Source organism: Methylobacterium sp. AC433 (genome assembly GCF_979253015.1).
Genome location: NZ_CEEDBN010000016.1, coordinates 1 through 109,341, shown reverse-complemented (window position 1 = coordinate 109,341; position 109,341 = coordinate 1). Strand labels below are relative to the sequence as shown.

Here is a 109,341-nt window from a genome sequence, read left to right as displayed (position 1 = left end):
TGACCGCCTATCCGCGCTGATCCGGTTCCCGGAGCGGAGGCCAAGCGGCCGCAGGACACCGCCCGGCGAAGGGCCTTGCGGCGACGACACCGTGCCGCGCCGCACCCTGGCGGTGGAACGCCCGATCCTCCGCCGCGTTCGCCCCGCGACGCAGCATAGGAGACGCCAGCATGGCCAATGCGATGATCCACGACATCTTCAGCGGCACCCCGAACCTCACCACCACGGAGCGCGCCGTCTCGGTGGTGCTCGGCCTCGGCATCGCCGCCGCCGCCGCCCAGCCGCGCCCGAACAAGTGGCTCAGCCTCGCGGCCCTCGTGGTCGGCGCCGGCCTCGCCATCCGCGGCGCCACCGGCCACTGCGCCGTCAAGGCCGTGACGGAGGCCTGAACCGGCCCCGCGCCCGGTGCCCGAGCGTATCGGGGATCGGGCGGCTCTCGATCGGACACGAAAAAGGGGCGCCCCGGTGAGGCGCCCCTTTCGCTTCGGACTTCGATGTCGCGTGGCCTTACAGCGTGGTGGTCGAGCGGCGGCCCTGGATGAAGCCGTAGATCGCCAGCACGACGATCGCGCCGACGACCGCGCCGATCAGACCCGCGCCCTGGTTCGGACCGTACCAGCCGAGCGCCTGACCGAGGAAGGTGGCCACGAAGGCGCCGACGATGCCGAGGATCGTGGTCAGGATGAAGCCGGCCGGCTCGTTGTTGCCCGGCATGATGAACTTGGCGATGACACCGGCCAGGAAGCCGATGATGATGGTCCAGATGATACCCATGAGCTGATCCTCGAACTTGGCCGAACCCTCTGGGTCGGACGTCACTGGCGGTAGCGGCGGGCTTCTCAGCCTTGGCCTTAGCGCATGGGGTGAGAACGCCGCATCCGTGGGATGAGTTGCGCTGCACGAAGCGACTTTGTCGCGTGGCACGCGAAGACGGTCCGGCGCGGCCGGATTCCCGCGCGCAGGGCCGCGGGCCCCTTTACGTTCGGGTCCCCGGCGCGGCACAACGCTTGCCCCGAGCCGGGATGCCGCGTGGCGTCCCAAGGCCGATCCGCGAAGAGGCACGTTTTTCCGTCATGACGATCCAGCGCTTCGAATCCGGTCCCCGCATGAGCCAGGCCGTCACCTACGGCGACATGGTGTTCCTCGCGGGCCAGGTGGCCGGCACGGTGGTGGGCGCCGGCGTCACCGCGCAGACCCAGGAGATCCTCGGCGAGATCGACCGCCTGCTGGCGGCGGCCGGCACCGACAAGAGCCGCATCCTCACCGCCACGATCTACCTGGCCGACATCGCCACCTTCGCCGAGATGAACGCCGCCTGGGACGCCTGGGTGGCCAAGGACAACCCGCCGGCCCGCGCCACGGTGGAGGCCAAGCTCGCCGCCCCCGAATACCGCGTCGAGATCGTGGTGGTGGCTGCGAAAGGACAGGCATGATCCGAGCCGGCACCCGCCGCGCGCTCCTGTCCGGGGGGCTGGTCGCCGGGGCGCTCGCCGCCCTGGCGCTCGGCCTGCCCGGGGCGCGGGCCGAGACGCCCGCGCCGAAGGGCGAGCGCGTGGTCAACATCTACAACTGGTCGGACTACATCGACCCGAAGATGCTCGACGCCTTCACGAAGGAGACCGGCATCAAGGTCGTGTACGACACCTACGACAACAACGAGATCCTCGAGACCAAGCTGCTGGCCGGGCGCTCGGGCTACGACGTGGTGGCGCCCTCCGGCCCGTTCCTGCAGCGGCTGATCCGGGCGGGGGTGTTCCAGCCCCTCGACAAGGCGAAGATCCCCAACCTCGTCCATGCCTGGCCCGAGATCGCGGCGCGGCTGGCCACCTACGACCCCGGCAACACCTACGCCGTGGACTACATGTGGGGCACCACCGGCATCGGCGTGAACCTCGCCCTGGTGCGCGAGCGCCTGGGGGCGAGCCAGCCTCTCAACACCTGGAGCCTCGTCCTCAATCCGGGCCTGATGGCCAAGCTCAAGGATTGCGGGGTGATGCTGCTCGATTCCCCCGAGGACCTGATCCCGAGCCTGCTGCCGTTCTACGGCTTCAAGCCGGATTCCAAGCGCTGGGACGACATCACCCAGGTCACCGACGCCCTGTTCAAGGTGCGCGGCTCGGTGCGCAAGTTCCACTCCTCGGAATACATCAACGGGCTGGCCAACGGCGACCTCTGCCTCGCGGTCGGCTATTCGGGCGATGTGATGCAGGCCCGCAAGCGCGCCGAGGAGGCCAAGAACGGGGTCGAGATCGGCTATCTCATTCCCCGCGAGGGCGCGCTGATGTGGTTCGACGCCTTCGCGATCCCGAAGGACGCCCCCCATCCCGCCGAGGCCCACGCCTTCCTCGACTACATGATGCGGCCCGAGGTGGCGGCGGCCAACACCAACTTCGTCTCCTATGCCAGCGGCAACGCGGCGGCCCGGAAGTTCGTCAAGCCCGAGATCCTGGGCAATCCCGGCATCTACCCGGACGAGGCGACGATGCAGCGACTCGCCAGCAACACCGCCTGGGACGACCGCACCCAGCGCTTCGTCACCCGGAGCTGGACCCGGGTGCGCACCGGCCGCTGAGGCACCGGCGACACGCAAGGCCGCGCAAACGAGAACGGCGGCCCCTCGGGGCCGCCGTTTCGGTTTTCGGGGTGCTCCGACCGGAGGGTCAGTTGCTGGCGAGGTGGGGCATCGGGTCGACCGGGGTCGCGCCCTTGCGGATCTCGAAGTGGAGCTGGGGCGAGGTCACGTTGCCGGAGGCGCCGGACTTCGCGATGGTCTGGCCGCGCTTCACCTTCTCGCCGGGGCGGACGTCGAGCTCGCCGTTATGGGCGTAGGCCGAGACGTAGCCGTTGGAGTGGCGCACCAGGACGAGCTTGCCGTAGCCCTTCACGTCGGAGCCGGCATAGGCGACGGTGCCGTCCTCGGCCGCCTTCACCGCGGTGCCCTCGGGCACCGAGATGTTGATGCCCTCGTTGCCGGAGGTGCCGTAGCCCGAGATCACCCGGCCCTTGGCGGGCCAGCGGAACGACTGCTCCGCGGCAGGGGCGGCGACGGAACCGGTGCTGGCGGGCTCGGCCTTGGGGGCCTCGACCGCGGCGACCTTCACGGGCGCCTTGCTGGCTTCCGCGGCCTTCGCCTCGGCGACCTTGCGGGCCGCGTCCTTGGCGGCATCGGCCTTGGCCTGCTTGGCCGCCTCGGCCTCGGCCGTCCTGCGGGCCGCCTCGGCCTTCTTCGCCGCTTCCTTGGCCGCGTCCTTGGCCGCCTCGGCCTTCACCTCGGCCTTGGCTTCCTTGATCTCGATCTTGCGGACCGGCTTGTCCTCGGCCTTGGCGACGGCCTGCCCGGGACGAACATGGGCCTTGCGGGCATCGGCAGCCTTGGTCTCGGCAACCTTGGCGGCCTCCACGACCCTGCGCGCCTCGGCGAGCTTGGCGGCGCTCGCCGCCTTGTCCGCGGCCTTGCGGGCCTCGGCGGCCTTGCCGGCCTCCAGGGCCTTGCGGGCTTCGGCGAGCTTGGCCGCCTCGGATTCGCGTCTGGCCTCGGCGGCCTCCGCCTCGCGGCGGGCGTCGGCGGCGCGCTTCTCGGCGGCCCGGTCGATCACCTTCGGGGCCGGCGCGGCGGGCACCGCGCGGGTGTTCATGCGGGCCGCGTCGGGGTTCATGCCCGAGACCGCCGAACCGGTCATGCCACCGGACGTCATGCCACCCGAGACCGGCTCGGTGGAGGCGAGGCGGGTGGTCTGGGCACGGGCCGGGGCGGGGGCCGCCGCCATCGGGCGGGGCGACATGGCGGTGGGCGACATCGCGGCGCCCGGGGCCCCGAGGGCCTGGGACTGGATGCGGCTGGTGCGCACCACCGGCGCCGGGGCGATCTCGCCGTCGGGCAGGCTGCCCGTCGCGGCGGGCTCGCTCGACAGGTTGGAGGCAAACGGATTGCCGAAGGGATCGCCCAACCGGGACGCATCCGAAGAACAGGCGGCCGCGCCGCCCCCAATCACGCCGATGAGCGCGAAACGCGACAGCGTCCTCAACCCTCGACCAGTCCCGCGAACCCGCATCGACGCACCTGTTTGCCTGACGCAACTTGATGACGTCATTCAAACCGGATTCAGGTTAAGCAACCGTTCCGATTCACCACGTTTGCGCCACGAAGGGACCCCTGCGGGAACCTTTCGCCCTAGAGGACGCGGGCGCGGCCGGGGGTGAGGGGCGCCAGCCGGACGGCCGCGCCCGGGCGCGGCTCCAGGCTGCCGTCCGGGGCCCGGGTCCAGGTGACGAGGCCCGCCGCCTCCGGCCGCCCGACCGGGGCGACGAGACGCCCGCCGGGGCCGAGCAGGGCCGCGAGATGCTCGGGAATCGCCGGGACCGTGCCGTTGAGGAGGATGCCGTCGAAGGGCTCCGCCCCCCGCAGGGTCGCAGGGTGCAGGCCGTCCCCGACGGCGATCGTCGCCAGGAGCCGGTCCTCCGGCACGAGGTTGTCGCGGGCGTCGTCCGCCAGGGTGGCGTAGCGCTCGAGGCTGTGGACGTGGGCGGCGCCGAGGCGCAGCATCAGGGCCGTGACGTAGCCCGAGCCGGTGCCGATCTCGAGGATGCGGGCGCCCGGGCGCAGGGCCAGCGCCTTCAGCATCGCCGCCACCGTGGTGGGCGCCGTCATGGTCTGGCCGCAGGCCAGCGGCAGGGCGAGGTCGCGCCGGGCGAGGTCGCGGTGATGGGCGGGGGCGAAGCGCTCGCGCGGCACCCGCTCCATCGCCCGCAGGGTGTCGGTGTCGCGCACGCCGCGGCCGCGCAGGGCCATGACGAAGGCGGCATCCTCGATCGAGCCCTCGTGCATCATGGCTGGATCTCGACCGGTTCCGGGTCCGTCGGGCTACTGCGAAGAGCCCTTGTCCGAGAACCCTTTGTCCGAGAACCCTTGCGCGAAGCGCGTCAGGCTCGGCTCGTCGGTGAGGTCGAGACGCAGCGGCGTGACGGAGATGCGCTTCTCGGCGATGGCCTTGAGGTCGGTGCCGTTGCCGGGCTGGAACGTCGCCTTGGCGAAGGCGAGCCAGAAATAGGGATTGCCGCGCCCGTCCTGGCGGGCATCGATGGCCAGCAGCGCCTGGTTGCGGAAGCCCTGCGCGGCCACCGCCGTGCCCAGCACCTCCCCGGGCTCGCAATCCGGAAAGTTCACGTTGATCACGATGCCGGGCTCGATCCCGATCTCGAGGATCCTGCGCACCACGGCGGGGCCGTGCTCGGCGGCGGTCTGCCACTTGATGGCGCCGCGCCCGCCGGCGCCGTAGGCCTGGCTCAGGGCGATGGAGCGCACGTTGAGGATGGTGCCCTCCATGGCCGCCGCGATGGTGCCCGAGTAGGTCACGTCCTCGGCGACGTTCTGGCCGCGATTGACCCCCGAGAGCACGAGGTCGGGCCCGTGGTCCTTGAGGATGTGGCGCACGCCCATGATCACGCAGTCGGACGGCGTGCCCTTCACGGCGAAGCGCTTCTCGGCGACCTGGCGCAGGCGCAGGGGGTCGTTCAGCGAGAGCGAGTGCGAGACGCCGGACTGGTCGGTCTCCGGCGCCACCACCCAGACGTCGTCCGAGATGGCCCGGGCGATCCCCTCCAGGGTCTCGAGACCCGGCGCGTGGATGCCGTCGTCGTTGGTGACGAGAATGCGCATCAGCTCTTGAACCCCTCGATCCGCTCGATCCCGCCCATATAGGCCTTCAGCACCGACGGCACCGTGACGCTGCCATCCGGGTTCTGGTAGTTCTCCATCACGGCGATGAGCGCGCGGCCCACGGCCACGCCGGACCCGTTGAGGGTGTGAACGAAATTCACCGCCTTGCCATCCCGGGCGCGCACCCGCGCGTTCATCCGCCGCGCCTGGAAGTCGCCGCAGACCGAGCAGGACGAGATCTCGCGGAAGGTCTCCTGGCCCGGCATCCAGACCTCGATGTCGTAGGTCTTCTGGCTCGCGAAACCCATGTCGCCGGTGCACAGCGTCATGATCCGGTAGGGCAGGTCGAGCTTCTTCAGCACGGCCTCGGCCGAGCCGAGCATGCGCTCGTGCTCCTCCGCCGACTGCTCGGGCGTGGTGATCGAGACGAGCTCGACCTTGTTGAACTGGTGCTGGCGCAGCATGCCGCGTGTGTCGCGCCCCGCCGAGCCGGCCTCGGCCCGGAAGCACGGGGTGAGGGCGGTGAAGCGCAAGGGGAGTTCCTCCTCGCGCAGGATGCTCTCGCGGACGAGGTTGGTGAGAGGGACTTCCGCGGTGGGGATCAGCCAGTGCTCGCCCGCCTGGAACTGGTCGTCCCGGAACTTCGGCAGCTGCGCCGTGCCGAACATCGCCTCGTCGCGGACCATGAGGGGAGGGGCCACCTCGGTATAGCCGTGCTCGCCGGTGTGCAGGTCGAGCATGAACTGGCCGAGCGCCCGCTCCAGCCGCGCGAGCTGGCCCTTGAGCACCACGAAGCGGGCGCCGGACATCCGGGCGGCGGCCTCGAAATCCATCAGGCCGGAGGCCTCGCCGATCTCGAAATGCTGCTTGCCCGTGGCGAGCTGCGGGCGCTGGGCCTTGAACGCGCGGTACTCGACGTTGCCGTGCTCGTCGGCGCCCTCCGGCACCTCCGGGTTCGGGCGATTCGGGATCGCGGCGAGACGGTCGTCGAGGGTCCTGGCCGCGTCGGCCTGGGCGGCCTCCAGGGCCGGCGCCTCGTCCTTCAGGCGGGCGACCTCGGCCATCAGCGCCTGCGCCCGGTCCTCGTCCCTGGCCTTCTTGGCGCCGCCGATCTCCTTGGCCAGCGCGTTGCGGCGCTCCTGGTTGGCTTGCGCGGCCGAGATCGCGGACTTGCGCGCGTCGTCCAGCGCGATCAGCTCGGCGGCGAGCGGCGCCAGGCCGCGGCGGCGCAGGGCCTCGTCGAAGGCGTCCGGGTTCTCGCGGATGGCGCGGATGTCGTGCATGGGCTCGGCTCGTAGGATGCGAGCCCGACGCTTAGCCGCATCGGCACGGGCGCGACAAGCGCGGCGGCGCGCGAGCCCGCTACTGCGGGCGGATCTGGCGCTCGGCCGCCTTGTCCTCGCTGCGTCCGTAATTGATGAAGAACAGGTTGCCCTCGACGGGGCGGCCCTTCTGCAGGTTCGCGAGCTGGACCGTGGTCTGGTAGCCCTGCGGGTCGGTGATCCGCCACTGGCTCAGGGTCTTCACCTCGGGGTCGAAGAAGAGCTGGATCTTCGAGGTGCCGCCGAGCGTGGAGCGGTCCTCCAGGGAGATGCGCAGGCCACCCGGATCGTTCGCCACGTCGGTGACGGAGAGGTCGCGGGCGAGGTCGATCTTCTCGCGCAGCAGGAATTTCAGGGGCGTCTGCGAGATGAAGTAGAGGTCCTGCGTGCCGAGTTTGCGGTCCTTGACCGCCACCGAGGTGCCGTCGGCCACGATCTCCAGGGGAGAGGGCTGGTCGTAGTCGAAGCGCAGGCGGCCGGGCTTGGCGAGCGTCAGCTTGCCGCCGATCCGGCGTCCGTCCGGGCCGACCTGGACGAAGTTGCCGGTGAGCGTGGTCATGCCGTTGAAGTAGGCGTTGGCCTGCGCGATCACGGTGGCGTCGTCCGCCTCCGCCACGACGGCGGCGGGCGCGCCCACGGCCGCGACCTTGGCGGCCTTCGCGTCGTTGGCCTTCGGGTCGAGGGCCTTGGCCTCGCCCTTGGGGGCCTTCCCCTCACCCTTGGCCGCCTTGTCCGCGGCCGCCTTGTCGGACGGCTTGCCGGCCTTCGGCGCCTGGGCGACGGGCTTCTTCGGCGCGGTGGCCGGGGGCGGGGCCGCCGGGGCGGGCTCCGGCTCGGGGGCCGGGGCCGGCTGCTCCTTGCGGCCGAACAGGCCGTCGAGGAACGAGGAGACCTGGGCGGCGGCCGGCTGCGGCTGGGCGAGGCTGGCCGCCAGGACGAGCAACGGACCGGCGGCGAGGCGGTGACGGCGGCCGATCATCGGGACGCTCCCTTGAGGCGATGCGAAGGCGTGCGGGTGGTGCCCGCTTAGAAGCCCGCCCTGTGGCGAATATGCGACGGGTGGGGCGGCGAATGCCCCACCCGAGGGTCCGGCTCAGTCGTCGTAGTCCATCATGCCGGAGGCGGCGTGGCCGCCCTCCATCAGGATCTCGCGCTTGCCGGCATGGTTGGCCGGGCCGACGATGCCCTCGATCTCCATCCGCTCCATGATCGAGGCGGCGCGGTTGTAGCCGATCTGCAGGCGGCGCTGGATGTAGCTCGTCGAGGCCTTGCGGTCGCGCATCACCACCTGAACGGCCTGGTCGTAGAGCTCGGCACCGGGATCGATGCCGCCGCTGCCCGCATAGGCGCCCGCATCGAAGATCGGAGCGTCGATGTCCTCGATCTCGGCGGCCTGGGCCTTCTCGGCCCGGTCGGCCTTGTCGGCCTTCGAGCCCTTGACGGGCTTCTCGTCGCCGCTGCCGTCGTCGGCCGTGACGGCTTCGAGGTAGGAGGGCCGGCCCTGGCGCTTGAGGTGGGCGACCACGCTCTCGACCTCCGCATCCGAGCAGAACGGCCCGTGCACGCGCGTCGTGCGCCCGCCGCCGGCCATGAACAGCATATCACCCTGGCCCAGCAGCTGCTCGGCGCCCATCTCGCCCAGGATCGTGCGGCTGTCGATCTTCGATGTGACCTGGAAGGAGATCCGGGTCGGGAAGTTGGCCTTGATCGTGCCCGTGATCACGTCGACCGAGGGGCGCTGGGTGGCCATGATCAGGTGGATGCCGGCCGCGCGCGCCATCTGGGCGAGACGCTGGATCGCGCCTTCGATGTCCTTGCCCGCCACCATCATCAGGTCGGCCATCTCGTCGACCACGATCACGATGTAGGGCAGCGCCGAGAGGTCCATCTCCTCCGTCTCGTAGACGGCCTGGCCGGTCTCGCGGTTGAAGCCGGTATGGATCTCGCGGGTGATCACCTCGCCCTTGGCCCGGGCCTCCGCCATGCGGGCGTTGTAGCCGTCGATGTTGCGCACGGCGATCTTGGACATCTTCTTGTAGCGCTCCTCCATCTCGCGCACGGCCCATTTGAGGGCGATGACCGCCTTCTTCGGGTCGATGACGACGGGGGAGAGCAGGTGCGGGATGCCGTCGTAGACGGAGAGCTCCAGCATCTTCGGATCGACCATGATCAGGCGGCACTCCTCCGGCTTCATCCGGTAGAGGAGCGACAGGATCATGGTGTTGATGGCCACCGACTTGCCCGAGCCCGTGGTGCCGGCCACCAGCAGGTGGGGCATCTTGGCCAGATCCGCGATGATCGGCTCGCCGCCGATGTTCTTGCCGAGGCACAGGGCGAGCTTGTGCTTGCTCATCCCGAAATCGGCAGAGGCGAGGAGCTCGCGCAGGTAGACGGTCTCGCGGGTGTCGTTGGGCAGCTCGATGCCGATGACGTTGCGGCCCGGGACCACGGCGACGCGGGCGGAGACGGCCGACATCGAGCGGGCGATGTCGTCGGCGAGCGAGATCACGCGGCTCGACTTGGTGCCCGGCGCCGGCTCGAGCTCGTAGAGGGTGACGACCGGGCCGGGGCGCACCGCGAGGATGTCGCCGCGCACGCCGAAATCCTGGACCGTCTGCTGGAGGTTGAGGGCGTTCTGCTCCAGCACGTCGGCATCGACCTCCTCCGTGTCGTTCAGGGGCGGCTCGGCCAGGAGGTCGAGGGCGGGGTGCTCGTAGTCGGCGTTCTCCACGAAGGACATCGGCACGTGCCGGCCGGCGGGGATGAGGAGCGGGCGCTCGGGCAGGATCGCGCGCGGCATGTGGACGGCCGGGGCCTCCGGCGCCGCGGCCGCCTCCGCCTCGGCGACGGGCGCCTCGACCGGGGCCGGCTCGTCGACCGGACCGGTCGAGGCGCCGGACGCGGACGGCTCGGCCTCCTCGGGGGCGGACAGGCCCTTGGGGTTGCGCAGCAGCACCGGTCGCGCCGGGATCGGGGTCGGCACGAAGGCGGCCTCGGCCGCCCGGGGCGCCGGCACGAAGGGGACAGGTGCGAAGGGGACAGGTGCGAAGGGGACCGGCGCGAAGGCCGCGACGGGCACGAACGGCATCGCCTCCGGCAGGGCAGGGGAGGGGGCCGGGATCGGAGCGGCGACCACCGGGGCGGCGGGCGGGACCGCGGTCCGGCCCGCACGGATCGCCGCGCGGGCGGCCATGGCGTGGAGGGGGGCCGGACGAACCGGCGCGGCCCCCGGAACCGCGTTGTCCTGGCCCTCGACCGGACGCGGCGGGCCGAAGGGCTCGAACCGCACGAGGTGTTCCAGGCGGTAGGCGGCGCGGGCCGGCGCCTCGACGGCCGCGTCCGCCGGGAGGATGCCGGCCTCGGACGCCACGCTTTCAGGAGCCGCGGGCGCCGGCGCGGGCTCGGCCTGGATCGCCGACCAGGCGTCGAGCGCGGCGCCGTCGCGCCCGTCGAACCAGGCATGGACCTCGGACCAGTCCGGCACGTCCGACCAGTCGCGGTCGTCGGGGATCACGGCGGTCTCGGCGTGAAGGGACTCGGCGTGAAGGGACTCGACCGGAGCGGCCTCCGACTGGACGGTCTCGGCGTGACCGGTCCCGGGTTCCGGCGCGGGCGCGGCGGCCTCGGTGCTGGGGCGGACCTGGCGCCGGTCGGGGCTGCGGAAGAAGCGTACGCCGGGGGGCGCGACGAAGGGCTGGCGCCAGAGGGGCTCGGGCACCTGGGCGGCCAGGGCCTCGGCCTCGGCCTGCGCCGCGAGGGCGGCGCGCTCCTGCGCCTCGGCCTCGAAGCGGCGCGCGTCCTGCTCGGCCTGGAGCCGCAGGGCCTCGGCCTCGGCCTCCGCATGGGCCTGGGCGCGGGCGGCGCGCTCGGCGTCCAGCGCCCGCTGGCGCCGCTCGTGCAGGACCGGATCGGGGGTGCGGGTGTAGCGCACGGCCGGGCCGGCCGGGACCGGGGCGGCGTAGGCGGGCGCCTCGCCCGCTTCCGCCATGATCGCGGCCGGACGGCGCGGCGTCCGGATCAGGACGCGCGGGGCGGGCGAATCGGCCTCCGTCAGGGCGTCGTCGAACCGGGCCGCGGGGACGGCGCGGCTCGGGATCATGTCGAGGGTGGCGCGGTCGTCGAAGACCTGGGCGGGCCAGGCCTGGATCGCGGGGGCGGGCCGGAAGGCGAGGCCGACCTCGTTGCGGCCGACCAGGGCCTGCGGGCTCGTCATCCAGCTCGGAGTCGGGCGGGTGGCCGCCACGGTGTAGTCCTGCCGCTGCGGCGGCCCGGCGAGGCGGCGCGAGAGGGTCGCCCGCAGGTTCATCAACCGGTGCGCCAGGGCACCGATCGACAGGCCGAGGCGGTCGCCGCCGCGAACGGGGCGCGAAGGATCACGATGGGAGTAGGGGAGCCGTCCCGATGCGCGCATGATTGGCCGGATGTACTCAAAACGGGTCCGCCGCCGGGAGCGGCGCGGTTCAGCGCTGAGTTAGAGCCATCGTCGTTAACAGACGCTTGATCCGACCCCGCCCCCGGCGCGTGATCGCCCTCACGGCGACCACGGAACCCGTCCTCCGAACCCGAAGCCCCCTCACCCGGCCCGCTCGGCCGGCCTCCCTGCGGAGCGCCCCGGCACAGCCCCGGCACGGCGCTTAACCCTTGCGCTGGAGGCGGATGGCGGCAGGGGTTAAGGTGCCGCCGCGACCAGCCCGGAGCCCCGCCCCTTGTCCAGTCCCTCGGCGACCAGTCCCTCGGCCGATCCCGGCTTCCGCTCCCTCTACCGGCACGGCTTCGCCCGGGTCGCCGCCTGCACCGGCCGCAGCCACCCGGCCGACCCCGCCCGCAACGTCGAGGCGATCCTCGCCCTCGCCCGGTCCTGCGATCGCGCCGGGGTCGCCGTGGCTGTGTTCCCGGAACTCTGCGTCTCGGCCTACGCCATCGAGGACCTGTTCCTGCAGGTGACGGTGCTCGACGCGGTGGAGGCGGCCATCGCCCGGATCGTGGCGGAATCGGGCGCGCTCCAGCCCGTCCTCGTCGTGGGCGCGCCCCTGCGCTGGGGCCATCGGCTCTACAATTGCGCGCTCGCCATCCATCGCGGCCGCATCCTCGGGGTGATTCCGAAGAGCTTCCTGCCGACCTACCGGGAGTTCTACGAGAAGCGCCACTTCGCCTCCGGCGCCGGCATCGCGGGCGAGACCCTCCGGGTCGCCGGCCTGGAGGCGCCGTTCGGCACCGACCTGCTGTTCGCCGCCGCGGACGTGCCCGACCTCGTGCTCGGCATCGAGATCTGCGAGGACCTCTGGGTCCCCGCCTCCCCCGGCACCGACGCGGCGCTCGCCGGCGCCACCGTGCTCGCCAACCTGTCGGGCAGCCCGATCACGGTGGGCCGGGCGGAATCCCGGGCGATGCTGTCGCGGGCCGCCTCGATGCGCGGCCTCTGCGCCTACGTCTACGCCGCCGCCGGCACCGGCGAATCCACCACCGACCTGTCCTGGGACGGGCAGACCAGCATCGACGAGAACGGCGTGCGCCTCGCCGAGGGGCCGCGCTTCTCGCCCGAGCCCGTGATGACCCTGGCCGATATCGACCTCGGCCGCCTCGCCCAGGAGCGGCTCCAGATGGGCAGCTTCGACGATTCGGGCCGGGCCGCGCCGCTCAAGGCCGCCTATCGCCGGGTGGCCTTCCGGCTCGATCCGCCGGCCGGCGACCTCGGGCTGAAGCGGACCGTCGAGCGCTTCCCCTTCGTGCCCGCCGATCCGGCCCGCCTCGCCCAGGATTGCTACGAGGCCTACAACATCCAGGTGGCGGGCCTCGCCCAGCGCCTGGAGGCGACGGGGACGAAGAAGGTCGTCATCGGCGTCTCGGGCGGCCTCGATTCCACCCACGCCCTCATCGTGGCGGCCAGGGCCATGGACCGGCTCGGCCTCCCGCGCGACAACATCCTGGCCTATACCCTGCCGGGCTTCGCCACCTCGGAGGGCACCAAGGCCAACGCCCACGCGCTGATGACGGCCCTCGGCACCACCGCCCGCGAGATCGACATCCGTGAGGCCGCCACCGTGATGCTCAAGGGCATGGACCACCCGTTCGGGCGCGGCGAGCCAGTCTACGACGTCACCTTCGAGAACGTGCAGGCCGGCCTGCGCACCGACTACCTGTTCCGGCTGGCCAACCAGAACGGCGCCATCGTCATCGGCACCGGCGACCTGTCGGAGCTGGCGCTCGGCTGGTGCACCTACGGCGTCGGCGACCAGATGAGCCATTACGGCGTCAATGCCGGCGTGCCCAAGACCCTGATCCAGCACCTGATCCGCTGGGTCATCGGCTCGGGCCAGTTCGCCCCGGACGTCGGCGCCACCCTGCGGGCGATCCTCGACACCGAGATCTCGCCCGAACTGGTGCCCGTGGCGGCGGGCGCGGCCCCACAGAGCACGCAAGGGGTGATCGGCCCCTACGCGCTGCAGGACTTCTCCCTGTTCTACACCCTGCGCTATGGCTTCCCGCCCTCGAAGATCGCCTTCCTGGCGCTTCACGCCTGGAGCGACGCGGAGGCCGGAGCCTGGCCGCCGGACTTCCCCGAATCCGAGCGCGGCGCCTACGACCTGCCCGAGATCCGGCGCTGGCTCGCGGTCTTCCTGACGCGTTTCTTCGGCTTCAGCCAGTTCAAGCGCTCGGCCATGCCCAACGGGCCCAAGGTCTCGGCGGGCGGCGCCCTGTCACCGCGCGGGGACTGGCGCGCGCCCTCCGATGGAAGCGCCGCGCCCTGGCTCGCGGAGCTGGCCCGCAACGTTCCAGAGACCTGATCGACACAGTGCTGTCCGATTGCCTGCTTAGGGCGTAGCTTGGGTGGGCGAATCGGAGATTGACCGATGCAGAATTACAACGTTTTCTGCTTCAGGAGCGTCGAGGGCCTGTGCTGCGCCGTGCCGGAGAGCCGCGCCGTTCCGCCCTTTCTCGGGAACGGCTGCTGGGCTTTCGGCGGCAAGCTCGCGGCGATCGGCGACGCGCCCGCCGATTTCGACGACCGCGCGGCCGAGACCGCGGTGCGCTTCAACGGCTTCTACCTGTTCCAGACCATGGACAGCCGCTTTCATTGAGGGCTGCGGCGCTGCGCGCTGAAGGCCTGCGGCGCTTTGCTCTGAAGCCTGCAGCGCTTGCCTCGAGGCCTGCGGCGCTTGCCCGCTCGCGCATCGCGGCGAACATTCCTTAAGGGGCGCCGTGCCAGGGTGCCCCGCGTGGGACGCGGAGTCGGAGGCCGACCCATGGTGGAGCATCACGGCATGTCGGAGCATCGCAGGGAATCGCGCCTGAGGACCTTCCTCAAGGGGCGGATCATCTTCAACAAGGGTGCCTCGAGCATGGACTGCCTGGTGCGGGACCTGTCCCCGTCCGGCGCCCGGCTCGCCCTGAGCGAGACCTCGACGCTGCCCGAGAGCTTCGACCTCTACATCCCGCAGAAGGACCGGACCTACCGGGCCACCCTGTGCTGGCGCCGGGCCGACGGCATCGGCATCGCCTTCGTGGACGAGGCCGCGCCGGCGCCCGTCCCCGTGCCCACGGCGGCCCCGGCGGACGATGCCGCCGCGATGCTCGCCCTGGTGCGCCGGATCGGCGAACTCGAGGCCGAGAACGCCGCCCTGCGCCGGCTCCTCGCCAGCCCGCCGGTGAGCGGCGCCGCCTGACTCAGCCGGCCGCGAGGGCCGCCCGGATGCGCGCGGCGTGCTCCGCCAGGACTGCCCGGTCCGCCATGCCGCCGGTGTGGCGCCGAAGCGGCACGCCCTCGAAGCGGGGCACGATGTGGACGTGGAGATGGAACACCGTCTGCCCGCCCGCCGGCTCGTTGTACTGGAACACCGTGAGGCCATCGGCCGCGAAGGCGCCCTTCACCGCCCGGGCGACGCGCTGCACCGTCCGCGCCAGCGCCGCGAGGGCCTCCGGGTCGGCGTCGAGGAGGCCCCGCGCCGGGGCCTTGGGGATCACCAGGGTGTGGCCGTCCCCCTGGGGCATCACGTCCATGAAGGCGAGGGTGTCGGCATCCTCGTAGACCCGCTCGGCCGGGATCTCCCCGCGCAGGATCTTGGCGAAGATGTTGTCGGGATCGTAGGCGGGCGTTGGGCGCGTCTCGGTCAAGGCAGCCGGCTCCGGTTCTGGCGCGTGCGTTCCGGGGCGCACGATGCACAGGGCGACGCGCCGCGTCCACCTCGGGCGGGATCGATCCGGCTCCTGCCAAGCGCCGCACGAACGCGGCGCCGGAATCATCCGGAGGCGGCGAACCTTCCGGGGCCTCCGCGCGTTGCCTGCGCTTTGTCCCCCAATGGCGACGCTTGGTCGGACGCGCGGCCGAAGGCGCGTCCGCCGGGACCGCGCACCCGCCCCAGAGCCCGAGAGACCCGTCCCGCATGGCCCACGAGAGCACCAGCGCCATCTACACCGCGGCCGGGGCCAACCTCGCCATCGCGGCGGCCAAGTTCGTCGGGGCCTTCCTCACCGGCAGTTCGGCGATGCTGGCCGAGGGCGTCCACTCGGTGGTCGACACCACCAACCAGATCCTGCTCCTCGTCGGCATCAAGCGGTCCCAACGGCCTGCCACCGCGACGCACCCGTTCGGCTACGGCCGCGAGATCTACTTCTACGCCTTCATCGTCGCGCTGTTCATCTTCCTCGGCGGCGGCGCCTTCGCGGTCTACGAGGGCATCCACAAGCTCCAGCACCCGGAACCCTCGGCGGACGCCGTGGTCTGGGGCTATCCCGTCTCCGGCTTCTGGGTGAACGTCGCCATCCTGGGCTTCTCGGTGATGGCCGAGGGCTATTCCTGCTTCGTGGCCCTGCGGGCGTTCTGGGCCGAGAAGGGCAGCCGCCCGCCGCTCGCCGCCATCCGGCGCAGCAAGGACCCGTCCCTGTTCACGGTGCTGGCCGAGGACGTCGCCGCCCTGATGGGCCTCGTGGTGGCGCTCGCCGGCGTGATCCTGGCCCGGGTCCTCGACATGCCCGCCCTCGACGGCTGGTCCTCCATCGGCATCGGCCTGATCCTGATCGGGATGGCGGCGTTCCTGATGGTCGAGACCCATGGCCTGCTCATCGGCGAGGCCGCCGATCCCGAACTCGTCGCGGCGATCCGCGCGGTGGTGCGCGACGAGGCGGGGGTGCACCACGTCAACACCGTGCTGACCCAGCACCTCGGCCCCTCCGACGTCCTCGTCAACGTCAGCCTCGACATGGACGACGACCTCAGCGCCGGCCAGATCGAGGCCATGGTCGCCCGGGTCGAGGCCCGGCTGAAGGCCCGCAGCCCCGACGTGACGCGGGTGTTCATCGAGGTCCAGGCCCGCGCCGTCCCGGCCCCCGATGCGCTGGGCGCCGCGCCGGCCTCCGCCAACGCCTGAGGGGTTCGTCACCCGCCGCCCGGCCGGGCATCCGCGATCATCGCGCGGATCTGCGCGGCGATGGTTTCGATCGGGAAGGGCTTCGTCACCACCGCCATGCCGGGGCCGAGGAGACCGTGGTTGAGGACGGCGTTCTCGGCGTATCCGGTGATGAACAGCACCTTCAGGTCGGGGCGCAGCGCGCGGGCGGCATCCGCCATCTGGCGGCCGTTCATGCCGCCGGGCAGGCCGACATCGGTCACGAGGAGGTCGATGCGCACGTCCGACTGCAGCACCTTGAGACCGGCCGCGCTGTCGCCGGCCTCGATGGCGGTGCAGCCGAGGTCTCCCAGGATGTCGTGCACCAGCATCCGCACCGTGGGCTCGTCGTCCACGATCAGCACCGTCCGGCCCTGCGCCGCGCGGGTCAGGGTCGCGGCGTCCGCGGCCGCCTCCTCGTCCGCGGCCGCGCCGTGGTGGCGGGGCAGGTAGAGGCAGACCGCGGTGCCCTGGCCCGGCGTGGAATGGATGCGGACCTGCCCACCCGACTGCTTGGCGAAGCCGTAGATCATCGACAGGCCGAGGCCCGTGCCCTCGCCGAGCGCCTTCGTGGTGAAGAAGGGCTCGAACGCCCGCGCGACCACCTCCGGCGGCATGCCGGTGCCGGTGTCGGTCACGCACAGCGACAGGTACGGCCCCTCCGGCATGTCGCGCTCGCGGGCCGCATGGGCGTCGAGCCACGCATTGGCGGTCTCGATCGTGATGCGTCCGCCCTCCGGCATGGCGTCGCGGGCGTTGATGCAGAGGTTGAGGAGAGCGTTCTCGAGTTGGGAGACGTCCACCAGGGCGGTCCAGAGGCCGGCGGCGCCGACGACCTCGACCGGGATGCCCGGGCCGACCGCGCGCTGGATCATCTCGTGCATCCCCGCCACCAGGCGGTTCACGTCGGTGGGCCGGGGATCGAGGGTCTGGCGGCGCGAGAAGGCGAGGAGGCGGTGCGTCAGGGCCGCGGCCCGGCGCGCCGCCCCCTGGGCCGCCGCCATGTAGCGCTCGACATCGCCGAGGCGGCCCTGCCGCATGCGGTTCTGCATCATCTCCAGGGAGCCGGCGATGCCGGCGAGGAGGTTGTTGAAGTCGTGGGCGAGGCCGCCGGTGAGCTGGCCCACCGCCTCCATCTTCTGCGCCTGGCGCAGGGCCTCGGCCTGCTCGCGCTCGAGGGTCGTGTGGCGTCCGGAGGCGTAGATCCGGCCCGCCTCGAAGGCGGCCGTCCAGGCGAACCAGCGATACGTGCCGTCCCGGTGCCGGAAGCGGGATTCGTGCGGCGCGGTCAGGGGCTCGCTCAGGATCCCGGCGAAGGCGGCCAGAGTCGCCTCCAGGTCGTCCGGATGCGTGTAGTCGACGACCGAGGTGCCCAGGAGTTCGTCGGCGCGCCAGCCGAGCAGCTTGGTCCAGGTCGGGTTGATGCTCTCCAGGATGCCGTCCGGCAGGGCGACGGCGAGCAGTTCCTGCGACAGGCGCCAGGCCCGGTCGCGCTCGGCCGTCTGCGCGGCCACCCGCGCCTCCAGGGTGAGGTTGAGGCCCTGGAGCGCCGCCGTCGCCGCGTCCGCCGCGCGCCGGGCCTCGACGAGCTCCCGCTCGTAATGCCGCCGGTCGGACGCGTTGAACAGGGTGATGCGGATGAACCGCACGGCCCCGGCCTCGTCCCGGCGGACGACCGCGTTGACGAGGACCGGCAGCGTCGTCCCGTCGGCGCGCACGAGGTCGAAGGCGACCGCGTGGAAGAAGCCCTGCATCCGCAGCAGGGGCGCGAAGTGGGTCTCGTAGTAGATCTTGCCGGCGATGTTCAGGAGGTCGAGGAAGCGGCGCCCGACGAGCTGTCCGGCCGCGTGGCCCGTCCAGGCCGCGAGGGTCCGGTTGACCCGGGTCAGGCGCCCGCTCGGCAGGGCGGAGGCGTAGCCGCAGGGGGCGTTCTCGAAGAGGTCCTCGAGGTCGTCGGCCTCCGCGGCCGGTCCGCCCCCTTCCGGGGGGCCGGGGGTCAACGCGTCCGCCACGCCGTCCTCACGCAGGAACTCCGCTCACAGGAAGGCCTCGATCGCCGCGACCGTCGCCTCGGGCGCGCTCAGGTTCGGGCAATGCCCGGTGGCGTCGAGGAGGACGAGGGCGCTGTCGCGCAGGTGGCGGTGCACGTATTCGCCGACCTCCCGGGGCGCGAGCACGTCCTCGGCGCACTGGATCACCAGGCAGCGCGCCGTCACGTCCGCGAGGTCGGCCCGGTTGTCGGACAGGAAGGTGGTCCGGGCGAAGCGGCGGGCGATGTCGGGGTCGGTGCGGCAGAAGCTGTTGACGAGTTCGCCACCGAGCTCCGGGCGATCGGGATTGCCCATGATCACCGGCGCCATGGCCTGCGACCAGCCCATGTGGTTGCTGTCGAGGAAGTCGAGGAGTTCCTCGACCTGCGCCCGGCTGAAGCCGCCGACGTAGTCGCCCTCGTCGATGTAGCGCGGCGAGGGGCAGACCAGGACGAGGCGGTCGAACAGCTCCGGCGCGCGCTTGGCCGCGAGGATGCCCACCATGGCGCTCACCGAGTGGCCCACGAAGACGCCGCCGGTGACGCCGAGCGCCCGGGCCAGGGCGACGACGTCGTCGGCGTAGCCGTCGAGGCTGGCGTACCGGTCGGGATCATAGGCCGCGAGGTCGGAGCCGCCGGCGCCGACATGGTCGAACAGGATCGTGCGGAAGCGGTCCGCGAAGGCGGGCGCCACGTCGCGCCACATGTTCTGGTCGCACCCGAAGCCGTGGGCGAAGACCATGGCGGTCTCGCCGGTCCCCGCCTGCTTCACGTTGTGCCGCCCGATGATCGACAAGCCCCGACTCCTCCCGCCGCTCCACCCCGTAGCACGCCACGCGCCACGATGCGCGCGGAGCTGGGGCAGGGGGGCCCAAGCCGGACCTGAACCTTGCGACGTCGGGCCGTCTTCACGGTTGAACCTCGTAGGCATCCTCCGTCACTTGGCGGAGGAAGCGTTCGGCCATCTCACAGATCAGGATGTCCGGCTTCACGCGGGCAAAATAGGACCAGTCCACCGCGACCGACCAAATGAAATGCACCTCTCGGAAGGTTTCGGCCAGCATGACGACCAAGCTCGCGGACGGAAAATGCGCGTAGGAATCGCCCACCAGCATCAGCGTCCGCGGATCGGCGCGCGCGCTCTGGTTCCGGTACACGTGATGGATGCCACGATGAGACGAGGATTGTCGCGACTCGTACAGCAAGGCCTGCGAATTGGCATAAACCCGCGTGGCGTCCGACTGCAGATCGTAGAAGGTCCGCGTCTCGGCGATCTCGGGATCGAATTTCGATCCGAGATCGCCGGCCGAGACCTCCTCGCGGTGGTCCCGCGTCGAGAAGTCCTCGACCTGCTCGGCCCCGCATGATCGGCAGATCTGCCGGTAAGCGATCTGGCAGCCCGCAAGCGTCCAGTGCGTGTCGGTCTTCTGATAGAGGTCGGACTTCGAGCGCTCCGCACGCAAGGGGCGATAGAGCCTGATGTAGGACCTGCGCAGGAAGGGGCGGAAGAGCAATCCCCTGTGCACGCGACTGCCGAGGGAAAGCCTTGGATCTAGGGAAATATCCTTAAGTTTATCATCGTAGATGTAGATTTTCTCGGGCACAATCATCGTGAAATAACGGCAATTCGCCTGCCGGCAGACCTCATACCGCCGCGCGAAGATGTTTTTCCAGGCCTGGATCTGGACATCGATCTCAAGGCTCTTTTTTGCGTGGATCAGGACCCTGTTGCTGCCTCCGATCAGGAAGAGCCATCCGTCAATACCCTGGTGAACATCCTGCTCGGACATGATCCTCGACTTGTCCTTCGAGCCCGCTGGCACGGGGGTGGCTCGACATCCGCATGATCTGAGAGGAAGGCGACCCGGCCGCTCATCGCCGCCTCACCATCCGGTCACTGCCAACTCTTCCCGACGGCGTGCCGCACGGCATCCGCGATCACGACGTCGAACTCGACCATATCACGGGCGGCATCGATCGATTTTAACTGGTTCGCGAGGGTGGCCACAGCGTCGGACGGCTTCGGGAGCGGCACATCGATCGGCGGAATCTCCAATCGATCGAGCAGGGCGGCGTAGTATTCCTTCGTATAGTCGCTGTGCCCGACGACCTTGATCCGCGAGATGATCTCCATGGCGACGATGGAGTTGCCCGGCGCGAAGGAATCACCCGGTGAGCGCGTCCCAAACTGGCGGCAGAGTGGGTTGTACAGGAAGCGATAGCACGCCTCCGGCTGCATCCTCAGGAAGCGCTTGATATTCCGACCGTTCGAGAAATCAGACCCGGCCGCGAAGCGCACCGCGTCCAGGAAGTCGCCGAGGCGCCAACTCTGCGCGGGGTCCTCCGCGATGAGCTTCTTCGACTGGAGCCAGAGCATCCGCGCCGCCATCTCCATGTAGGGGTCCGGGACTAGGACGCTGCTCACGCTCTCGTCCTCCTGGAAGAACACCTCGTAGCGCGGGAAGATGACCGCACCCGTGATCAGCGACGAGGTCAGCCACGGGCCTTGCATGATGCTCTGCACGGCCTCTTCGGATAGTTTGTCGATATTGAAGTAACTATACTGAAAATGATCAAATAGATGCTGCTCGACGAAAGTACTTCTCTGAACGGAGGCATTGATGTTGATCAGCTTGCGGCGCAGAAACGGCTTGTCCCGAATCGCCCGATAGATGAGGATGTTGGTATCGGCATCGAAGATCTCGACGCGATGCGCAGACGCGAGCTGCGGCACTTCCTGCTCGGTAATTCTATAGACACACTGACCGGTAGAATGCCAGCCGTTCGTACGAATATTGTCGTCGGTGATCCACGCTGAGAGTTCCGAGGCCCTGATCCCGTCGATGGAGACATAGACCCTACTGATTGCTCGTGGATTATCGGGTGCCAGCCAGAAATGTATTCCGTTGCTGACATCCTGATTTACGAAAAACCTCATCTCTGGACCCTAAAGAACCCCTGCATTGATTGACCGTCGGTCGCTCCCACGGTCGATCCGATGCCTCGACAAGGAGCGCTGCGGTCCGGATCTGCGGGATCGAACCTCACGGCCAGGCGGTCGAGACGGCTTTCTAGGATGCGCAGGCACTGTCCTTGCGGGTCCATTGTCTACCGACACGGCGATGACATCCTCCGGGTTACGCCATGACTGCCCGCAGTGTGGGCATGGCCCGAACGACCCCGGCCTCCGGCCGCGCTTTCTCGCACACCTCCGATTCTTTCGTCCAGCGCAGGAGCATTCGCTCATTACCAGGCGCGCCGGCGAACGACCCGGTCAGGCGAGTTCGAGTTCGAGGGCGACGTCGGTCAGGTAGTGGGCGATGCGACGGCGCGCCTCCGGATCGGCGCAGGCGACGCTGAAGCCCACCGTCAGGGTCTGGCCTGCGTAGAGGCGCAGGACCGATTCCGCCATCAGGGCGGCCTCGCGCTCCGCCGCCGCGGTCAGGACGCGGCGCCCGTCGCGGGTCTCCAGGGTCACGCGGTAGGTCCGGACGTTCGTCATGGATCAGTCCCTGCGGACGGTGGCGACGGCATCGCGGAGACCGCGCATGGCAGAAGCAACGGCGCCGGTGGCAAGACCGATCCACGCTAAAGACCGATCCACGCTGACGATCGATCCACGCGATGCAAAGGTCGAACCGCCCGCGGCGCCGGCAGTTCGAAAGATGTCGGCGCGGCGAAGGCCGGGCTCAGGCTGCCGCCATATGGGATCGGCGGGCCGTCCGGGGCGGGCACCACGCCGGAGTGCCGCCGGAACCACCGCCGAGACCTCGGCACGACGCTCCTACCGGACCGATCCTGCTCCGCGGGGGCAGGACCCGCGCCGCTTCGGCCCTGTCGCTTGGCTGCCGGGCGATGCCCGCCGGCGCGGGCCGGCGAGCCGTCCCGGCGGCGCCGTCGTGCGCCGGCCGTATCAGGTGGAGGAGGATGCGGAGGACGCCGACGGGCGCGCCTCCATCCCGAGGGAGCCCATCAGGAAGGCCCGCGCCCGGCTGACGCGGCTCTTCATGGTGCCGACCTGGCAGCCGATCAGCGCCGCGGCGGCCTCGTAGGTCATGCCCTGTGCCGCCACGAGGACCAGGGCCTCGCGCTGGGCGGCCGGCAGCCGGCCGAGATGCTGCCAGACCCGGCGCAGGTCGCTGCTGGCCTCCTGCGCGGCCGGCGCCACCACCTTCGCGGCCAGGACGCCGTCCGCGTCCTCGACCTCGCGCTTCCGCTTGCGGCAATCGGTGTAGAATTGATTGCGCAGGATGGTGCAGAGCCAGGCCCTCAGGTTGCTCCCCGGCTCGAAGCGGTGCCGGTTCGCCCACGCCTTCAGCAGCGTCTCCTGCACGAGGTCGTCGGCAGCGGTCGGGGCGATGGCGAGGGACAGCGCGAAGGCGCGCAGGCTCGGCAGCGCCTCGAGCAGCGCGGCGCGGAAATCCGCGGCCGCGGGCGGGGGGGCCTCCAGCCGGGCGATCAGGTCGAGCAGGGCCGCCGGCTGCGTCTCGGCGAGCATCGCGGCGTAGAAGGCCTTGAGCTCCGACCCGAGATGCGACCGCACCGCCTCGGGCATCGTCCGGCCGGATCCCGCCCGGCCCGATGCGAGCGCAGTGCCGCCCTCCCCGTTCGCCGATGCCCGTCGCGCGTTTCCTGCCGCCATGCTGATTCCCCACCTCCCGCGGATCGCACCGCAAACCGGGACGATCCGGCAATACGATCGGGAGTTTCTGGCATACCAAGCCTGAACGCCGGCTAACGAATTCTTCACCGGATCGTCGAGCGACGGGGTCCGCAGGGGCGGGGGCACCGGGCCGGTCGGGCCCCGGCCGGGCGAAGGGATCCCGTGGGCCGGCGCGCGGTTCCGGCGGCGATCCTGTTGGTTCAGGCGGTTGCCTGGCCTGTCGGACCCCGTCAGGACTTTCCTAACCCTGGCCGCCGATCGCGCCCGTCGGCTGGGGATGGCCGCCAACCGGACCCCGGTCCGCGTCCTCCCGGCGCCGCCGCCGCGCTAAGGCGCGGGTGCGGGCTCCGCCAGGGCGGCCGCGATGGCGGCCTCCAGGGTTTCGGGCTTCGTCGACGGGGCGTAGCGGGCGATCACCCGCCCGTCGCGGCCGACGAGGAACTTGGTGAAGTTCCACTTGACGGCGCGGCTGCCGAGGAGGCCGGGCTTCGCCCTGGTCAGGTGGGCGAAGACCGGGTCGGCCGCCGGGCCGTTCACCGCGACCTTGGCGAGGACGGGGAAGCTGACGTCGTAGGTCAAGCTGCAGAACCGGGCGATCTCGGCCGCATCCCCCGGTTCCTGGGCGCCGAACTGGTTGCAGGGAAAGCCCAGCACCACGAGGCCGTCCGCCCGGTGCTTCCGGGCCAGGGCCTCCAGCCCGGCATATTGCGGCGTGAACCCGCATTTCGAGGCGGTGTTGACGATCAGGATCACCTGGCCCCGGTGCTGGGCCAGCGGGTAGGGCGACCCATCGGCCGCCCTCGGGATCAGGTCGTGCAGGCTGTCCATGGAATGCGACCGTGCGGCGTGCGGGGCCTTCTCCTACGGCCCCGCCGCCCCGGTCGGCAAGCCTGCGCCGCCAAGGGCCGGCCGCGGCCCGTTCGAGAGAAGTGATTGGATTTTGCCAACCATTCCTTGATCTAACGCCGGAACACGCGAATCGCAGGGCCGTCAGGATCGGGCCCGACCGGGGCGGGTGGCTGCTGCCTTCGGGATTGAACCGCCGGATGTCGACCTCTCTCCGCCACGACCGTGCCGGGGCCTCTCTGCCGAGGCTGCGCCCGGCCGTCGACGCCCTCCAGCTCCTCGTGCTCGTGACCGGCCTGCTCACGGTCGCCCTCGTCTGGGTCGGCCTGTCCTACCACCTGCGCCTGCGCGAACTCTCCGTCCAGGACAAGGCGACCCGCGACGTCGTCAACCTGTCGATCGGGGTCGAGCAGCATGTCGAGCGCCTCGTCGTCGGTGTCGACCAGGTCATGCGCTTCATCGCGGAGGATTTCTTCCGCAATCCGGAGACCTTCGACTTCCAGGCCTGGCTCCGGCGCGCGACCTCCCTCGAGAACGTCGTTCACCAGATGTCCCTGTTCAACGAGCAGGGGGACCTCCTCTACGCGCGCACGCCGCTGCCTCCCACCGTGCCGCGCATCAACGTCCGCGACCGGGCGTATTTCAAGGCCCTCGCGACGAGCCCCGACCAGGGCCTCTACATCGACCGGACGCTGAAGGGGCGGATTTCCGGCACCTACGTCCTCCAGACGGCGCGGCGGCTGAACCATCCCGACGGGAGCTTCGCGGGCGTCATCGTCACGTCGATCGATCCCGATTATCTCGCCGGCCAGTTCAAGGCCTTCGATCTCGGGATGCAGGGCAGCATCGCCCTGATCGGCACGGACGGGTTCCTGCGCGCCCGTTCGCCGCAGACCGCCGGCATGTACGAGTTGAACACCCGCACCCTCGACATCCCCGGCGACCTCTTCCAGCAGTTCCGGCAGAAGACCTCGGGCGCGTTCCGGATGACGAGCCCCTACGACCACGTCACCCGCATCTACGGCTACCGCTCCGTCGGGCCGCTGCCGCTCATCGTCAATGTCGGCAAGTCCCTCGACGAGGTCCTGGCGCCGCTCGCCGACGAGCGCCTGCACGCCCGGGTGGCCGGGGTCGTCGTGACCGTCCTGCTGCTGGGCGTGCTCCTTGTCCTGTTGCGGGGCCTGGAGCGCGGCAGCCGGCAGCGGGCGGCCCTGGCGCGGGCCAACCAGACCCTGGCGGAGAAGGAGATCGTCGCCCGCCGGGCGGAGGGCCAGGCGCAGGAGGCCAACCGCCTGCTCAGCCTCGCCGCGCAGATCGCCCATATCGGGCACTGGCGCATCGGCCTGCCCGGACACGGCCTGTACTGGTCGGACGAGGTGTACCGGATCCATGGCCGCGCCCCCGGGGAGGGACCGCCCTCCCTCGACGCGGCGATCGCGGCCTATCACCCGGACGACCGGGACGGGGTCGCGCGCTGCGTCGCCGATGCGATCGAGACCGGTCGGAGCTTCTCGTTCTCGGCCCGCATCGTCACCGGCGACGGACGCCCGCGCGATGTCGTCTGCCGGGGCTTGTGCGAGCAGGACGCGGAAGGCGCCACGACGGCGGTGTTCGGCACCGTCATGGACGTCACCGACCTGCGCCAGACCGAGCAGGCGGTGATCGACAGCGAGGCGCGCTACCGGCTGCTCGCCGACCACACCCGCGACATGATCGTCCAGGTCGACCTCGACACCACCCGCCGCTACGTCTCGCCGGCCTGCCGGGACCTCCTCGGCTACGAGCCCGAGGAATTGATCGGGACGAAGCCCATCGACGGGGTCCACCCGGACGACCGGCCCGGGGTGTCCGCCCTGCTGGCGGACCTCGCCGAAGGCCGGCGGACCGAGGCGCTGAAGCGCCAGCGCTACCGGCGCAAGGACGGGACCTACATCTGGGTGGAGGTTGGCTACCGGGTCATCCAGGACGCCGCGGGCCGGACCGTCGGCTGCGTCGCCTCGACCCGGAACATCACGCCCCGGGTGGAGGCCGAGCAGCGCATCCGCCGGAGCGAGCACCGCTTCCGCCTGCTGGCCGAGAACACCGGCGAGCTGATCATGCTCGGCCACGACGACGGCCGGCGCTCGTACATCTCGCCCGCCTCCGAGCGCCTCCTCGGCTACACGCCCGAGGAACTCGGCGCGATGCGGCTCGGCGACTACGTCCATCCGGACGATCTCGGCCTGCTCCACGCGGCGACGCGCTCCCTGGTCGCAGGCCGGGCGGAGGCGACCTGCGAATACCGGGCGCGGCACAAGGCGCGGGGCTGGATCTGGGTCGCCGGCGTGTTCCGGCGCATCCCCGACGCCGAGGCGAACGAGCCGACCATCGTCGCGACCTTCCGCGACGTCTCGGAGCGCCGGGCGCAGGCGCAGGCCCTGGCCGACGCCAAGGCCGCCGCCGAGCGCGCCAGCGCGGCCAAGACGGAGTTCCTGGCCTCCATGAGCCATGAGATCCGCACGCCCCTCAACGCCATCATCGGCTTCACCGACCTGATGGTCGCCTCCGGCCGCCTGCCCCAGGACCTGCAGCGCCAGGCCGAGCTGGTACGCACGTCGAGCGCGTCCCTGCTCACGGTGGTCAACGACATCCTCGACTTCTCAAAGGTCGAGGCCGGCGCGATCGAACTCGACCGGCAGGCCTTCGACCCCCGGGCCCTGATCTACAACAGCCTCGCGATCGTGCGCGGCGCGGCGGACCAGAAGGGCCTCGAGGTCCGGGCGGTGATCGACCCGGCCCTGCCCAAGGGCGTGGTGGGCGACGAGGCGCGCCTGCGGCAGGTGCTCCTCAACCTCCTGAACAACGCGATCAAGTTCACCCGGCGCGGCTCCGTCACCCTGAGCGTCCAGCACGGCGGCACCACCGAGGCCGGCGAGCGCCTGCGCTTCAGCGTGTCCGACACCGGCATCGGCATCGCCAAGGACAAGCAGGACCGCCTGTTCAAGCGCTTCTCGCAGGTGGACGGCTCGATCGAGCGGGATTTCGGCGGCACCGGCCTGGGACTGGCCATCTGCAAGCAGCTCGTCGACTTGATGGGCGGCGAGATCGGCGTCCTCTCGGAGACCGGCATCGGCGCGACGTTCTGCTTCTCGGTGCTGCTGCCGCGCGGCGCGGTGGCGCGGACGATCGCCCTGGTCACGGACGCACCGGCGGCGCGCCGTTCCGGCCACCTGCTCCTCGTCGAGGACAACCTGATCAACCAGGAGCTGGCGCGCTCCGTCCTCGAGGTCGGCGGCCACACTGTCGACGTGGTCGCCGATGGCGAGGCCGCGATCCGGGCGGTGGCGCAGGGCCGCTACGACCTCGTGCTGATGGACGTGCAGATGGCCGGCATGGACGGCATGACCGCCACGCGCCGCATCCGGGCCCTCGGCACGACCGCCTCGACGATGCCGATCATCGCCATGACCGCCAACGTGCTGGCGGACCAGATCCAGACCTTCCGGGCGGCCGGGATGGACGACCACATCGGCAAGCCGTTCAAGCGGGCGGAGCTCTACCGGCTGATCGACAAGTGGCTGGCCTGGGGTGCCGGAACGGCGCCGTCCGCGGCGACCGATGTCGCGCACCGGACCGGGATCCAGGCCGGCCTCCTCGACCAGCGGACCTACGACGAGGCCGCGGCCCTCGTCAGCCCCGAGCGCCTGGCCGGCCTGCTCGAGGCGCTGGGCGACGAGCTGGCCGGGAGCTTCCGCGCGGGCGGCGACTCCGCGGAGGACCGCGAGCAGATCCGCTTCGAGGCCCATACCCTCGCGACCTCCACCGGCATGCTCGGCTTCTCGGCGCTGTCCGACGCCTGCCGGACCCTGGAGAGCTTCCAAGAGCAGCGCGTGGCCAGCGAGGGGCCGGAGGTGTTCCGGCACCGGCTGGAGCAGGCCCGCTCGCTCTGCCGCCGCACCCGGGACGCGGCGCTGGCCCTGCGGGCGCGGGCGGAGGGCTCCTCGGACGGGAGCGCGTCGCCGGAGACCGACCGGGCGTCCTGCGCCTCCTGAGCCCCGGCCGCCCGGGGCGGGCGGCCCGCAGGGCGCGGCGGCGGATGGCCGTTTCGGCGAGCCGGCCAAGCTACGCCAAATATCCGGCTTGTCCCGCGATGTCGTCGCTCTATGATGCCACTTGAATCCGACCCTCGACCGGTGTCGAATTCAGTATTCGCGCGCTCCGCCCCTTGCATCCGCAGGTGTCCATGAGCCGTCTCGCCGCTCCGGATCCGGACCGGGTGGTGCCGGCCAGACCGGAACCGCCTGAGACGGATCTCGGCTTCCTGCCGTCGCTCAGGGCGCTCAGCACCAACGCGATCGGGATCTGGCCGCGCCGGACCTATGACGAGCCGATCTCGCACCGGCCGTTCCTCGGCCGCACCCGCTTCGTGGTCAACGACCCTGACGCGATCCGGCACGTGCTCGTCGACAACCACGAGAACTACCTGCGCACCCGGACGCTGACCCGCATCCTGCGCCCCCTCGTCGGCGACGGCCTGTTCCTCAGCGAGGGCCCGGCCTGGCGCCGGCAGCGTCGGATCCTGGCGCCCGCCTTCACGCCGCGGGCCGTGGAGGCCCTCCTGCCGAACATCCACGCCGCCGTGGACGAGGCCCTGGACGACCTCGCGGGCCAGGCCGCTCGCGGCCCGGTCGACCTGTTCACGGCCCTGCAGCACCTCGCCATCGAGATCGCCGGCCGGACGATGTTCTCGGTCGACCTGCGCCCGCACGCGGCGCGCCTGCGCCACCTGCTGACCCGCTACAACGCGCGGCTCGGCCGGCCGTACCTCCTCGACTTCCTGCTGCCGCTGCCCTGGCCGAGCCCGCACGACCTGCTGCGCGCCCGCTTCCGCCGCCACTGGTTCCCCGTGCTCGACGCGATCATCGCCGCGCGGACGGCCCAGCCCCGCGACGACGGACCCGCGCGGGATCTCCTGGATCTCCTGATGGCGGTGCGCGACCCGGAGACGGGGCAGGGCCTGAGCCCGGTCGAGCTGCGCGACCAGGTGGCGACGATGATCCTCGCCGGCCACGAGACCACGGCGGTGGCGCTGTTCTGGGCCGCCTATCTCCTGACGCTGGCGCCGGGGCTCCAGGCGCGGGTCGCCGGGGAGGCGGCCCCCCTGACCCTGACGCGGGCCGTCCTCGACGAGGTTCTGCGGCTGTACCCGCCCGCCTTCATGATCACCCGCCGGGCCGGCGGTCCGGACACGGTCGGCGGGCACGCGGTCGCGGCCGGCGACCTCGTCATCGTAGCGCCCTGGGTGCTCCATCGGCATCGGCGGCTCTGGCGCGATCCGGACGCCTTCGACCCGGGCCGGTTCCTGCCCGGCGCCGCGCCGGTGCCGCGCTTCGCCTACCTGCCGTTCGGCGCCGGCCCGCGGATCTGCATCGGCGCGCAATTCGCCCTCCTGGAGGTGACGCAGGCCCTTTCCCGGCTCGTCCGGCGCTTCCGTCTCGGCCTAAGCGGGGACCGCCCGGTCCTGCCCTCCGCGGTGGTCACGACCCAGCCCGACCACGCCCCGCGCTTCCATCTGGAACCGCGGGGGTGAGGTGGCCGGCCCCTCGCGTCGGCGGGCCCTTCCGCATCAGGCGGCGGTGCGCCGCTCCACGAGGCGGGCGAGGAAGGCCGAGCCGAGGGGAATGATGCTGTCGTCGAAGTCGAAGCTCGCATTGTGCAGGCCGGGACCGGGCGTCGAGCCGATCCACGCATAGGCGCCGGGTACCCGCGCGACCATGTCGGCGAAATCCTCGCTGCCCATGCGCGGCTTCGACTGGTCGTCGACGCCCTCGGGGCCGAACAGTTCGCGGGCGATGTCGGCCGCCGCCGCCGCGTGCTCCGGACTGTTCATCAGCACCGAGAACACGTCGCGGATGTCGACGTCGATCGTCGCCCCGTAGGCGGTGGCGAGGCCCGCGGCGATCTCGCGGATGCGGGTGGTGACCAGGGTGCGCAGGTCCGCGTCGAAGGTCCGCACCGTGCCGGTGATGTGGGCGCCTTCCGGGATGACGTTGTAGGCCGCACCGGCGTGGAACTGCGTCACCGAGAGGACCGCGCTCTTGAGCGGGTCGGCGTTGCGCGAGACGATCGACTGGAGCGCCTGGACCAGGGTGGAGCCCACCACGATCGGGTCGATGCCCTGCTGCGGCTGGGCCGCGTGGGCGCCGCGCCCGGTGATGCGGATGTCGAAGAAGTCCGCCGCCGCCATGGCCGGTCCGGGACGCAGCTTGATCTTGCCGTGCGGACCGTTGGGCTGGTTGTGGATCGCGTAGATCTCGTCGCAGGGGAATTTCTCGAACAGGCCGTCGGCGATCATCGCGCGGGCGCCGCCCTGGCCCTCCTCGGCCGGCTGGAACACGAACAGGGCGGTGCCGTCGAAGTCCCGGGTCTCGGCGAGGTAGCGTGCCGCCCCCAGCAGCATCGTGGTGTGGCCGTCATGGCCGCAGGCGTGCATCTTGCCCGGCACCGTCGAGCGGTAGGGCAGGTTCGTCTCCTCCTCGATCGGCAGGGCGTCCATGTCGGCGCGCAGGCCGATGCGCCGGCCGGAGCCGGTGCGGCCCTCGAGCACGCCCACCACCCCGGTGCCGCCGATGCCGCGATGGACGGCGATGCCGTAGCGCGCCAGCTCCGCGGCGACGATGCCGGAGGTGCGGATTTCCTCGAAGCCGAGCTCGGGATGGGCGTGGAAGTCGCGGCGGATCGCCACGAGATCGTCGGCGAAGGTCTTGATGCGGTCGATGGGGCTCACGGATCGTCCTTGGGCTCTCGCGCCCGGTGGCGGGCGGTGCGGGGTCGGAGGGTCGTCCTCACCCGGAAGGGTTCGCCTCCGGCGCGGCCCCAGGCAAGTCGGATGCCGGTTCGTCGGATGATTCCGACGGCGATTCTCGCCGGAACGGCGTCAGCGTGTCGAGGACTTCGGCGGCCTCCAGCACGTGTTCGCGCTCGCGCGCCAGGTAATCGGCCACCGCCCGGCGCAGGGCCGGGTCGGCGATGTCGTGGGCCGAGTGCATGAGGACCGGGCGGTAGCCCCGGGCGAGCTTGTGCTCGCCCTGCGCACCCGCCTCGACGCGCTTCAACCCGCGGGCGATGGCGAAGTCGATGGCCTGGTAGTAGCAGACCTCGAAATGCAGGAACGGGTGGTCCTCGACGCAGCCCCAGTTGCGGCCGTAGAGGGCCACGTCCCCGATGAGGTTGATGGCACCGGCGACGTAGCGGCCCTCGCGGCGGGCCATCACCAGCAGCACCCGCTCGGGCATGCGCTCGCCGATGAGCCCGAAGAACCTGCGATTCAGGTATGGCCGGCCCCACTTGCGCGCGCCGGTATCGGCGTAGAACGCGTAGAATGCGTCCCAGTGGGCGGGGGTCAGGTCGGCGCCGGTGACGTGCTCGATGGTGATGCCGGGCGCCAGGGCGTCGCGGCGCTCGCGCCGGATCGCCTTGCGCTTGCGGGAGGCCAGCGCCCCGAGGAAGTCCTCGAAGGTCGCGTAGCCGGCATTGTCCCAGTGGAACTGCTGGTCGACGCGCTGGAGGAAGCCCAAAGCCCCGGCCTGGGCCCACTCGCGCTCCTGCATGAAGGTGACGTGGATCGAGGAGGCACGGGTCTCGGCGCGCAGGGCGCGCAGGCCGGCGACGATCGCGGAGGCCGCCTCGTTCACATCCTGTCCCGGCGCGATCAGGAAGCGCGGGCCGGTGACGGGGGTGAAGGGCACGCTGACCTGGAGCTTCGGGTAGTAGCTGCCCCCCGCCCGCTCGTAGGCATCGGCCCAGCCATGGTCGAAGACGTATTCGCCCTGGCTGTGGGACTTCAGGTAGCAGGGCGCCACGCCGACGAGGCGGCCCTCCCGCTCCACCGCCACGTGCAGGGGCAGCCAGCCGGTCTTGCGCGAGACGCAGCCCGAATCCTCCAGGGCGGACAGGAAGGCGTGCGAGGTGAAGGGGTTGTGGGTCTCGTCGCCCCCCGCGCGGGACTCGGCCGAGGTGGCACAGGCATCCCACTGCTCCGCCGGGATCCCGGCGAGACCCGGTACCGCGCGCACCTGCAGAACGGTTTCGGACTCGGCCGGAGCGCCGGGTGCTTCGCCGGCGGGAGTTGCGCCGGGAAGAGGTGTTTCGCCGGGACTGTTCATCGCCCGGCAATCTAGTCCCCGGGACCCGGCGGGCCAAGGGCGGCGCGGGCCCCGCGCCGTCGCAGGCCTCAGGGGCGGAATCCCTCGAACACCATCTGGTCGGCATGGGCTTCGGCGTGGCGGCGCTGGTCCGGGTCGCGCACGGTCCAGGTCATCACGGGACGTTGCCCGAGGAGCCGGCACAGGAGAGTGGCCGCGCAGGGCAGGTCGTCCACCCGCCAGGACAGGAAGTCCGGCCGGGTCTCGTCGAAGTGCAGCAGGTCGGGGAGGGCGCGCTGCAGGCTCGGGGGCAGCGTCGCGTAGACCGGGTCGTCCTGGCGCGTCTCGGCGACGATGCCGCGCGGGAGCCCGGGCGCCAGCGTCCGCAGGGCCGCGACGATGTGGGGATCGAAGGATTTCAGCGCCACCGGCCCGTCATAGGCGGCCGCGAGGGCGGCGACGCGCTCGGCGAGCCGCAGGTCGCCGGTGTAGCGCGACTTCACCTCGATCACGAGGGGCGTGCGCCCGCCGATCCGGGCCAGGAAATCCGGCAGGGTCGGGATGCGCTCGGCGCTCCCCGCCACCGCCAGCTCGGCGAGGGCGGCGGCCGACCACGCGCCGACCGCGTCCCCGGCCGTGGTCAGGCGGCCGAGGGTCTCGTCGTGGAACACCATTGCCTCGCCGTCGGCGCTGAGCTGCACGTCGCACTCGATGGCGTAGCCGCCCCGGATCGCCGCCTCCGCGGCGGCGGCCGTGTTCTCGGGCAGGCCGCCCGCCCGGTCGTGCAGGCCGCGATGGGCGATGGGGCGGGCGGTGAGCCAGTCGGGGGCGTTCGGGCTCATTTGACCTCGAACATCGCCTCGACCTCGACGGCCGCGTCGAGGGGCAGCTCGGCGACCCCGACGGTGGCGCGGGCGTGGCGGCCGCGGTCGCCCAGGACCTCGACCATCAGGTCGGAAGCGCCGTTCATGATGCCGGCGAGCCCCGCGAAGGTCGGGACCGCGTTGATGAAGCCGCCGAGGCGGATGCACTGCACGACGCCGCGCTCGAGGTCGCCCACCGCCGCCTGAACCTGGGCCAGCACGTTGAGGGCGCAGAGCCGGGCGGCGGCGACGCCGTCCTCGACCGAGACCTCGGCCCCGAGCTTGCCCGTGTGGGCGGCGGCGATTCGGCCGTCGGCGCCGAAGCAGATCTGCCCGGAGATCACCACGAGGTTGCCGCTGCGCACGAAGGGGACGTAGTTCGCGACCGGGGCCGCCGCCTTGGGCAGGGTCAGGCCGAGGGCCTCGAGACGTTCCGTGACGGTGCTCATGCTGCGTCGTTCCTCTGCTGGGCGGCCGCGGGTCGTCCGGCCGGCGTGACGCGGCTCTGAGCACTTCCGGGCACAGGGCGCAAGGCGGGCCGCGCATCGCGCGCGCAACAGCCTAATTGGCAGGCATGTCGGGGATGTGAACCCGGTCTGTCGTTGACAGAATTGGGCATTTCTCTAGTAATCGCGCGCGTGCCGCCCCATCCGAGGCGGCACTTTCATTTGGTGCGGTCGCGTCTCTCGCGTGCCCGCGAGAGACACGGGAAGACGGGATCGTGACATCCGCCCTTCTGCCGACCTATGCCCGGGCCCCCATCGCCTTCGAGCGCGGCGAGGGCGCATGGCTCGAGGCGCGCGGCGGCGAGCGATACCTCGACTTCGGCGCCGGCATCGCGGTGAACGCGCTGGGCCACGCCCACCCGCACCTCGTCCAGGCCCTGACCGCGCAGGCGCAGAAGCTCTGGCACACCTCGAACCTGTTCGAGATCCCGGAGGGCGAGCGGCTGGGCCGGCGCCTCGTGGACGCGACCTTCGCGGACGTGGCCTTCTTCGCCAACTCGGGCGCCGAGGCCAACGAGGCCGCCATCAAGATGGCGCGCAAGTACCACGCCGCCGACGGCCACCCGGAGCGCTTCCGGATCGTCACGATCGAGGGCGCCTTCCACGGCCGGACCCTGGCCACCATCGCGGCCGGCGGCCAGCAGAAGTACATCGAGGGCTTCGGCCCGAAGGTGGACGGGTTCGACCAGGTGCCCTTCGGCGACCACGAGGCCCTGCGGGCCGCCATCGGCCCGGAGACGGCCGCGATCCTGGTCGAGCCGATCCAGGGGGAGGGCGGCGTGCGCCCGGTGCCGCCGCAATGCCTGCGCGGCCTGCGCGAGCTCTGCGACGCGCACGGCATCCTGCTCATCATGGACGAGGTCCAGACCGGGGTCGGGCGCACGGGCAAGCTGTTCGCGCACGAGTGGGCGGGGGCGGCCCCCGACATCATGAGCGCGGCCAAGGGCATCGGCGGCGGCTTCCCCCTCGGCGTCTGCCTCGCCACGGCGGAGGCCGCGCGCGGCATGACCGCGGGCAGCCACGGCACCACCTTCGGCGGCAACCCGCTGGCCATGGCGGTGGGCAACGCCGTCCTCGACGTGGTGCTGGCCGAGGGTTTCCTCGACCACGTCCAGCGCATGGGCATCATCCTGAAGCAGCGCCTCGCCGCCCTGCAGGACCGGCACCCCGGCGTCATCGCCGACATCCGCGGCGAGGGCCTGATGCTCGGCCTCAAGCTCCACGTGCTGAACACCGAGTTCGCCGCCGCCGCCCGCGATGCCCACCTGCTGGTGATCCCGGCGGGCGACAACGTGGTGCGCCTGCTGCCGCCGCTGATCATCACGGAGGCCGACGTGGCGGAGGCGGTCACCCGCCTCGACACGGCGGCCGGCCGGCTCGGAACGCGCCTGCGCGGCGCGGCCGAGTAGCCGGACGCCCGTCCCCCACGCCCGGCCGCGACGCCGGATCTGCCCGGACCGGGCCAGCCTCGACCGGAACCGCCCGAACCGGGACCACGCACACGAAGAACGGACCGATGACCACGACACTGAACGGGACCGGCGACGGAACCCGCCACTTCCTCGACCTCAAGGATTTCTCCGCCGAGCAGCTGCGCACGGTGCTGGACGCCGCCGCCCGCATCAAGGCGCGCCGCCGCAAGGGCGAGCTGGCCGAGGACCGCCCCCTCATCGGCAAGACCCTGGCGATGGTGTTCGACCGGCCCTCGACCCGCACCCGCGTGTCCTTCGACGTCGGCATGCGCGAGCTCGGCGGCGAGACCCTGATGCTGACCGGCAGCGAGATGCAGCTCGGCCGGGGCGAGACCGTGGGCGACACCGCCCGGGTGCTGTCGCGCTACGTCGACGCGATCATGATCCGCATCCTCGACCACGGCCTGATGCTGGAGTTGGCGGAATACGCCACCGTGCCGGTGATCAACGCGCTGACCAAGGTCTCGCATCCCTGCCAGATCATGGCCGACCTCCTGACCTTCGAGGAGCATCGCGGGCCGATCCGGGGCCGCACCGTGGCCTGGTCGGGGGACGCCAACAACGTGCTCGCCTCCTGGGTGCACGCCGCGGCGCGCTTCGACTTCACCCTCAACATCGCGGCTCCGCCGGAATTGTCGACGCCCCAGCCGCTCCTCGACTGGGCGAAGGCGCAGGGCGCCTCCGTCAACGTCACCACCGACGCCTACGTGGCGGTGGACGGGGCGGACGCGGTGGTCACCGATTGCTGGGTCTCCATGGGCGACGAGGACGACCAGCACCGGCACAACCTGCTCGTGCCCTACCGGGTCGATGCCCGCCTGATGGCGGCCGCGGCCAAGGACGCGATCTTCATGCACTGCCTGCCGGCCCACCGCGGCGAGGAGGTCACCGCCGAGGTGATCGACGGGCCGCAATCGGTGATCTTCGACGAGGCCGAGAACCGCCTGCATGCCCAGAAGGGCATCCTCGCCTGGTGCCTGCACGCCCACGGGCTCTGAGGGCCGCGGACGGCCTTCGCACGCGCCGCGGCCCGGCCCCGTCGCGCCGCCGCGGCGGGATGCCTATATAGGGTCCATCCTTGCCGAGGGTTGGGCGCGGCCGCGCGACGAGCGCGGCCGTTCCGACCGGTGCGCCGCCGACATCGCTCGGCGATCCCGTGACCCTGACCATGGCCCTGCCCCCGGAGGGTCGCGCGGTCCGTGGCCCAGCCCTCGCGTTCGTCGAGCCCGATCGGAGCCGCCATGACTTCTGGAATACCTGCTGGAACGACCGCCGGACACGTCGCCCCGCTCCTCATCGAGGGCGACGACGACGTGGTGCTGCCCTTCGCCGTCGAGGCTCTCGACGTGCGCGGCCGCGTGGTCCGTCTCGGCCCCGCCGTCGACACCATCCTGCGCCGCCACGGCTATCCCGACGCGGTGGCGCGCCTCCTCGGGGAGGCCGCGGCCCTCACCGTGCTCCTCGGTTCGTGCCTGAAGTTCGAGGGCCGCTTCCAGCTCCAGACCAAGACCGACGGACCCGTGGAGATGATCGTCGTCGACTTCGAGGCGCCCGACCGCCTGCGCGCCACCGCGCGCTTCGACACGGCGCGGGTGGAGGCCCTCGGCGCCGGGCCGCTTCGGGACCAGGACCTGATCGGGCAGGGACACCTCGCCATGACCATCGACCAGGGCCCGACCAGCAGCCGCTACCAGGGCGTCGTCGCCCTGGAGGGCCAGAGCCTCGAGGAGGCGGCGCACCAGTACTTCCGCCAGTCCGAGCAGATCCCGACCCAGGTCCGCCTCGCGGTGGCCGAGCAATATGCCGGCGGTGCCCGGACCTACCGGGCCGGCGGCCTGCTGGTGCAGTTCCTGCCGCAATCCATCGACCGGGCCCGGCTGGCCGACCTGCCCCCAGGCGACATCCCCGAGGGTCACCTGCACCTCGACGCGAACGGCGTGCCCGAGGACGATGCCTGGGTCGAGGCGCGCAGCCTCGTCTCCACCATCGAGGACCACGAGCTCGTCGACCCGGAGGTCTCGGCCGAGCGCCTGCTCTACCGCCTGTTCCACGAGCGCGGCGTGCGGGTGTTCGAGGCGCAGGGCGTGCGCGAGCAGTGCCGCTGCTCGCCCGAGCGCGTGATGGGCATGATCACCTCGTTCTCGCCCCAGGAGCGCCGGGACATGATCGCCGATGACGGTCGCATCGGCATCACCTGCGAGTTCTGCTCGCGGCGCTACGACCTCGATCCGGCGGCGGTGGAAGCCGAAGTCGCGGCCCAGTCGGGCGACTGATGACGATACTGCCGTGGCAGGTGTCGCGGCAGCATCGTCAAGCTTGACCGTTTTAGAGTACAAGACGCTGCAAATGCTCGTCCCTGCAGCTGAGGTTTGTATTTGAACCGTTTCTGAGGTTTCGACGTTTGAGGTTTCTCAAGAGTGCTCGACAAGAGCTCAGGAGGAACGTCGATGAAGAAATTCGTGGTTGGCAAGAATCTCGTCGTTGGCTTGACTGCACTGCTGATGACGACCTCGGCCTACGCCCAGGGTGCGGGCCAGGCCGGCGGCAGCGAGGCCGGGGGCCGCGGCGGTTCGGCCGCGCGCAGCCAGGGCGGCACCGAGGGGAGTTCGGGCGGACGGGCCTCGGACAATGCCGGGGCCCGCGGCGAGATGGGCGGCCGGGCCGAGGCCGGCGGACGCCGCGAGGGCGGCCGCATGGAGACCGGCGGCCGCGGCGACACGGCGGCCCGGGATGGCCAGGGCCGGGAGTCTCAGAGCCGGGACTCTCAGGGCAGGGATTCGCAGTCCCGCAGCGCCGACCGGGGCGACCGCGACGGCGCGCGCGGCGACCGGGCCACCCGGACCTCGTCCCGCGAGGACCGGGTCGGCGGCCGCGAGCAGCGCGACCGCGTCTCGGTCAACACCCGCAGCGAATCCCGCAGCGAGCGCTTCGAGGGCGGGCGCCGCTCCGGCCGCTTCGTCTTCATTGGCGGCCAGCGCGTGGTCTACGGCTCGCCGGAATACCGTCGCCTCGTCACCATCGAGCACCGCGGCGGCGACCGCGTGGTCGAGCGCTCGCGTCGGCGCTACGTGACCATCCGGGGTCAGCGCGTCCTCTACGGCTCGCCCCAGTACCGTCGCCTCGTCAGCATTGAGGAGACGACCACCCGCCGCCCCGGCACCCGCTACGTGGTCGTGCGCGGCCAGCGCGTGGTCTACGGCTCGCCCGAGTACCGCCGCCTGACGGTGACCGAGCGGCGGGGCGGCACCGTCGGCGCCCGCTTCGAGGAGCGCGGCTTCCGCGGGAAGGCGGTCTCGTCCCGGACCGACGAGCGGCGTGACACCCGGCAGGAGACCACGCGAAACGTCCGCTCGAACCAGGGGACGTCGCGCGACGGCATCCGCAACGCCGATACCCGCCAGCAGGGCGGCCGCGACGGCGCCTCGGCCGAACGCGACACGAACCGCGGCCGCGGGACCGAGGGCTCGGGCATCCGCAACGCGGCCGACCGGTCCGGCGGCGCCGAGCGCGGCACGATGAACACCGGCAGCCGGACCGGCGGCACCGAGCGCGGCATGAATGCCGGCGCGCAGGGCGGCAAGGGCGGCGGCATGAGCGGCGGCGGCACGGGCGGTGCCGGCGAGCGCACGGGCGGGCAGGGCGGCGCGGGCCGCAACTGATCGCCAGACTCGAACGGAAGACCTGAACGCGGCGCCGGCCTCCTCGCGGAGGTCCGGCGCCGCGCCCTGTCCGGACGCGCTGCCGGGCTTCAGGCCTTCAGGACCGGATCGGAGATGTCGCCGCCGCCCCGGCGGGCGAGGTAGGCCGGCTGGAACAGGCACATCCGCACCGCGTCGCGGTACTTGCCGTTGACGAAGAACTCGTCCTTCAGGATGCCCTCGGGCTCGAAGCCGCAGCGCTCGTAGATCCGAACCGCGCGGGCATTGTCCTTGTCCACGTGCAGGTAGAGCTTGTGGATGTTGAGGACGCTGAAGGCGTAGTCCATGGCGATGCGCGTGGCGCGCGGGGCGTAGCCCTGGCCCTGGAAGGCCGGGTGGATCGCGATCTGGAATTCGCAGCGCCGGTGCAGGTGGTTGATCTCCACGAGCTCGACGAGACCGGCGGGCGCGCCCTCGGAATTGGCGATGATGAAGCGCCGCTCGGTCTGGTTGTGGATGTTGCGCTCGTAGAGCTGCGCCAGTTCGGCGAAGGACTCGTAGGCCTCCTCGAACCAGTAGCGCATGATGCTGTCGTTGTTGTTGAGCTGATGCACGAACATCAGGTCCTCGCGCTCCAACGGGCGCAGCTTCACCGGCCCGTCCGCCGCGATGGTGCGGGGCGTGAAGGTCGTCATGATCCGACGTCCCTCATGGCGCCACGCATTCGGCGATGAGCCGGTCCATGAAGGCCTCTCCGGCGCGCAGCGCCGCCAGGGTGATGTACTCGTCCGGCTGGTGGGCCTGATCGATGGAGCCGGGGCCGCAGACCACGGTGGGGATGCCGGCGACCTGGAAGCGCCCGGCCTCGGTGGCGTAGGGCACCGAGATCGTGTGGTTGCGCTCCGCCACCCGGAGCGCCAGCCGCTCGGCCGCCGAGCCGGGCTCGGGCGCGAGGCCCGGCACCGAGACCTCCTCCAGCGTCTCGATCCGCCCGTAATCGCCGTAGCGGTTGAGCCGGTCGCGCAGCACGGTGCGCACCTTGGCCTCGAACAGGGCCGGGATCTCGCCCATGTCGAGGTCGGGCAGGCCGCGGAACTCCCAGTGGAAGGTGCAGACCTTGGGCAGGATGTTGCGGGCCGTGCCGCCCGCGATGGTGCCGACATGCACGGTAGTGGCGGGCGGGTCGAAGCGCCCCGAGGCGTCGCCCCGGGCGATCATCGCGTCGGCGATCCGGTTCAGCTCCGCGACGAGGTCGGCCGCCGCCATCACGGCGTTGGCGCCGAGCATCGGCTTGGCCGAGTGCGCCTCGTGCCCGTGCACCGTGGTGAGGTAGGTGACGATGCTCTTGTGCGCGTCGGCCACCTCCAGGTCGGTGGGCTCGCCGACGATCACCGCGGCCGGGCGCGGCAGGTCGGCCCCGAAGCGCGCGATGGTGTCGGTCACGCCCAGGCAGGTGGTCTCCTCGTCGTAGGACAGGAGGATGTGGATCGGGCGCTTGAGGTCGGCGGCGCGGAAACGCGGGATCGCCGCGAGCGCCAGGGCGCAGAAGCCCTTCATGTCGACGGCGCCGCGCCCGTAGGCGCGCCCGTCCGCCACCCGCAGGGTGAAGGGGTCGGTGCTCCAGGCCTGCCCCGTCACCGGCACCACGTCGGTATGGCCCGAGAGCACGATGCCGCCGTCGACCATCGGTCCGATGGTCGCGAACAGGGCCGCCTTGTCGCCGGTCGCGTTGGGCACCCGGACGAAGGGCACGCCGAGATCGCCGAGGGAGGCCGCCACGCTGTCGACGAGCGCGAGATTCGATTTCGAGCTCTCGGTGTCGAAGGCCACGAGCCGCGCCAGCCAGTCGAGGGTCTCCGGGCGCGGGCCTTCGGACGACATGATCCTAGTGCACGCTGCGGCGGACGTGGGGCGAATCGAGGGAGAAGGCCGGGATCTCCGCCTCGAAGCTCTCGCCGCCATGGGTCGCCATGGTGTAGCTGCCGGCCATCAGGCCATCCGGCGTGGTGAGGGGGCATCCGCTCGTGTAGCTGAACGATTCGCCCGGCTCGAGCACCGGCTGCTTGCCGACGACGCCGGCGCCGCGGACCTCCTGCGTCTCGCCGCGCCCGTCGACGATGCGCCAGTGGCGGGAGCGCAGCTGCACCTGCTCGGGACCGTTGTTCACGATCTCGACCGTGTAGGCGAAGAAGTAGCGGCTCTCGGCCGGCGACGATTCTTCCTCGACGAAGCGTGGCATCACGGTCACGCTGATTCCGCGCGTCTGAGCCTTGTACATCCCCGTCATGCCTCCCTGGCCGGACCTGAACCCCGAGCGCGCTGCGTTCGCGACAAGCACAGGGCGTCGTGGTACGGCCCTCGCAAAACCGCGTCAATCGCGGCGAATGCGGGGGCGCCCGCGCAAGATCGAGGTCCGTGTCCCGTGGTCGAGGAGACCGTTTCGCGCCCGCGCGTCCCATCGGCCAGCCGGGCGCTCCTCGGCAGCCTCGCCCTCGCGGGGCTGACCGGCGCCTTCGCCTGGGCCGCGCCCGAGCGCAACGGCTGGGCCGCCCTGGCGCTCGCCGTGGCGCTGGTCCTCGACGGCCTGGCCCAGGCGGCGGGGGCCTGGCTGTCCCGTCGCGGGGCAGGCCCGCCCCGGATCGCCGGCCTGCCCTCCCTGGTGCTGGCCTTCGGACCGGCCGCCGGCCTCGGCGCGGTCCTGTTCGCGGTCGCCCTGGCGCTCTGGCCCGCCGGTTTCCCGATCCTGGCCAGCGCCCTTGCGGGGCTGATCGCCATGGGCGCCATCGCGCGCCTCGTCCTGGCCTGGATCGTCCTGCGGATCGACCCGGACGCGGAGGCTTAACCGGACCTTAGGCGATCCGGCCGCATCCGTGCAGTATGCGGCGTTCCCGCCCCGGCCGCGCCGGGGTGGTGCCCGATGGACGAGCGGGTGGTGCGAACGGATGCCGGACGCGATGCAGGATGAGGCGGCGGGCCGCCGGCACGGGATTCTGGCCGCGGGCGGGATCGAGGCCCTGACGCGCGCGGGCGCGATCCGGCCGGACACGCCCTACGCGCCGGACCAGATCCAGCCCGCGAGCCTCGACCTGCGCCTCGGCGCCCGGGTGTTCCGCGTGCGCACCAGCTTCCTGCCCGGCACCCGCACGGTCTCCGCCTGCATCGAGGCCTTCGCGCTGCACGAGATGGACCTGCGGAACGGGGCCGTGCTCGAGACCGGCTGCGTCTACATCGCCGAGCTGCAGGAGCACCTCGCCCTGCCGGGCGACCTCGCCGCCAGCGCCAATCCGAAGAGCTCGACCGGGCGCATCGACGTCTTCACCCGCGTCATCACCGACCGGGGGGCCGCCTTCGACCAGGTCGAGGCCGGCTATCACGGGCCGCTCTATGCCGAGATCTCGCCCCGCACCTTCCCGGTGAAGGTCCGGACCGGCTCCCGCCTGTCGCAGATCCGCTTCCGGCGCGGCGAGCCCCGCCTCACCGATACCGAACTCGCGGCCCTGCACGCGGCCGCGCCCCTGGTCGACGCCCCGAACCCGACCTTCCAGGGCGGCATCGGGGTCTCCATCGACCTCGCGGGCTTCTCCGGCCTCATCGGCTACCGCGCCCGGCGCCATACCGGCCTCGTCGACGTCGACGCGCCCGGCGCCCACCGGGCGGCGGATTTCTGGGAGCCGCTGCACGCCGACCCGTCGCGGGCGCTGATCCTCGATCCCGGCCAGTTCTACATCCTGGCCTCGAAGGAGGCGGTGCAGGTGCCGCCCGACTTCGCCGCCGAGATGGTGCCCTTCGACCCCCTGGTGGGCGAGTTCCGGGTCCACTACGCGGGCTTCTTCGATCCGGGCTTCGGCTTCGCCGCCGCCGGCGGTGCGGGGGCCCGCGCCGTCCTCGAGGTGCGCTCGCGCGACGTGCCGTTCCTGCTCGAGGACGGCCAGATCGTCGGCCGCCTCGTCTACGAGCGCATGGCCGAGCGTCCCGCCACCCTGTACGGAGCAGGCGCCGGCTCGAACTACCAGGCCCAGGGGCTGAAGCTCTCCAAGCACTTCGCCTGAGACTGCACTTCGCCTGAGACTGCCCTTCGCCTGAGACTGCCCTTCGCCCGAGACTGCCCTTCGCCCGCCGGGGCGGGTGCCGGGCTCGTCCGCCCTCGGTGGGCGCTCAGGCGATTCTCAGGACCCAGATCAGGGACAGGCTGACGACCAGCAGGACGACGAGGGAGCCGGTCACCGCCAGGGTGACCCGGCCGCCGACCCGCGCCAGCACCCGCACGTCGACGCCGAGGCCCAGCGCCGCCATCGACACCACGGTGAGGAGGCCTGCGAGGCGCGTCACCGGTTGGGAGGCCGCGTCCGGGACGAGCCCGAGCGAGCGCAGGGTCGCGAGCGCCAGGAAGCCCAGGATGAACCAGGGCACGATCTTGAAGAAGCCGAGCCGGCCGGGCCGGCCCGTGGCCGAGGCGCCTTCCGCCGGCAGGTGCGGCGCGATGAACGAGAAGGCCACCACCACGGGCCCGAGCATCAGGACGCGCACGAGCTTGACCAAGGTGCCGACCTGGGTCGCCAGGATGCCGACCGGCACCGTGGCGGCGAGCACCTGCGGCACCGCGTAGACGGTGAGGCCCGCCAGCGTGCCGTACTGGTGCTCGGACAGGCCGACCAGGGGGATGAACAGGGGTAGGCCCAAGACCATCAGTACGCCGAGCACCGCCGTGAAGGCGATGGCGGCCACCACGTCCTTGCTGTCGGCCCCGATCACCGGCGCCACCGCGGCGATGGCGGAGTTGCCGCAGATGGCGTTGCCGCAGGCCACCAGGATCGCCATGCGGGGCGGCAGGCCGAGGACCCGGCAGATGGCGTAGCTGGCCACGATCGCCAGCACCACCGTGGCGACGATGCCGACGAGGAGGCTCGTGCCGGAGGCCACGATGGCCCCGAGGCTGATCGAGGCGCCGAGCAGGGTGACGGCGAGCTCGAGCACCTGCTTGGCCGAGAACGCGATCCCGGCCCGGTAGCGCTCGCCCGGGCTCCACAGGGTGCGCAGGGCGATCCCCAGCAGGATCGCGATGACCAGGGCCTCGACGTAGGGATGGCCCGTGGCGCGCTCCTCCAGGGCCTGCACGGCCAGGGCCGCCGCCGTAACGGCGAGGCAGACGAGGAGGCCGGGCAGGAGCGAGCCGATCCGGCCGCTGGTCGCCCCGGGCCTGCCCGCTCCGGCGGGGGCCGTCGTCACGCTCTTGCTGCTCATGCTGCCTTTCCGGAAGGCAATCGGAAGGAAATTCCGCCCCGGGCTCTGCCACGAGAACAATGCTCTCCCCTGGTGAAAATCTTCGCAAAACCCATCCATTGATCGGGCAGGGTCGAAGCGCGACATTCACCCCTATGAGCAACCGGTCCGACAACGCGGCGATGGCCTACGATCCTTTCGGCGAACCCGTCGAGATCGCCTGCCAGGGTACGGCCAGCGCGGGCGACCGCCGGGCCCGCAACGTCGCCGTGATCGGCTTCTGGCTGGTCGCCGCCGTCCTGACGGCGAGCCGCGTTTACCTGGCAGACGAGCCGGTGGCGCAGATGGTCGCGAACGCTCATGCGCAGGTTGCCGCCTTCATCACCGCCATCCTGTAGGACGATCCCGCCGTCGGGCAATTCCGTCGTCTAGTACGCCGCCGCGAGGTAGTCGGCGATGGCCTTGCCGTCGGCCTCGCTGACCGGCGCGTGATAGACCTTGCGCATCTTCGTCACCTCGCTGGTCCAGAAGGCCGCCCCCTTCCCCGGCGGCTGCATCGCGATGTAGTCGGCCGAGTGGCAGCTCTGGCAGTTGGCCTCGGCCGCCGCGAGGCCGGCCTCGTGGCCGGAGGCCGGGCGCAGCTGCGCGGTCGGCTCCGGCAGCTCGTAGCTCCGGGGCGCGGCGGCGGCGGGTAGGGCGGCCCAGGGTCCGGCCAAGGATCCGGCCATGAGGCTGGTGGCGGCCAGCGCCGCCGCGAGGGGGCGAAAGGTCATCCGGTCTCTCCTCTTGCCCATCCTCATGCCGCCTGCACCCGGACGGTCTCGACCACGTTGCGCATGTAGCCCGGCGGATTCCAGCGCGGCTCCATCGGCTGGGTCGCGCCGTCGTTGCCGGTCGCCCGGACCCGGAGCGCGTGCGCACCGGCGGGGAGGTCGACCGACAGGGTCCAGGGCCGGAACGAATAGCGCCCGAGATCGGGACCGAGGGTCGCCTCGGTCCAGGTCCGCCCGTCATCGGTGGAGACCGCCACCGCGCGAATGCCCGAGCCGCCGTCGAAGGCGATGCCGCGCAGAGCCGTCCGCCCGGCCGGGATCGCGGCGCCGTCCGCGAGGTTGGTGACGAAGGAGCGGATGGTGAAGCGGTTGATCGGCACGGTGGCCTTGGGGGCCTGGCCGGGCTCGACGCAGGCGCAGGCGTTGTCGGGGATGCGGTAGGCCGACGCCATCCAGAAGCCCTCATAGGGCTTGTCCGTCACCGTGATCGCGTTGAGGTGCTTGACCCAGTAGGTGCCGTAGAAGCCCGGCACCACGAGGCGTAGGGGATAGCCGTTGAGCCAAGGCAGGTCCTCCCCGTTCATGGCCCAGGCCAGCATCACCTCGCCGTCGCGGGCGTGGTCGATGCTGAGCGCCTTGGCGAAGTCCGGGGTCTCTGGGAGGACCGGACCGTCGAGGCCCTCGAAGACGACCTGCACGGCGCCGGCCCTCACTCCCGCCAGGTCGAGCACGGCCTTCAGGGGCACCCCGGTCCAGCGGGCGTTGCCCATGGCGCCGTTGGCGAGCTGCCCGCCGGCGACGCGGGGCGCGACGAAGCCGCGCGAATTGCCCGAGCATTGGTTGACCGCGACGATCTCGGCCCCCGGCATCGCCTTCAGCTCGGCCAGCGACAGCGCGACGGGCCCGTCGACATGCCCCGACACCGTCAGGCGGAAGCTCTCGGGATCGATGGCGGTCGGGATGTCGGCGAGGTGGTAGCGGACGAAGAAGGCGTCGTTCGGCGTGATCACCCCCTCGTCGAACACCCCGAAGGGTGTCTCCAGCTGCGGCGGCCGCGCCGTCATCTGCAGGAGCGGGCGCTTGCCCGGATAGGCCACGAGGGGGCGCTCGCCGTTGCCGAACGGCAGGGTGACGGCCTCGCCGGCCCGGGCCGCGAAGGTCGCGAAGGGCGCGAGGGCCGCGCCGAGCAGCCCGGCCCCGGCCTGCCTCAGGAGCGCTCGGCGATCGGTCTCGGTCATTCCGGCATCTCCCCGTCCGGCTGAAGGCGTCCGCGCGGTCATCGCAGGACGGAGGCGTAGTGGATGTCCTCGGTGAGGCAGGTCGACAGGCGCCACTCCACCGGCCGGTCCTCGAGGTCGACGGCGACGCGGTCGACCTCGAGGACCGGGATGCCCGCCGGCACCCCCAGCAGGGTGGCCCGGTCGGGGGCGAGCGCGATGGCCTTCAGGCGCTCGTGCGCGGTGGCGATCGTGATGCCGAACCGGGTCGCGTAGAGGCTGTAGAGCGTGTTCGGGAGTTCCATCGCCGCCAGGCCGGGGAACAGGCTCGACGGCACGGCGATGGTCTCCACGAGGCAGACCCGCCCGTCGAGGGCGCGCACCCGCTCCAGGCGCACCACCCGGGCGTTGCGCAGGAGGGCGAGGCGGTCGCGCTCGTCGAGGGTGGCCGCGGCCTCCGCGATCGAGACGACGCGGCTCGTCGGGATGCCGGCCACCGCCCCGTCGGGGCGCAGCTTGAAGAAGCGGAAGACGCTCTGCTTGTCGTCGTGCTCGGCCACGAAGGTGCCGCGCCCCTGGCGGCGCACCAGCAGGCTGTCGGCGGTCAGCGCGTCGAGGGCCTTGCGGACCGTGCCCTGGCTGACGCCGAGCTCGGCCGCCAGCACGCCCTCGCTGGGCAGGATCTGGCCCGGCTGCCAGACCGCATCGGCGAGGCGGCGCAGGAGCGTGTCGTAGACCTGCCGATAGAGCGGCCGGAAACCCACCGCATTCCCACCTGTGCGTTCCATGTCGGTGCGCCGCTGCTCCCCGGGCGTGGGAGGAGGAAAGGAGAGGTTTCCCAGCACGGTCTCCCGTCCTTCGTTAAGGCCGAGGCCCGCTCCGGGCAATCGGTCGATCCGCAGGGCCGGCGGCCGGGGGCGGGTTCCGCCCGGGAGGTCGGCCTTCATCGCCCGAGCGCCTCGATCTCGGCCACGAGGGCGTCCGGGAGGCCGAGCCCCTCGGCCTCGGCCCGGGCCCGGAGGGCGAGGCGGCGCGCGCCCGGCAGGCGGGCCCCGTCCTGCGTCTCGATGGACCCGGCGAGCTCCGCGAACCGGGCCAGCGCCCCGGGGCCGAAGGCATCCGCCGCGAGGGCGATGACGAGCTGCCCGGTGCCCGGCGGATCGCCCTCGGCGTCGAGGAACGAGCTCGCCTCGCCGGCGAAGCGGCCCCCGGTCAGGCCGGCGGCGAGGAGTTCCACCATCAGGGCCAGCGCCGTGCCCTTGGCGTCGCCGAGCGGCACCATGGTGCCCTTGAGGGCCGCGGCCGGATCGGTGGTCGGCTGCCCGGCCGCGTCGAGGGCCCAGCCCTCGGGGATGGCCTCGCCGCGCTGCCGGGCGGCCATGATCGGGCCGCGCGCCACCTTCGAAAGGGACAGGTCGACCACGATGGGCGCGCGGCCGGGCAGGGGACAGGCGAAGGCGAGGGGGTTCGTCCCGAACACCGCCCGCGAGCCGCCCCAGGGCGCCATGGCGGCGGGGGTGTTGGCCAGCAGGATCGCCACGAGCCCGGCCTCGGCCAGGGCCTCGACGGGCCGGCCGGCCGCGCCGCAATGGTGCGAGCGCCGGATGCCGGCCGCCGCGACGCCCTGCTCCCGGACCAGGGCCGGAAGCTGCTCCAGCACCGCGTCGAGGGCCGGGTAGGCGAAGCCGTGGGCGGCGTCGACGGCGAGGAGGCCGGGCCGGGGCCGCGCGACCGCGACCACGGCGTCGCCCACCACCTTGCCGGCCCGGACCTGGGCCGCATAGGAGGCCACCCGCGAGAGCCCGTGGCCCTTCAGCCCGTCGGCCTCGGCGCCCACGAGGGCGCGGGCGACGCTGCGGGCGGCGGGCGCCCGCGTTCCGCAGCGGACCAGGGCGTCGGTGACGAGGGCGTGGGCGGCGGCGAGGCTCAGGGTGGTCATGGTCAGCCCTCGGAGAGGTGGCGACGCACGGCCTGCGCCGTGACGCGGGACACGCGCACGTTCGATTCCCGGGTCACCCCGGCGATGTGCGGCGTCAGGATGATGTTGGGCACGTCGAGGAAGAGGGCGCCGGCGCCGGCATCGAGGGGTTCCTGCGGGAAGACGTCGAGGGCGGCCCCGCCGAGATGCCCGGCGCGCAGAGCCGCCGCCACGGCCGCGCCGTCGACCACCTCGCCCCGCGCGGCGTTGATCAGCACCGCCCCGGCCGGCATCCGGGCGATCGCGCCCGCATCGATCATACCGCGGGTCTCGGGCGTGAGCGGCACATGCAGGGACAGGACGTCGCTGCCGGCGACGAGGGCGTCGAGATCGGCGCGCGCGACCGTGGCCCCCTCGGGCCGCCAGGCCGGGTCGTCGGCCGGCAGGAAGGGGTCGTGGGCCGAGACCCGCATCCCGAGGGCGAGGGCGCGGCGGGCGGTCTCACGGGCGATGGCACCGAAGCCGACGAGGCCGAGGCGCTTGCCCGAGATCTCCCGGCCCATCAGGGCGTTGCGCGGCCAGGTCCCGGCCGCCACCGCGGCGGTGGCGCCGTAGGCGCCGCGCAGGAGCAGCATCGCGGTGCCGATCACGTACTCCGCCACCGCGACGTCGTTCGCGCCGGTGGCGGGATAGACGGCGATGCCGCGGGCGCGGCAGGCGGCGAGGTCGATGTTGTCGAGGCCGACGCCGAGGCGCCCGACCGCCTTGAGGTCGGGGGCGGCGGCCAGGAGCGCCGCGTTCACCTGGGTGCGGTTGCGGACCACGAGGGCGTCCGCGTCGGCGAGCGCCGCCCGCAGGTCCTCCGGCCGGTCGACCAGGGCCGGGTCGTAGAGCGTGGCGAACCCGCCGAGCTCGGCCGCGATGGCGGCCTCGTCCATGAACTCGGCGATCACGACCTTCGGCGCACGGCCGGTTCGGTCGGGAGAGGCCGGGGCCTGGGATGTCGTCCTGTCTGATGCGGTCACGGCGCTGGGCCTCCGGTTCTCAGGCACGCGGCCCGTCAGGTGGCGGGGATCACGGCGGGCATCGCCCGGCGGCGGGCCGGGCTCGGGGCGGTGGGGGGAGCGGGCGCGTCCTCGAACGCCTCGTCGGGTTCGTCGAGGCTGTCGAGGTCGGGCTGGATCCGTCCGTCGAGGACGGCGCGGGCATGGGCGAGGTCGATCTTGCCCTCCCAGCGGGCGATCACCAGGGTCGCCACCATGTTGCCGATGGCGTTGGTGATGCAGCGCAGCTCGTTGAGGATGCGGTCGACGCCGATGATCAGGGCGATGCCGGCCACGGGCAGGAGCTGCGACGCCTGCAGGGTGGCGGCGAGCACGAACAGGATGGCGCCCGCGACCCCCGCGACCCCCTTCGAGGTCACCAGCGCGATGGCGAGGATCCCGAGCTCCTGCTCCCAGGTGAGCGGGATGTTGAGCGCCTGGGCGATGAAGCCGATCGCCATGGTGAGGTAGATGCACGAGCCGTCCATGTTGAAGGACAGGCCCGCCGGCATCACCAGGCCGGTGACGCCCTTCTCGACGGAGAGGCCGCCGAGCTTGGCCATCAGGCGGGGCAGGACCGATTCCGTGCTGGTCGTGCCGAGCAGGATGAACATCTCCTCGCGGACGTAGAGGAACAGCTTCCACAGGCTCAAGCCCACGTAGAACCGCATCACGCCGCCGAGAAACAGCACGATGAACACGAAGAAGGTCAGGTAGAGGGACAGGATCAGCAGCCCGTACTGGGCCAGGATGCCGAGGCCGAACTTGCCGATGGTGAAGGCCATGGCGCCGAAGGCGCCGATGGGCGCGAAGCGCATGATGATGCCGACGACCTTCATCAGGATCTCGCCGAAGGCATGGATGACCTTGAGGGGAAACTGCCCCTTCGGCCCCATGGCGGCGAGCCCCATCCCCACCAGCACGGAGAAGAACATCACCTGCAGGAGGTCGCCCTTGGCGAAGGCGTCGACGGCGCTGTGCGGGATGATGTTGGCGATGATCTCCATCACGCTCTGGGCATGGGCCTTGCCGGCGATCGCCGCGACGCTCTTGGCGTCCAGGCTCTCGATGGTGGCATTGATGCCGTCGCCCGGCCGCAGGAGGTTGACGAAGAGGAGGCCGGCGCCGAGCGCCACGGTGGTCGAGACCTCGAAATACACGAGCGTCTTCAGGCCCATGCGCCCGACGCTCTTCATGTCGCCCACATGCGCGATGCCGACCACCACCGTGCAGAAGATCACCGGTCCGACGACCATCTTGATCAGGTTGATGAACATGTCGCCGAGGATCTTCAGGCCGACGGCGAAGCCGGGGGCCAGCACGCCCACCACGATGCCGAGGGCGATGCCGATCAGGACCTGACCGTAGATCGATCGCAAGAACCGCATTGGCGCCGATCGCATTGGCGTTCCTCCCACGCGCGCTTCGAACGGGATGTGCCGCTGTGCGGTCTTCATCCCTTCGCGAAAATTCCGCCTTCGCGAAAACCCCGATGGCGTCGGGGCAGGACGCCGCGTTCCGGGCCGGAACGCGGCGGGAGAGGCTGCGCCCCGTTCAGGCGCTCCGGTACAGCTTCGTCATCACGAACTCGCGGTGGCCAAGGGATTCGGCGGCCGTGAGCCGTCCGTTCGCGGTCCGCACCACCATGTCGATCAGGGCGTCGCCGGCCTGCGGGATGGTCATCTCGCGGGTGAGCACGCCCGAGACGTCGACGTCGATGTGCTCGCCCATGGTGCGCACCGTGCGCGGGTTGCCGGTGATCTTGATCACCGGGACGATCGGGTTGCCGATGACGTTGCCCTGGCCGGTGGGGAAGGTGTGGACCACGTAGCCCGCCGCCGCCATCAGGGTCACGCACTCGGCCGCCGCCGAGGAGGTGTCCATGTAGTACAGGCCCGGCCCCCTGGCGGGGGACTCGGCCGGCTGCAGCGCGTCGATGTAGCGGCAATCGTGACCGATCTTCTCGAGGTTGCCGAGCGCCTTCTCCTCGATGGTGCTCAGGCCGCCGAGGATGTTGCCCTTGGTCGGCTGGGAATCCGAGAGGTCGTCGGTCTTGTGGGCCTCGATGACGTCGTCCTGGTAGGACTTCCACATGGCGAACCACTTGTCGCCGATCTCGGGCGTCGCGGCGCGCTCGCGGCAGAGATGCTCGGCGCCGGTGATCTCCGAGGTCTCGCCGAACACGCCGTAGATCCCCTGCGGGATCAGCTTGTCGTAGAGGTTGCCCACGGTGGGGCAGGAGGACAGGCCGGTGGTGGTGTCGGACTCGCCGCACTTCGTCGAGATCCAGAGGTCCGAGATCGGGCATTCCTCGCGGGGGAGCTCGGTGGCCCACTGCACGAAGCGCTTGGCCTGGTAGCTCGCCTTGGCGATGGTGGCGATGTCGCCGTGTCCCTCGATGCCGAAGCCGACCACGGGCTTGCCGGTCTTGGCGATGCCCTCGACGATCCGGTTGGTCCACTGGTCCTCGATGCCGATGACCACCACGGCGGCGACGTTCGGATTCGAGCCGATGCCGATCAGGGTGCGGAAGTGGAGCTCGAGATCCTCGCCGAACTGCAGGCGGCCGTAGGCGTGGGGCAGGGCCATCGTGCCCTTCACGGTGTTGGCGACCGCCTCGCAGGAGGCGTTCGAGAGGTCGTCCAGCGGCAGGAGGACGACGTGGTTGCGCACGCCGACGCGGCCGTTCTCGCGGCGCCAGCCCATGAAGGTGGCGGCCTTGATGTCCGCCGAGGGTCGGGCGGAGCCGAGGGCGCGGGAGGCGAACTGGTCGGGGGCTCCGCCGACGAAGGGGGAGGTGGTCTCGGGGGCGTTCATGATGGACTCTCCGGGCATCGCGACCTCACCAGCGCTTCGTCTTGAGGTTCTGGACGTGGACGTGTTCGCCCTTGGCGACGTCCTTGATGATCTTGCCGATGTCCTGGCCGTACTTGATGGCGGTATCGCCCGCCTTCAGGTCGGCGAGCGCCACCTTGTGGCCGATCGGGATGTCGTGGCGGACATGGACCGCGAAGGTCGAATCGTTCTCGGTGATGACGCCGAACGCGTCGGTGTCGGCGCCGAGCCCTTCGATGACGGCGACGGCGACGTTGTCCAGCGGGCTGTGGGCGAGAAGGTGCGGCTTCGTCCGCCCCTCACCCGATCCGGCGTGGCTGCTCATTCCGGGATCCTCCTTGGTGAAGCCGTCGGCTCTTTGCGGCGACTGAGTCTTATATAAGACATCATAATTTTCGGCGTCAACCAGGATTGCGCGATGGATGGCCGACGCGGCGCCCCCGACGCGTCGTATGTCGAGTTTCGAAGGTGGACTGGCGTGGTTTTCCTGGCCCGGGGCGTCCCTCGCTTGAAAGGTCATGAATCTTATATAAGACAAGGATCCACGGCATCCCGGCCACGGCGCGAACCGCCTGCGCGGGGACGCCCCCGACGATCCTCCGGAGACCGAGACGCACGTGAGCGAGACCCTCCAGATCGTCCTGTGCCTCGCCTGCGCGGGCCTCATCTCCGGCCTGACGGGCTTCGCCTTCGCCCTGGTGGCCTCCGGCACCCTGCTGTCGGTCCGGGCGCCCATCGAGGCGACCGCGCTGGTTCTCAGCTGCAGCATCCTCTCGCAGGCCCTGTCGGTGATGCGGCTGCGGACCCTGCCGCCGCGGGCGACGGCCCTGGCGATGATCGGCCCGGGCCTGCTCGGCGCGCCGATCGGGATCTACCTCCTCAGGGACCTCAACCCCGAGCTGGTGAAGGTGCTGATCGGGCTGTTCCTGATCCTCTACAGCGCGGGGGTGTCGCTGCTGCGCAGCGACTACCGGGTGTCGTTCGGCAATGCCTGGAGCGACGGCGCCGTCGGTTTCCTCGGGGGCATCCTGGGAGGCATCGCGGGGCTGTCGGGCGCGCTTCCCACCGCCTGGAGCCTGGTGCGCGGCTGGGAGCCGCGCATGCAGCGGGCGGTCTACCAGAGCTTCACCCTGGTGCTGCAGGTCTGGTCCCTGGCGATCCTGGCGCTGTTCAATCCCTTCCCGCCGGAGCTGATGGGCGACCTCGCCCTCGGGCTCCCCATCGTACTGGTCAGCGTGCTCGTCGGGCTGTCGCTCTTCGCCAGGATCGACCAGCGCCGGTTCCGCTCCCTCGTCCTGGCGCTCCTGGCCGCCATCGGGCTGACCACGACCGCCCTGGCGCTTCCCGGCCTGCTGCACTGAGGCACCGGCCCCCGGGATCAGCTGCCGGATTTGGCGTGGACGTTGGCGAAGAACAGCTCCCGCCAGTCCTTGGCCCCGCGCCGGATCGCCCTCGTGCGCGCCATGAAGTCGACGTAGCGCAGGATCGCCTGGGGCGTCGTCGTGAAGGCGACCTGGGGCGAGGCGAGGATCGACGCGATCAGGCCCACATCCGACCCGTCGCGGGCGAGGCGGGCATAGGCCATCGCGGCCGCCTTCGGATCGGCCGCGATGGCGGCCACGGCCTCCTCCAGGGCCGCCGTGAAGGCGGCGTGGACGCCTGGATTGGCCTCCACGAAGGCGGCGGAGGCCCAGACCACGTTGAAGGTCGCGGGCCCGCCGAGCACGTCGAAGCTGTTGAGGATCGTGCGGATGCCGGGCCTGCGCAGCTCCAGTTCCTGGATCGGCGCGGCGGTGAAATGCGCGCTCACCTCCTGGGCCGCCAGGAGCGCGGCCATGCCGTCCGGGTGCGACAGGGTCACGGTCAGGCGGTCGAGGTCGTTGCGACGGGCTTCCCCGAGCTCCTTCTCGGCCGCCATCTGCAGGACCATGGCCTGGACCGAGACCTTGACGGCGGGCAGCGCGATCTTGTCCCGGTCGGTGAAGTCGCCGAGCGACCGGATGCGGTCCGCGTTGGTGTTCATGAGGAGCGGCATGGCGTTCATCGCCGCCACCCCCTTCACCGCCACGCCGGTCCCGTCGGTCTTCGACCAGAGCAGGACGAGGGGCGGCACGCCGCCGGCCACGAACTGGACCGAGCCGGACAGGAGCGCGTCGTTCATGGCCGCCCCGCCCGCCAGGGTGACGAAGCGGGCGCCGAGGTTCGGCAGGCCCTTTGCGGCGGCGTGCTTCCGGAGCAGGCCCTGCTCCTCCATGATCATCAGCGGCAGGTGCCCCAGGCTCGGCTGGCGGGCGATGCTGACCTCCTGGACCTCGGCGTGCGCCGGCCGCAGCCCGGCGAGGAGGGGCAGGCCCGCGCCGAGCAGCCCCCGGGCCAGAACCTCGCGTCGGCGCATGTGTACCTCCCTCGGTCGGAACGGTGATGGGGGTGGCGCGGTCAGCCCGCCTTCGGCCGGCGGATCACGGGGGCGGGCACGCTCTCGATGAGCACGTTCAGGCAGGCCGGCAGGCCGCTCGCATGGGCATCCTCCAGGGCCTGGGGCAGGTCCTCGGCCCGGGTGACCAGGGCGCCGTGGCCGCCGAGCGCCGTCGCGACGCGATCGTAGCGCGAGCTCAGGAGGTCGCAGTGGCGCGCCCGGGCCGCGCCGTACTGGCGCAGCTGGATCTGGTACTCGGCGTTCCAGCGGGCATCGTTGCCCACCACCGCGATGAAGGGCAGGCCGTAGCGCACGGCCGTGTCGAACTCGGCCATGTGGAAGCCGAAGGTGCCGTCCCCCAGGACCGCCACCACGGGCCCCGTCGGGTCGTGGAGCCGGGCCGCCAGGGCGAAGGGCAGGGACGCCCCGATGGTGCCCGAGACCCCGTTGATGAGGCGCCGGGAGGCCGGCACCAGGGCCTGGGGCCATTGCCCGATCTCGCCGCCGTCGCAGATCAGCGTGCCGCCGGGATGCCGGTCGAGGAAGGCGGCGACGCCGCGGCACAGCTCCACCGGGTGGAGGCGGCCCTCCGCGCCGCGCCGGTCGTCCCAGTCCGGAGGCCGGTAGGTTACGGCCGCCCGCACGGCGGCGTGCCAGTCCGGCCGGCCAGCGGGGCGACGCGCGCCCGGGTGGCGGGCCAGGGCGGCGAGGGTGGGCAGCGCGTCGGCGGTGCCCGCGACGGCGAGGCGGGACGGATCGACCCGCGCGGCGAGCGCCGGGTCGGGGTCGACGACGACGAAGCGGCAGGCCGGCGCCACCGCGGGCGCGTCGCCGAACTTCAGGGTGAAGTCGAGGGGCTTTCCGACGAGCACGAGGCAATCGGCCTGCGCCAGCACCTCGGCGAAGGCGCCCAGGCTCGGATCGTTGAGGCCGCGCGGGCTCTCCATGCCGAGGACCGGGACGCCGGTGGCCGCCTCCAGCGCGGCCATCCGCGCGCGGCCCTCGGCGCCGCAGGCGGCCGGGCCGCACAGGATCAGGGGGCGCTGCGCCCGGCCGAGTTCGGCCGCCACAGCCGCGACGAGCCCGACCTCGGGCTCGCCGATCCGGATCGTGGCCTCGGGAGGGGTCGACGGTGCGGCCGCGGCGGGCGCCTCCAAGAGATCGACCGGCAGGCTGAGATGGACGGGGCCGGGCCGGCCCTCGCGGGCGATCCGCAGGGCCCGGGCGATGTCGTCGGCGAGCGTCTCGACGGAGGCGGCCGTCCACGAGGCCTTGGTCATCGGCCGGGCGATGTCGGCCTGGGCGAGTTCCTGGAAGGCGCCGCGCCCGAGCTCCGACAGGCCTGCATGGCCCGAGAGGAGGAGGACGGGGCTTTCGGCCGCGAGCGCCGTGAACAGGGCGGCGGCGCCGTTGGTCTGCCCCTGGCCGCCGGTGACCAGGGCCACGCCGACCTCGCCGGTCAGGCGCCCCCAGGCATCGGCCATGTGGACGCAGGCCGCCTCCTGGCGGACATGCACCACCGCGATGTCCGTGCCCAGGAGGGCGTCGAAGACCGGCATGATGTGGTTGCCCGACAGGGTGAAGATGCGGGTGACGCCGAGGCGCTCCAGCGTCTCGACGACGATGTCGGCTCCGCGCGGCCGGCCCCGGGACTGGTCCATGGCGTCTCTCTCGGCGATCCGTCGGGTGGGGGCGCGGCCTCAGGCCGCCGCGTCGAGCAGGGAGGCGCCGGGGCGCACATGGGTGAAGGCGACGGGCTCAAGGGTGACGTCGAGCCCGTTTCCGCCCTGGCGCACCACGGTGTAGCGCGAGGTGGCGAGATCCGAGGCCTCGGGGAAGTCCTCCCGGAAATGCGCCCCGCGGCTGTCGGTACGGGCCAGGGCGGCGGCGCGGATCGACTGGCTGACGAGGACGAGGTTCTCGAGGTTGAGCCGGTCCATCCAGGTCAGGTTGTAGCGGCGGTCGCCGTCGGGAATGCCGGCCTCCGCGACCGCGGCGGCGAGGCCGTCGAGGCGGTCGCCGGCCCGGGCCAGCCCGGCCGCGTCGCGCAGGATGCCGACATCGTCCCACATGGTGGCGTAGAGGGCTTCGCGAATGGCCTCCAGGTCGCCGGCCCGACGCCCGAGGGGACCGTAGGCGCGGGCGAGCCCCGCCTCGACGACGTGGGGATCAGGCTCGGCCCGATGGGTCACGCCCCGGACTTCGCGGGCCATGGCGGCGCCGGCCAGGCCCCCGAACACCGTCGAGTTGGCGACGCCGTTGCCGCCGAGGCGGTTGGCGCCGTGCACCCCGCCGGTATCCTCGCCCGCCGCGTAGAGGCGCGGAAGCTCGGTGCCGCAGCCGGGGCGGAAGGCGACCCCGCCCATCATGTAGTGGGCGGTGGGGATCACCTCGACCAGGCCCCCGGCGAGGTCGAAGCCGCAATCGGCGCAGCGCTCGACCATGCCCTTGAACTTGCGCCGGACGTCGGCGGGGCCGAGATGGCTCATCTGGATGTAGACGCCGCCGTTCGGGCTGGCCTGGCCGTCGCGGATGCGCCGCATGATCGAGCGGCTCACCACGTCGCGGGTCGCCCGCTCCGCGCGCGGGTCGTAGTGGTGCATGAAGCGCTCGCCCGAGGCATCGAGCAGGTAGCCGCCCGCACCCCGCAGGCCCTCCTCCAGCACCGTTCCGGTCATCCGGGTGCCGGCGCCCGCCAGCAGCCCGGTGGGATGGAACTGCACCATCTCCATGTCGCGCAAGGGGAGCCCGGCGCGCAGCGCCATGGCGAGGCCGTCGCAGGTCTTGTCACCGGACGGCGTGTGGAACTTGTACATGGTCGGGCCGCCGCCCGTGGCGAGCAGCGTCGCCTTGGCCCGCACCAGCACGGGCACGCCGGTGCGCATGTCGAGCATCAGGACGCCGGCGAGGCCGGAGCCGTCGGCGGCCGGGACCAGCTCGAGGGCGCGGTGGTCCTCCAGGCGCCGGACGTCCCGGCGCCAGACCTGCTCGGAGAGGCGGTTGATGATCTCGATGCCGGTGAGGTCGCCCTTGTGCACGGTCCGGTCGAAGGTCTGCCCCGCGAAGGCCTTCTGGTGGACGCTGCCGTCGGGGTTGCGGTCGAAGAAGCAGCCGAGCTCGGTCTCGAGTTCGCGGATGCGGACCTGCGCTTCCGTGACCAGGGTCCAGGCCAGCTCCTGGTCGTTGAGCCACTTGCCGCCCTCGATCGTGTCCATGAAGTGGCGCTCGACCGAATCGCCCGGGGCGAGGGCGACGTTGTAGCCGCCCTGGACCATGCGGGTGCAGCCGCACTTGCCGAGCAGCCCCTTCACCGCGACGGTGACGTCGAGATCCGGCGCGGTCTTCTTGGCGTGCAGGGCGGCGAACAGGCCCGCCCCGCCGGAGCCCAGGATGAGGATGTCGGTCTCGATCGCTGCGAGGTCGGTCCGCATCAGGCGGCTCCCAGGCTCTGGATGATGGCGTCGCGCCGGCTGGCGACGTCGCGCTGGACCTCGGCGAAGAGCGAGCCCCCATGGGAATCCATGCCGACGAGCAGGGGGCCGAAGTCGCGGATCGCGAACTTCCACAGGCTCTCGGGATGGAGGTCGTCGAGGTCGATGTCGTCGATCCGCTCGATCCAGGTCGTCTCCAGGGCGGCCGCACCGCCCACGATGGCGAGGTAGGCGCCGCCCTGCTCGGCGAAGGCCGCGAGGGTCTTCGGTCCCATGCCGCCCTTGCCGACGATGAGGCGGACGCCCTCGCGCCGCATCAGCGCATCGGTGAAGCGCTCCATCCGCATGGAGGTGGTGGTGCCGATGCAGAACGGGGCGTAGCCGACGGGAGCCTCGGCCGAGACCGGCACCCGGTGGACGTTGGGCGCGGTGTGGATCACGGCGTGGCCGGCGAGGTCGAGATGGGTCCGGCGCTCCCGGTCGAACATGTGGATCAGGGTCGCGTCCCGGATGCCGAACAGGGTCCTGCGCAAGGTCACGGTGTCGCCGATGCGCAGGGCGCGCGCCTGCGCTTCGTCGATCGGCATGTCGAGGATGTGGTGCATGGCGCGGGCCCTCCCGGAGGCGGCGATTCAGTCGAAGGCGATGCCGCCCGGGGTGAAGGTCGCCCGGGCCCGGCGGGCCGAGTGGCACTGGATGTTCACCGCCACCGGGTTCTGGGTGATGTGGGTCGCGGCGACCTCGACATGGACCGCGAAGCTGGTGGAGCGGCCGCCGAGCCCCTGCGGGCCGATGCCGAGCTCGTTGACGGCGCGCGAGAGCTCCGCCTCGATCCGGGCGCCCTCGGGATCGGAGCAGGCGGTGCGCAGCTTGCGGGTGGCCGCCACCTTGGCCAGATGCATGCACAGGTCCGAGGTGCCGCCGATGCCGACGCCCACGATGGTCGGCGGGCAGACGCGGCCGCCGAGCTCGATCACCCGGTCGATGACGAAGCGCTTGACCGCGTTGATGCCGTCCGAGGGCAGGAGCATCTGCAGGAACGAGCCGTTCTCCGAGCCCGAGCCCTTGGGGATCATCTCCACCGACACGGTCTCGGGCCGGTCGTCGAAATCCACGTGGATGATCGGCACGCGGATGCCGCAGGAGGTCTGCTCGTTCACCCGGGTGATCGGGTGGACCACCGAGGAGCGCAGGGAGTGCTCGGTGGTGGCCCGGGCGCAGCCGCGCCGGATGGCGGCCTTGAGGTCCACGCCCTCGACGCGCACGTCGCGCCCGATCACCACGTTGTAGATCGGGATGCCGGTGTCCTGGCAAAGGATGTTCTTGGTGCGCTCGGCCACCGCGATGTTCTCCACCATGGTGCCGAGGATCGCCCGGCCGGTGGCGCTGGTCTCGTCGCGGGCGAGATCGGCGAAGCCCGCCTTGATGTCGGGGGGCAGCAGCTTCAGGGCGCGGACGTAGAGGTCCTTGCACACCGCTTCGACTTCGGTGAGGTCGAGGTCCATGCCGGTCTCCTTATCGAGGGTTGGGCTCAGGCGCCGCCGAGCAGGAACAGGAGCCCGACCGCGAGACCCGCCGCCACGCAGGTCGAGACGACGAGCGCCGTGCGCTCGCGGCGCGCGAACCACTCGATGGCGAGCACGCGCAGGCCCAGGATCAGGTGCAGGGCGAGCGCGCTGACGAGGCCCCACTCGGCCACGCGCACGAAGCCGTTGTGGGTGAGCCCGAGGAAGCTCTCGAGGCGGTCCGCCCCCTGGAGCGCCGTCCCCAGGGCGATGAAGTGCATCGGCAGGAACAGGGCCAGGGCGATCCCCGAGAGCCGGTGCAGCAGGGCGGCGGCGAAGCCGGCGCGGGGGCGCGCCGCGCCGAGGGCGCCGCGCCGGGGCGGGGCGGTCTGGGTCCCGGCGCTCATGCGACGTAGACCGCCAGCGCCGCCCGCAGGCCGAGGACGAGGAGGAGCGCCGAGACGGCGAGCATCGCCCCGTCGAGGGAGCGCCCGCGCCAGCGCGTCCACTCGCGCAGGATGCCGCGCAGGCCGATCGGCGCATGGATCGCCGCCGCCACGACGAAGACGCCGTAGAACAGGAGGAAGGCGAGGTTGCCCTGCGTGCGGCCGAGGATCTCCCCGGCGGTGAGGCCGCCGCGCACGGCGTACAGGATCGTGCCGAGATGGACCGCCACCGCCACCGCCAGGATCACGGCGGTGCCGCGCTGGGCCACGTAGAGGAGGGGGCTCATGCCGGCCTCCGGAAGTGCCGGGCGCCGAGCCGCTTCAGGGCGGACCGGGCGGTGGCGCGCTTCAGGCCCGCGATGGCGAAGGTCGGCGCCAGGGCCTTCGGGCAATGCTCGGTGCAGCTCATGTGGGTGTGGCAGGACTGGCAGCCCGCATCCCCGGACACGGCCGCGAGGCGCGCCTCCTGGCCCCGGTCGCGGACGTCGTTGACCAGGGTCCAGGCCCGATTGAGGGCGGCCGGCCCGAGATAGTCGGGATTCCACGTGACCACGTCGCAGGCCGCGTAGCAGACACCGCAATTGATGCACTCGATGCCGGCGTCCACCGCCCGGCGCTCCGGAGAATCCGGTGCCACCACGGCGAAATCCGCGGGCGGCGCGGCGCCCGGCTCGAAGGCGCCGTGGGCGGCCGTCCACTTCTCGAAGAACGGCTCCATGTCGACGGCCAGATCCTTGACCACCGGCAGGTTGCGCAGGGGCTCGAGGGTGAGGCCGTCATCCTCCGCCACCGCCGCGACTCGCGTGCGGCAGGTCCAGCGCGGGCGGCCGTTCACCATCATGGCGCAGGAGCCGCACATGCCGACCCGGCAGGCGAAGCGGTAGGCCAGGGTCGGGTCCTGCTCGCGCTGGATCTCGGTGACCACGTCGAGGATGGTCTGGGCGGGGCGCCGCGCCACGGCGAAGGCCTGGAAGCCGCCGTCCCGCCGGATGCGCACCGTCAGCGTCGCGCCCGGCGCGGCTTCGACGGTGGGATCGGCCGGCGACGCCGTGGACACCGGAGCGTTCATGGCTCAGCGCTCCGCCTTGGCGGCGGCGCCGGGAAAGAACAGCTCGCCCTGATCGGCGGCCTTGGCGGACACGAGCCCGGCGCGGTTCATGTAGTCGAGATAGGCCAGCATGTTCAGGGGCGCGCTGGTCCACTGGGTCTGCGGCGCCTGGATGATCTCCACGGCCTCCGCCTCGCTCAGCCGGGCGTTCTCGGCCTTGATCCACAGGGTCGCCACCTTGGCGGGCTCGGCCTTGATCAGCGCCAGGCTCTCCTCCAGGGCGCCCCGGAAGGCGGCCACGATCTTCGGGTTGGCGGAGACGAAGCGGTTGCTCGCCCAGACCAGGTTGAAGGTGTGCGGGCCGCCCAGCACGTCGTAGCTGTCGAGCACCTTGCGGGCACGGGGATCCTTCAGCTCCATTTCCTGGAACGGCGGCGAGCCGAAATGCGCCGTGATCTCGGAGCGTCCGCCGAGCATCGCCGTCTGCGCATCGGGATGGCCCATCGAGACCGTGAGCGGGTCGAGCCTGCCCTGCTGGCCGGGCCCGAAGGCCTTCTCGGCGGCCATCTGCAGGGTGATCGCCTGGATCGAGCTCTTCACCGTCGGCAGGGCGATCTTGTCCTTGTCCGTGAAGTCCTTGATCGACGTGACCGCCGGGTTCACGCTCACCAGCCAGAGCGGCATCGCGTTCAGGGCGGCGACGCCCTTGACCTGCAGGTTGCCCCGCGTGCGCCCCCAGATCGTCAGCATCGGCCCGACGCCGCCGGCGGCGAGATCGAGGTTCCCCGAGAGCAGGGCCTCGTTCATGCCGGAGCCTCCGGTGAAGCGGAGCCACTCGGTCTTGAGCTCCAGGCCCTGCTGGCGGGCGTGCTTCTCGAGAAGCTTCTCCTCCTCCATCACGGTCAGCGGCAGGTAGGAGATGCCGAACTGCTTGGCGAGGCGCACCACCGGAGCCTCCGCCCGGGCGGCCCCCGAGCCGGCCAGAAGGCTCGCCGAAAGGGTCGCGGAGACCAGCGCCGCGGCTCCGCAGAGCCGGATGAGACGGCCGAGCGCCATGTGTTCCTCCTGCCTGGGCCCGAATTCTCTGGTCCGGTGCCGAGGGCCACGATAGCCTCGCATCGACCGCTGTCAACGGTCATATGTCATATATATGAGTTGCCGATGTCGAACCGAAGCCGCGCCGCCGCCGAATCCCTGGATCCCTCCGCGGTCCCGTCGCCGGCCGAGCCCGCGACCGCGCCCCTGGCGAGCCGCCCGCTCTACCTGCAGGCGCGCGACCTGCTGCTGCGCCGGATCGTGGACGGGACCTGGAAGCCGGGCGGCTACCTGCCGAGCGAGCCGCAGCTGGCCCTCGACCTCGGCGTCTCCATCGGGACGATCCGCAAGGCCATGGAGGACCTCGTCGGACAGGGCCTGCTGGAGCGCCAGCACGGGCGCGGCACCCAGGTGGTGCCCCATTCGAGCGACCGGTCGCGCTTCCGCTTCCTGCGCTTCGTCCACGGCGACGGCCGGCCGTTCCGCCCCGTGGCCCACGTCCTCTCGGCCGGGACCGCACGGGCCGACGCGCAGGACCGGGGCGCCCTCGGGCTCGGGCCGGGCGCGAAGGTGCTGGTCCTCCTGCGCACCCGCAGCGAGGACGGCGTGCCGATGATCTACGAGCGGATCGCGCTGCCGGCCGAACCCTTCGCCGCATTGCGGGCGGAGCCCGGCGCCGAGATGCTGGAGGAGATCTACGTGCTCTACCAGGCGCGCTGCGGCCAGACCGTGGCGCGGGCGCGGGACGCGATCGCCACCGACCGGGCGGCCCCCGCCATCGCGCAGGCCCTCGGCTGCCCGCCGGGGACGCCCCTGCTCCTGGTGCGCCGGGTCGCCGTGTCCCTCGCCGGCGCCCCGATCGAGTACCGCCAGAGCTGGACGGCCGCGCTCCACTACCGCTCAGACCTCGACTGACGGACCGAAGGCCCGGCCCGCCTCAAGCCTGCATGCCCCAGCGCTGCAGGGTGTGGCGCTCGATGGTCTGGAAGATCAGGTTCTCGACGCAGAGGCCGATGAGAATCACCGTCAGCAGCCCCGCGAACACGTTGGGGATGTCGAGCATGTTCTTGTTCTCGAAGATGAACCAGCCCAGCCCGCCCGAGCCCGAGCTGACGCCGAAGACGAGTTCCGCCGCGATCAGGGTGCGCCAGGCGAAGGCCCAGCCGACCTTGAGGCCCGTCAGGATGCTGGGGAAGGCCGCCGGGATCAGGATCTTGGTGATGAGCCGGCTGCCGCGCAGGCCGTAGTTGCGGCCGACCATCTTCAGGGTGCGGGAGACCGAGAGGAAGCCCGAATGGGTGTTCAGCGCGATCGCCCAGGTCACCGAGTGGACCAGCACGAAGATCAGGCTGCCGTTGCCCAGGCCGAACCAGATCAGGGCCAGCGGCAGCAGCGCGATGGCCGGCAGGGGATTGAACATCGAGGTCATCGTCTCGAGGAAGTCCGTGCCGATGCGCGAGCTGATCGCGATGCCGGTCAGCACGGTCGCCAGCAGGATCCCGAGGCCGTAGCCGATCAACAGCACCTTGATGGAGCCCCAGGCCCGCAGCACCAGCGTGCCGTCCGCGACCCCGCGGGCGAAGGCCGTCACGGTGGCGGTGAAGGTCGGGAACAGGAGGTCGTTGTCGAGGTAGCGCCCGTAGGCCTCCCAGATCAGGGCCAGCACCGCCAGGATGACGAGCTTGCGCAGCCAGCCGTGGTTGTAGAGGCGCTCCACGGTCGAGAGCGGCTTCTCGACGATGGCGCCGCCATAGGCGCCGCCGGTCTCGCGGACGATCTCGGGGCGGGCGGGGCGGAGCATGACGGGCGACACGAGCACCTTCGCGGTCCTAGACATTCTCCGCCTCCTTGATCTCTTCGGAAAACAGCATCTGGTGGATGCGCTTCTCCAGCAGCAGGGTTTCCTCCGGCGAGCCGGCCGTGTTGAGCTCGGCCTTGACCTCGCCGGGATGGGGCGAGAGCAGGAGGATGCGCGAGCCGATCTTGATCGCCTCCGGGATCGAGTGGGTGACGAACAGCACCGTGAAGCGGGTCTCCTCCCACAGGGCCAGGAGTTCGTCCTGCATCCGGCGCCGCGTCAGGGCATCCAGCGCCGCGAAGGGCTCGTCCATGAGCAGGATGTCGGGCTCCATCGCCATGCCGCGGGCGATGGCCACGCGCTGCTTCATGCCGCCCGAGAGCATGTGCGGATAGCTGTCGGCGAAGGCCGAGAGGTTGACTTTGTCGATATAGTGCATGGCCCGCTCGTCGGCGGCTCGGCCCGACAGGCGCCCCGAGGCCTCGAGGGCGAAGGCCACGTTCTGGCGCACGGTCTTCCACGGCAGGAGCTGATCGAATTCCTGAAACACCATCATCCGGTCCGGGCCGGGCTCGGTGACGGCCTGGCGCTTCAGGCGGATCTGCCCCTCCGTCGGCGCCATGTAGCCGCCGACGGACTTCAGGAGGGTGGATTTCCCGCACCCCGACGGCCCGAGCAGGACGAACCGGTCGCTCGGAAAGACCTGGAAGCTGACCCGGTAGGTCGCCGTGACGAGGTGATGAGGGGTCTTGTACTGCAGCGTGACGCCATCGACTTCAAGCAGAGGCTCAGTGAAGTCCGATGGCAAGCCTGTCACCAAGCTCATAACATCCTCCCTTAAGCCACGCGCATGGCGGCGATTCTGTTTTCGCGAGCGGTCTGGAGCCGCTTTTCATCCGAACGTCTGCCTTGTCGGCACCCGAAACCTGGGTCGCTGCAGAGTGGCACGATCGCCCCGGTGCAGCCAGAGCCCTGGCGCCACCGACCGGCCGGCCAAAATCGTTCGTCGCGACTCTTGGATATCAAGCACGATCCTTCCTGTAAATATAATAGCTATCTATTATAAGACAGGAATAAAAATCTATTCCGGGCCGCCGGAACGCCGAGCGGCCGGGGACGCAGCCCGCGGCGAGGGTGCGGCCGCGCGCTCAAGGCTGCGCGCATCGCGCAATTTTCTTGACGAGATGCGCGTTATGATCAGAATGTTCCTGATCGCTTCCGTCGAGACCGTGCGGCCGGCATCGGGAAATCTTCAAGAGTCAAAAAATTGCGCAAAACGCGCACAGAGGAGACGCGCATGCAGATTCCGATCAAACGGGCCATCGAGGCGGTGCCGGGCGGCATGATGGTGGTGCCGCTCCTGGCCGGCGCCCTGATCGCCACGTTCTTTCCCGGCACCCCGAAGCTGTTCGGGTCGTTCACCGGCGCGCTCTTCTCCGGCGCCCTGACGATCCTGGCGGTCTTCTACGTCTGCATGGGCGCCAGCATCGATTTCCGCGCGACGCCCTACATCATGAAGAAGGGCGGCACCCTGCTGATCGTGAAGGTGGGCATCGCCATCCTGCTCGGGCTGGTCTTCGGGCAGGTCCTCGGCGAGGCGCCCGTCGCGGCCGGGATGTTCGCGGGCCTCTCCACCCTGGCGGTCGTCGCCTCCATGAACGACACCAACGGGGGGCTCTACATGGCGCTGATGGGCCAGTACGGCCGCCCGCGCGACGTCGGGGCCTACACCGTGATGTCCCTGGAGAGCGGCCCCTTCCTCACCATGGTGACCCTCGGGGTCGCCGGGCTCTCGGCCTTTCCCTGGCAGACCCTCGTGGGTGCGATCCTGCCGCTCCTCGTCGGCATGATCATCGGCAACCTCGACCGGGAGATGCGCGACTTCCTCGGCCGGGCGATCCCCGTGATGATCCCGTTCTTCGCCTTCGCCCTCGGAGCCGGCCTCGACCTCACGAAGGTCTGGCAGGCGGGCCTGCTCGGCCTCGCCATGGGCGTCGCCGTGGTGGTCGTCACCGGCATCCCGCTGTTCTTCGCCGACCGGCTCACGGGGGGCACCGGCGTCGCCGGGGTCGCGGCGGCCTCGACGGCGGGCAACGCCGCCGCCGTGCCGGCGATCGTCGCCTCGGCGAACCCGGCCTATGCCGAGGCCGCCGGGCCGGCCACGATCCTGGTGGCGGCCTGCGTCGTCGTCACGGCGATCCTCGTGCCGATCGCCACTGCCTGGGCCTCCCGCCGATTCGGCGGCGGCGAGGCGGAGGCCGAGACCCCGGAGGCCGTCGCGCCCGCCCAGCCCGTCGCCGGCCGCTGACATGACCTGCGCCGATTCGGGCCGCCGCTGGCTGATCCTCGCCGACGACCTGACGGGGGCGGCCGACTGCGCCATCGCCTTCGAGCGGCGCGGCCTCGGCGCGGCGGTGACCTGGGGCGCCGCCGCGGGCCTCGATGCCCGGGACCTCGCGGTCCTGGCCTACGACGCCGACAGCCGCGGCCTGTCCGCGGCGGCGGCGGCGCAGCGGCACGCCGACCTGCTGGGACGCTGGCTCGAACCGGACCGGCTCCTGTTCAAGAAGATCGATTCGACGCTCCGGGGCCAGCCCGCCGCCGAGACCGCCGCCACGATGGCGGTCCTGGCGGCCCGGACCGGCTCGGCCTTCGGCATCTGCGCCCCGGCCTTCCCGGCCACCGGCCGGACCACCTTGGGGGGCCGGGTCCGGGTCGACGGCCGCCCCCTCGAGGAGGCGGAGGTCTGGCGGCGCGACCACACCTACGCGAGCGCCGACCTCGGGGCCGTCCTCGCCGGTGCGGGCATCCGCAGCGAGGTGGTGCCGCTCGCGGCCGTGCGCGGAGCCGGCCTCGCCGCCGACCTCGCCCGGATCGCCGCCGCGGGGCCGGCCGTCGCGGTCTGCGACGCCGAGACCGACGCGGACCTCGACCGGATCGCGGCGGTGGGCCTGTCCGTCGCGCCGGCCCCGTTCTTCATCGGCAGCGCGGGCCTCGCCCATGCGCTCGCCGCGCTTCGGGCCGAGCCCGCCGGTGCGCCGGCCCCCCTCGCGCCGAGCCGGTTCGGCAGCCTGATGGTGGTCGGCTCCCTGGCGGCCGCCAGCCGGGCGGCCACCCGCAGGCTTGCCGGGCAGGACGGCGTCACCCACCTGCCCGTCACGCCCGAGACGCTGCTGGGCGCGGGCGCGGACCGGGCCGCTTTCGCCCAGCACGTCGCCGAAATCCTCGAGGCCGGCGGCGACGCCCTGGTCGAGATCACCGCGGCGGGCGCCCCCGACCTGACCCTCGGCCCGCGCCTGGCCCGGAGCCTCGCCGAGGCGCTCGACCCGGTGGCGGCCCGGATCGGTGCCGTCGCGGCCACCGGCGGCGAGACCGCCGCCGCGCTGCTGGCCCGCTTCGGCGTCGACGGCATCCGGCTCGTCGACGAGATCGAGCCCGGTGTCTCCCTCGGCCTGACCCTCGGGCGCCTCGCCGTGCCGGTCGCCACCAAGGCCGGCGCCTTCGGCGACGCCGACTCCCTCATCCGCATCCGCGCGCGCCTGCGCGCCGCCAGAATCGAAGGACGCCTGTCATGACCCGCCCCACTCTCGCGATCACCATGGGCGATCCCGCCGGCATCGGCCCGGAGATCATCATGAAGGCCCTGGGGCATGCCGAGGTCCAGGCGACGTGCCGGCCCCTGGTCGTCGGCGATGCCGAGCGCCTGCGGCAGGCCGGCCGGATCGTCGGCTCGGACCTGGCGGTCGCGTCCCTGTCCGCGGCCGGGGAGGCGGATTTCGACAGCGGGGCGGTCCAGTGCCTCGACCTCAAGGTCGTGCCCGCCGACCTGCCGTTCGGGCAGGTCTCGCCGGCGGCGGGGGAGGCGGCCTACCGCTACATCGAGAAGGCGGTGGCGGTGGTGCAGGCCGGGCAGGCCCAGGGCATCTGCACCGCGCCCCTGTCCAAGGAGGCGCTCCACGCCGCCGGACACAGGTATCCGGGCCATACCGAGCTCCTCGCCCACCTCACGGGCACGCCGGAGGTCTCGATGATGCTGGTCTCGCCGAAGCTGCGGGTGATCCACGTCACCACCCATATCGGCCTCATCGACGCCATCGCGAAGATCGAGCCCGGCCTGGTCGAGCGCGTCATCGCCCGCGGCCACGCCGTCCTGGTGAAGGCCGGCATCGCCGATCCGAAGATCGGCGTCTGCGCGATCAATCCCCATGCCGGCGAGAACGGCCTGTTCGGGCGCGGCGAGGAGGCGGAGAAGATCGCCCCGGCCATCGCGGCCTGCCAGGCGAAGGGCTGGGACGTGCGCGGGCCGCTGCCGGCCGACACGCTGTTCTTCCTCGCCGGCCGGGGCGACTACGACATGGTGGTGGCGATGTACCACGATCAGGGCCACGGCCCGATCAAGGTCCTGGGCCTCGAGGCGGGGGTGAACATCACCGTGGGCCTGCCGGTGATCCGCACCTCGGTCGACCACGGCACGGCCTTCGACATCGCCGGCAAGGGGATCGCCGACGAGCGCAGCCTGATCGAGGCCCTGCGCCAGGCGGTCGACCTCGCCCCGAAGTCGATCGCCGCCTGAGGCCGCGCCCATCCCGCGGCGCGGCCGCCGATCCGGGCGAAACGCCCTGGCCAGCGGCCGCGACCTGCGCCATGACGCGGGACCGAAACGGGGGGAGCCACGAACCCATGTCGATGCGCAGCCAGGAGCGTCGGGCGTTGCTGCTGGAGGCGCTGAGCGTCGGCGAGATCGACGTCGACGACGTGGCGGCCCGCCTGAAGGTCTCCGCCTCGACGGTCCGCCGCGACCTGCAGCACCTCTCCGCCACCCGGGCCGTGCGCCGGACCTATGGCGGGGCGATCCTGACGCGCCATCCGCCCGAGACCACCCTGACCGAGCGGCTCGCCGTGAACGGGGCCGAGAAGCGGGCGATCGCCCGCGCCGCCCTCGACCTCGTGGCGGACGGCGACACGCTGATCCTCGATGCCGGCTCCACGGTCGCGGCCTTCGGCCAGCTCCTCGCGAGGCGGCGGCTGCGCATCATCACCAACAACCTCGCGCTGCTGCCCTTCCTGGCCGAGGCCCCCGGGCTCGACCTCGTCGTCCTCGGGGGGGCGCTGCGGGCCACCAGCATGAGCACCGTCGGCCCCCTCGCCATCGAGGCCCTGCGCCTGATGACGGCGGACCGCGCGATCGTCAGCGCCGACGGGGTCGTGGCCGGGCGCGGCCTGTGCGAGGCCAGCCTCGATCAGGTCGCCCTGAAGTCCCTGATGATGCGCCAGGCGCGCGAGGTGATCGTGCTGGCCAATGCGGGCAAACTCGGCCGCGCCGAGCAGACCGCCTGGGCGCCGCTTCCGCGCGACTGGACCCTGGTGACCGATTCCCCCGAACCGCGCGAGCAGCTGCGGCGCCTCGCCGAGGCCGGCGCCCGGATCCACGTGGCGCCCGACCGGGAGGGCTGAGGCCCGAGCCGGCTACCGCCGCCGCGTCTGTCCGGGCTAGGATCGGCCGATCCTGGGCCGGAGGCCGGACGCGTGCAGCGACGCCTGATGAAGTTCCTCCACACGATGGGGGCGACCGGATTGATGGGGGCGATGGCCGCCCTCGTCGTCATGCTCGGCGTGGCGCCGCCGCCGAGCGCCCTCGACGGCTACACCGCGGCGCGGGCCGCCATGGGTGCGGTCGCCACCTGGATCGTCCTGCCGAGTCTGGCGCTGACGCTGGTCTCCGGCCTTCTGGCCATGACCCTGAACCGTGGCTTCCTGAACGCGGGCTGGGCCTGGCTGAAGCTCGCCACCGGGGTGCTGATGTTCGAGGGCGTCCTCGTCTACGTGCAGGGGCCGATGCGCCAGGAGGCGGAGCAGAGCGCCCTGGCCCTGGCCGGCCGGGTCGATCCCGCCACCCTCGCGGCGACCCTCGGGCCGGAGCGCGACACGCTCTGGGTGCTGCTGGCGGTGGCCACCGCCAACGTCGTCCTCGGGGTCTGGCGGCCTCGGCTCCTGCGCCTGCCCCGGTAGCGGATCGCGGCCCGGCTCCGGTCCGGGCAGGGTCGCCGCCGGACGGGACGCCCTCGGGTCCCGGGCCGGGTCGCGACATGTGTTCCGCCTCGCGTTCCGGCGCCGAACAAGTCTTGTCGTGGAACGCGTCGCCCGACGGCAGGCAAAGGACAGCATCGCGCCCCGCCGTCGGAGATCATCCGGCAACAGGCGGCGTCCTGATCAGGACACGGTCAGGTCGGACTCTGGTCCAAGCCCGTAAACGCATCCGACAACCCGTTTAATCCCGAAAAATCGCACCCCATTGTAGAATTATTCTGCTTGCACGGGTCCGTGGTATACCAAATAATGCACATCTGCTGCCCGGCAAGTGAACCGCAGGATTCGCCTCAGGCGTGCCGGCTGCAATTGAGCATTCGATCGGGACTTCGAACAAAACGCCTCCCGTCCCAAGCAGAACGAGGAACTCAGCTCATGGCGATGACTGCTGCCGCGCCCCCTATGACGAAGCCGACCGTCAATCGATGGTTGCAATTGACTCTCGGCGTGGCCTGCATGGTCGCGGCCGCGAACATTCAGTATGCCTGGACGCTCTTCGTCCCCGAGATTCAGAAGACCTTCGGCTGGGATCGCGCGGCGATCCAGGTCGCCTTCACGATCTTCGTCGTGGTCCAGACCTGGCTGACGCCGATCGAGGGCTACTTCATCGACAAGTACGGCCCGAGCCGCGTGGTGCTGTTCGGCGGCCTGATGACCGGCCTCGCCTGGGTAATCAACTCCTATGCCACCTCGCTCACCGGCTTCTATGCCGGCTCGGTGGCGGGCGGCATCGGCGTCGGCTGCGTCTACGCCACCTGCATCAACAACGCCCTCAAGTGGTTCCCGGACAAGCGCGGCCTCGCGGTCGGCCTCACGGCGGGCGGCTACGGCGCGGGCTCGGCCCTGACGATCATCCCGATCGCCAACATGATTTCGCAGGGCAGCTACGCCCAGGCCTTCTTCATCTTCGGGCTGATCCAGGGCGGCATCATCATGTTGGCGGCCCTCGGCCTGCGGTCGCCCGCCAAGGGTGAGGTCATCTTCTCCACCAAGGTGCTGCAGACCCGGCGCGACTACACCCTGCGGGAGGCCCTGCGCACCCCGGTGTTCTGGGTGATGCTGCTGATGTTCACCTGCACGGTGACGGGCGGCCTGATGGCGGTGGCCCAGCTCGGCGTCATCGCGCAGGATCTCGGCGTGAAGGAGTTCCAGGTCAACCTGTACTTCTTCGCCATGGCCGCTCTGCCCTTCGCGCTGATGCTCGACCGGGTGATGAACGGCATCTCGCGCCCGCTCTTCGGCTACGTCTCGGACCGGATCGGCCGTGAGAAGACGATGTTCATCGCCTTCACCATGGAAGGCATCGGCATCGTCGCGCTGGGCTATTTCGGCACGAACCCGTGGGCCTTCGTCATCCTCTCGGGCATCGTGTTCCTGGCCTGGGGCGAGGTCTACTCCCTGTTCAGCGCCACCGCCGCCGACACCTTCGGCTCCAAGCACATCGGCAAGATCTACGGCGTGCTCTACTGCGCCAAGGGCTTCGCCGCCCTGTTCGTGCCGGTGGGCAACCTGCTGATGCAGGCGACCGGGACCTGGGCGACGGTGCTCTACACCGTGGCGGTGATGGACCTCATCGCGGCCTTCCTCGCCATCGCCGTGCTGCGGCCGATGCTGAAGCGCCACCACGCCGCGCAAGGCGTGGTCCAGCCGGCCGGCGTCCTGGCGCACGCCTGACCCGACCGCGCCCCGGCTCTCGGGCCGGGGCGTCTCCGGGGTCCCGCCGCGCCCGGCCCGGACCGACGTCCCCATTCGAGCCGGGCCGGGCGCCCGGCTCGACGCCGTCTGCGCCCCGGGCGACACCGAGCCGTTCGGTCCGCCTCTCCACCGGCAAAGGTTCCGAGATGGTCCTGTCCGTTCTCCTCGCCCTGGTGAGCATCCCCTTCGCGATCGTCGTGCTGCAGACGGCCGACTTCAACCGCGACGTCTTCGCCGTGCTGTACGTGTCCTCCCTCGGCCTCGTCCTCTCGGCCATCCTGCTGGTCGGCGGATACTACCTGCTGCCGCTGCCGCCGATCGTCGCCGAGCCGGTGCACCGATAGGGGACGCGCCGGGGAGCACGGCCTCGTCCGCTCGGGTCCCGCGTGAACCCGGCTTCGGCCGCATGACCGCGCCGCAGCATGAGGCATACCCAATTCCGTTGTGCAGTGCGATAAGGGTCCGTCGCACCGTCACCGGAATCCCACGATGCTCTCGCTGTTCATTCTCGGCCTGGCCGCCGTCGCCATCGGCCCGATGCTGGCCCTGCTGATCGACGACGGGACGGCCGGACCGGCCGCCGCGGATACCGGCGCCGCCGGCATGTTCGTCGTCCTCAACGACAACGTCCGCGACCCGGTCCGGCGCGCCGCCTGAGCCGGCGCCGAAACATCCGACGCTTCGACCCGCCCGGCTCGCGTCGCGGCGGGTCTCTTCATGCGCGGTCCTCGACCCGAAGGGTCAGGGGGTCCTGGGAGCTCTGGCCGCCGCCGCGCGGGCCGGCTGGGCCGGCTTGACGGCCGGCGCCGCGGGGAGCGCCGGCTCCTCGATCGTGAGGGCGCCGCTCTCGTCGTCGAGCACCGGGATCAGGTCGACGCTGAGGGCGGGGGCCCGCTCGCGGGCGTCGCCGGCCGCGGGCGCCGCCGCGGCGCGGGCCGGCGCGGGGTCGGCGACGGCCGCGACGATCGGGGTCGGGATCACGGGTGGGGCCGGCGCCTCGACCGCGGCCCGGGCAACCGGCTCGCCGGCCCAGACCCGGGCCGGGGCGGTCGCCTCGTCCGCGACCGGGTAGGGGGCCTTCACGGTGAGGACGAGGAGGACCGGCAGGCCGAGGACGGCCACGAGGGCGAGGCCCGCGAGGGCACCGGAGCGCATGCCGCGCAGGACCGGATGGGATGCGGCCTCGGAAACCGAGCGCAGCGGTCCGATCCGGTGACGGGATGCGCGGCGCCACCGCCGGGGTGCGGCGGGTCGGCGGGACAGGCCGTCGAAAGACTCCACGCCCATGGCACAGCGTTGCGAGACCGGGAGATTCCGGCAATGGGCAAGTGTTCGCTCACCGATACCGGCAAATCAATCCCTTTTATCAGTGATGCGTCGGCCCGGGGTGGCGAATCTCTGATTTTCCGCAGATCAGGCTCCGGCCGCCTCCTGATCGACCAGCCAGACGAGGCGGCCAACACTGCGCAGGTGCCGCGCGGGCAGGTCCTCGCCGCGCGCGAGTCGGCGCAGGGGTTCCTGCTTGCCGGCTCCCGTCACGAGGACCAGGGCCTCGCGGGCCGAGGCGAGGGCCGGGAAGGTGAGGGTGATGCGGGGCACGAAGGGGGCGAGCCCCGCCTCCGGCACCGGCGCCGTCCAGGCATGACGCTCGGCCAGGGCGGGCTTGCCGGGGAAGAGCGAGGCGGTGTGCCCGTCCTCGCCGAGGCCGAGGAGGACGAGGTCGAACAGGGGCCGGGCGGGATCGAGGACGGCCGCGCCGTAGAAGGCCCGCAGGGTCTCGGCATAGGCGCGCGCGCCCGCCTCCGGGATGCCGCCGGTCTCCATCCCGTGCAGGTGGCCGTCCGGGATCGGTGCGTCGCCGAAGGCCTCGCGGGCCATGCGGACGTTGCTCGCCGCATCCGTCCACGGCACCATCCGGTCGTCGCCGAAGAACCAGTGCAGGCGCTCCCAGGGCAGCCGCGCCCGGTAGTCCGGCCCGCTCAGCCGGGCGTAGAGGCGCTTGGGCGTCGAGCCGCCGGAGAGGCAGACCGCGATGGCCGGCCGCGGGGCCGAGCCGCAGAGGGCCACGAGGCGTTCGGCGGCGGCCTCCGCCACCGCGTCGGCATCGGGCAGGATCTCGGCGGCCTCGGGCAGGGGGATCATCGGCGCGGAACCTGGATGGAGCGGGACGGGGCCGGGGACAGGCCCACGGGACGCGCGGGCGACCGCCGCGGGGTTACTTCGGCTCCTGGTGCCCGCCGAAGCCCTTGCGCATGGCCGAGAGCAGCTTGTCGGCGTAGCTCGCCTCCTCGCGGGAGCGGAAGCGCGCGTAGAGGGCGGCCGAGAGCACATTGGCCGGCACCGATTCCTCGATGGCGGCGTTCAGGGTCCAGCGCCCCTCGCCGGAATCGGCGACGAAGCCGGAGAAGTCCTCGAGGTGCTCGTCCTGGGCCAGGGCCCCGGCGGTGAGGTCGAGGAGCCAGGACGAGACCACGCTGCCGCGGCGCCAGACCTCGGCGATGTCGCCGATGTTCAGGTCGAAGCGCTGGGCCTCGGGCAGGTCCTCGGAATCGGCGTGCCGGAGAATGTCGAAGCCCTCGGCATAAGCCTGCATCAGGCCGTACTCGATGCCGTTATGGACCATCTTGACGAAGTGTCCCGCTCCGCTCGGACCGGCATGGATGTAGCCGGCCTCCGCCCGCGGGTCGCGGCCCTCGCGGCCGGGGGTCTTCGGGATGGTGCCGACGCCCGGCGCCAGGGTCCGGAAGATCGGGTCGAGGCGCTCCAGGGCGGCGGCGTCGCCGCCGATCATCATGCAGTAGCCGCGCTCCAGGCCCCAGACGCCGCCGGAGGTGCCGACGTCGACGTAGTGGATGCCGGCGCCCTTCAGCTCGGCGGCGCGGCGGATGTCGTCCTTGTAGAAGGAATTGCCGCCGTCGATGACGACGTCGTCCCGGGCCATCAGGCCGCCGAGGGTCTTCACCGTGGCCTCGGTGATGGCACCCGCCGGGAGCATCACCCAGGCGGCGCGGGGCACGGTGAGCTTGGCGACGAAGTCATCGAGGCTGTCGGCGCCCGTCGCGCCCTCCGCCACCAGGGCGGCGACCGCCTCCGGGTTCTGGTCGAAGACCACCGCCTGGTGCCCGTCCCGCAGCAGCCGACGGACGATGTTGCCGCCCATCCGGCCGAGGCCGATCATGCCGAGTTGCATCCCGTGTCTCCCGTGCCCGCGACGGCGCACCGGACCCGCGCCCGGCCGTCGCACGCTCCCTCACGCGAAGGGCTATCGCATTTGGGCGGCCAGGGCGAGGCGGCGGTTCGGCCGCCGCCCCTGCATCCCACGCGCGGGTCTCCCCCTTGCCGGACGCCGTCGATGCCCCCGCCTCAGGCCGAGGTCGGCCCGACGCCGGGCTCGGCCAGAATCGGGCTGGTCCCGACCTCGGCCGCCTGCGCCTCGACCACGGCGGCAGCCGTGACGTTGACGATGCCGCGGGCGGTCACCGACGGCGACAGGATGTGGGCGGGCTTGGCCGGGCCGATGAGCAGGGGTCCGACGGGGAGGGCGTCGGCCAGGACCTTGGCGAACTGGAAGGCGATGTTGGCCGCATCCAGGTTCGGCAGGATCAGCACGTTGGCCGCCCCCTTCAGGCGCGAGGCCGGCATCACCCGGTCGCGGATGATCTCCGACAGGGCGGAATCGGCCTGCATCTCGCCGTCGACCTCGAGGTCGGACCGGCGCTCGCGGATCAGGCCGAGGGCGGTGCGCATCTTCACCGCCGAGCGCGAATCCGACTGACCGAAATCCGAGTGGCTGAGCAGCGCGATCTTCGGGGTCAGGCCGAAGCGGCTGACGTGCTCGGCACAGGCCACGGCCACGTCCGCGATCTCCTCGGCGCTGGGATCCGGCCGCACGTGGGTGTCGGCGAGGAAGTAGGCGCCCTCCTTGGTGACGATCAGGCTCATGGCGGCGAAGTCGAGCACGCCGGGAGCGAGGCCGATCACGTCGCGGATCACCCGCAGGCGGGTCTCGAAGCGGCCCTCGAGGCCGCAGATCAGCGCATCCGCCTCGCCGCGGCGCACCGCGATGGCCCCGATCACGGTGTTGTTGGTGCGCACCAGGGTGCGGGCGGCGTCCGGCGTGATGCCGCGCCGTCCGGCGGCCTCTAGGTAGGTGGCGACGTAGTCGCGGTAGCGCGGATCGTCCTCGGGATCGATGAGGTCGAAATCGACGCCCTGCCGGAGGGAGAGGCCGAAGCGCTTGATCCGGGTCTCGATCACCCGGGGCCGGCCGACCAGGATCGGCCGGGCGACCTTGTCCTCGGAGATCGCCTGCGCGGCGCGCAGCACGCGCTCGTCCTCGCCCTCGGTATAGATGACCCGCTTGGGGTTCTCCTTCGCCTTGGAGAAGATCGGCTTCATGATGAAGCCCGAGCGGTGGACGAAGCGGTCGAGGCCGTCGGTATAGGCCTGGACGTTCTCCAGGGGCCGCCCGGCGACGCCCGAATCCATCGCGGCCTGGGCGACGGCCGGGGCGATGCGCAGGATCAGGCGCGGATCGAACGGGCTCGGGATCAGCGAGCGCGGGCCGAAGGGCCGGGCCTCGCCGCCATAGGCGCGGGCGACCACGTCGGAGGGCGTCTCGCGGGCCAGCGCCGCGATCGCCTTCACGGCCGCCTGCTTCATCTCCTCGTTGATCGAGGTGGCGCCGACGTCGAGGGCGCCCCGGAAGATGTAGGGGAAGCAGAGGACGTTGTTGACCTGGTTGGGGAAGTCCGAGCGCCCGGTGCAGATCATGGCGTCGGGGCGCTTCTCCTGCGCCAGGTCCGGCATGATCTCGGGGTAGGGGTTGGCCAGCGCCATGATCAGCGGCTTGTCGGCCATCTTCTCTAGGTATTCGGGCTTCAGCACGCCGCCGGCCGAGAGGCCGATGAACACGTCGGCGCCCGGGATGACGTCGGCGAGCGTCCGGGCCTCGGTCTCCTGGGCGTAGACGTCCTTCCAGCGGTCCATCAGTTCGGTGCGGCCCTTGTAGACCACGCCCTTGATATCGGTGACGGTGATGTTCTCGACGCGGGCGCCCAGCGACACCAGCAGGTTGAGGCAGGCCAGCGCGGCGGCTCCCGCGCCCGAGGTGACGATGCGGACGTCGGAGAGCCGCTTGCCGGCGAGCTCCAGGCCGTTGAGGACGGCGGCCGCCACGATGATCGCGGTGCCGTGCTGGTCGTCGTGGAAGACCGGGATGTTCATCCGGGCCCGGCACTGCTCCTCGACCTCGAAGCACTCCGGCGCCTTGATGTCCTCAAGGTTGATGCCGCCGAAGGTCGGCTCCAGGGCGCAGACCACGTCGACGAGCTTGGAGACGTCGTGCTGGGCGACCTCGATGTCGAACACGTCGATGCCGGCGAACTTCTTGAACAGGACGGCCTTGCCCTCCATCACCGGCTTCGAGGCCAGCGGCCCGATATCGCCCAGGCCCAGCACGGCGGTGCCGTTGGTGAGCACCGCGACGAGGTTCTGGCGGATGGTGAGGGTGGCGGCCTCCTGCGGATCCTCGTGGATCGCCATGCAGGCGGCGGCGACGCCGGGCGAGTAGGCCAGCGCCAGGTCGCGCTGGTTGCCCAGCGGCTTGGTCGCCTGGATCTCCAGTTTCCCGGGCCGCGGCAGTCGGTGATAGACGAGCGCTCCCGACTTGAGATCGTCGGACATATTGTCGCCCATGGTCGTCCTCCTCAGGATTGCGCGCTGCCCCGGCGTCGGAGCGCGTCTCCCATCATCGGCGGGATTGTCGCTTGTGGGCTCCTGTTGCACCGGCTGCCCAGTGGGCGCAACCCGCGTCAGGAGACCCGGATCGACCGTGCCCGCCCGCCGTTCGGGCCGGTTTCTCCATCGGCACAAACTCCTATGCCGGGGCCTCCCTGTCGCGTCCGGATCGCGGTCCGACGCTGACGATCGGAGCGTTTTGTTCCATCGCGGCGCCGATCGCGTTCCCGGCCGCCCCCGCATCGGGGGCCGCGGGCGGCCCGGCGTTGCGGCCCCGCGCCGAATCCCGTACCCGCTTGCGTTCCTGCTCCGCATGACGTGAAACGATCCAAGGCCCGCGACGATGTCCGACACGCCCCCCGACCGCCTCGCTGTGAATCCCAACAGCCCGTACTACGACGAGAAGATCCTCGAGCGCGGCATCGGCATCCGCTTCAAGGGCGTCGAGAAGACCAATGTCGAGGAATACTGCGTCAGCGAGGGCTGGGTCCGACTCTCGGCCGGCAAGACCCTGGACCGCGCCGGCAACCCGATGACGGTGAAGCTCAAAGGCTCCGTGGAGCCGTATTTTCGCGACGACGCTCCGGCCGAGGGCTGAGCCTCAGGCCGACGCGTCCTCCAGCGGGAACGGCGTCGGCTCCCAGTACGGCTCGATCTTCGTGCCGCGGATGTTGTCCGCCTCCCAGCCGTGCAGGATGTTCGCGAGCGCAGCCCGATCGCTGGCCAGGCGCGGTTCGGCCACGCTCAGGACCATCCGGCGGCGTTTCTGGACCCAGGGGACATCGGGATACCAGTTTTCGCGAAGCTCCGGCTCCAGGGTTTCGTAGAGCGCCCGCGCCGCAACAAGGTCGCCGAGAGCGATGTGGAAGATCAGGCGCGTTTCCGACCATTGCGGCACCTTGCGATCGGTGCCGTCGGTGTAGACCGCCCAGAATGCCGGCAGCGAATCGATCGCGCGAAGCCGGGGAAGTGCTTCCGTCGCGATGACCAAGAGCAGATCCTCGATCATCGTCGGGTCCGTCCAGTCCCAGTATGCCACGCGGGACGATGCAGGACGATGCAGGTAGCCGGAATAGCCGATGCTCGTCAGCGGATCGGAACCCGGTATGAAGGTCTGCAACATCGTCCATTGCGGCGTACACAGGTCCTTGTGCGAACTTCGGTCGATCAGGACGCGCAACGCCACGTGCCGAACCGGAAGCAGCCAGAGATAATGGGACCCGATCTGTTTCAGGTCGCCATACTGCGCTGCCAGCGGCCCGAAAACCTGTTTGATCTGCTTGGCGTTCGTCATCGGGACGGCCTTACTTCACTCACGATGATGCGCTGCGTGCCAGGGAAATTGATGGCAACCATCCGTGGGATCTGGGTGGCACGTAGAGCTGCCAGGCCGCGCTTGCCGGTCTTGAAATCGTGGATGCAGACCGTCGCTGGGTCACTTTTTTCAAGGGCGTCAAGGCGGATTGAAAACTGAGTTCCGTAGGGCGCCGGGTCTATTTTATCGGGAACAATTGAGTCCGTTGTACCAAGAACATATGTAACCTCCGGAACAAGATTAGGATCGTTAAGGGCACGGATTTTTGCAGCAGCGGCTGCGTGAACTTTGTTGCCGAAATCTTGCGCGTCCATGAAATTCCCGGTGGCGCGCACCTGAGAGACGGAGTCATCGAGGATACCCTGAACCTCGCCACGACGCGGACAGGCGGCGTCCAATTCCGCTTGGTCGACCCGACCGACCCACATCGCCGGATTGTTCGCATCTGCCCCGAGCTCATACGCGCTGGCCGGCGCCTCGAAGAGACCAGGGTGGCGCGCGACAGGATCTCGCCCATCTCGCCGTCGCGGATGGTCTGGGTCCGCCCATCCATCTCGAAGAGGGTTCGGGTCCCGCCCGGCGCGACGACGACGTGCCGCTCGTCCCAGGTCTCGGAGGGCCGGCTGCGAATCCGCAGCGAGAGCACCCGCGAGCCATCATCGGCGACGACGTCCTGCCCGCCGTCTCCAGCGGTCCATTGCCCGGCCCCGGTCTCGCCGGCGGGCGTCCAGGGCTGATCGGGATCGTATTTCCCGGAAGAGGAGATGCTCGACGCGGAGCAGGCCGAGTTCGACCCTCAGGGCCGCGAAGTCATAGGGGAGTTTCGCGCGTTCCGCGCTCTCACGACCTGACAACGACATGGGCGGAGCTCCAGAGAGATCGAGCGACCAGCCCATCTCTCTCCCGGAATCACCGGAATATCAATAAAAACCTATTTTAGCTTTATATTCAAAGATTCAGAAGGTCAGTCCGCGCTGACCCCGAGCACCCGCTCCCGCTTCGCCCGCTCACCGGCGAAATTCCGCACCGCCACGGCCACCGCCTCCGCCAGCGCCGACTCGGAGGTCGGGTCGCGCAGGACGAGGCTGGTGATGGCGTCGGGGTGGTTCTTGCGCTGCTTCGGGGTGCGGGCGTGGTTCGAGACCCGTAGGGCGAAGGCGCAGGCCTCGGGCTTGAGGTAGACGCTGTCGCCCCGGGTGTTGCGGGCCACCACCGCGAAGCCCTGCGCGGCGAGGATCGCGACGGCGCGGGCCAGGGCCTCGGCGGGCCGGAGGACGTTCATGGGCGTGGAATCCCGCCGGCCCAGAGGCGCACGGCCGCCCCCGTGCGGGGACGGCCCGGGTGCTGCCGCCTCAGGCGCCCTTCTCGGGCAGGTTGAGGCGGATGTGGAGCTCGCGCAACTGCTTCGGCGTGGCCTCGGCGGGGGCGCCCATCATCAGGTCCTCGGCGCGCTGGTTCATGGGGAACAGCACGACCTCGCGCAGGTTCTGCTCACCGCAGAGCAGCATGACGATGCGGTCGATACCCGGCGCGATGCCGCCGTGCGGGGGGGCGCCGAGCTTCAGGGCGTTGAGCATGCCGCCGAACTTCTCCTCCAGCACCTCGACGCCGTAGCCGGCGATGCCGAAGGCCTTCTCCATCACGTCGGGGCGGTGGTTGCGGATGGCCCCCGAGGACAGTTCGGTGCCGTTGCAGACGATGTCGTACTGGAACGCCTTGATGTTCAGGATGGTCTCGGCATCCGCCGGGTCGAGGGCGAGGAACGCCTCCCGGTCGAAGTTCGGCATCGAGAACGGGTTGTGCGAGAAGTCGATCCGCTTCTCGTCCTCGTTCCACTCGTACATCGGGAAGTCGGTGATCCAGCAGAACGCGTACTGGTCCTTGTCGGACAGGTTCAGCTCGTCGCCGATGCGGATGCGGGCCTTGCCGGCGAGGGCGGCCGCCTTGGCCTCGGTGCCGGCCGAGAAGAACACCGCGTCGCCGGCCTTCGTGCCGGTCTTTTCGCGGATGAGCGCCTGCACGTCCGGCGGGATGAACTTGGCGATCGGACCCTTGCCGGTCAGCGTGCCGCCATCGTCCTCGAAGATGATGTAGCCGAGGCCCGGCGCGCCCTCGGCGCGGGCGAAGTCGTTGAGCTTGTCGAAGAACGAGCGGGACTGGGTCGCCGCCCCCGTGGCGGAAATGGCCCGGACCACGCCGCCGGACGCGATCACGCCCTTGAAGGCCTTGAAGGCGACGTCCTCGCGGGCGAACTCGGCCGTCACGTCGGCGATGATCAGCGGGTTGCGCAGGTCCGGCTTGTCGACGCCGTATTTCAGCATCGCCTCGGCATAGGGGATGCGCGGGAAGGTGCCCGTCACGCGCTTGCCCTCGGCGAATTCCTCGAAGACCGAGCGCAGGACCGGCTCCACCGCCTGGAACACGTCCTCCTGGGTGACGAAGCTCATCTCGATGTCGAGCTGGTAGAACTCGCCCGGGGAGCGATCCGCCCGCGCGTCCTCGTCGCGGAAGCAGGGCGCGATCTGGAAGTAGCGGTCGAAGCCCGCGATCATCGTCAGCTGCTTGAACTGCTGCGGGGCCTGCGGCAGCGCGTAGAACTTGCCAGGGTGGACGCGGGACGGGACCAGGTAGTCGCGCGCGCCCTCCGGCGAGGAGGCGGTGAGGATCGGGGTCTGGAACTCGAAGAAGCCCCCGTCCCGCATGCGCCGGCGCAGGCTGTCGATGATCGCGCCGCGCTTCATGATGTTGGCATGCAGCTTCTCGCGCCGCAGGTCGAGGAAGCGGTACTTGAGCCGGGTCTCCTCCGGGTAGTCGAGGTCGCCGAAGACCGGCATCGGCAGCTCGCCCGCGGGGCCGAGCACCTCGAGGTCGTCGATGTAGACTTCCAGCGCGCCGGTGGGCAGGTCGGGATTCTCGGTGCCGGCGGGGCGGGTGCGGACCCGGCCGTCGATGCGGATGACCCATTCCGAGCGCGCCGCGTTGGCGGCCTGGAAGGCCTTCGAATCGGAATCGACCACGCATTGCGTCAGGCCGTAATGGTCGCGCAGGTCGATGAACAGCACGCCGCCATGGTCGCGGATGCGGTGGCACCAGCCGGAGAGGCGGACGCTCTGGCCGACATCGGACGGCCGGAGCGCCCCGCAGGTATGGGTCCGGTAACGGTGCATGACGGGCTGCTGCATAACGGGCTGACGGATCACGGGCTTTGGGGATTGAGCGGCGCACCATTCACGCGGGGGAGGTGAAGTCAAGGCGAGGCCGATGCGCCGGCGGGGCCGAAAGGCCACCGGAACGCGGCGGACGCGGCCCCGCACCCCTTCCGGAATCGTCCGGCGATTCCCATATTAATGCCATGAATTCCAACGCTTTTTTCGACATTCTGCGGCAGGCCGGGGCGGAGGCTCCCGAAGCCGCGCCCGCGCCCGCGACGGGCGAGCGGCAGACAAGCGAGCGGCAGGAGGGCCGCTGGCGCGTCCTGCCCCTCGAGGGCACCTTCGAGATCGTCTACGAGGATTCGCGCGGGGCCTGGAGCACCCGGCGGGTCGAGGCGCGCGAGCTGAAGCTCGGGCCGGGCCGGACGCTCCTGGGCGGCATCGACCGAGGCCGCGGCGGCTACCGGGGCTTTCGCGCCGACCGCATCCGCCGCCTCGCCGATCCGGCGAGCGCGACGCGGATCGAGGCCGGCATCCGGGACTGGCTCCTCGCCCGCGCCGAGGCGCAGCGCCGCGCGCGCACGGCTCGGGTCCGGGCCCTGGCGTCGCGCCGGCGCGGGGCCAAACCGCGCGCGGCGGCCGCCTAACGGTGTGCGGGACCTCGAATTCTGGTGAGCGGGTCCGGCGTCCCTCGCCTGGGGCGAGAACCTTCGGTATAGCCGATTCATGGATCTGATCGCCACCACTGCGGCCCTGGCCGAGGCCTGCACCCGCCTGTCCGCCCATCCCTTCGTGACCGTCGACACGGAGTTCATGCGCGAGACGACCTACTACCCCAAGCTCTGCCTCATCCAGATGGCGGCGCCGGACGGGACCGGCGTCCTCGTGGACCCGCTCTCGCCCGATCTCGACCTCGCGCCGTTCTTCGCGCTGATGGGCGACGAGGGCGTGGTGAAGGTGTTCCATTCCGCCCGCCAGGACCTGGAGATCATCTGGCTCCTCGGGGGCCTGCTGCCGCAGCCCTTCTTCGACACCCAGGTCGCCGCCATGGTCTGCGGCTACGGCGACTCGGTCTCCTACGAGCAGCTCGTCAACGACGTGGCCAAGGCCAAGATCGACAAGTCCTCGCGCTTCACCGACTGGTCGCGCCGGCCGCTCTCGGACGCCCAGCTCAGCTACGCCCTCTCGGACGTCACCCACCTGGTGAAGGTCTACGAGGTGCTGGCGGGCCAGCTCCTCTCCACCGACCGGGGCGAGTGGCTCGACGAGGAGATGAGCGTGCTCACCTCGCCGGAGACCTACCGGGCCGATCCGGCCTCCGCCTGGCGCCGCCTGGCGGGGCGGATGCGCAAGCCCCGCGAGATCGCGGTGCTCATGGAGGTCGCCGCCTGGCGCGAGCGGGAGGCCCAGAGCCGCAACGTGCCGCGCGGGCGCATCCTCAAGGACGAGGCGGTGATCGACGTCGCCACCTCGGCCCCGCGCAGCGTCGAGGCCCTGGGGCGCCTGCGCTCGATTCCCGCCGGCTTCGAGCGCTCGCGCACCGGCACCGACATCCTCGCGGCGGTGGAGCGGGGCTTCGCCCGCGACCTCTCGGAGATCGCGCTACCCGAGCGCACCCGCAGCCGGGGCGGCAACGGGGCGCTGGTCGAACTGCTCAAGGTCCTGCTGAAGGCCGTGTGCGAGACGGAAGGGGTCGCCCCGAAGATCATCGCGACGGTGGACGACCTGGAGGCCATCGCCGAGGACGACGACGCCGACGTGGCCGTGCTGCACGGCTGGCGCCGGGCGCTGTTCGGCGAGAAGGCGCTCGCCCTCAAGAGCGGCCGCCTCGCCCTCTCGGCCGAGCGCGGCCGGGTCGTGGTGCGCGAGCTGGCGTGAATCCATCCGGCGTGAGCCGACGGGGACGGACGCCGTGGAACTGAAGTGGCTGGAGGACTTCCTCAGCCTCGCCCAGACCCGCAGCTTCTCCCGCTCGGCGGAGGCCCGCCACGTCACCCAGTCGGCCTTCAGCCGGCGCATCCGCGCCCTGGAACTCTGGCTCGGGGTGAACCTCGTCGACCGCAGCACCTACCCGACCACCCTGACCCCGGAGGGGCGCCGCTTCCGCGACACCGCCGAGGAGAGCGTGCGGGCGCTCCTCGGCGCCCGGGCGGACCTGCGCGCCGGCCTCGATTCCGCCGAGCCCCTGGTGCGCATCGCCGGGCTGCACACCCTGGCGCTGACGTTCTTCCCCGCCTGGCTCCGGACCCTCGCCGCCCGGATCGGGCCGGTGGCGACGCGGCTCCTGCCGGACGACTTCCACGACTGCCTCCAGGCCCTGGTCGAGGGCGGCTCGGACTTCCTCCTGACCTTCCACCATCCGGGCGTGCCGATCCCCCTCGATCCGGAGCTCTACCCCCACCGGGTGGTCGGCGCCGACGCGCTGGTTCCGGTGCGCAGCCCGGCTCTGGCCGAGGGCGCGCCGCTGCCGCGCCTCGACTACGGGCGGGATTCCTTCCTGGGGCGCGTCAGCCTCCTCGCCCAGGCCGAGCTCGGCCTGCCGCAGGGGCCCGTGGTCCACGCCAACCCGATGGCCGAGGCCCTGAAATGCATGGCGCTCGAAGGGCACGGCCTCGCCTTCGTGCCGCGCAGCCTCGTCACCCGCGAACTCGCCGAGGGCCGCCTCGTCGCCGCCGGACCGGAGGTCCCCCTGGAGATCCGGCTCTACCGCAACGGCGCCAAGGCCCATGGCCCCAGGGCGCGCGCCGCCGTGGCGGCGATCTGGGCGGCGGCCGAGGCAGGTTAGTCCGAACCCGCATGGGGCGTTCCGACACGGCATTGGCCCCCGCGCCGCTCTTCGCGCATCCCTTCGCCCGGACGAGCGAGGAGGAGACGGGCGATGGCGGGCGGCGAGGTGCTGGGCGTGCTCGGCGGCATGGGACCGATGGCGACGGTGGACTTCCTGAGGAAGCTCGTGGAGGCGACGCCCGCCACCCGCGACCAGGACCATCTCGCCGTGGTGGTGGCCCAGGCCGCCGACATTCCCGACCGGACCCGGGCGATCCTGGGGCAGGGACCCGACCCGCTGCCGGCGATGACCCTCGCCCTGCGCCGCCTCGAGGCGGTGGGCGCCACCCGCCTCGCGATCCCCTGCAACACCGCCCACCACTGGCACGGCGCGCTCCAGGCGCGGACGCCGGTTCCGATCCTGCACATCGTCGATGCGGTGGCGGCGGCCCTCGCCCTCAGGGGCGTCGCGGACGGGCCGGTGGGGCTGCTCGCCACCGACGGCACCCTCCGGTCCGGGCTCTATCCCCGGCACCTCGGCCGGCACGGCCTCAGCTGCCGCGTGCCCGCGGACCAGGCGGCGGTGATGCGGGCGGTGCGCCTCGTCAAGGCGGGGCAGGGGGCGCAGGCCCGGCCCCTGCTGCAGGCCGCGGCCGAGGCGCTGGTGGCGGGCGGCTGCCGGCAGGTGGTGATGGCCTGCACCGAGATCCCCCTCGCGCTCGCCGATCCGGCCGGGCCGCTGGGCGCGGTCCTGCTCGACGCGACCGATGCCCTGGCGCGGGCCTGCGTGGCGGCGGCCGCGCCGGTGAGCCGGGCGGCGTGATCCCGTAGGCCCGGCCGGCCTCGGCTCAGTTTGCCTCGGCTCAGTTTGCCTTGGCGTTGACCTCGAGCCGGTCGAACAGGGCGGCCGGGGTCGGGGCGGCGCTGAATTCCAGCATGCCGATGCCGGCGGCGTTCTTCGGCCGCAGGCTGACCGAGAGGGTGCCGGGCTTGGTCACGAACTGGCCCATCGCGGCGCCGATGGCCTTGGCGCCCACGGAGTTGCCGAGGATCGCGGGCACGCCGAACACGCTCGCGGTGACGTATTCCTGCTTCAGCTCCTCGGGCTTGAGGCTGAGCACCTTGGACTGCGCGGCGATGAAGCGGTCGAACAGGCCGGTATTCTCGATGGTCAGGTCGAGGGCCTTGGCGGTGGCCGACAGCATGGCGAAGCTCGACACCGCCATGTCCGGGTTGAACACCTCCGGGCCGATGCCGCCGATCATGCCGTTGATGCGCAGGCTGCCCATGTCCTTGCCGGAGACCGAGACCTCGCCGAGCTTGAGCTCGCGGGCGGCCTCGTCCCAGGAGGTGTCGGCCACCAGGGCGAGGTCGAGGTCGCTGTAGCCGTAGAGGCCGAGGGAGCCGAGCCCCGGCACCCCGGCGACCGCCGAGGCCGGCAGGGTCAGGCCCGACAGGCTGAGGCGCCCGGCGGTCGGCACGCCGTCGCGCGGAGGCGCGAAGTTCATCGAGCCGTCGCGCAGGCCGACATGGGTCGGGCCGGACACCGCCTTGTCGGCGGGATCGCGCGGCGCCTTCGCCTCGGCCGGCAGGTCGAGGCTGAGATCCTTCACGGCCAGGGTGCCGAAGGCCGGCGTCAGCAGGCGCAGCTCAGAATCCGAGGGCGGCGCGGTCAGGGCGGAGAGCTTGCGCAGAGCCGCGACCGTCGGGCCGAGGGAGAAGCCGTCCAGCGAGAGGCGCGCGAGGCGGGCCTTGGCGCCGTCCGCGCCCGCGAAGGCGATGTCCTCCAGGAGGAGGCCGGCGCCGGTCATCCCGAGGCGGGCGATGCCGAGGCTGAAGGCGTCGCGGGGCTTGGCCTCCTGGACGCTGAGGCCGGTGGCCTCCAAGGAGCCCACCGAGACCGCCTCGGCGAGGTCGGCCCCGAGGCTCATTAGCCGGGAGCGCTCGGGCGGCGCGAGCCGCTCGTAGTCGACGGCCGTGAAGGCCTGGAGCGCGCCCGTCCAGGTCGCCGGGATCTGGCGTCCGCTGAGGTCGCGGCCCTCGATCCGGGCGATCTTCACCGCGGTGCCCCGGGCATCCACGTAGGCGACGTCGTCGACCGCGAAGGTGGCGTAGATCCGCTGCAGGGCGCTCTTGCCGTCGCCCGGCTCGCCGTAGAGGCGGGCCAGCACGGTGAGGTCGAGATCGGTGGCGCGCATCCGGCCGTAGGTGCCGGTGCCCTTCTGGGGTCCCCCTTCGAGGAGGATCGAGGCTCCAGCGGCGGTGAGTTCGGCGACGCGCCCGGCGCGCACGTCGCGGGCGACCACGTCGCGGTAGGTGACCACCGGCGTCGCCCCGGCCGCGCCGGTGCGCTCCACCCGCAATTCGGGCATCGCCAGGCTCGCGGCGTCCAGGCGCACGAGGCGGGAGGCCCAGGACTCGCCCGGACCGGGCTTCAGCAGGGCGGTGAGCTCGTCCTTCGACAGGCGGGTGCCGCTGGCGGTGAGGCGCGGCGCCTTCAGGACCGTGTCGCCGAACGTCAGGGTCACGTCCTGCAGGGTGACGTCCTGGACCGCCGAGGCCGCCTCCTGGGCCCGCGCCGCACCGGGCTGCAGGACGCCCCCCGCACCGAGGAGGACGAGGACGCAGGCCGAGGCACCGGTCGCCCACGCGAGGAGGGGGCGGCCTTTCGAGCAGGTCATGGGCTTATCCGGATCGCTGGCGAAGAGGCGCTTTCAGGGGAAAGGCCCGGAGGCGTCGGGGAGAGGGCCCATCCGTGCCGCAGTTTCACGCGCGAGGCAATCGCGGGAGCCGCCCCCCGCGGGACCGCGCCGCATTCACAGCGAGAACGAGGTTCCGCAGCCACAGGACGCCGTGGCCTGGGGATTCTCGATCTTGAAGGACTGCCCGATCAGGTCGTTCACGAAATCGATGGTCGAGCCGCTCATGTATTCCAGCGACATCGGGTCGACCAGGACGGTGGCGCCGTCGCGCTCGATCGCGACGTCGTCGGCGGCCCGCGCCCGCTCGATGTCGAAGGCGTAGGAGAATCCCGAGCAGCCGCCGCCGTTCACGCTGATCCGCAGGGAGGCGCCGGGCGGCTCGGCGCCCATGATCTCGTTGATGCGCTTGGCGGCGCGGGGCGTCAGGGTGATGTCGGCCATCGGGATGCTCTCGCGGGGTGCTCTCGAGATCCGCCGGCCGTCCCGGCCGGTCGCGGGCCGAGGCGGCGTTGGAACAACTGCTAGGGAACACAAGATATGCCTGGGGCCCCGATGCTGCAACGCGTCGGAGGACTGGACCGGGGCGGGCGGACCGTTCCGGGTCAAGCGAATGTGGGGCGGCGAGACGTGATGCAGGCGGACGAGACAGGTCCCGGCGCGGCCCGGCGGCGCGGCGAGCGCTGGCGGGCGCCCTATGCCACCGATCCGGCGGCCACCCGCGGGCGCCTGATCCCGGAGGCGATCTCGCCCACGCGCAGCGACTTCCAGCGCGACCGCGACCGCATCATCCATTCCTCGGCCTTCCGGCGCCTCAAGCACAAGACCCAGGTCTTCGTCCATCACGAGGGCGACCATTACCGGACGCGCCTGACCCACACCCTGGAGGTGAGCCAGATCGCCCGGGCGCTGGCCCGGGCGCTCGGCCTCGACGAGGACCTCGCCGAGGCCCTGGCCCTGAGCCACGACCTCGGCCACACCTGCTTCGGGCATACGGGGGAGGACACCCTGGACGCCTGCATGGCGGCCCGTGGCGGCTTCGACCACAACGCCCAGGCCCTGCGCATCGTCACCCGGCTGGAGCGGCGCTACGCCGGCTTCGACGGGCTCAACCTCGCCTGGGAGACCCTCGAGGGCCTCGTCAAGCACAACGGGCCGCTGCTGGAGCCGGACGGGCGCCCGACCCGGCGCTGGACGGGCCGCGGCATCCCGGCCGCGATCCTCGAATACAACGCGCTCAACGACCTCGAACTCGCCCGCTTCGCCGGGCCGGAGGCGCAGGCCGCGGCGCTCGCCGACGACATCGCCTATGACAGCCACGACCTCGATGACGGCCTGCGCGCCGGCCTGTTCGACCTCGCCGACCTCGCCGCGGTGCCGTTCCTGCGCGGCCTCCTCGACGAGATCGACCACCTCTACCCGAACCTGGAGCCGTCGCGAAAGATCCACGAACTGGCGCGGCGGGTCATCACCCGCTTCGTGGAGGACGTGATCGCGGAGAGCACCCGGCGCCTCGCCGCCCTGAATCCGGGCTCGGTGGCCGACATCCGGGCGGCGCAGGCGCCCGTCATTGCCTTCTCCGAGGCGATCGCGCGGGCGGATGCGGAGATCAAGACCTTCCTGTTCGCCCGCATGTACCGCCATCCCGGTGTGCTCGCGGTGCGGGCCAAGGCCAACGTCATCGTGTCCGACCTGTTCGCCCGGTTCACGGCGGAGCCGGGCGCGATGCCGGCGGAATGGTCGGCGGGCCTGGAGGGGGCGGAGGCGGGACGCGTCGCCCGCCGGGTCGCCGACTACATCGCGGGCATGACCGACACCTACGCGGCGCTGGCGCACAAGCGCCTGTTCGCGACGACGCCGGACCTGCACTGGAGCCCGGGCAGCCGCAGCCTGCCCCTCACCGACCCGTAGGACGGCCGTCAGGGTCGCGAAGACCTCAGAGGGTGAGGCCCTCGTGGAACAGGTCGGGGGAGATCGGCAGCATGAAGTGCACGCCGATGCCGCCCTCGAAATGGCGCACCACCCGGCCGGGGGTGCGCCCGACCATCAGGCTCATGCCGATCGCCGGGGTGCTGGTGGTGGTGAGCGCCACGCCCGACATCGAGATGTCGATGATGCGGGCCGAGACCTCGCGCCCGCTCTCCAGGCGCAGGACGACACCCGTGACCAACGGGGTCAGGCGCTCGTGCGTGCGGCCCTCGGGCAGGCCCAGGCTCTCGCGGTTGGCGAGCCAGGTCAGCTGCGAGGCGATCTTGTCGCGCTTGCGCGGCGTCGCGCTGAGCCGGACGGCGAATCCGCCAGGCATCAGGCGCGCGATGGTGCCCTCGATCCGGCCGACATGTTCGAGGTAGAGCACCACCCGCTCGCCGATCTCGCCCATGACCGCGCAGGTGAGGCGGACTCCGCCCGGCGACATGTCGACGGTCTGGCACGGATATTCCCGCCGGTCGGCCAGCATGTAGCGCCCCAGCATCGAGACCTTGACGCGGTGGTGGCGGCGCAGGTCCGAGATCCGGACGTCGCGGGACAGCCTCGCGGGCGGACGGGTGGCGACCTCGATCATGGTGGCGGGGCGACTCGTTTCGAGGCTTCACTGCCCGCGAGGCTACCGGTTGCTGGTTACGAAAGGTTTGCCCGTGGCGCGCGAACGCCCGATCAGGCGCGTCCGCCGGGATGGACGAGGAGATGGCCGCGCCGGAGCGGGGCGCTGTCGTTGGCGGGCTCGGGCAGGTCCTGCAGGGTGGCCCGGGCATCCCGGTGGGACGGGGCCGCCTCGTGGCCGAGGATACGGAGGGAGGTCGTCCGGATCTGCGTCAGGGGCCGGATGCCGAGCCAGTGCGGCACGCAGGTCGGGCTGAGGGCGCCGAGGATGCGGGACTGCGTCTCGCCGTGGTGGCGCAGGGGCAGCAGCAGGAGTTCGAGGTCGATGCTCTCGCCGCGCTCCGTGAACCCCTGCAGGCCGGCCACGACCCCGACCGTGTCGAGGGCCACGGCCTCGACCAGCAGCCAGGGATCGGCGTCGGGCCGCCCCCAGAGGCCGGCGAATTCCCGCCCCTTCAGCTCGCGCCCGAACAGGGCGCAGACATGGGTCCCGGCCAGGCGCACCGAGGCCGCGCCCCGCGCCATGTCGACCTCGAGGATCAGGCTGTCGGCGAGCAGGTTCCGGATCTCCCCGGGCTCGATCTCGCTGCGCTCCGGCGCGGCGCGGGCATGCCGCAGCTTGTCCCAGTAGGCGTGGAGCAGGCGGCTGGTCGGATGCTTCATGGGAGTCCCACAATGGCACGGTCCGGCGAGGGACCTTCTCGGATCGGGCGCTTCCGGGGCGGTTCTGGGCCGCTCCCGAAGTCTCTGCCTGGCTCTGCGCAGAGCTTATGCCGACCACCCTCGCCGCGCCCCCTTAACCCTTCGTCAAGGTTAACGGGCGTCAGGGGTTGTCCACCGCCAAGTTTGGGCAGGCCGCCTCCGCGCGAGGCCGGGCGGAGCGCGGCGATTGTTCACGCGGCGCGGCTTTCCGGCACCGCGGGGCTTGCGGCGCCGCATCCCGCCCCGACATGGTGGCCCCATGGATGCCAGCCCCGACCTGCCGCCGCAGAACCGCGTTCCGATCTTCAACATGCCGGGCGTGGTCAGCGCGTCGATCGGGGTGCTGGTGGGCATCCACGCCCTGCGCGCGTTCGTGCTGCCGGACACCTGGGACATCGCCGCCCTGATCGACCTCGCCCTGATCCCCGGGCGCTGGAGCGTGGCCGTCGACCCCGCCCGGGCGGAGGAGCTGCTGCGGGCGGCCGCGGCCCTGGCGGGCGACCCCGATGTCGTCGAGGCCCGGCAGGCCTTCGCCCGCTACGTGGTGGCCGACCCCGCCGCGATGCCCTGGACCTTCGCGAGCTACGCGCTGCTGCACGGCTCGTGGATGCACGTGATCTTCAACACCGTCTGGCTCGCCGCCTTCGGTTCGCCGGTGGCCCGGCGCTGCGGCCCCTGGCGCTACGGCCTGATCGCCCTCGTCGGCGCGGTGGCGGGCGGCATCCTCCACGTCGTCCTCGACCCTCTGAGCACCGCACCCCTGATCGGGGCGTCGGCGGGGGTCTCGGCCCTGATGGCGGCCGCGGCGCGCTTCGTGTTCCAGCCGCCGCCCGCCTATGCCGGCGGTCCGCCCTGGCAGCGCCCGGCCCCGCCCCCGCTCCAGACCATCCCGGAGCTGATGCGCAACCGCACCGTGGTGGTGTTCCTGGGCATCTGGCTCGTCACGAACTTCCTGTTCGGCGTCATCGCCCTGCCGCTGGGAGCCGAGGCGACCTCGGTGGCCTGGGACGCGCATCTCGGCGGCTTCGTCGCGGGCTTCTTCCTGCTGCCGCTGATCGACCGCACCCGGCGCTGACGGCGGGCCGGAGCCGCCCGCCAAGACACTGAATTATCCTGCATTGTTCGCGGCCGGTCCCGGCGGGATCTTGCCATATGCGCGCGCGCGCCACACAATCGCCGCAGACCGAGCCGGGCACCCCGCCGCGACAGGCCAAGCCCGGCCGCCCCATCCCAGGGGTGACTAGAGGGAAAGGACACGTCCATGACCGTTGCTCGCATCCTCGCCGAGAAGGGCCGCTCCGTCGTCACGGTGGAGCCGCAGCGCACCCTCGACGAGGCCATCCACCTCCTGGCCGAGAAGCGCATCGGCGCCGTCGTCGTCAGCGATGCGGACGGGGCGGTGCGCGGCATCCTCTCCGAGCGCGACATCATGCGGGCGCTCGCCGGCAAGGGCGCCAACGCCCTCGACGCCCTGGTCTCCGAGCACATGACCACCGAGGTGACCACCTGCACCCGGGCCTGCAGCATCGAGGAGGTGATGCACCTCATGACCGAGGGCCGCTTCCGCCACGTGCCCGTGGTCGAGGAGGGCCGGCTGGCCGGGCTCATCTCCATCGGCGACGTGGTCAAGCGCCGGATCGAGGCCGTCGAGGCCGAGCACCAGGCGATGCGCGACTACATCACCATGGCTTGAACCTCGGGCCTGGTCGCCGAGGGACGATCCGGCTGCGCCGCCGTCGGGGGCAGTCAAGTCCGGGCGGCGGCCGCCGCCACGAGGCCGCGGATCTGGGGCAGGGCGGTCCGTGCCGCCTCGCGGCCGAGGGCGATCCCCTCGGCGGCCCGGTGGAACTCGAACAGGCCCATCCCGGCCAGGCGCGGCACGATCGCGATGTCGGGCGGGTCGCCGGCCAGGCGCGCCCGCGAGATCCGGTCCTGCGTGATGTTGAAGGCGTCGAGCATCACCCGGGCCATGCCGGGGGTGGCGAGGCCGTTCGCCCGCTCGGGCTCGGCGGGACGGGCGCCCGGACGGCGCAGGATCCAGCGCCGGGGCCGGCGGGGCGCGGGGAGCACCGCTTCGGCCGTGACCCGCGCGGGCGATGCCTCCCGCATGCCGGGCCGCGGGTCGCCGTTGAGGTTGACGCAGATCACGAGGTCGGCCCCCAGCGCCCGCGCGATCGTCACCGGCACCGGGTTGACCAGGGTGCCATCGAGCAGGAGCCGGCCGTCGCAGCGCACCGGCGGGAAGATGCCCGGCAGGGCGTAGGAGGCGCGCAGGGCCTCCACCAGGCAGCCCCGGGTGAGCCAGACCTCCTCGCCGCTCTCGAGGTCGGTAGCGACGCTGGCGAAGCGGATCGGCAGGCCCTCGATGCGGCGGTCGGCCAGATCGTGCTGGAGACGCCGCCTCAGGCGGTCGCCGGCGATGAGGCCGGAGCGGAGCCGCAGGTCGAGGAGGCCCATCACGCTGCGCCGGGTCAGCGACAGGGCGAAGGCCTTGAGCAGGCCGAGCTGGCCCGCCGCGTAGCAGCCGCCCACCACCGCACCGATGGAGCAGCCCGCCACCACGGCAGGGTGGATGCCGGCTTCCTCCAGCACCTCGATCACCCCGATCTGCGACCAGCCCCGGGCCGAGCCGCCGCCGAGCGCGAGGCCGATGCGGGGCGCCGGCGCCGGGGACGCCGCCACGGGCTCGACGGCGCCGGCGGGAAAGCGCGCGCGCACGGGGGACACCTGCCGGACCTCGGCCTGGGAGGGCCCCGGGGACAGGCGGTCCCACATCATCGACGCGGGTCGCAGGAAGACGGGATACAGGCGTCGCGGTGCGGCCGGACCGGCCCCGGACGGGTCCGCAGCGCGCCGGGATCAGGCACCGGCGGGCCGCAGAATGGCCCGGCCGGTCGCCGGATCGTGATCGACGCGGCGATAGAAGCAGGCGCGCCGGCCGGTGTGGCAGCAGCCGCCGTCGCCGCCGACGGCGACGCGGATCAGCACGGCGTCCTGGTCGCAATCGACCCGCATCTCGACGACGCGCTGGACCTGCCCGCTGGTGGCGCCCTTGTGCCAGAGCTCGCCGCGGGAGCGCGACCAGTACCAGGCCTCGCCGGTCTCCAGGGTGCGGGCCAACGATTCGGCATTCATGTGAGCGAGCATGAGCACCTGCCCGTCGGTGGCGTCGACGGCGATGCAGGAGACGAGGCCGTTGGCGTCGAAGCGGGGGGTGAAGGCGGCCCCCTCCTCGATCTCGGCCCGGCTGCCGGGCTCCGGGAAGGCGCTCGTCATCGCGGGCCGGCTCAGGACTTGTTGCGCACGAGGGTAAGGAAGCGGACCTGCTCGTTGGCGTCGTTGCGGAAGGCGCCGCGGAACTGGGTGGTGATGGTGGAGACGCCGGCCTTCTGCACGCCGCGCATCGCCATGCAGAGGTGCTCGGCCTCGACCATCACGGCGATGCCGCGGGGCTTGAGGATGCTCTCGATCACGTCGGCGATCTGCGCCGTCATGGTCTCCTGGGTCTGCAGCCGGCGCGCGAAGGTGTCGACCACCCGGGCGAGCTTCGAGAGGCCGACCACGCCCTTGGTCGGATAGTAGGCGATGTGCGCCAGACCCATGAAGGGCACCATGTGATGCTCGCAATGGGAGTAGAACGGGATGTCGCGCACCAGCACGATGTCTGAGTAGCCCTCGACCTCCTCGAAGACCCGCTCGAGGAGCGCGTCGGCATCCTGGCCGTAGCCGCCGAAGATCTGGCCGTAGGCCTTCACCACCCGGGCCGGCGTGTCGCGCAGGCCCTCGCGGTTCGGGTCGTCGCCGGCCCAGCGCAGGAGCGTGCGCACGGCGGCCTCGGCCTCCTCGCGGCTCGGGCGGCCGGTGGCGATGGCGTCCGGCACGCGCTGCGCGGAGGCGGGCAAAGGGGCGATCTCGGGGGCGGGCGCCTCGGGGACGCGCGCATTGTCGTTGCGCATGGTGCTGAGGGCGCCGTTCTGGCGGGTCGGTTCCATCCCGGATTCCTCCGTCTCGGTCAGGCGGTAGGAAAGGGACTTGAGCGCGGCATCCATGGCATCTTCCGCACGGGCGATCCGGGTCGTCATCGGGTGGCTGTCAGGCTTTGCGTACATCGTCGAACCATGAGGCCGTCGGGTGAGGGCGGCCGATGCCCTGACGGTGCCGTCTGCCGTGGCGCGACCCTGGCCGTGGGCGCGACCCGGGTCGACGAGCCGCCTCCTCGCGAAACGGTGCGTGGGGGCCTATATCGTCGTTATCGCGCCGTCGCGCAATGCGGCCTGCGCGGATCAGACCTCCGGGATCGGAAGCCGGCTTCGCGCCGGTGGAACGGCAAGGGGCCGGGTGGAACGGCAAGGTCCGCTGAAACGACATGGCCCGCTAGAACGACAAGGCCCGCTGGAACGACAAGAGGATCGAACGTCCATGCTCGACGACATCTACAACCGTCGCATCCTCGAACTGGCCGCCGACATCCCGCGTCTCGGCCGCCTGGCCGCCCCGGATGCCAGCGCCACCGCGCATTCGAAGCTCTGCGGCTCCACCGTCACGGTGGATCTGACGGTGCGGGACGGCACGGTCACCGACTTCGCCCACGAGGTGAAGGCCTGCGCGCTGGGCCAGGCCGCGTCGTCCCTGATGGCGCGCCACGTGGTCGGCGCCAGCGCCGGGGACCTGCGCGAGGTCCGCGCCGCGATGCGGCGGATGCTCAAGGAGAACGGTCCCGCGCCGGCGGGCACCTGGGCGGACCTCGCCGTGCTGGAGCCCGTGCGCGACTTCAAGGCCCGCCACGCCTCGACGCTCCTGACCTTCGACGCGGTGGTGGACGCCCTCGACCGCGTCGAGGCCGGGGCGGTGGCGGCCGAGTAGGTTGCCGCTCCGCCGCCTCGCCCACGGGGCGATCCGGGGCTACCAGCTCACCCTGTCGAGCCTGATCGGCCGCCAGTGCCGGCACTGGCCCTCGTGCTCGACCTATACGGACGAGGCGATCCAGCGGCACGGGCTCTGGGCCGGGAGCTGGATCGGGTTCGCCCGCATCTGCCGCTGCGGCCCCTTCGGCACCCACGGCATCGACCTCGTGCCGGAGCCGCTGCCCGCGCGCGCCGCCTGGTTCACGCCCTGGCGCTACGGCCGCTGGCGCGGCGTGAACGCGCCGCCCTCGCCGTTCGCCTGCGAGGCGGTGGGGGACGGGGAGGGGACCGTCCCTAGACCGGCGCCGCCGTGATCCACTTCAGGAACACCAGCGTCCCCGTCACCGTGAGCGCGCCGCCGATGCGCGTGGCGATCTGGGCGAAGGGCATCAGCGCCATCCGGTTGGCGGCGGTGAGGATCGCCACGTCGCCGGTGCCGCCCTGGCCGCTGTGGCAGGCGTTCACGATGGCGGTCTCGATCGGGTACATGCCGAGCCGGCGCCCGACCAGATAGCCCGTCGTCATCAGGGTGACGACGGTGGCCACGATGGTGATCAGGTTCGGCAGCGTGAAGGCCGCCACCAGCTTGTCCCAGGGGGTGAGCGAGACGCCGATGGCGAAGAGCAGCGGGTAGGTCATGCCCACCTGCACGAACTTGTAGACGATGAAGCCGCCGGCCTGGAGCCGGGGCGAGACCGCGCTGGCGAGCTTGGCCAGGACCGCCAGGAACAGCATCGCCACGGGGGCGGGCAGGCCGGTGAGGTGGTGGCACATCACGCCCAGCAGGTAGAGCGTCACCGCCGTGAGGCCGGCCGCCGCCACCGTGGCGGCGTCGATCGGGCCGGTCTCCACCGGCGCGCCCGCCTCCATGTCGTTCTCGGTGTCGGGCTGCAGGCGGCCCTCGCCGGTTAGGTGCGGCTTGCGCTTGCCCACCCAGTTCAGGGTGCCGGCCAGGATGATCGCCGTGAGGCTGCCCAGCATCACCGGCGGCAGCACCTGGGCGAAGACGTCGCCCTGGGGCAGGCCGAGGATGCTGCCGTAGCCGATGGAGAGGGGAATCGCGCCCTCGCCGACGCCGCCGGCCATGATCGGCACCACGATGAAGAAGAACGTGTGGTGGGCCCCCAGCCCGAGGAGCGTGCCCACCAGGGTGCCGACGCAGCCCGCCGCCAGGGAGCCGAGGCCCAGGGGGACGAAGATCTTGAGGAAGCCCTTGATCAGCACCGCCCGGTCCATGCCCAGGATGCTGCCGACGATGATCGCCGCGATGTAGAGGTAGAGGAAGTTGGTGAACTTGGTGAAGTCCGTGATCGCCTTGACGATCGGCCCCGGGATCAGGGCGTAATAGACCAGCGCCGAGGGGATGAAGGTGGCGAAGATCGCCCCCGCCCCGATCTGGCGCAGGACCGGCAGGCGCTTGCCGATCTCCGCGCAGGTGAAGCCGCCGAGCACCAGCACGGCGATCATCGTCGGCGCGTCGGCCTTGATCTCGCCCTCCGAGGTCAGCACCCAGATCAGCGCCACCAGGATCAGGTAGACCGGCAGCGGGATGATGCCGATCTGGATGTCGACGAGGCGCCACCAGCCCTGCGGCCAGAAGCGCCGCGTCCCGGCCTGTCCCCCCGGCAGGTGGGCCGTCGTGGTGATGGCGACGCCTTCGGGGTGCGCCGTCGGTACGGGGCTCGGCATGAACGTGTCTCCCGGCGAAAGCCCTGTCTGCCCCGCGGGGCCGGCTTGTCTCTGATTTTTGGATTTTTTTCTGGTCTCGACCGTGCGGCACGGAAGGCCATCGGCGAGCATCAGTCGGGTTGGGCCGGCCTTGTCAATTGATCGGCCGGCACGGGCCGCAATGGTGATTGAGGATCACTTGCGATTGTCAGCAGCCCGGGGCGGGACCGCCGGGCCGGCGATCCCCGGCCGCCCCGCTCGGAATTCGCGTTCCTTCCCGATGCGAATGGGTCTAAACGGCCCGGCGCGGCGCCGCATCGCGGCCGCCCCGATCACGACCCGCCCGAACCGCCCCCGCTTACCTGCCGCGTACGCAGGAGTGAGCCTCCAAGGAGCCCCGGCCATGCCGATCCTGACCTTCCCCGACGGCAACACCCGCAGCTACGACGCCGCGATCACCGGCCGTGCCGTCGTCGAGGGCATCGCCAAGTCCCTGGCCAAGCGCACCGTCGCCATGGCCCTCGACGGCACCGTGCGCGACCTCGACGACACGATCGCGCAGGACGCCCGCATCGAGTTCCTCGACCGCGCCGACCCGCGCAGCCTCGAGCTGATCCGGCACGACTGCGCCCACGTTCTGGCGGAGGCGGTGCAGACCCTGTGGCCGGGCACGCAGGTCACCATCGGCCCGGTGATCGAGAACGGATTCTACTACGACTTCGCCCGGGACGAGCCCTTCACCCCGGAGGACTTCCCGAAGATCGAGGCGAAGATGCGCGAGCTCATCGCGCGCGACGCTCCCTTCACCAAGGAGGTCTGGAAGCGGGACGACATCCGGGCGCTCTTCGCCGAGAAGGGCGAGGCCTACAAGGTCGAGCTCGTGGACGCGATCCCGCCCGGCGAGGACCTCAAGGTCTACCGCCAGGGCGACTGGTTCGACCTCTGCCGCGGCCCGCACATGACCACGACCGGCAAGGTCGGCACCGCCTTCAAGCTGATGAAGGTGGCGGGGGCCTACTGGCGCGGCGATTCCAACAACCCGATGCTGACCCGCATCTACGGCACCGCCTGGGCCTCGAAGGAGGACCTCGACGCCTACCTGCACCGCCTGGAGGAGGCCGAGCGCCGCGACCACCGGCGCCTCGGCCGGGAGATGGACCTGTTCCACTTCCAGGAGGAGGGGCCGGGCGTCGTGTTCTGGCACGCCAAGGGCTGGACGGTGTTCCAGGAGCTGATCGCCTACATGCGCCGGCGCCTGCGGGGCGACTACCAGGAGGTCAACGCCCCCCAGATCCTCGACAAGGCCCTGTGGGAGACCTCCGGCCACTGGGGCTGGTACCGCGAGAACATGTTCGCGGCCCAGAGCGCCGGCGACGAGGCCGAGGACAAGCGCTGGTTCGCGCTCAAGCCCATGAACTGCCCCGGCCACGTGATGATCTTCAAGCACGGCCTGAAGTCCTACCGCGACCTGCCCCTGCGCATGGCCGAGTTCGGCGTGGTCCACCGCTACGAGCCCTCGGGCGCCATGCACGGCCTGATGCGGGTGCGCGGCTTCACCCAGGACGACGCGCACATCTTCTGCACCGAGGACCAGCTCGCCGACGAGTGCCTGAAGATCAACGACCTGATCCTCTCCACCTACGCCGATTTCGGCTTCGGCGAGATCGTGGTGAAGCTCTCGACCCGCCCCGAGAAGCGGGTCGGCTCGGACGCCCTCTGGGACCATGCCGAGGACGTCATGACCCGGGTGCTGACCCAGATCGAGGAGCAGTCCGGCGGCCGGATCAAGACCGCGATCAACCCGGGGGAGGGCGCCTTCTACGGGCCGAAATTCGAGTACGTGCTGCGCGACGCCATCGGGCGCGACTGGCAATGCGGCACGACGCAGGTCGACTTCAACCTGCCGGAGCGCTTCGGCGCGTTCTACGTCGATGCCGACAGCGGCAAGAAGCCACCGGTCATGGTCCACCGCGCCATCTGCGGCTCGCTGGAGCGCTTCACCGGGATCCTGATCGAGCACTTCGCCGGGCATTTCCCGCTCTGGCTGGCGCCGGTGCAGGTGGTGGTCGCCACCATCACGGGCGATGCCGACCCCTATGCCCGCGAGGTGGTCGCCGCCGCGACGCGCCTCGGCCTGCGGGTCGAGGCGGACCTGCGCAACGAAAAGATCAACTACAAGGTCCGCGAGCACTCGCTCGCCAAGGTGCCGGTGATGCTGGTCGTCGGCCGCAAGGAGGGCGAGGAGCGCACCGTCTCGGTGCGGCGCCTCGGCAGCCAGCAGACCCGCACGGGCGGCCTCGACGAGACCCTGGCCGCCCTGGTGGCGGAGGCGACCGCGCCGGACCGAATCCGGGCGGATGCGGTGGTCGAGACCGTGCCGAGCGAGAACGTCGCCCTCGACGGCCGGCACGGCGAGGCGCCGACGCCCTAGATATGCGCCTCCCGCCCCGGGGACGGGGGCGGGGCCGGCCTCGGCCGGCCGTCGCTCACCCGGCCTTGGCGATGACCTCGACGTCGCGGTTCAGGCCGCTCTCGACCTTGAACTCGCGGGTGTAGACCTGCCCGTCGTGCCGGGCGATCAGCACGTAGTCGCCCTCCGCCAGGGTCACCTGCGGGAAGGCGCCGATGGCCTCGCGGATGGTGTCGCCGCCCGGCGTCAGCACCGAGAACGCGGTGCCGGCGAAGGCCTCCGCCCCTTCCGCGGCGACGAGCTTCAGGGTCAGGGTGGCGGCGCGGTGGTTGAGGGTGGCGTCCGTGACCTTGCCGTTCTCCACCTTCAGGTCCGCGCGCTGGATCGCGTTCGAGCCGCCATAGGTCGAGACCACGTGGTAGGTGCCCTCGGGCAGGCGCAGGAGCTCGCCCGCCTTGACGCCGCTGCGCACGAGGCGCCCCTCCGAATTCGTCCCGATCGGCACGAAGACCGAGAAGGCGAGCTGGTCGGCGCTGAGCTTCACGTCGCCGATGGCGCCCGAGAGCTTGAGCGCCCCGGCATTGACCTTGAGCTGCTCGGAGGCCGGCTGGCCCGCCAGGGCGACGCGGCGCGAGGCGCTGGCGAAGCCGTAGGTCACGGTGGCCACGTAAGAGCCCGGCGCCAGGGTGAAGCTCGGCTCGGCCGCCTCGGAGCGGGCGACGATGGCGGGCTTCGTCCCGTCCGTGCGGTCCTCGTAGATGCGCCAGGCGAGCCCGGAGCGCAGCGGCTTGTCGCTCCCGGCGAACACCGCCGAGAGGGTGAGGGCCGCGCTCGCCGTGCTGGGCAGCGGCGGCACCGAGGGATCCGACATCGAGGGGGTGGGCATGGACGGCGAAGGCATGGACGGGGAGGGGAGGTTGGGCCCGATCCGGTTGTGGAAGGCGTTGCCGTCCTGTGCCGAGGCGGTCCCGGGATGGCGCACGAGGAGGAGGGCGCAGCCCAGCAAGACCGATCCGTACCCTGCCCACGCCATCCCGCACCTCCCAATCCCGACCGGGGCGTCCCGCCGGCGTTGCCAATCCGCCGCCGACGCGCCATGTCACGCGGGGCTGCCGCGCCCGGTGCCCGCCCTCTGGAACCGGACCATGGCGGCGGCAAGGCCGCGCCGTCCCGGGGGCCATCGTCCGCGGCCCGCTCTCTCCCGCCCGATCCTGCTCCAGGGATGCCATGAACGCCACCCTCGATCTCCTGCGCACCCGCCGCTCGGTTCCGCCCCTCCGCCTGGAAGGGCCCGGCCCGGACGCGGCCGAGCTCGACGCGATCCTGACCATCGCCTCGCGGGTGCCGGACCACGGCAAGCTGGCGCCCTGGCGCTTCCTGGTGATCGCGGGCGAGGCCCGCACCCGGATCGGCGGCGCCATCGCGGCGGCCTACGCCGCCGACCATCCGGTGGCCGACGCCGCCCGCCTGGATCTCGAGCGCAACCGCCTCGCCCTGGCGCCCCTGGTGGTGGCGGTGGTGTCGCGGGCCGGGCCGCACATCAAGATCCCGGAATGGGAGCAGGTGCTCTCGGCCGGCGCCGTGGCGATGAACCTCGTGGTGGCGGCCAACGCCGCGGGCTACGCCACCGCTTGGCTCACCGAGTGGTTCGCCTACGATTCCCGGATCCTCGACGTGCTCGGCCTCGACCCCGGCGAGCGGCTGGCCGGCTTCATCCATGTCGGGCGCGCGCAGGAGGTGCCGCCCGACCGGCCCCGCCCGGCGCTGGCCGACATCGTCACCCGGCTCTGAGGGGCAGTCCATGCATTACGACGCCGAGACCAAGGGCCTGCCGCACAACCCGCTGAAGGCCCTGGTGGCCCCGCGCCCGATCGGCTGGATCAGCGCGATGAACCGCGACGGCGCGGTGAACCTCGCACCCTATTCCTACTTCAACGCGGTCGCGTCCGGTCCCGACATGGTCATGTTCTCCTCGGCCGGGCGCAAGGACGCCATGAGCTTCGCGGAGGAGGGTGGAGAGTTCGTCTGCAACCTCGCCACCTACGACCTGCGCGAGGCGGTGAATGCCACCTCGGCGCCCCTGCCCCGGGGGACGAGCGAGTTCGCCTTCGCGGGCCTGACCCCGGCGCCCTCGCGAAAGGTGCGCCCGCCCCGGGTCGCCGAATCGCCGGCCGCGCTCGAGTGCAAGTGGCTGCAGACCGTGCCGCTGACGCCGCTCGACGGCAGCGACGCCTCGCACTTCCTGGTGATCGGGCAGGTGGTCTCGATCTACATCGACGACCGCTTCATCCGCGACGGCCTCGTCGACACCGGCGCCATGCGGCCGATCCTGCGCGGCGGCTACTTCGACTACTTCACCGCCGAACCCGAGACCCGGTTCGAGCTGCGCCGCCCGGCGGGCGGGGGCGGGTAGGGGCGCTGCCCTTCCATCACGACGGCCCGGATCATCGCTGGCGATCCTTGATTTTGTAGCACTCAGTGCTACGATTTGTCATGACCGTCAGCATGGCCAGAACCTTCAAGACGGCATGGTTCTCCAGAGCCGCTCGAAAGGCTCGCATCCAGGACGACGCGCTGTGCGCCGCGATCCAGGATGTGGCCAGAGGTCAAGCCGACGATCTGGGGGGTGGCGTCTTCAAGAAGCGCCTGGACAAGAACAGGCATCGCAGCATCATCCTTGCCAAAGGGGGTCGATACTGGATCTTTGCATACCTGTTTGCCAAGAAGGACAGGGCGAACATCACGGATGACGAATTGGAGGACTTTCGAACCCTCGCCAAGGCTTACGGCGCGATGACCGAGAAGCAGCTTGCCGAACTCATCGCGGACAGGGACCTGACGGAGATTTGCCATGGCGACGAAAGCTAGGTTCAGGAACGCGGCCTCCGAGGCGATCCACACATCTGCTGCCATGCTTCACAAGGTCGGTGCCCTCGACAAGGCGACGATGCGCGACTTCGATGCGCGTCATCTGGCTGTGCCGAGTGACATCGAGCCCGCTCAGATCAAGCAGATCCGTGAGGCCAACAACGTCAGCCAGCCCGTCTTCGCGCGCTATCTCAACACGAGCGAGAGCACGGTCGAAAAATGGGAAACCGGCGCCAAGCGTCCCAGCGGGATGGCGCTTAAGCTGCTGAGCGTCGTCCAGAAGCACGGATTGCAGGTTCTTGCCTGACCCCCTCGTCCCTCGGTCTCCCCGGACGACCGGTGACGCCCAAGGCCGCCTCGGCTGGGAGCCCCGCCTCACCGCCGCCGCCCCAGGCGCTCCGCGATGGCGATGCCGCCGATGACCAGGGCCAGCGCCAGGCCCTCGTGCCAGCGGAAGGGCTCGCCCACCAGCAGGATCGCGAGCCCGGCCCCGAAGATCGGCACGAGGTTGACGAAGAGGCCGGCCCGGTTCGGGCCGATCAGCTCGACGCCGCGCATGAAGGCGAGCTGCGCGATGAGCGAGGGACCCAGCGCCACGAAGATCACGATGGCCCAGCCCTTGCGGGTCGGCCAGATCGTGTGCCCCAGAGCCCATTCGGCGTAGAGCGGCGGCAGCGAGGTGAGGAGCGCCGACAGCGCCACGGCGGTGAAGAAGCTCAGGCCCGAGACCTTGGGGCGGCGTGAGAGCGCCACGGTGTAGCCGGCATAGAGCAGGCAGGCGACCAGCATCAGCACGTCGCCCCGGTTGAACGCGAAGGTGGCCAGCACCCGCCAGTCGCCGTGGGTCGCCGCCACCACGGCGCCCGCGAGCGTCACGGCGACGCCCAGCACCTGCGCGCCCGTCACCGCCACCCGGTGGACGACATAGTTGATCAGGATGACGAGGACCGGGATCGAGCCCTGGAACAGGGCGATGTTGATGCCGCTGGTGAACTGGCCGGCGGCGTAGAACAGGCTGGCGTAGAGGGTGTAGCCGCAGGCGCCCATCAGCAGCACGTAAGCCCAGTGGCGCTTCAGCCGGTCCCACTCCGCCACGAGGCCCGCCCGCGCCGGCAGCGCCAGGGCGAGGCAGGCGAAGGCCCAGCGCAGGCAGGTGAGCACCTGGGGCGAGACCTCGCCCGCCGCCCACTTGCTCGCCACCACGTTGCCGCCCCAGAGCAGCATCGTGAACACGAGCAGTGGGTAGGCCGCGGCCGCAGGCTCGGCCGCGCGTCCGGCGGGCGTCTCCGGGACGCGCATGGGCGGATCTCCCTGGGCTCTGGCCGGGCTCGCGGCCGGCGATCGGGGCGGGATAGCCCGCCGCGCCGCGCGGGGACAGGCCGCTCGGCGCAACGCCCCCATCGAAAACCACCCGCCTCCGCCCCGGCGCCCCTGGGACCGCGCCCATCCCCCGGTATCGATCCGCCCCCGGGTATCGATCGGCGCGTCGATTCCCTATGCCGGTGGACACGCTTATGCCGGCCCGGAACGCGCCGGCGACACGGCCGCGGCAGGGGAGGGCGAGACATCCGGTGACGTGGCGATCCCTCCTCCTCGTCGGCCTCGCGGTGGCCGGCCTCGGCGGCCTCGCCGTCTCGCCCCGGGGCGCCGTCCTCCTCGGCGAGCTGCGCGAGCACGTCGAGGCCCTCCAGGCCCGACCCGGGGCGGCCAAGCCCGCGCACCTGCCGGCCCAGCGCACCGCCGTGGAGGAGGGCCGCACCGTGGTGCGCCTCTCGGCCGCCGAGCGCGCCCGCATCGGCATCGTCACCGAGGCCCGGCCCCTCGCCGACCACCGGGAGGAGCTGCAGGCCTATGGCAGCGTCCTCGACCTCGCCCGGGTCACCGACCTGACCAACGCCTATGCCAGCGCCCGGGCCGCCCTCCAGACCGCTCAGGCCCGCGCCGAGGTCTCGCGCAGCGCCCTGCAGCGGGCGAGGTCGCTCGGGCAATACGCCACCACCGTCCAGCTCGAGACCGCCGGAGGCACCGCCCAGACCGACCAGGCGGCCCTGGCGGCGGCGGAATCGCAGGTGCGCACCCTCTCGGCCACCGCCCAGCAGGAATGGGGGCCGGTGATCGGCCGGGCCATCGTCGAGCGCTCGGCCACCGTCACCCGGCTGATCGAGCGGACCGACTTCCTGGTGCAGGTCACCCTGCCGCCGGGGGAGGGCCTGAAGGGGCCGCCGGCGGCGGCCTTCGCCGAGGTGCCGCCCCAGAGCGCGCGGGTCGCCCTGACCTACGTCTCCCCCGCCACCCGCACGGATCCGCGCATCCAGGGCCTGAGCTTCTTCTACACCGTGCCGGGCGACAGCGGCTTCCTGCCCGGCATGAGCATGCTGGCCTTCCTGGCGGCCGACCGCAGCGTCACCGGCCTCAGCGTGCCCGAGGACGCGGTGGTGCACTGGCAGGGAGCGGCCTGGATCTACCGGGCGGTGGGACCCGACGCCTTCGCCCGCCACCGGCTGAAGGCCGACCCGCCGATGTCGGCCGACGCCTACGTGGTGGAGGACCTGCCCGGCGGCACCGAGATCGTGCTCTCGGGGGCACAGGCGCTCCTCTCCGAGGAGATGAAGAGCCAGCTGCAGGTCTCGGGCGGCGTCGATGACGATTGAGGCGAAGGGACCCGGGGCGAAGGGGTCCGGGGCGAAGGGGTCCGGGGCGAAGGGGTCCCCGTCCCAGGGCCATGGCGGTCCGCAGGCGGCGCTGGTCGCCTTCGCGGTGCGCTTCCGCGGCATCGTCCTGGCGCTCAGCCTGGCGCTCGCCGGCTACGGCTTCGTAGTGCTGGCCGACGCCCAGTACGACGTCTTCCCGGAATTCGCGCCGCCCTCCGTGGTGATCCAGACCGAGGCCCCGGGCCTCAACCCGGAACAGGTCGAGGTGCTGGTGACCCAGCCCGTGGAGGTGGCGGTCAACGGGCTGCCCGGGGTGGTCTCGCTGCGGTCGAGCTCGATCCAGGGCCTGTCGGTGATCACCGTCACCTTCGGGGCGGGCAGCGACATCTACCGGGTGCGCCAGCTCGTCACCGAGCGGCTGACGGCGCTGGCCGGCCGCCTGCCGCAAGGGGTGCTGCCGCCGGCGATGACGGCGCTGACCTCCGCCACCAGCACGGTGCTGCTGGTCGGCCTGACCACGCAGAGCCGCTCGGACATGGACCTGCGCACCCTGGCGGACTGGACGGTCCGCCTGCGCCTCCTCGCCGTGCCGGGCATCGCCCAGGTCTCGGTCTATGGCGGCGCGGTGCGCTCGCTGCAGGTGCAGATCCGCCCCAACGACCTCGTGCGCTTCAACATCGGCGTCAACGACGTGCTGGCCGCCGCGCGCAAGGCCACCGGCGTGCGCGGGGCCGGCTTCGTCGACACGCCCAACCAGCGCATCGCCCTCCAGACCGACGGCCAGTCGCTCAGCCCCGAGGCGGTCTCGCGCACGGTGCTGATCAACGAGGGCGGGGCCAGCGTGACCCTGGCGGACGTCGCCACCGTGGTCGCCACCGGCGAGCCGGCGATCGGCGCCGCCCTGGTGGACGGCCGGCCCGGTGTGCTCCTCATGGTGGGCGCCCAGTACGGCGCCAACACCCGCGCGGTCACCGCCCGGGTCGAGGCGGCCCTGGAGGACCTGCGCCCGGCCCTGGAGCGCGAGGGCGTGAGCCTGCATGCCGACCTGTTCCGGCCGGCCAACTTCATCGCCATCGCCAACGGCAACGTGCTGCAGGCCCTCGGGCTCGGCGGCATCCTGGTGGTCGTGGTGCTGTTCGTCTTCCTCTACGACTGGCGCACTGCCGTGATCTCGGCGCTCGCGATCCCGCTCTCGCTCATCGCCGCCGTGGTGGCGCTCCAGGCGCTGGGCGAGAGCCTCAACACCATGACCCTGGGCGGCCTCGCCATCGCCATCGGCGAGGTGGTGGACGACGCGGTGATCGGCGTCGAGAACGTGGTCCGGCGCCTGCGCGAGAACCGCCGCCTCGGCGGCCCGCGGTCCGAGGGGAGGGTGGTCCTCGACGCCATCCTGGAGGTGCGCACGGCGGTCGCCTACGCCACCATCGCGGTGCTGCTGGTGTTCCTCCCCGTCCTCGCCCTGTCGGGCATCGCCGGCCGGCTGTTCGGTCCCCTGAGCCTCGCCTACATCCTCGCCGTGGTGGCCTCGCTGGCCGTCGCCCTCACGGTGACCCCTGCCCTGGCGATGTGGCTGCTCACCGGCCGGCGCGAGGCCTCGACCCTGGACCCGCCGGTGATGCGCGCCGCCCGCCGCCACTACGCCCGGCTCCTGACCCGGATCGACCGCGCCCCGCGCCTCGTCATGGCCTGCGGCCTCCTCGTCACCCTCCTGGGGGCCGCCGTGGTGCCGTTCTTCGGCTCGACCTTCCTGCCCGACCTCAAGGAGGGCCACCTGATCCTGCACATGGCGGCCGCACCCGGCACCGCGCTGCAGGAATCGATGCGTCTGGGCACCCGCATCACCGCCGAACTGAAGGCGATCCCCGGCATCCGGGCGGTCGCCTCGCAGATCGGCCGGGCCGAGGCCGGCCAGGACACCGCCGGCACCCATTACAGCGAGATCCACATCGACCTGGAGCCCGGCCTCGACGGGGCGGGGCAGGGGGCGGCGGAGGCCCGGATCCGGGCCGTGATGGCGGGCTTCCCGGGGGCCGCCTTCTCCCTCAAGACCTTCCTCACCGAGCGCATCGAGGAGACCGTGTCGGGCTTCACCGCGCCGGTGGTGATCAACGTCTTCGGCACCGATCTCGGCGCCATCGAGACGGCCGCCCGCGACATCGCCCGCGAGCTCGCCGAGGTGCGGGGCGCCGTGGACATTCAACAGAGCTCCCCGGCGGGTCTGCCCCAGGTCAATGTGGGCCTGAGGCCCAACGACCTGCGCCACTGGGGTCTCTCGGCCATCGAGGTGATGGAGGTGGTGCGCACCGCCTACCAGGGCGACATCGTCGGCCAGACCTATGCGGGCAACGCGGTGTTCAACGTCCTGGTCATCCTCGATTCCGCCACCCGCGGCCGGCTCTCGGCCCTGAGCGACCTGCCCTTGCGCGGCTCGGGCGGCCGGGTGGTGCGCCTCGCGCAGGTGGCGGACATCTACGAGACCTCCGGCCGCTACCAGGTCCAGCACGAGGGCGCGCAGCGGGTCCAGGCGGTCACCGCCAACGTGACCGGCCGCGACGTCGCCGGCTTCGTGGCCGATGCCAAGCGCAAGATCGCCCGCGAGGTCGCCCTGCCTCCCGGCACCTATGTCGGCTTCGCCGGCTCGGCCGAGGCGCAGGCCCGGGCCCGGCGCGACCTCCTGGTCTATTCGGGGCTGGCCGGCCTCGGCATCGTGCTGCTGCTGGCCATCGTGACGGGGAGCCCGCGCAACCTGATGCTGGTCCTGGTCAACCTGCCCTTCGCATTCGTGGGCGGCGTGCTGGCGGTCTTCGCCACCGGCGCCGTGCTGTCGCTGGGCTCGATCGTCGGCTTCGTGACCCTGTTCGGGATCTCGCTGCGCAACACCATCATGATGATCGCCCATTACGAGCACCTCGTGGTGGAGGAGGGGCAGGCCTGGGACCGGGACACCGCCATTCTGGGGGCCGCCGACCGCATGGTGCCGATCCTGATGACCTCCCTGGTCACCGGCCTCGGCCTCCTGCCCCTCGCCCTCGGGGCCGGCGAGCCCGGCCGCGAGATCGAGGGCCCGATGGCCATCGTGATCCTCGGCGGCCTCGCCACCTCGACGGTGCTCAACCTCCTGATCCTGCCGACCCTGGCCCTGCGCTTCGCGCGCTTCGAGGCGCCGCAGGGCAGGGCGCTCGAACCGGTGACCTGAAGCGCCCTCGCCCCACGCCATCCGGCATCCGGCGCGGAGGGCAGGCATACCCGGGGGAGCAATCCTGGCCCGGAAGCCGGTCCGACGGCCGCCCCGTGGCTGTGTCATCGCTAACTGGCGACGGTCAGAGATAATTGGCGGGTACAACCGGGATTAGCGGGACTAGGTAGCAAGCTCACCCGCGGAATAAGCGCCTCAACCAAGGCCTCGCCCATTTGTTTAACGTCAATCAAACGTTTTGCCCGGATTCCGCCACATTTGTGGAAGGACATTTGAACTTGCTCAAAAGTTGTGAAGCTTTGTCAGAGAGTTGTATAAAGCGCACCGGCGCAGCGTTTCGCTGGGCTCCCGCCATTCCGATCATCTTAGAGCCTGTTTGAGGGCCTCCACCGTCCGTCCCCATCTGTCTCGTGTAGCAACACGAATTGCGCCTGGCGGGGCGGAGTGGAGAGCAGATGTGGACGGACCGGCATCGGACGCGTCATGAGACGCGCCTGAAGGATGTCGTGATGCAGCCGGGCTCGGACGAGGTGGCCCGCTTCCTAGAGCGGGCCGACCCGCCGGCTCGCCCGAACGCCAAGTCGGCGCGCCGCGTGATGGCGGCCGTTGCCTGGCATCTGCGGACGGGCGGCGGGTGGCGGGCGCTGCCCGACGGCTTCCTGGCTTGGCGCACCGTCTACGGCTGGTTCCGGCGCTGAGTGGACAAGGGTCTGTTCTAGACCTTGATGCGGTCGCTCGCGCGCCGACAGCGCCGCCACTGCAGGCGGCGTCCCTCGGCGCGGCTGGCGATCATCGATACGCAGAGCGTCCAGTGCATCGGGGTGCGCGGGCCGCGCGGCTATGACGCCGCCAAGAAGGTGGTCGGCCGCAAACGCGTCATGATGGTCGATGCCGAGGGGCACATCCTGGCGCTGGCCGTCGTGCCGGCCAACGTGCAGGATTGCGACACGCTGTCGGCGCTGGATGAGGGCAAGCCCTTCTGGCCGAGCCTGCGTATGACCCTCTTCGACAGCATCTTTCGAGCCCAGCGCTGTGAGGCGTGGTGCGACGTCCACGACATGCGCCGCCGGGTCGTCGAGAAGCACCCGGATCAGAAGGGATTCGTGGTGCTGGAGCGGCGCTGGGTGGTCGAGCGCAGCTTCCGCTGGCTGAGCCACTGGGGTGGACTTCTGCGCGAGCGCGCCGGGCGCCTCGACGTCGCCGCAGGCCGCCTCGCCTGCGGCGCCTGCCGCATGGCCGCCAACGCTCTCAACAATCCAGCATAAGCTCGCGTCCTCAAACAGGCTCTTAGCCGGTCCAAGGGATGGGGCGCGGATCAAGGGTTCAGGATGCCCGAAAAACTTGCGCTCAGCGCGGACCAGTTTGATGGGTCAGGGTCAGGCCTGGACGTAGGCGTCGTCGGTCGAGACGTTAAAGCGGCCGACCGTCCAGTAGTCCGAGTCGTAGTAGGAGCTGCCGGCAAGCGCGGCGATGCTCGCCCCGACAATGAGGAGCCTGCGGTACCCGCCCCCCGCCTTTCTGGAATCATGGAGCTCGTTGGCACGAGCGACCAGTTTCGGATCGGCCAGGGCCTCGTCCGGGGAGACCTGACGGTCGACGGTGAATACGTTGGAGGGCTTCGACATTGGCCTGCCCCCATTCGGCGGCCCAGGTTCGAAGTTAGTGCATCGTCGGTCGCATGACGATGGCGGGGTGAGCGAGC

The 109,341-nt window shown here is 71.5% G+C and carries 107 protein-coding genes (1 of these 107 only partly in view); 46 read left to right on the top strand and 61 right to left on the bottom strand.

What is annotated here, in order from left to right; translation table 11 throughout:
* Positions 1-20: the final stretch of a low affinity iron permease family protein gene (locus tag AC0IWM_RS19635; protein WP_471757727.1), read on the top strand. 451 nt of this gene lie to the left of the window's left edge; only the last 20 of its 471 coding nucleotides appear in the window; the start codon falls outside the window, past its left edge; the stop codon is at positions 18-20.
* 150 nt (positions 21-170) lie between these two features.
* On the top strand, positions 171-389 hold the full coding sequence (locus tag AC0IWM_RS19630; protein WP_056185312.1) for a YgaP family membrane protein: 219 nt from the start codon (positions 171-173) through the stop codon (positions 387-389).
* Positions 390-507: 118 nt separating this feature from the next.
* On the opposite strand, the gene AC0IWM_RS19625 is transcribed toward AC0IWM_RS19630, so the two are convergent.
* Complete coding sequence (locus AC0IWM_RS19625; RefSeq protein WP_056468223.1) at positions 508-774, bottom strand: GlsB/YeaQ/YmgE family stress response membrane protein; 267 nt, start codon at positions 772-774, stop codon at positions 508-510.
* A gap of 299 nt (positions 775-1,073) precedes the next feature.
* Here AC0IWM_RS19625 and AC0IWM_RS19620 point away from each other — a divergent pair, with 299 nt between their 5' ends.
* Both AC0IWM_RS19620 and AC0IWM_RS19615 read left to right on the top strand, forming a co-directional pair.
* Positions 1,074-1,433 carry a RidA family protein gene (locus AC0IWM_RS19620; protein WP_056468225.1) on the top strand — a complete coding sequence of 120 codons (360 nt, stop codon included), beginning with the start codon at positions 1,074-1,076 and terminating at the stop codon, positions 1,431-1,433.
* On the top strand, positions 1,430-2,572 hold the full coding sequence (locus AC0IWM_RS19615) for a polyamine ABC transporter substrate-binding protein (RefSeq protein ID WP_471757725.1): 1,143 nt from the start codon (positions 1,430-1,432) through the stop codon (positions 2,570-2,572). The genes AC0IWM_RS19620 and AC0IWM_RS19615 overlap by 4 nt, the downstream gene beginning before the upstream one ends.
* 88 nt (positions 2,573-2,660) lie before the next feature.
* On the opposite strand, the gene AC0IWM_RS19610 is transcribed toward AC0IWM_RS19615, so the two are convergent.
* The 6 genes from AC0IWM_RS19610 to AC0IWM_RS19585 all read right to left on the bottom strand — a co-directional run bounded on the left by AC0IWM_RS19610 (position 2,661) and on the right by AC0IWM_RS19585 (position 11,389).
* Positions 2,661-4,052: a M23 family metallopeptidase gene (locus AC0IWM_RS19610; RefSeq protein ID WP_471757723.1), complete on the bottom strand. Its 1,392-nt coding sequence runs from the start codon at positions 4,050-4,052 to the stop codon at positions 2,661-2,663.
* Positions 4,053-4,171: 119 nt separating this feature from the next.
* Complete coding sequence (locus AC0IWM_RS19605) at positions 4,172-4,828, bottom strand: protein-L-isoaspartate O-methyltransferase family protein (RefSeq protein ID WP_471757721.1); 657 nt, start codon at positions 4,826-4,828, stop codon at positions 4,172-4,174.
* A gap of 33 nt (positions 4,829-4,861) precedes the next feature.
* Positions 4,862-5,656 (bottom strand): 5'/3'-nucleotidase SurE, encoded by a 795-nt coding sequence (gene surE / locus AC0IWM_RS19600; protein ID WP_471757719.1) that lies wholly within the window; start codon positions 5,654-5,656, stop codon positions 4,862-4,864.
* Positions 5,656-6,939, bottom strand: a complete 1,284-nt coding sequence (gene serS / locus AC0IWM_RS19595) for a serine--tRNA ligase (protein WP_471757718.1) — start codon at positions 6,937-6,939, stop codon at positions 5,656-5,658. The genes surE and serS overlap by 1 nt, the downstream gene beginning before the upstream one ends.
* A 79-nt stretch (positions 6,940-7,018) precedes the next feature.
* Positions 7,019-7,957, bottom strand: a complete 939-nt coding sequence (locus AC0IWM_RS19590; protein WP_471757716.1) for a LolA family protein — start codon at positions 7,955-7,957, stop codon at positions 7,019-7,021.
* 114 nt (positions 7,958-8,071) lie between these two features.
* On the bottom strand, positions 8,072-11,389 hold the full coding sequence (locus tag AC0IWM_RS19585) for a DNA translocase FtsK (protein ID WP_471757714.1): 3,318 nt from the start codon (positions 11,387-11,389) through the stop codon (positions 8,072-8,074).
* 295 nt (positions 11,390-11,684) lie between these two features.
* Here AC0IWM_RS19585 and AC0IWM_RS19580 point away from each other — a divergent pair, with 295 nt between their 5' ends.
* From AC0IWM_RS19580 to AC0IWM_RS19570, 3 genes are all read left to right on the top strand, one after another.
* On the top strand, positions 11,685-13,763 hold the full coding sequence (locus tag AC0IWM_RS19580) for an NAD(+) synthase (protein WP_471757712.1): 2,079 nt from the start codon (positions 11,685-11,687) through the stop codon (positions 13,761-13,763).
* A gap of 66 nt (positions 13,764-13,829) precedes the next feature.
* Positions 13,830-14,057, top strand: coding sequence for a hypothetical protein (locus AC0IWM_RS19575; protein WP_056468253.1), 228 nt, complete (start codon positions 13,830-13,832; stop codon positions 14,055-14,057).
* A gap of 183 nt (positions 14,058-14,240) precedes the next feature.
* Positions 14,241-14,642: a PilZ domain-containing protein gene (locus tag AC0IWM_RS19570; RefSeq protein ID WP_471757763.1), complete on the top strand. Its 402-nt coding sequence runs from the start codon at positions 14,241-14,243 to the stop codon at positions 14,640-14,642.
* Position 14,643: 1 nt separating this feature from the next.
* Here AC0IWM_RS19570 and AC0IWM_RS19565 read toward each other — a convergent pair whose 3' ends face one another.
* A complete protein-coding gene (locus AC0IWM_RS19565) occupies positions 14,644-15,090 on the bottom strand; it encodes an HIT family protein (RefSeq protein ID WP_471757710.1) in 447 nt (148 codons plus the stop codon).
* A 269-nt stretch (positions 15,091-15,359) separates the two neighbouring features.
* On the opposite strand from AC0IWM_RS19565, the gene AC0IWM_RS19560 reads away from it, so the two are divergent.
* Positions 15,360-16,343: a cation diffusion facilitator family transporter gene (locus tag AC0IWM_RS19560; protein ID WP_471757708.1), complete on the top strand. Its 984-nt coding sequence runs from the start codon at positions 15,360-15,362 to the stop codon at positions 16,341-16,343.
* 8 nt (positions 16,344-16,351) lie between these two features.
* On the opposite strand, the gene AC0IWM_RS19555 is transcribed toward AC0IWM_RS19560, so the two are convergent.
* The 7 genes from AC0IWM_RS19555 to AC0IWM_RS19525 all read right to left on the bottom strand — a co-directional run bounded on the left by AC0IWM_RS19555 (position 16,352) and on the right by AC0IWM_RS19525 (position 23,881).
* Positions 16,352-18,373: an ATP-binding protein gene (locus tag AC0IWM_RS19555; RefSeq protein WP_471757706.1), complete on the bottom strand. Its 2,022-nt coding sequence runs from the start codon at positions 18,371-18,373 to the stop codon at positions 16,352-16,354.
* A 24-nt stretch (positions 18,374-18,397) separates the two neighbouring features.
* The gene (locus tag AC0IWM_RS19550) at positions 18,398-19,186 is read right to left on the bottom strand and encodes an alpha/beta fold hydrolase (RefSeq protein ID WP_471757704.1); all 789 of its coding nucleotides are present in this window, start codon (positions 19,184-19,186) and stop codon (positions 18,398-18,400) included.
* Between the two features lie 112 nt (positions 19,187-19,298).
* Entirely contained in the window at positions 19,299-20,180 is an 882-nt protein-coding gene (locus AC0IWM_RS19545) for an alginate O-acetyltransferase AlgX-related protein (protein ID WP_471757702.1), read from the bottom strand.
* A 104-nt stretch (positions 20,181-20,284) separates the two neighbouring features.
* Positions 20,285-21,328, bottom strand: a complete 1,044-nt coding sequence (locus AC0IWM_RS19540; protein ID WP_471757700.1) for a hypothetical protein — start codon at positions 21,326-21,328, stop codon at positions 20,285-20,287.
* A gap of 336 nt (positions 21,329-21,664) precedes the next feature.
* The gene (locus AC0IWM_RS19535; RefSeq protein ID WP_471757698.1) at positions 21,665-21,892 is read right to left on the bottom strand and encodes a hypothetical protein; all 228 of its coding nucleotides are present in this window, start codon (positions 21,890-21,892) and stop codon (positions 21,665-21,667) included.
* Positions 21,893-22,303: 411 nt separating this feature from the next.
* Positions 22,304-22,945, bottom strand: coding sequence for a sigma-70 family RNA polymerase sigma factor (locus AC0IWM_RS19530; protein ID WP_471757696.1), 642 nt, complete (start codon positions 22,943-22,945; stop codon positions 22,304-22,306).
* 435 nt (positions 22,946-23,380) lie between these two features.
* Positions 23,381-23,881, bottom strand: a complete 501-nt coding sequence (locus tag AC0IWM_RS19525; RefSeq protein WP_471757694.1) for a glutathione peroxidase — start codon at positions 23,879-23,881, stop codon at positions 23,381-23,383.
* Between the two features lie 218 nt (positions 23,882-24,099).
* Between AC0IWM_RS19525 and AC0IWM_RS19520 the strand changes: the two genes are divergently transcribed.
* Together AC0IWM_RS19520 and AC0IWM_RS19515 are read left to right on the top strand one after the other, a co-directional pair.
* Positions 24,100-27,930, top strand: coding sequence for a PAS domain S-box protein (locus AC0IWM_RS19520; RefSeq protein WP_471757692.1), 3,831 nt, complete (start codon positions 24,100-24,102; stop codon positions 27,928-27,930).
* Between the two features lie 191 nt (positions 27,931-28,121).
* Complete coding sequence (locus AC0IWM_RS19515; RefSeq protein WP_471757690.1) at positions 28,122-29,468, top strand: cytochrome P450; 1,347 nt, start codon at positions 28,122-28,124, stop codon at positions 29,466-29,468.
* A gap of 36 nt (positions 29,469-29,504) precedes the next feature.
* Here the strand turns inward: AC0IWM_RS19515 and AC0IWM_RS19510 are convergent, their stop codons facing one another.
* The 4 genes from AC0IWM_RS19510 to AC0IWM_RS19495 all read right to left on the bottom strand — a co-directional run bounded on the left by AC0IWM_RS19510 (position 29,505) and on the right by AC0IWM_RS19495 (position 33,334).
* Positions 29,505-30,665 (bottom strand): M20 aminoacylase family protein, encoded by a 1,161-nt coding sequence (locus AC0IWM_RS19510; RefSeq protein ID WP_471757688.1) that lies wholly within the window; start codon positions 30,663-30,665, stop codon positions 29,505-29,507.
* Positions 30,666-30,723: 58 nt separating this feature from the next.
* Positions 30,724-32,043 carry a GNAT family N-acetyltransferase gene (locus AC0IWM_RS19505; RefSeq protein ID WP_471757686.1) on the bottom strand — a complete coding sequence of 440 codons (1,320 nt, stop codon included), beginning with the start codon at positions 32,041-32,043 and terminating at the stop codon, positions 30,724-30,726.
* Positions 32,044-32,111: 68 nt separating this feature from the next.
* Positions 32,112-32,864 (bottom strand): glycerophosphodiester phosphodiesterase family protein, encoded by a 753-nt coding sequence (locus tag AC0IWM_RS19500; RefSeq protein WP_471757684.1) that lies wholly within the window; start codon positions 32,862-32,864, stop codon positions 32,112-32,114.
* The gene (locus AC0IWM_RS19495) at positions 32,861-33,334 is read right to left on the bottom strand and encodes a RidA family protein (protein ID WP_471757682.1); all 474 of its coding nucleotides are present in this window, start codon (positions 33,332-33,334) and stop codon (positions 32,861-32,863) included. The genes AC0IWM_RS19500 and AC0IWM_RS19495 overlap by 4 nt, the downstream gene beginning before the upstream one ends.
* A 272-nt stretch (positions 33,335-33,606) precedes the next feature.
* Between AC0IWM_RS19495 and AC0IWM_RS19490 the strand changes: the two genes are divergently transcribed.
* The 4 genes from AC0IWM_RS19490 to AC0IWM_RS19475 all read left to right on the top strand — a co-directional run bounded on the left by AC0IWM_RS19490 (position 33,607) and on the right by AC0IWM_RS19475 (position 38,522).
* Positions 33,607-34,800, top strand: a complete 1,194-nt coding sequence (locus AC0IWM_RS19490) for an acetylornithine transaminase (protein WP_471757680.1) — start codon at positions 33,607-33,609, stop codon at positions 34,798-34,800.
* A gap of 107 nt (positions 34,801-34,907) precedes the next feature.
* A complete protein-coding gene (gene argF, locus AC0IWM_RS19485; protein WP_471757678.1) occupies positions 34,908-35,861 on the top strand; it encodes an ornithine carbamoyltransferase in 954 nt (317 codons plus the stop codon).
* A gap of 243 nt (positions 35,862-36,104) precedes the next feature.
* Positions 36,105-37,136, top strand: a complete 1,032-nt coding sequence (locus AC0IWM_RS19480) for an Hsp33 family molecular chaperone (protein ID WP_471757676.1) — start codon at positions 36,105-36,107, stop codon at positions 37,134-37,136.
* 174 nt (positions 37,137-37,310) lie between these two features.
* The gene (locus tag AC0IWM_RS19475) at positions 37,311-38,522 is read left to right on the top strand and encodes a hypothetical protein (protein WP_471757674.1); all 1,212 of its coding nucleotides are present in this window, start codon (positions 37,311-37,313) and stop codon (positions 38,520-38,522) included.
* A gap of 89 nt (positions 38,523-38,611) precedes the next feature.
* On the opposite strand, the gene speG is transcribed toward AC0IWM_RS19475, so the two are convergent.
* The 3 genes from speG to apaG are packed head-to-tail and all read right to left on the bottom strand — an operon-like array spanning position 38,612 to position 40,779.
* Complete coding sequence (speG, locus tag AC0IWM_RS19470; RefSeq protein ID WP_471757672.1) at positions 38,612-39,196, bottom strand: spermidine N1-acetyltransferase; 585 nt, start codon at positions 39,194-39,196, stop codon at positions 38,612-38,614.
* 13 nt (positions 39,197-39,209) lie between these two features.
* Positions 39,210-40,382 carry an acetylornithine deacetylase gene (argE, locus tag AC0IWM_RS19465; protein WP_471757670.1) on the bottom strand — a complete coding sequence of 391 codons (1,173 nt, stop codon included), beginning with the start codon at positions 40,380-40,382 and terminating at the stop codon, positions 39,210-39,212.
* A gap of 4 nt (positions 40,383-40,386) precedes the next feature.
* On the bottom strand, positions 40,387-40,779 hold the full coding sequence (gene apaG, locus AC0IWM_RS19460; RefSeq protein ID WP_055950877.1) for a Co2+/Mg2+ efflux protein ApaG: 393 nt from the start codon (positions 40,777-40,779) through the stop codon (positions 40,387-40,389).
* Between the two features lie 144 nt (positions 40,780-40,923).
* Between apaG and AC0IWM_RS19455 the strand changes: the two genes are divergently transcribed.
* Positions 40,924-41,343: a hypothetical protein gene (locus AC0IWM_RS19455; RefSeq protein WP_471757668.1), complete on the top strand. Its 420-nt coding sequence runs from the start codon at positions 40,924-40,926 to the stop codon at positions 41,341-41,343.
* A 112-nt stretch (positions 41,344-41,455) separates the two neighbouring features.
* Positions 41,456-42,550, top strand: a complete 1,095-nt coding sequence (locus tag AC0IWM_RS19450) for a 2'-deoxycytidine 5'-triphosphate deaminase (RefSeq protein ID WP_471757666.1) — start codon at positions 41,456-41,458, stop codon at positions 42,548-42,550.
* Between the two features lie 106 nt (positions 42,551-42,656).
* On the opposite strand, the gene AC0IWM_RS19445 is transcribed toward AC0IWM_RS19450, so the two are convergent.
* On the bottom strand, positions 42,657-43,742 hold the full coding sequence (locus AC0IWM_RS19445) for a YeiH family protein (RefSeq protein WP_471757664.1): 1,086 nt from the start codon (positions 43,740-43,742) through the stop codon (positions 42,657-42,659).
* Between the two features lie 134 nt (positions 43,743-43,876).
* On the opposite strand from AC0IWM_RS19445, the gene AC0IWM_RS19440 reads away from it, so the two are divergent.
* Positions 43,877-44,119: a hypothetical protein gene (locus AC0IWM_RS19440; protein WP_471757662.1), complete on the top strand. Its 243-nt coding sequence runs from the start codon at positions 43,877-43,879 to the stop codon at positions 44,117-44,119.
* 30 nt (positions 44,120-44,149) lie between these two features.
* On the opposite strand, the gene sorB is transcribed toward AC0IWM_RS19440, so the two are convergent.
* The 8 genes from sorB to AC0IWM_RS19400 all read right to left on the bottom strand — a co-directional run bounded on the left by sorB (position 44,150) and on the right by AC0IWM_RS19400 (position 51,832).
* Complete coding sequence (gene sorB / locus AC0IWM_RS19435; RefSeq protein WP_471757761.1) at positions 44,150-44,449, bottom strand: SorB family sulfite dehydrogenase c-type cytochrome subunit; 300 nt, start codon at positions 44,447-44,449, stop codon at positions 44,150-44,152.
* Between the two features lie 68 nt (positions 44,450-44,517).
* Complete coding sequence (gene sorA / locus AC0IWM_RS19430) at positions 44,518-45,732, bottom strand: SorA family sulfite dehydrogenase catalytic subunit (protein ID WP_471757660.1); 1,215 nt, start codon at positions 45,730-45,732, stop codon at positions 44,518-44,520.
* Positions 45,733-45,770: 38 nt separating this feature from the next.
* Positions 45,771-46,499, bottom strand: a complete 729-nt coding sequence (locus tag AC0IWM_RS19425; RefSeq protein ID WP_471757658.1) for a GntR family transcriptional regulator — start codon at positions 46,497-46,499, stop codon at positions 45,771-45,773.
* A gap of 155 nt (positions 46,500-46,654) precedes the next feature.
* A complete protein-coding gene (locus AC0IWM_RS19420; RefSeq protein ID WP_471757656.1) occupies positions 46,655-47,650 on the bottom strand; it encodes an Ldh family oxidoreductase in 996 nt (331 codons plus the stop codon).
* A 2-nt stretch (positions 47,651-47,652) separates the two neighbouring features.
* The gene (locus AC0IWM_RS19415) at positions 47,653-48,567 is read right to left on the bottom strand and encodes an NAD(P)-dependent oxidoreductase (RefSeq protein WP_471757759.1); all 915 of its coding nucleotides are present in this window, start codon (positions 48,565-48,567) and stop codon (positions 47,653-47,655) included.
* Positions 48,568-48,689: 122 nt separating this feature from the next.
* Positions 48,690-50,060: a cation:dicarboxylate symporter family transporter gene (locus AC0IWM_RS19410; RefSeq protein ID WP_471757654.1), complete on the bottom strand. Its 1,371-nt coding sequence runs from the start codon at positions 50,058-50,060 to the stop codon at positions 48,690-48,692.
* Between the two features lie 166 nt (positions 50,061-50,226).
* Positions 50,227-51,489 carry a UxaA family hydrolase gene (locus tag AC0IWM_RS19405; RefSeq protein WP_471757653.1) on the bottom strand — a complete coding sequence of 421 codons (1,263 nt, stop codon included), beginning with the start codon at positions 51,487-51,489 and terminating at the stop codon, positions 50,227-50,229.
* A gap of 25 nt (positions 51,490-51,514) precedes the next feature.
* Positions 51,515-51,832 (bottom strand): UxaA family hydrolase, encoded by a 318-nt coding sequence (locus AC0IWM_RS19400; protein WP_056468338.1) that lies wholly within the window; start codon positions 51,830-51,832, stop codon positions 51,515-51,517.
* A 292-nt stretch (positions 51,833-52,124) separates the two neighbouring features.
* Here AC0IWM_RS19400 and AC0IWM_RS19395 point away from each other — a divergent pair, with 292 nt between their 5' ends.
* Positions 52,125-52,868, top strand: coding sequence for a sulfite exporter TauE/SafE family protein (locus AC0IWM_RS19395; RefSeq protein ID WP_471757651.1), 744 nt, complete (start codon positions 52,125-52,127; stop codon positions 52,866-52,868).
* A 17-nt stretch (positions 52,869-52,885) separates the two neighbouring features.
* Here the strand turns inward: AC0IWM_RS19395 and AC0IWM_RS19390 are convergent, their stop codons facing one another.
* Genes AC0IWM_RS19390 through AC0IWM_RS19350 form a run of 9 tightly spaced genes read right to left on the bottom strand, consistent with a single transcriptional unit; the run spans position 52,886 to position 61,409 of the window.
* Entirely contained in the window at positions 52,886-53,902 is a 1,017-nt protein-coding gene (locus AC0IWM_RS19390; protein ID WP_471757649.1) for an ABC transporter substrate-binding protein, read from the bottom strand.
* 41 nt (positions 53,903-53,943) lie between these two features.
* On the bottom strand, positions 53,944-55,584 hold the full coding sequence (locus AC0IWM_RS19385) for a thiamine pyrophosphate-binding protein (RefSeq protein ID WP_471757647.1): 1,641 nt from the start codon (positions 55,582-55,584) through the stop codon (positions 53,944-53,946).
* 39 nt (positions 55,585-55,623) lie between these two features.
* The gene (locus tag AC0IWM_RS19380; RefSeq protein WP_471757645.1) at positions 55,624-57,354 is read right to left on the bottom strand and encodes an L-aspartate oxidase; all 1,731 of its coding nucleotides are present in this window, start codon (positions 57,352-57,354) and stop codon (positions 55,624-55,626) included.
* Positions 57,354-57,959 (bottom strand): fumarate hydratase C-terminal domain-containing protein, encoded by a 606-nt coding sequence (locus AC0IWM_RS19375; protein WP_471757643.1) that lies wholly within the window; start codon positions 57,957-57,959, stop codon positions 57,354-57,356. The genes AC0IWM_RS19380 and AC0IWM_RS19375 overlap by 1 nt, the downstream gene beginning before the upstream one ends.
* 27 nt (positions 57,960-57,986) lie before the next feature.
* On the bottom strand, positions 57,987-58,859 hold the full coding sequence (locus AC0IWM_RS19370) for a fumarate hydratase (protein ID WP_471757641.1): 873 nt from the start codon (positions 58,857-58,859) through the stop codon (positions 57,987-57,989).
* 26 nt (positions 58,860-58,885) lie between these two features.
* A complete protein-coding gene (gene sdhC / locus AC0IWM_RS19365; RefSeq protein ID WP_471757639.1) occupies positions 58,886-59,266 on the bottom strand; it encodes a succinate dehydrogenase, cytochrome b556 subunit in 381 nt (126 codons plus the stop codon).
* A complete protein-coding gene (locus AC0IWM_RS19360; RefSeq protein WP_447677061.1) occupies positions 59,263-59,592 on the bottom strand; it encodes a succinate dehydrogenase in 330 nt (109 codons plus the stop codon). The genes sdhC and AC0IWM_RS19360 overlap by 4 nt, the downstream gene beginning before the upstream one ends.
* A complete protein-coding gene (locus tag AC0IWM_RS19355; RefSeq protein WP_471757637.1) occupies positions 59,589-60,374 on the bottom strand; it encodes a succinate dehydrogenase/fumarate reductase iron-sulfur subunit in 786 nt (261 codons plus the stop codon). Before AC0IWM_RS19355 ends, AC0IWM_RS19360 begins: the two co-directional genes overlap by 4 nt.
* Positions 60,375-60,377: 3 nt before the next feature.
* A complete protein-coding gene (locus AC0IWM_RS19350) occupies positions 60,378-61,409 on the bottom strand; it encodes an ABC transporter substrate-binding protein (protein ID WP_471757635.1) in 1,032 nt (343 codons plus the stop codon).
* Between the two features lie 105 nt (positions 61,410-61,514).
* Between AC0IWM_RS19350 and AC0IWM_RS19345 the strand changes: the two genes are divergently transcribed.
* Entirely contained in the window at positions 61,515-62,303 is a 789-nt protein-coding gene (locus AC0IWM_RS19345) for a GntR family transcriptional regulator (RefSeq protein ID WP_471757633.1), read from the top strand.
* A 22-nt stretch (positions 62,304-62,325) separates the two neighbouring features.
* Here AC0IWM_RS19345 and AC0IWM_RS19340 read toward each other — a convergent pair whose 3' ends face one another.
* Both AC0IWM_RS19340 and AC0IWM_RS19335 read right to left on the bottom strand, forming a co-directional pair.
* Positions 62,326-63,189, bottom strand: coding sequence for an ABC transporter permease (locus AC0IWM_RS19340; protein WP_471757757.1), 864 nt, complete (start codon positions 63,187-63,189; stop codon positions 62,326-62,328).
* 28 nt (positions 63,190-63,217) lie between these two features.
* Positions 63,218-64,012, bottom strand: a complete 795-nt coding sequence (locus tag AC0IWM_RS19335) for an ABC transporter ATP-binding protein (RefSeq protein WP_471757631.1) — start codon at positions 64,010-64,012, stop codon at positions 63,218-63,220.
* 471 nt (positions 64,013-64,483) lie between these two features.
* On the opposite strand from AC0IWM_RS19335, the gene AC0IWM_RS19330 reads away from it, so the two are divergent.
* From AC0IWM_RS19330 to AC0IWM_RS19295, 8 genes are all read left to right on the top strand, one after another.
* Positions 64,484-65,494 carry a 2-keto-3-deoxygluconate permease gene (locus AC0IWM_RS19330; protein WP_471757629.1) on the top strand — a complete coding sequence of 337 codons (1,011 nt, stop codon included), beginning with the start codon at positions 64,484-64,486 and terminating at the stop codon, positions 65,492-65,494.
* 1 nt (position 65,495) lies between these two features.
* Positions 65,496-66,761, top strand: coding sequence for a four-carbon acid sugar kinase family protein (locus AC0IWM_RS19325; RefSeq protein WP_471757627.1), 1,266 nt, complete (start codon positions 65,496-65,498; stop codon positions 66,759-66,761).
* A complete protein-coding gene (gene pdxA, locus AC0IWM_RS19320; protein WP_471757625.1) occupies positions 66,758-67,759 on the top strand; it encodes a 4-hydroxythreonine-4-phosphate dehydrogenase PdxA in 1,002 nt (333 codons plus the stop codon). Before AC0IWM_RS19325 ends, pdxA begins: the two co-directional genes overlap by 4 nt.
* Positions 67,760-67,866: 107 nt before the next feature.
* Complete coding sequence (locus AC0IWM_RS19315) at positions 67,867-68,640, top strand: DeoR/GlpR family DNA-binding transcription regulator (protein ID WP_471757623.1); 774 nt, start codon at positions 67,867-67,869, stop codon at positions 68,638-68,640.
* Positions 68,641-68,727: 87 nt separating this feature from the next.
* On the top strand, positions 68,728-69,195 hold the full coding sequence (locus AC0IWM_RS19310) for a hypothetical protein (protein WP_471757755.1): 468 nt from the start codon (positions 68,728-68,730) through the stop codon (positions 69,193-69,195).
* A 453-nt stretch (positions 69,196-69,648) separates the two neighbouring features.
* The gene (oxlT, locus tag AC0IWM_RS19305; RefSeq protein WP_471757621.1) at positions 69,649-70,947 is read left to right on the top strand and encodes an oxalate/formate MFS antiporter; all 1,299 of its coding nucleotides are present in this window, start codon (positions 69,649-69,651) and stop codon (positions 70,945-70,947) included.
* Positions 70,948-71,114: 167 nt separating this feature from the next.
* A complete protein-coding gene (locus AC0IWM_RS19300; protein ID WP_056468394.1) occupies positions 71,115-71,312 on the top strand; it encodes a hypothetical protein in 198 nt (65 codons plus the stop codon).
* 145 nt (positions 71,313-71,457) lie between these two features.
* Positions 71,458-71,625, top strand: a complete 168-nt coding sequence (locus AC0IWM_RS19295) for a hypothetical protein (RefSeq protein ID WP_471757619.1) — start codon at positions 71,458-71,460, stop codon at positions 71,623-71,625.
* 84 nt (positions 71,626-71,709) lie between these two features.
* Here the strand turns inward: AC0IWM_RS19295 and AC0IWM_RS19290 are convergent, their stop codons facing one another.
* The 4 genes from AC0IWM_RS19290 to AC0IWM_RS19275 all read right to left on the bottom strand — a co-directional run bounded on the left by AC0IWM_RS19290 (position 71,710) and on the right by AC0IWM_RS19275 (position 76,665).
* Positions 71,710-72,123, bottom strand: a complete 414-nt coding sequence (locus AC0IWM_RS19290; RefSeq protein ID WP_471757617.1) for a hypothetical protein — start codon at positions 72,121-72,123, stop codon at positions 71,710-71,712.
* A gap of 258 nt (positions 72,124-72,381) precedes the next feature.
* On the bottom strand, positions 72,382-73,110 hold the full coding sequence (pgl, locus tag AC0IWM_RS19285; protein WP_471757615.1) for a 6-phosphogluconolactonase: 729 nt from the start codon (positions 73,108-73,110) through the stop codon (positions 72,382-72,384).
* A gap of 73 nt (positions 73,111-73,183) precedes the next feature.
* A complete protein-coding gene (gnd, locus tag AC0IWM_RS19280) occupies positions 73,184-74,158 on the bottom strand; it encodes a phosphogluconate dehydrogenase (NAD(+)-dependent, decarboxylating) (protein ID WP_471757613.1) in 975 nt (324 codons plus the stop codon).
* A gap of 173 nt (positions 74,159-74,331) precedes the next feature.
* Positions 74,332-76,665, bottom strand: a complete 2,334-nt coding sequence (locus tag AC0IWM_RS19275; RefSeq protein WP_471757611.1) for an NADP-dependent malic enzyme — start codon at positions 76,663-76,665, stop codon at positions 74,332-74,334.
* Between the two features lie 385 nt (positions 76,666-77,050).
* On the opposite strand from AC0IWM_RS19275, the gene AC0IWM_RS19270 reads away from it, so the two are divergent.
* Positions 77,051-77,305 carry a DUF3297 family protein gene (locus tag AC0IWM_RS19270; protein ID WP_056468409.1) on the top strand — a complete coding sequence of 85 codons (255 nt, stop codon included), beginning with the start codon at positions 77,051-77,053 and terminating at the stop codon, positions 77,303-77,305.
* A gap of 3 nt (positions 77,306-77,308) precedes the next feature.
* Here the strand turns inward: AC0IWM_RS19270 and AC0IWM_RS19265 are convergent, their stop codons facing one another.
* The 4 genes from AC0IWM_RS19265 to aspS all read right to left on the bottom strand — a co-directional run bounded on the left by AC0IWM_RS19265 (position 77,309) and on the right by aspS (position 81,189).
* Positions 77,309-78,001: a hypothetical protein gene (locus AC0IWM_RS19265; protein ID WP_471757609.1), complete on the bottom strand. Its 693-nt coding sequence runs from the start codon at positions 77,999-78,001 to the stop codon at positions 77,309-77,311.
* Positions 77,998-78,450 (bottom strand): hypothetical protein, encoded by a 453-nt coding sequence (locus AC0IWM_RS19260; RefSeq protein ID WP_471757607.1) that lies wholly within the window; start codon positions 78,448-78,450, stop codon positions 77,998-78,000. The genes AC0IWM_RS19265 and AC0IWM_RS19260 overlap by 4 nt, the downstream gene beginning before the upstream one ends.
* Before the next feature lie 536 nt (positions 78,451-78,986).
* Positions 78,987-79,304, bottom strand: coding sequence for a hypothetical protein (locus tag AC0IWM_RS19255; RefSeq protein ID WP_471757605.1), 318 nt, complete (start codon positions 79,302-79,304; stop codon positions 78,987-78,989).
* 70 nt (positions 79,305-79,374) lie between these two features.
* Positions 79,375-81,189: an aspartate--tRNA ligase gene (gene aspS, locus AC0IWM_RS19250; protein WP_471757603.1), complete on the bottom strand. Its 1,815-nt coding sequence runs from the start codon at positions 81,187-81,189 to the stop codon at positions 79,375-79,377.
* Positions 81,190-81,374: 185 nt separating this feature from the next.
* On the opposite strand from aspS, the gene AC0IWM_RS19245 reads away from it, so the two are divergent.
* The 4 genes from AC0IWM_RS19245 to cuyB all read left to right on the top strand — a co-directional run bounded on the left by AC0IWM_RS19245 (position 81,375) and on the right by cuyB (position 84,763).
* Positions 81,375-81,821 carry a hypothetical protein gene (locus AC0IWM_RS19245; RefSeq protein WP_471757601.1) on the top strand — a complete coding sequence of 149 codons (447 nt, stop codon included), beginning with the start codon at positions 81,375-81,377 and terminating at the stop codon, positions 81,819-81,821.
* A 79-nt stretch (positions 81,822-81,900) separates the two neighbouring features.
* Positions 81,901-83,052 (top strand): ribonuclease D, encoded by a 1,152-nt coding sequence (rnd, locus tag AC0IWM_RS19240; RefSeq protein WP_471757599.1) that lies wholly within the window; start codon positions 81,901-81,903, stop codon positions 83,050-83,052.
* Positions 83,053-83,086: 34 nt separating this feature from the next.
* Complete coding sequence (locus AC0IWM_RS19235) at positions 83,087-83,959, top strand: LysR family transcriptional regulator (protein ID WP_471757597.1); 873 nt, start codon at positions 83,087-83,089, stop codon at positions 83,957-83,959.
* Between the two features lie 93 nt (positions 83,960-84,052).
* The gene (gene cuyB / locus AC0IWM_RS19230) at positions 84,053-84,763 is read left to right on the top strand and encodes a cysteate racemase (protein WP_471757595.1); all 711 of its coding nucleotides are present in this window, start codon (positions 84,053-84,055) and stop codon (positions 84,761-84,763) included.
* Between the two features lie 40 nt (positions 84,764-84,803).
* Here the strand turns inward: cuyB and AC0IWM_RS19225 are convergent, their stop codons facing one another.
* Both AC0IWM_RS19225 and erpA read right to left on the bottom strand, forming a co-directional pair.
* Positions 84,804-86,621 (bottom strand): hypothetical protein, encoded by a 1,818-nt coding sequence (locus tag AC0IWM_RS19225; protein ID WP_471757593.1) that lies wholly within the window; start codon positions 86,619-86,621, stop codon positions 84,804-84,806.
* Positions 86,622-86,756: 135 nt separating this feature from the next.
* The gene (erpA, locus tag AC0IWM_RS19220) at positions 86,757-87,083 is read right to left on the bottom strand and encodes an iron-sulfur cluster insertion protein ErpA (protein WP_056349834.1); all 327 of its coding nucleotides are present in this window, start codon (positions 87,081-87,083) and stop codon (positions 86,757-86,759) included.
* Positions 87,084-87,272: 189 nt separating this feature from the next.
* On the opposite strand from erpA, the gene AC0IWM_RS19215 reads away from it, so the two are divergent.
* Complete coding sequence (locus tag AC0IWM_RS19215; protein WP_471757591.1) at positions 87,273-88,550, top strand: deoxyguanosinetriphosphate triphosphohydrolase; 1,278 nt, start codon at positions 87,273-87,275, stop codon at positions 88,548-88,550.
* Positions 88,551-88,575: 25 nt separating this feature from the next.
* On the opposite strand, the gene AC0IWM_RS19210 is transcribed toward AC0IWM_RS19215, so the two are convergent.
* Both AC0IWM_RS19210 and AC0IWM_RS19205 read right to left on the bottom strand, forming a co-directional pair.
* Positions 88,576-89,202 carry a PilZ domain-containing protein gene (locus tag AC0IWM_RS19210; protein ID WP_056468432.1) on the bottom strand — a complete coding sequence of 209 codons (627 nt, stop codon included), beginning with the start codon at positions 89,200-89,202 and terminating at the stop codon, positions 88,576-88,578.
* Positions 89,203-89,294: 92 nt separating this feature from the next.
* Complete coding sequence (locus AC0IWM_RS19205; RefSeq protein WP_471757589.1) at positions 89,295-89,903, bottom strand: PAS domain-containing protein; 609 nt, start codon at positions 89,901-89,903, stop codon at positions 89,295-89,297.
* A 298-nt stretch (positions 89,904-90,201) separates the two neighbouring features.
* Between AC0IWM_RS19205 and AC0IWM_RS19200 the strand changes: the two genes are divergently transcribed.
* Positions 90,202-91,017, top strand: a complete 816-nt coding sequence (locus tag AC0IWM_RS19200; protein ID WP_471757587.1) for a rhomboid family intramembrane serine protease — start codon at positions 90,202-90,204, stop codon at positions 91,015-91,017.
* 186 nt (positions 91,018-91,203) lie between these two features.
* Positions 91,204-91,635, top strand: a complete 432-nt coding sequence (locus AC0IWM_RS19195) for a CBS domain-containing protein (RefSeq protein WP_056468442.1) — start codon at positions 91,204-91,206, stop codon at positions 91,633-91,635.
* Positions 91,636-91,688: 53 nt separating this feature from the next.
* Here AC0IWM_RS19195 and AC0IWM_RS19190 read toward each other — a convergent pair whose 3' ends face one another.
* The 3 genes from AC0IWM_RS19190 to folE form a co-directional block, all read right to left on the bottom strand.
* Complete coding sequence (locus AC0IWM_RS19190; protein WP_471757585.1) at positions 91,689-92,720, bottom strand: patatin-like phospholipase family protein; 1,032 nt, start codon at positions 92,718-92,720, stop codon at positions 91,689-91,691.
* Positions 92,721-92,801: 81 nt separating this feature from the next.
* Positions 92,802-93,218: a phosphoribosyl-AMP cyclohydrolase gene (gene hisI / locus AC0IWM_RS19185; protein WP_471757583.1), complete on the bottom strand. Its 417-nt coding sequence runs from the start codon at positions 93,216-93,218 to the stop codon at positions 92,802-92,804.
* An 11-nt stretch (positions 93,219-93,229) separates the two neighbouring features.
* Positions 93,230-94,051 carry a GTP cyclohydrolase I FolE gene (gene folE, locus AC0IWM_RS19180; protein ID WP_471757581.1) on the bottom strand — a complete coding sequence of 274 codons (822 nt, stop codon included), beginning with the start codon at positions 94,049-94,051 and terminating at the stop codon, positions 93,230-93,232.
* Between the two features lie 310 nt (positions 94,052-94,361).
* Between folE and AC0IWM_RS19175 the strand changes: the two genes are divergently transcribed.
* Both AC0IWM_RS19175 and yidD read left to right on the top strand, forming a co-directional pair.
* Positions 94,362-94,805 carry an iron-sulfur cluster assembly scaffold protein gene (locus AC0IWM_RS19175; RefSeq protein WP_471757579.1) on the top strand — a complete coding sequence of 148 codons (444 nt, stop codon included), beginning with the start codon at positions 94,362-94,364 and terminating at the stop codon, positions 94,803-94,805.
* Between the two features lies 1 nt (position 94,806).
* Positions 94,807-95,160 carry a membrane protein insertion efficiency factor YidD gene (gene yidD / locus AC0IWM_RS19170; protein ID WP_471757577.1) on the top strand — a complete coding sequence of 118 codons (354 nt, stop codon included), beginning with the start codon at positions 94,807-94,809 and terminating at the stop codon, positions 95,158-95,160.
* On the opposite strand, the gene AC0IWM_RS19165 is transcribed toward yidD, so the two are convergent.
* A complete protein-coding gene (locus AC0IWM_RS19165) occupies positions 95,141-96,535 on the bottom strand; it encodes a 2-hydroxycarboxylate transporter family protein (RefSeq protein WP_471757575.1) in 1,395 nt (464 codons plus the stop codon). The genes yidD and AC0IWM_RS19165 overlap by 20 nt on opposite strands.
* Before the next feature lie 382 nt (positions 96,536-96,917).
* Between AC0IWM_RS19165 and thrS the strand changes: the two genes are divergently transcribed.
* A complete protein-coding gene (thrS, locus tag AC0IWM_RS19160; RefSeq protein WP_471757573.1) occupies positions 96,918-98,945 on the top strand; it encodes a threonine--tRNA ligase in 2,028 nt (675 codons plus the stop codon).
* A 55-nt stretch (positions 98,946-99,000) separates the two neighbouring features.
* Here thrS and AC0IWM_RS19155 read toward each other — a convergent pair whose 3' ends face one another.
* A complete protein-coding gene (locus AC0IWM_RS19155; protein ID WP_471757571.1) occupies positions 99,001-99,957 on the bottom strand; it encodes a hypothetical protein in 957 nt (318 codons plus the stop codon).
* Positions 99,958-100,151: 194 nt separating this feature from the next.
* Here AC0IWM_RS19155 and AC0IWM_RS19150 point away from each other — a divergent pair, with 194 nt between their 5' ends.
* The 4 genes from AC0IWM_RS19150 (at position 100,152) to AC0IWM_RS19135 (ending at position 102,099) form a co-directional block, all read left to right on the top strand.
* A complete protein-coding gene (locus AC0IWM_RS19150) occupies positions 100,152-100,715 on the top strand; it encodes a nitroreductase family protein (RefSeq protein ID WP_471757569.1) in 564 nt (187 codons plus the stop codon).
* A gap of 10 nt (positions 100,716-100,725) precedes the next feature.
* Complete coding sequence (locus AC0IWM_RS19145) at positions 100,726-101,337, top strand: flavin reductase family protein (RefSeq protein WP_471757567.1); 612 nt, start codon at positions 100,726-100,728, stop codon at positions 101,335-101,337.
* 80 nt (positions 101,338-101,417) lie between these two features.
* Positions 101,418-101,792, top strand: a complete 375-nt coding sequence (locus AC0IWM_RS19140) for a type II toxin-antitoxin system RelE/ParE family toxin (protein ID WP_471757565.1) — start codon at positions 101,418-101,420, stop codon at positions 101,790-101,792.
* The gene (locus AC0IWM_RS19135) at positions 101,776-102,099 is read left to right on the top strand and encodes a helix-turn-helix domain-containing protein (RefSeq protein ID WP_471757563.1); all 324 of its coding nucleotides are present in this window, start codon (positions 101,776-101,778) and stop codon (positions 102,097-102,099) included. The genes AC0IWM_RS19140 and AC0IWM_RS19135 overlap by 17 nt, the downstream gene beginning before the upstream one ends.
* 68 nt (positions 102,100-102,167) lie before the next feature.
* Here AC0IWM_RS19135 and AC0IWM_RS19130 read toward each other — a convergent pair whose 3' ends face one another.
* A complete protein-coding gene (locus AC0IWM_RS19130) occupies positions 102,168-103,091 on the bottom strand; it encodes a DMT family transporter (RefSeq protein WP_471757561.1) in 924 nt (307 codons plus the stop codon).
* Positions 103,092-103,363: 272 nt separating this feature from the next.
* Between AC0IWM_RS19130 and AC0IWM_RS19125 the strand changes: the two genes are divergently transcribed.
* The 4 genes from AC0IWM_RS19125 (at position 103,364) to AC0IWM_RS19110 (ending at position 108,904) form a co-directional block, all read left to right on the top strand.
* Entirely contained in the window at positions 103,364-104,443 is a 1,080-nt protein-coding gene (locus tag AC0IWM_RS19125; protein WP_471757559.1) for an efflux RND transporter periplasmic adaptor subunit, read from the top strand.
* Positions 104,433-107,639 carry an efflux RND transporter permease subunit gene (locus AC0IWM_RS19120; RefSeq protein WP_471757557.1) on the top strand — a complete coding sequence of 1,069 codons (3,207 nt, stop codon included), beginning with the start codon at positions 104,433-104,435 and terminating at the stop codon, positions 107,637-107,639. Before AC0IWM_RS19125 ends, AC0IWM_RS19120 begins: the two co-directional genes overlap by 11 nt.
* Before the next feature lie 509 nt (positions 107,640-108,148).
* Complete coding sequence (locus tag AC0IWM_RS19115) at positions 108,149-108,337, top strand: transposase (protein ID WP_471757555.1); 189 nt, start codon at positions 108,149-108,151, stop codon at positions 108,335-108,337.
* Between the two features lie 27 nt (positions 108,338-108,364).
* Positions 108,365-108,904 carry a transposase gene (locus tag AC0IWM_RS19110; RefSeq protein ID WP_471757553.1) on the top strand — a complete coding sequence of 180 codons (540 nt, stop codon included), beginning with the start codon at positions 108,365-108,367 and terminating at the stop codon, positions 108,902-108,904.
* A 111-nt stretch (positions 108,905-109,015) separates the two neighbouring features.
* Here AC0IWM_RS19110 and AC0IWM_RS19105 read toward each other — a convergent pair whose 3' ends face one another.
* Complete coding sequence (locus tag AC0IWM_RS19105) at positions 109,016-109,264, bottom strand: hypothetical protein (RefSeq protein ID WP_471757551.1); 249 nt, start codon at positions 109,262-109,264, stop codon at positions 109,016-109,018.
* Positions 109,265-109,341 lie beyond the last annotated feature (77 nt).

What these genes read in the sequence shown, in the direction of transcription:
- AC0IWM_RS19630 (WP_056185312.1), top strand. Translation starts at nt 171, where the DNA reads ATGGCCAATGCGATGATCCACGACATCTTCAGCGGCACCCCGAACCTC.
- AC0IWM_RS19625 (WP_056468223.1), bottom strand. Translation starts at nt 774, where the DNA reads ATGGGTATCATCTGGACCATCATCATCGGCTTCCTGGCCGGTGTCATC.
- AC0IWM_RS19620 (WP_056468225.1), top strand. Translation starts at nt 1,074, where the DNA reads ATGACGATCCAGCGCTTCGAATCCGGTCCCCGCATGAGCCAGGCCGTC.
- AC0IWM_RS19615 (WP_471757725.1), top strand. Translation starts at nt 1,430, where the DNA reads ATGATCCGAGCCGGCACCCGCCGCGCGCTCCTGTCCGGGGGGCTGGTC.
- AC0IWM_RS19610 (WP_471757723.1), bottom strand. Translation starts at nt 4,052, where the DNA reads ATGCGGGTTCGCGGGACTGGTCGAGGGTTGAGGACGCTGTCGCGTTTC.
- AC0IWM_RS19605 (WP_471757721.1), bottom strand. Translation starts at nt 4,828, where the DNA reads ATGATGCACGAGGGCTCGATCGAGGATGCCGCCTTCGTCATGGCCCTG.
- surE (WP_471757719.1), bottom strand. Translation starts at nt 5,656, where the DNA reads ATGCGCATTCTCGTCACCAACGACGACGGCATCCACGCGCCGGGTCTC.
- serS (WP_471757718.1), bottom strand. Translation starts at nt 6,939, where the DNA reads ATGCACGACATCCGCGCCATCCGCGAGAACCCGGACGCCTTCGACGAG.
- AC0IWM_RS19590 (WP_471757716.1), bottom strand. Translation starts at nt 7,957, where the DNA reads ATGATCGGCCGCCGTCACCGCCTCGCCGCCGGTCCGTTGCTCGTCCTG.
- AC0IWM_RS19585 (WP_471757714.1), bottom strand. Translation starts at nt 11,389, where the DNA reads ATGCGCGCATCGGGACGGCTCCCCTACTCCCATCGTGATCCTTCGCGC.
- AC0IWM_RS19575 (WP_056468253.1), top strand. Translation starts at nt 13,830, where the DNA reads ATGCAGAATTACAACGTTTTCTGCTTCAGGAGCGTCGAGGGCCTGTGC.
- AC0IWM_RS19570 (WP_471757763.1), top strand. Translation starts at nt 14,241, where the DNA reads ATGTCGGAGCATCGCAGGGAATCGCGCCTGAGGACCTTCCTCAAGGGG.
- AC0IWM_RS19560 (WP_471757708.1), top strand. Translation starts at nt 15,360, where the DNA reads ATGGCCCACGAGAGCACCAGCGCCATCTACACCGCGGCCGGGGCCAAC.
- AC0IWM_RS19545 (WP_471757702.1), bottom strand. Translation starts at nt 20,180, where the DNA reads ATGTCCGAGCAGGATGTTCACCAGGGTATTGACGGATGGCTCTTCCTG.
- AC0IWM_RS19540 (WP_471757700.1), bottom strand. Translation starts at nt 21,328, where the DNA reads ATGAGGTTTTTCGTAAATCAGGATGTCAGCAACGGAATACATTTCTGG.
- AC0IWM_RS19535 (WP_471757698.1), bottom strand. Translation starts at nt 21,892, where the DNA reads ATGACGAACGTCCGGACCTACCGCGTGACCCTGGAGACCCGCGACGGG.
- AC0IWM_RS19530 (WP_471757696.1), bottom strand. Translation starts at nt 22,945, where the DNA reads ATGCCCGAGGCGGTGCGGTCGCATCTCGGGTCGGAGCTCAAGGCCTTC.
- AC0IWM_RS19525 (WP_471757694.1), bottom strand. Translation starts at nt 23,881, where the DNA reads ATGGACAGCCTGCACGACCTGATCCCGAGGGCGGCCGATGGGTCGCCC.
- AC0IWM_RS19520 (WP_471757692.1), top strand. Translation starts at nt 24,100, where the DNA reads ATGTCGACCTCTCTCCGCCACGACCGTGCCGGGGCCTCTCTGCCGAGG.
- AC0IWM_RS19515 (WP_471757690.1), top strand. Translation starts at nt 28,122, where the DNA reads ATGAGCCGTCTCGCCGCTCCGGATCCGGACCGGGTGGTGCCGGCCAGA.
- AC0IWM_RS19505 (WP_471757686.1), bottom strand. Translation starts at nt 32,043, where the DNA reads ATGAACAGTCCCGGCGAAACACCTCTTCCCGGCGCAACTCCCGCCGGC.
- AC0IWM_RS19500 (WP_471757684.1), bottom strand. Translation starts at nt 32,864, where the DNA reads ATGAGCCCGAACGCCCCCGACTGGCTCACCGCCCGCCCCATCGCCCAT.
- AC0IWM_RS19495 (WP_471757682.1), bottom strand. Translation starts at nt 33,334, where the DNA reads ATGAGCACCGTCACGGAACGTCTCGAGGCCCTCGGCCTGACCCTGCCC.
- argF (WP_471757678.1), top strand. Translation starts at nt 34,908, where the DNA reads ATGACCACGACACTGAACGGGACCGGCGACGGAACCCGCCACTTCCTC.
- AC0IWM_RS19480 (WP_471757676.1), top strand. Translation starts at nt 36,105, where the DNA reads ATGACTTCTGGAATACCTGCTGGAACGACCGCCGGACACGTCGCCCCG.
- AC0IWM_RS19475 (WP_471757674.1), top strand. Translation starts at nt 37,311, where the DNA reads ATGAAGAAATTCGTGGTTGGCAAGAATCTCGTCGTTGGCTTGACTGCA.
- speG (WP_471757672.1), bottom strand. Translation starts at nt 39,196, where the DNA reads ATGACGACCTTCACGCCCCGCACCATCGCGGCGGACGGGCCGGTGAAG.
- argE (WP_471757670.1), bottom strand. Translation starts at nt 40,382, where the DNA reads ATGTCGTCCGAAGGCCCGCGCCCGGAGACCCTCGACTGGCTGGCGCGG.
- apaG (WP_055950877.1), bottom strand. Translation starts at nt 40,779, where the DNA reads ATGTACAAGGCTCAGACGCGCGGAATCAGCGTGACCGTGATGCCACGC.
- AC0IWM_RS19450 (WP_471757666.1), top strand. Translation starts at nt 41,456, where the DNA reads ATGCAGGATGAGGCGGCGGGCCGCCGGCACGGGATTCTGGCCGCGGGC.
- AC0IWM_RS19445 (WP_471757664.1), bottom strand. Translation starts at nt 43,742, where the DNA reads ATGAGCAGCAAGAGCGTGACGACGGCCCCCGCCGGAGCGGGCAGGCCC.
- AC0IWM_RS19440 (WP_471757662.1), top strand. Translation starts at nt 43,877, where the DNA reads ATGAGCAACCGGTCCGACAACGCGGCGATGGCCTACGATCCTTTCGGC.
- sorB (WP_471757761.1), bottom strand. Translation starts at nt 44,449, where the DNA reads ATGGCCGGATCCTTGGCCGGACCCTGGGCCGCCCTACCCGCCGCCGCC.
- sorA (WP_471757660.1), bottom strand. Translation starts at nt 45,732, where the DNA reads ATGACCGAGACCGATCGCCGAGCGCTCCTGAGGCAGGCCGGGGCCGGG.
- AC0IWM_RS19425 (WP_471757658.1), bottom strand. Translation starts at nt 46,499, where the DNA reads ATGGAACGCACAGGTGGGAATGCGGTGGGTTTCCGGCCGCTCTATCGG.
- AC0IWM_RS19420 (WP_471757656.1), bottom strand. Translation starts at nt 47,650, where the DNA reads ATGACCACCCTGAGCCTCGCCGCCGCCCACGCCCTCGTCACCGACGCC.
- AC0IWM_RS19415 (WP_471757759.1), bottom strand. Translation starts at nt 48,567, where the DNA reads ATGGACGAGGCCGCCATCGCGGCCGAGCTCGGCGGGTTCGCCACGCTC.
- AC0IWM_RS19410 (WP_471757654.1), bottom strand. Translation starts at nt 50,060, where the DNA reads ATGCGGTTCTTGCGATCGATCTACGGTCAGGTCCTGATCGGCATCGCC.
- AC0IWM_RS19405 (WP_471757653.1), bottom strand. Translation starts at nt 51,489, where the DNA reads ATGAACGCCCCCGAGACCACCTCCCCCTTCGTCGGCGGAGCCCCCGAC.
- AC0IWM_RS19400 (WP_056468338.1), bottom strand. Translation starts at nt 51,832, where the DNA reads ATGAGCAGCCACGCCGGATCGGGTGAGGGGCGGACGAAGCCGCACCTT.
- AC0IWM_RS19390 (WP_471757649.1), bottom strand. Translation starts at nt 53,902, where the DNA reads ATGCGCCGACGCGAGGTTCTGGCCCGGGGGCTGCTCGGCGCGGGCCTG.
- AC0IWM_RS19385 (WP_471757647.1), bottom strand. Translation starts at nt 55,584, where the DNA reads ATGGACCAGTCCCGGGGCCGGCCGCGCGGAGCCGACATCGTCGTCGAG.
- AC0IWM_RS19380 (WP_471757645.1), bottom strand. Translation starts at nt 57,354, where the DNA reads ATGCGGACCGACCTCGCAGCGATCGAGACCGACATCCTCATCCTGGGC.
- AC0IWM_RS19375 (WP_471757643.1), bottom strand. Translation starts at nt 57,959, where the DNA reads ATGCACCACATCCTCGACATGCCGATCGACGAAGCGCAGGCGCGCGCC.
- AC0IWM_RS19370 (WP_471757641.1), bottom strand. Translation starts at nt 58,859, where the DNA reads ATGGACCTCGACCTCACCGAAGTCGAAGCGGTGTGCAAGGACCTCTAC.
- sdhC (WP_471757639.1), bottom strand. Translation starts at nt 59,266, where the DNA reads ATGAGCGCCGGGACCCAGACCGCCCCGCCCCGGCGCGGCGCCCTCGGC.
- AC0IWM_RS19360 (WP_447677061.1), bottom strand. Translation starts at nt 59,592, where the DNA reads ATGAGCCCCCTCCTCTACGTGGCCCAGCGCGGCACCGCCGTGATCCTG.
- AC0IWM_RS19355 (WP_471757637.1), bottom strand. Translation starts at nt 60,374, where the DNA reads ATGAACGCTCCGGTGTCCACGGCGTCGCCGGCCGATCCCACCGTCGAA.
- AC0IWM_RS19350 (WP_471757635.1), bottom strand. Translation starts at nt 61,409, where the DNA reads ATGGCGCTCGGCCGTCTCATCCGGCTCTGCGGAGCCGCGGCGCTGGTC.
- AC0IWM_RS19345 (WP_471757633.1), top strand. Translation starts at nt 61,515, where the DNA reads ATGTCGAACCGAAGCCGCGCCGCCGCCGAATCCCTGGATCCCTCCGCG.
- AC0IWM_RS19340 (WP_471757757.1), bottom strand. Translation starts at nt 63,189, where the DNA reads ATGCTCCGCCCCGCCCGCCCCGAGATCGTCCGCGAGACCGGCGGCGCC.
- AC0IWM_RS19335 (WP_471757631.1), bottom strand. Translation starts at nt 64,012, where the DNA reads ATGAGCTTGGTGACAGGCTTGCCATCGGACTTCACTGAGCCTCTGCTT.
- AC0IWM_RS19330 (WP_471757629.1), top strand. Translation starts at nt 64,484, where the DNA reads ATGCAGATTCCGATCAAACGGGCCATCGAGGCGGTGCCGGGCGGCATG.
- AC0IWM_RS19325 (WP_471757627.1), top strand. Translation starts at nt 65,496, where the DNA reads ATGACCTGCGCCGATTCGGGCCGCCGCTGGCTGATCCTCGCCGACGAC.
- pdxA (WP_471757625.1), top strand. Translation starts at nt 66,758, where the DNA reads ATGACCCGCCCCACTCTCGCGATCACCATGGGCGATCCCGCCGGCATC.
- AC0IWM_RS19315 (WP_471757623.1), top strand. Translation starts at nt 67,867, where the DNA reads ATGTCGATGCGCAGCCAGGAGCGTCGGGCGTTGCTGCTGGAGGCGCTG.
- AC0IWM_RS19310 (WP_471757755.1), top strand. Translation starts at nt 68,728, where the DNA reads ATGAAGTTCCTCCACACGATGGGGGCGACCGGATTGATGGGGGCGATG.
- oxlT (WP_471757621.1), top strand. Translation starts at nt 69,649, where the DNA reads ATGGCGATGACTGCTGCCGCGCCCCCTATGACGAAGCCGACCGTCAAT.
- AC0IWM_RS19300 (WP_056468394.1), top strand. Translation starts at nt 71,115, where the DNA reads ATGGTCCTGTCCGTTCTCCTCGCCCTGGTGAGCATCCCCTTCGCGATC.
- AC0IWM_RS19295 (WP_471757619.1), top strand. Translation starts at nt 71,458, where the DNA reads ATGCTCTCGCTGTTCATTCTCGGCCTGGCCGCCGTCGCCATCGGCCCG.
- AC0IWM_RS19290 (WP_471757617.1), bottom strand. Translation starts at nt 72,123, where the DNA reads ATGCGCTCCGGTGCCCTCGCGGGCCTCGCCCTCGTGGCCGTCCTCGGC.
- pgl (WP_471757615.1), bottom strand. Translation starts at nt 73,110, where the DNA reads ATGATCCCCCTGCCCGAGGCCGCCGAGATCCTGCCCGATGCCGACGCG.
- gnd (WP_471757613.1), bottom strand. Translation starts at nt 74,158, where the DNA reads ATGCAACTCGGCATGATCGGCCTCGGCCGGATGGGCGGCAACATCGTC.
- AC0IWM_RS19275 (WP_471757611.1), bottom strand. Translation starts at nt 76,665, where the DNA reads ATGGGCGACAATATGTCCGACGATCTCAAGTCGGGAGCGCTCGTCTAT.
- AC0IWM_RS19270 (WP_056468409.1), top strand. Translation starts at nt 77,051, where the DNA reads ATGTCCGACACGCCCCCCGACCGCCTCGCTGTGAATCCCAACAGCCCG.
- AC0IWM_RS19265 (WP_471757609.1), bottom strand. Translation starts at nt 78,001, where the DNA reads ATGACGAACGCCAAGCAGATCAAACAGGTTTTCGGGCCGCTGGCAGCG.
- AC0IWM_RS19260 (WP_471757607.1), bottom strand. Translation starts at nt 78,450, where the DNA reads ATGTGGGTCGGTCGGGTCGACCAAGCGGAATTGGACGCCGCCTGTCCG.
- AC0IWM_RS19255 (WP_471757605.1), bottom strand. Translation starts at nt 79,304, where the DNA reads ATGAACGTCCTCCGGCCCGCCGAGGCCCTGGCCCGCGCCGTCGCGATC.
- aspS (WP_471757603.1), bottom strand. Translation starts at nt 81,189, where the DNA reads ATGCACCGTTACCGGACCCATACCTGCGGGGCGCTCCGGCCGTCCGAT.
- AC0IWM_RS19245 (WP_471757601.1), top strand. Translation starts at nt 81,375, where the DNA reads ATGAATTCCAACGCTTTTTTCGACATTCTGCGGCAGGCCGGGGCGGAG.
- rnd (WP_471757599.1), top strand. Translation starts at nt 81,901, where the DNA reads ATGGATCTGATCGCCACCACTGCGGCCCTGGCCGAGGCCTGCACCCGC.
- cuyB (WP_471757595.1), top strand. Translation starts at nt 84,053, where the DNA reads ATGGCGGGCGGCGAGGTGCTGGGCGTGCTCGGCGGCATGGGACCGATG.
- AC0IWM_RS19225 (WP_471757593.1), bottom strand. Translation starts at nt 86,621, where the DNA reads ATGACCTGCTCGAAAGGCCGCCCCCTCCTCGCGTGGGCGACCGGTGCC.
- erpA (WP_056349834.1), bottom strand. Translation starts at nt 87,083, where the DNA reads ATGGCCGACATCACCCTGACGCCCCGCGCCGCCAAGCGCATCAACGAG.
- AC0IWM_RS19215 (WP_471757591.1), top strand. Translation starts at nt 87,273, where the DNA reads ATGCAGGCGGACGAGACAGGTCCCGGCGCGGCCCGGCGGCGCGGCGAG.
- AC0IWM_RS19210 (WP_056468432.1), bottom strand. Translation starts at nt 89,202, where the DNA reads ATGATCGAGGTCGCCACCCGTCCGCCCGCGAGGCTGTCCCGCGACGTC.
- AC0IWM_RS19205 (WP_471757589.1), bottom strand. Translation starts at nt 89,903, where the DNA reads ATGAAGCATCCGACCAGCCGCCTGCTCCACGCCTACTGGGACAAGCTG.
- AC0IWM_RS19200 (WP_471757587.1), top strand. Translation starts at nt 90,202, where the DNA reads ATGGATGCCAGCCCCGACCTGCCGCCGCAGAACCGCGTTCCGATCTTC.
- AC0IWM_RS19195 (WP_056468442.1), top strand. Translation starts at nt 91,204, where the DNA reads ATGACCGTTGCTCGCATCCTCGCCGAGAAGGGCCGCTCCGTCGTCACG.
- AC0IWM_RS19190 (WP_471757585.1), bottom strand. Translation starts at nt 92,720, where the DNA reads ATGATGTGGGACCGCCTGTCCCCGGGGCCCTCCCAGGCCGAGGTCCGG.
- hisI (WP_471757583.1), bottom strand. Translation starts at nt 93,218, where the DNA reads ATGACGAGCGCCTTCCCGGAGCCCGGCAGCCGGGCCGAGATCGAGGAG.
- folE (WP_471757581.1), bottom strand. Translation starts at nt 94,051, where the DNA reads ATGTACGCAAAGCCTGACAGCCACCCGATGACGACCCGGATCGCCCGT.
- AC0IWM_RS19175 (WP_471757579.1), top strand. Translation starts at nt 94,362, where the DNA reads ATGCTCGACGACATCTACAACCGTCGCATCCTCGAACTGGCCGCCGAC.
- AC0IWM_RS19165 (WP_471757575.1), bottom strand. Translation starts at nt 96,535, where the DNA reads ATGCCGAGCCCCGTACCGACGGCGCACCCCGAAGGCGTCGCCATCACC.
- thrS (WP_471757573.1), top strand. Translation starts at nt 96,918, where the DNA reads ATGCCGATCCTGACCTTCCCCGACGGCAACACCCGCAGCTACGACGCC.
- AC0IWM_RS19155 (WP_471757571.1), bottom strand. Translation starts at nt 99,957, where the DNA reads ATGGCGTGGGCAGGGTACGGATCGGTCTTGCTGGGCTGCGCCCTCCTC.
- AC0IWM_RS19150 (WP_471757569.1), top strand. Translation starts at nt 100,152, where the DNA reads ATGAACGCCACCCTCGATCTCCTGCGCACCCGCCGCTCGGTTCCGCCC.
- AC0IWM_RS19145 (WP_471757567.1), top strand. Translation starts at nt 100,726, where the DNA reads ATGCATTACGACGCCGAGACCAAGGGCCTGCCGCACAACCCGCTGAAG.
- AC0IWM_RS19140 (WP_471757565.1), top strand. Translation starts at nt 101,418, where the DNA reads ATGACCGTCAGCATGGCCAGAACCTTCAAGACGGCATGGTTCTCCAGA.
- AC0IWM_RS19135 (WP_471757563.1), top strand. Translation starts at nt 101,776, where the DNA reads ATGGCGACGAAAGCTAGGTTCAGGAACGCGGCCTCCGAGGCGATCCAC.
- AC0IWM_RS19130 (WP_471757561.1), bottom strand. Translation starts at nt 103,091, where the DNA reads ATGCGCGTCCCGGAGACGCCCGCCGGACGCGCGGCCGAGCCTGCGGCC.
- AC0IWM_RS19120 (WP_471757557.1), top strand. Translation starts at nt 104,433, where the DNA reads ATGACGATTGAGGCGAAGGGACCCGGGGCGAAGGGGTCCGGGGCGAAG.
- AC0IWM_RS19115 (WP_471757555.1), top strand. Translation starts at nt 108,149, where the DNA reads ATGCAGCCGGGCTCGGACGAGGTGGCCCGCTTCCTAGAGCGGGCCGAC.
- AC0IWM_RS19110 (WP_471757553.1), top strand. Translation starts at nt 108,365, where the DNA reads ATGCGGTCGCTCGCGCGCCGACAGCGCCGCCACTGCAGGCGGCGTCCC.
- AC0IWM_RS19105 (WP_471757551.1), bottom strand. Translation starts at nt 109,264, where the DNA reads ATGTCGAAGCCCTCCAACGTATTCACCGTCGACCGTCAGGTCTCCCCG.